Consider the following 110670-nt stretch of genomic DNA (forward strand, 5'->3'; position numbering starts at 1 on the left):
ATCCGGCCCGGCGTGGGCGCGAACAGGTAGCCCTGCTTGCCCGGATGCGTGCGCCATTCGATGGGCCGGCGCTCCCGCCCCAGCAGCAGCGGCACGCCGCAGTCGTTGGCGGTTTTCTGCAGCACGCGCAGGTCGAACTGGACCACGTTCCAGCCGATGAGGACGTCGGGATCGTTGCGCTCGAACCAGTCGTTGAGCTGCTCGATCATCGCCTTGCGGGTCGAGCAGTAGACGAGCGAGAAGTCCATGGGGTCGCCCGGCTCGGGCGGCGGCTCGCCGAGCATGAAGACGACGCGCTCCGACGTGCCGTCCAGCGCAATGGAGTAGAGCCCTTCATGCTGGCTCGTCTCGATGTCCAGCGACACGACCTTCAGCACCGGCCGGAACTCGGGCGCGGGGCTGAGCTTGCAGTCGACGAGCGTGGCGCCCTCGGCGCGCCCGCCTTCCACCCGCACACCGGCGGTGATGAAGCGCTCCATCAGGTAGCGGTCGTGCGGGCGCACATCGGCTTCAAGCAAGGGGATGCCCTGCGCCTGCAGGGCGCGCGCCAACCGGCCGATCTGGCGAAAGTGCGTCGCATAGACGCCGAGGACGGCTTCCTGCTGGAAATTCCGGAGCTCCAGCTCGCGCAACTGCACGCCCGGCATGGCCGCGAGGTGGACTTCCACCGCCGCCCTGTGCCGGGCGGCGACGAAAGCGACGCTGCTGCGGGAGGTCAGCACCACTTTCCTCGGCCCCGCCTCGGTGGCCAGCCAGTACTCGATCTCGGTGCCGGTCGGAGCATCACGCCAGTGGCGCGTGAGGATGAAGCCCTGGAGGTCGGTGGAGGTCACGGGCGCTGGGCGATTCGGGTGGGACGGGGAAGGCGGACGGAATCGGAGGATTCTCGCCCGGCCCGGCCAGCTGGCGCCCGGTGATCGCAACCCGTCCGAGCGGGACTACCGGATTGAACAGATGCGCAGACCGTGCCGAATCGCCTTCCCCCGTTCTCGCCCCGAGCGTCAAGTTCGGCGCTGTGGGGTTCCAGTAACGATGATCGGATCGACGGGATCCACGCGGACGGCAGCTCGCGGGAAGTCGAAAAGCTCCTCAGGATTGGAGGCAAGGATCCTCTCGATGGCGCTTGCATCGTGGTCAAACCAGGTCGCCAGAGCATTGAGCAAGACGCCAGCGTCCTGCTCAACCGAAAAGCCCACATGGGGCCAGTCGGTTCCCCAGACCATGCGAGTTGGCGCTTCCGAGTACAAGCGCTGGGCGCGGCGGGCGATGCGAGGATCTCGAAGGTCGGCCGACAGGCGATAGCCGATCAACTTGACCCACACACGGCCCGTTGAGAGCAGCGACGACAAGACGCGCTCAGCCTCGCTGGACTGTGCCCCCAAGGACAACCCGCCGAGATGGTCGACGACCAGCGTGCAGGGCAACTGCTCCAGCGTTGACTTGAGCGAGGGCCACTGATCCTCCCTGGGAAGAATCTCGGCATGCCAACCACGGTCCGCCAGTTTCGGCGCCAGGACCTTCAGGTCGTTGAGATCGACGGTGCCGCCAAGCTGGCCCGACATGATGAATCTCATCCCCCTGACGCCCATGGCGTGCCAGGCATCGAGTTGTGCATCGGTCGTGTCCGCATCACCCACCACCACGCCACGCAGCACCTGCGGCTCAGCGCGCAGCGCTTGCTCGACGGCGCGGTTGTCCTTGCCATACACGCTGGCCTGAACGACCACCGATCGCTCGAATTTGATCGATCGGCGCAGGCGGCGCAGTTCCGCAGGCGGTGCCGGTGCGGGCTCGTAGCTCGCGTCCGGCACCGTGTTCAAGAAATCTTCAGGCGTGGCATGGCAATGAGAATCGCACGCCCGCGCGGGGACCTGAAAGTCGGGGGCCGCATAGTTCTCCGGCGGCGGCAGGCAGGCTGCTGTCAATTGCATCGTTCTTCTCCAGACACAGTGAGCGGTTTCCAGGAAATCAAAGGCATTCGCTCGCCGCTGAACGCTTGTCGATGACAACGTCGGTGAGCGCCTTGCGATGCAGGTAGCAGTGCACGTTGCGCACGACGGTTTCAACCCGGCGCGTTTCCAGCGCATCCGTCCATCCCGCGGCATGCGGCGTCATCACCAGGTTGTCCAAGGTTTCGAACGCCAGGCTGCTGGGCGCGCCCACCATCGAAGACGGCGGCGGATACGTGTACCAGGTGTCAACGATGGCACCACGAATTTCGCGCCGTTGAAGCGCTCCAAAGAGTGACGCCTCGTTGACGACCGGCCCGCGTGCGACGTTGATCAGGATGGCGTTCGACTTCATGCGAGACAGCTCATCCTTGTCGATCAGGTTCAGCGTTTCTGCGCCACCCGGTACACACAGAAGAACATAGTCGCTCTGCGCAAGGAGGGTCGGCAGAGCCTCCATGCCGCGCCACCAGTGCAGCTCGCGGGAGACGCCGGGCGATCGACTCACGGCGATCGTCTGCATTCGAAACGCAGCGGCCAATTGAGCGACACGCTGGCCGATTCTTCCGTAGCCCACCAAGCCGATGGTCTTGCCTTGCAACTCGCCGTGCTTGCGACCGACAACGGAGCCACCGCCCCAGGTCCATCGGTGCTGCCGCAATTCGGCATCCATCTCCCGGAATGGAATCTCGGCGTTCAAGATGGCGCCCATCACGTACTCGGCAATGGGATCGCTGCCGTTGCTGACGTTGCAGACCACCGAGTTGGCTGGCACCCACTCGGAGCGCAACCAGTCGACACCCGAGAACGGGAGAATGGTCAGGCCGAGCCGGCGGCTGGCGGCGAAGGTCGCTTCGACACCGAGGCCTTGTGCGTGTCGCGCCCATTCGGCAGATCCGATCAGGATTTCGGCCACGGCTGCCTTGCGCGTCAAGCCTTCCGTGCCCTCCTCGGCGCACCATGACTCGGCAACCCAACCGGGACCGAGACAGGCCAGCAGAGGTTCCTTGAAGACCTGGCTGTAGCGCCCAGCCAATAGCAGCGTGCGAGGTGTTGGTGTCACGGCCTTCATACCTTCGGGATACCCAGTCGATCGACCAACTGCTTGTAGAGCGCGATGTCGGCAGCGATCAACGCCTTGGTCTGCGCTGGGGTGCGATAGACGTAGCCGAGGTCTCGGTCGCGAAGCCAATCCTGCGTCGATCGCAGCTTGGCGGCCTTCGCCAGCACCGTGGCGTAGTAGTCGACCACATGATCCGGAGTGCCTGCAGCTACCGCAGCGAGGATCCAGGATTCACCGGTATAGCCCCTGACACCGAGTTGCGCGGTCGTCGGCACACCCGGGAGCGAGGCGAGAGGCTGGCTTGCACCAAGCACAAGACCTCGCAATTTGCCCGACCGGATGAGGGCATGTGCTGCCGACACATCCAGCATTCCAACGTCGACGGCGTTTGCCAACAAGGCGGAGGCCACTTCACTGCCACCCTTGTACGGAATGGCCGTCATCTTCATGCCCACCGTCTCGTTGAGCCATTCGGCTTGCAGCTGCAAGGCCGTGGAGCCGATGCCCAGGTTCAGGGTCTTGGGACGGGCCTGTGCTTTCTGGACCAGGTCTTCGAAGCTCTTGATTCCCGAGGATGCCCCCGTCACAAGCACAACGGGCCCCGTTGCCAGGACGCCCACTGGTACAAAGTCCGTCAGTGGATCGTAGGGCAAGCTCTTGGCGATGGCAGCGTTCACTGCAAGCGTCGACGAACTCCCGATCAGCAGCGAATATCCGTCGCGCGCAGATGCGAGCACGTTCTGTGCACCGATCAGGCCACTTGCGCCAGGCCTGTTGTCAGGGACCACCGGCTGACCCGAGAGTTCTGCCAGAGCCTTGGCATACACGCGGCCGACGAGATCGGCGGCGCCCGATGGAGGAAATGGAATGACCATGCGAATGGGCCGCACGGGAAAGGCATCGCTCTGCGCCGACGCCGCCCATGCACCTGCAGTCCACACAGCCAGACCGGCGGTCACGAGCTGCATGGCGGATCGCCGACCCAGGTGGGTCGAGCGATCAGGAGCCCCTGGATGTCTCTCGGTAAGTGTTCGATTCATATCGTGTCCCGTGAATGTTCAATGCGCCCTGCACTGACAGATCAAGCGAAGGTCCAGGCTCCGCAACGCTGCGGGCCTGATGTAGAAGGCGTTCAACGGCCCTGAAACACCGGAACGCGGCGTTGTGCGGCAGCCCTCACGCCCTCCAGAAAGTCGGGATGCCGAAACTGCTCGAGTTGAACCGCGCACTCATGGCGATTCACTTGCATCACGTGGTCCGCGAATCCGGCTCGCAACGTGCGCCTCGTGCTTTGGACGGCACCGGGTGCTGAGCGCGCGATCTCTTCCGCCATGGCCAGTGCCGTGGCAAACGGGTCTTGATCCTCCGAAAGAGCGTCGATCAACCCCAGCGCCAATGCCTGTTGCGCGCTGATCCGCTCGCCCGTGTAGAGCATCCAGGCGGCCTTTTGCGCGCCCACGACGCGCGGCAAGGTGAGGCTGATTCCGAAACCGGGATGAATGCCCAGTCGGTTGAAGTTGGCGCTGAACCGGGACTGGGGCGATCCCACACGGAAGTCAGCGACCAGGGCCAGCCCCAATCCGGCGCCGATGGCAGCGCCCTGTATCGCCGCAACGATGGGTTTCCTGTTCGAGAAAAGCCGCATGGCCTGCGCGTAGAACGGCGACGGGTCGAGCGCCGTGCTGTTTTCGGCTTGATCGAAATTCGCTCCAGCGCAAAACACGCTGCCGCCACTGCGCAGAACGATCGAGCGGCAATCCTCGACAGCATCGAGATGCTCGAAACTGTCGGCCAATTCCTTGACGAGCTCGACGTCGACGAAATTGTGCGGGGGATTTTTGATTTCGAGCACGGCAACATGCTCTGTGAGTTCACAGCTGACACGACAAGCATTCATGAAAAATACCCTCGAGTGCTATTGCGCGGAAACTTCATGACGCCACAGTGCGTGCTCGTCGTGCAGCCGTCGGCGCTGAACCTTGTTCACTCCGGTGTCGCGAGGGAGGCTCGCGATCTGGATGATTTCGACGGGCCGCATGATGCTCGGCAGACGCTGAATTGCCGCGAGCGTCTTCTCCAGGTCAATACGAGGATCTGCAATCCACAAGACGACGCGTTGACCGCTCACCGCGTCCGCTCTCGACCAGATCGCGAACTCGGACAACTCCGCTTCTTTTTCCAAAGAACGTTCCACGAAATCGATCGGAACGTATTCGCCGTTGACTCGGATGGATTCGCTCATCCGCTCGATGAAGACAAGGTTTCCAAGGTGGTCAACTCGGCCTCGGTCGCCCGTGTGAAACCAGCTGTCGGCATCCGTCGAGGGGTCTAAAACTCCGTCGCGAAGGTAGCCAGAAAACAGCGTGTCCGCCTCCCGCGCTCTGACATGGATTTCACCCTCTTCGGATATCTTGAATTCGGCGTCGAAACGCACGCGCCCGGCGTAGTGGGTAGGGCCTTCTTCCGCCAAGGAGCGGTCGCCTGGGCGAACATGCCATGTGTGGCAAAGCCCACCGGCTTCGGTGGACCCATACGCCGTGATTCCGATGGGGATTCCGAACATGCCCAGGAATTCGCTGATGGCGCCAAACACCACGCGCACCTTGTGGCCCGCGCTTGCGTCGACATCCGCCTCCTTCATCAGCATCTGAAGGGGCGTGACATGCAGGACGAGTGCGGTCGCGCCGATCTGCTTCACGGTGCGCCAGAAATTCTGTGCGACAAAACGCTGCGTCCCCAGAACGCCCGCGCCTGCAGTCCAGGCCGCCACGACACCGTAACCCAGAGGGTTGATATGGAACATCGGCATCGGCGCAAAGACAACGTCATTGCGAACGTACCCGAGAGAGTCGGCGATGAAGCGGCCCAGCCTGATGAAATAAGAGTGGCTCAGTGCGCAAAACTTGGGGCGACCTGAGGTGCCCGAGGTATGCATATAGCACGCGATCTCCGAGCCGTCGCAGGCCAGCCCTGCCAGAAGCGCATTGCCCTCGACTGGCACGTCTGATTTGCCTGATCTCGGGATCTCGGCACTCTTTACAACCAAATGGCCGGACCACGCGTTCCGTGCGTCGATAGAAGCCCAGTTCGGATGAGTGGGTGCGCGGTACGTGTCATCGAAAAATGCAACGGCATCCGGATTCAGATCAAGCAGCATTTCCCTGATCAGGTCTTGAGGGTAGTGCGGATTGATGAGTGCCGTACGGACGCCGTGCAACTGGCAAGCCATCCAGAAGATCAAATAGTGCTCACTGGTGACCCCAACAAAAGCGACTGTTTGCCCCTTGAGAATGGCGCCAGACATCGATGCGCAAAGCGCCTGCGCCGTCTTGAAAGCATCTGCCATGGGGGCCGACACCTTGTCTGTGCCGAACACCGCTTCAGGCGATCGTCGAACGGCGTCCTGAATGAGGAGCGCCAAATTGCGGATATTTTGATTGAGCATTGCTTGGGTTCTCTGCAGAATATTTGAAACGTTTCGCCGCCACTCTCTTCTTCAGAAGAAGATGGGTAGTGACCTTTTTTTCAGTCGATCGATTTGCAGGCTGTTTTCAATCAGACCAACTCCATTCGACCAATGTATTTGCCAATCGTGTTCTTCAATATTTCCACCGACCCACCTCCGATCTCCGCAACCTTGGCATCCCGCCAATAGCGATTGAAAGGCGAATTCACAGCCGTTCCGTATGCGCCGCAAACCTGAATAGCCTGGGACGTCACCCGGTTGGCGACGGAACAGCAAAACAGCTTTGCTTCGCTGGCGTAGCGCTCGGGCTCGCGCTGCGCCTCCAATGCGTCAGCCGCCGAGTACAACAACAGGCGGGCTGCGTCGATGTCCGTGAGCATTTCTGCGAAATACCATTGGATTCCTTGAAAATCGAAGACGGACTGCCCGAAGGCCTTTCGGTTTTTGACGTAGGCAAGGGATTCGTCAAATGCCGCACGCGCCATTCCGATGACCATGGCCGCGTTGAGCGTGCGCGAATAGTTCAGATTGCGCAGCACGACTTTCAGGCCTCCACCCGGCTCGCCCAAAAGGTATTCGTAGGGCAACCGAACGTTCTCGAGTTTGAGTTCCACGTGTGGCCCATTTCGCCCGCCAAAGGTCTCGCTCCTCTCGCCAACGAAGGTGCTCACGCCAGGTATTTCTCGCGGAACTGCAAAAACCCCCAGTCCTTTCTCGGTTTGGGCCAGGATGATGAACAGATCGGCACCACTCCCCGATGTAATGAATGATTTTTGTCCGGACAGGATCCAATGATCATTTTCGAGCACCGCCTTGGTGTCCAACGAGCGGATGTCGCTGCCATGATTTTGTTCAGTCAGCGCATAGGCCGCTGTTAGGCCCCGTGAAAACTTCGGCAAGAACTCGCTCTTCAATTTTTCGTTGCCGGATCGCAAAATTGCGTTCTGCGCCTGAAAGTTCGAGTTCAGAGAAATCCCGACCGAGGCGCTGGCGGCACCGATTTCCTCGAAAAACGAAACCACTCGCCGGAATGAGCATCCGCCACCCCCATATTCTTTGGGGACGATCAGCGCATTCAATCCCTGTTTTGCCGCTTGCTCCACAACATCGGAGGGGTATGCGTCCTCCCGATCGAGTTGAGCCGCAGCGGGTTTTGCGTAGGTTTCAGCAAAGGTGCGAAATTCATTCACGGCTTGTGCAGGTTCAAATTCCGTCCACAGCGGCATTTTTCGTCTCCTATCTTGTCAATCAAGGGGTAAAGTTTTTGATTCCGTATCAACCAGAAATCAGGGGGCTGTAATTCGCTCGGCCCGTACGGCGGAGATCGAGAGCCGCTCGCGCACGGCTGCGTCGCGTGGCCGGCGGATTCAGCAGGGAGAGAGTTCGGCGCAAAAGCGCTGGATGCGCTTGCAGGCTTCGACCAGGCTCTGCGTGCTCGCGGCGTAAGAAACGCGGAAGTGACCGGGCATGCCGAATGCACTTCCATGCACAACGCTGACGCCTTCTGCGGCAAGAAGCTCCAGCGCGAATGTCGCGTCGTCCTGAATCGGCTTGCCGCTGGGCGCTCGTTTCCCGAAGGTTCCGGCGCACGATGGAAATACGTAGAAGGCGCCCTCTGGTCTTGCGCATGCGAGGCCAACGCAGGCATCGAGTTGGTCAACGACCAGGTCTCGGCGTTGCTTGAAGACTTCGCGCCTCGCCGCCAGAAAATCTTGTGGGCCTTGCAGCGCCGCCACAGCCGCCCATTGCGCGACGGAACTGGCGGCGGATGTCACCTGCCCCTGGACCACGTCCATCGCCTTGATCAAGGAGGCCGGCCCGGCGCCATAGCCGATGCGCCACCCCGTCATCGCATAGGCTTTCGAAACGCCATTGACGATCAACGTCCGCTCCCGCAGCCGCGGCTCGACGGCCGCAATGGTTGCGAACTCGAACGCGTCGTACACCAGGTGCTCGTAGATGTCATCGCTCATGACCCACACGTGCTCATGACGCAGCAGGACCTCTGCGAGCGCACGAAGTTCATCGCGCGAATAGGCTGCGCCGGAGGGGTTCCCTGGCGAGTTGAGAACCACCCATTTCGTTTGGGGAGTGATGTGCCGCTCGAGCGCTTCCGGTGTCAGCTTCAGGCCGTTGGTGGCGGTCGTCTCTGCGATGACAGAGGTCGCTCCGCACATGGCCACGAGCTCCGGATACGAGACCCAGTAGGGCGCGGGAATCAGCACCTCGTCGTGCTCGTTGAGCGTGGCCATGAACGCATTCGCGATGACCTGCTTGCCGCCATTGCTGATGATGATTTCATCGCGCGTGTAGACAACGCCGTTCTCCCGCTGGAACTTCTCAACGACGGCATCACGCAACTCGGGAATGCCGTGGGTCGGCGTGTACCTGGTCTTGCCGCCCGTGAGTGCGCGAATGGCAGCGACCTGAACATGCTCGGGTGTTTCGAAGTCGGGCTCGCCCGTGCTGAGCGCAATCACGTCGCGGCCTTGCGCTGCGAGCTCACGAGCCCGCTGCGTGGCGGCAATGGTGCTCGACGGTTTGATGCGAGCCAGAGACTTGGAAAGAAAATTGGACATGACGACTCCTGTGCAGCTACGCACAATCGGCTTGATCGGAATGCGGCCGGGACTCAGGGGCGCCGAACTTCGGCGATGAATTTCCGGGCGCGGGGGTGTTGTGGATGGGCGAAGAACTGATCGGGAGCGGCACGCTCGACGATCGCCCCCGCGTCCATGAACAGGATTCGGTCGGCCACTTCTTTCGCGAAACCCATCTCGTGGGTCACGCACATCATGGTCATGCCATCCAAGGCCAGCTGCTTCATCACTGCCAGGACCTCACCCACCATCTCGGGGTCCAGCGCGCTCGTGGGTTCATCGAAAAGCATCACCGGCGGACGCATCGCGAGCGCTCTGGCAATCGCCACACGCTGCTGCTGGCCTCCCGAGAGCTGTGGCGGGTAGGCATCCGCCTTGTGCGCCAAGCCAACCTTCACGAGCAACTCCATTGCGCGCTCGCGCGCCTCGCTTTGGCTCACCTTCGCCACCGTCATGGGCGCCAGCTCGAGATTGCGCATGACACTCAAATGGGGGAAGAGGTTGAAGCTCTGGAAGACGAAGCCAATGCGACTGCGCAAGCTGTTCACGTCAGTCTTCGGGTTGTGCACGTCTTCGCCGTTGACCGTGACGCGGCCTTTCGAAATCGGCTCCAGCCGATTGACCGTGCGGATCAACGTGGACTTGCCGGAACCCACCTCGCCTTGCTTGACGGTTTCGTTGATCTGGTTGAGGGCTTGATAGCCGCCGTAGAACTTGTCCACGTTGTCGAAGGTGATCATGTCGTGGCCTCTTTGGACACCAGGCGCTGGAGGGGGGTCGGCACGTCGGGCGTGCAGCGTGCTTGATTCAACTTCTTCTCCAACCGGGAAACAGCCAATCCCAGCGTCCAGCACAGGACGAAATAGGTGATGGCCAGGATCAGATACACCTGAAATGGGCGGGTGAGCAGTTGGGCGTTGATCTGGTAGGCCGAATAGGTCAGCTCGCCGACGCTGATGATGTAGCCGAGCGACGTGTTCTTGATCAGGTTGATCAACTGGTTCAGGATGCTCGGGATCATGTTGACGAGTGCCTGCGGCAGGATCACCTTGCGCATCGTTGCAAAGTAGGTCATTCCCAACGATCGAGCGGCCTCGACCTGGCCCTTGGGGACGGCCACGATGCCCGCCTTCACGACCTCCCCCATGAAGGCGAGCTCGTAGACGACGAGGGCGACGATCAAGGTGGTGATCCCGGAGATGCTGTGCCCCACGACCATCGGCACGATGAAGTAGGCCCAGAAGATCAGCATCAGGACAGGCAGGCCGCGCACGGCGTAGACGACAGCGGTCGCCGGGTACTGAACGGCCTTGATGGGGGACGTCCGGGCCACCCCCATCACGACGGCGAGGGGAAACGAAAGCAGCAGCCCGGACACGGCGAGAAACAGCGTGAGCGCCAAGCCGCCAACGGGACCGTTCGGAAATTGGCCGACCAGGAGCAGAAGGCCATAGTCACGAAGGATGTCGATCATCGGACACCTCGCAGCGGATCCAGGCGAACGCTCCAAGCGTGGCCGATGCCCATCAGCGCGAACGAGCAGACCCAGTAGAAGATCGACGCAATGGCGTAGACCTCGAAGGTGCGAAAGCTCTCGCTCTCGATCTGGTGGGCCGCGTAGGTCAGTTCGGCGAGGCCGATCGCCATGGCCAAGCTCGTCGCCTTGAACAGCCCCAGCGACTGGTTGGTCAAAGGCGGCACTGCGACACGAAGTGCCTGCGGAAGAACGACGAAGCGCATCGCCTTGGCGTAGGACAGGCCCAGCGCTCGCGCCGCCTCCATCTGCGTGGGCGACAGGGACCGCACACCACTGCGCAGATCCTCCGACATGAAGGCCGCCGCGTTCAGCGTCAGCGCGATCCAGACGAAGATGAATTCGCTCCCATGGGCGTTGATCCACGCCTGCCAGGCCTCAGGCAACACCTGAGGCACGCCGAAGTACCAGATGAAGATCTGGACCAGGCCAGGCACGTTCCGGTGATAGCCAACGAACCCTTTGGAGACGGCCTGGAGTCCGGTCAAACCAGACTGCCGCATGGAAACGACGACAAGTGCCAGCAGGAGGCCCGACACCCATGCAGCGGCGAAGAGCACGAGTGTGTTGCATGCGCCGGCGATCAACCAGTCCAGATAGCGGCCGTTCAACACGGCCCCGAAATTCAGATCAAGCATGGATGCGCTCGTGGCTCTGATTTGCGAGCTTGATCAGAATGCACTGAGCGGCGTCAGCTTCTTCTCGCGAACGATCTTCAGCTTCGTGTCGGGCCCGAACCACTTGCGCCACAACGCGTCGAGCTCCCCGGACGACTCCATGTCGCGCAACGCCTTGTTCACCGCATCGAGCAGTTCGCTCTCGCCCTTCTTCACACCCAGGCCCGTGGGCTCGTAGACGAGGGACTCGTCGAGGAAGCGGAACTTGCCCGAGCTTTCGTGGAGCAGTCGCGCGCCAGGCGCTTGGGAAATGGCATATGCCTGAACCTTTCCCTGTGCGAGCGCCAGAAAGGCCATGGTGCCGTCCTGGTAGGTCATCACTTCGGAACCCGGAAGCTTGTTGCGAGCGTTGAGCTCCGAGGTCGAGCCCTTGTTGGCGGCGATCTTCTTCCCGGCAAGGTCGGCGAACGTCCGGATGGGCGAATTGCTCGCCACGATGATCTTCAAGGGCAGCTGGTAGTAGATATCCGAAAAGGCGATCTGCTCGGCGCGCTCCTTCGTGTAGCCCAGGGAGGCCGCCACCACATCCACACGCCCCAGCGCCAACTCGGGAATGCGGGCTTCGACAGAAATCGGGCGGTGCTCCAGTTCAACGTGGAGGTGCTTTGCGAGGCTCTTGCACGTATCCACGTCGAAGCCGACGTACTCGCGGGTGGCGGGGTTCTGAAACGCAAGGGGTTCCGCCCCCGTCAGCGTGGCGCACACCAGCTTGGAGCGCGCCTTGATGTCGCTGAGACGATCGGCCTGTGCCGTGGTGGCGCAGACGCAAAGAGCGACGGCGATGACGCGAGTGAAAGTCAATCGGAACATGAGCGCAACTCCTGAAGCGGCTTGATGCCAGAGGCCAAGAAATGAGATGGAAGCCCGCATTCTGGAGACTTTGAAAAATTAAAAAAAACGATTTATTTTTATAGAATTGCATCTGTTTTTCACATATACCAAGGGGGAACCCGCAGTGCATGAAGTCCCACCGGCAGAACGAACATGATGTCGTTCAAGCAACTTGAGGCGATCTATTGGGTGGTCAAGCTTGGCGGCTTCTCGCAGGCCGCGGAGAAGCTTCACACCACGCAGTCGGCGATCTCGCGGCGAGTCCAGGAACTGGAGAGCCTCCTGGACACTTCACTGTTTGACCGCTCTTCACGCGCCGCCCGATTGACGGAGAAGGGGCAGCAGACCTTTGCGATCGCAAAGCGGCTTCTGGCTCAGCGCGACGAAGCGATGGAGCAGCTTGCACAGGCACAGGTGGTCGAGCGCAGACTGCGGATCGGCCTCACCGAACTCACCGCAATGACCTGGTTCCCGCGGCTGGTGGGCATGATGCAGGTCCATCACCCCCGCGTTGTGCTGGAGCCCGACGTCGACGGCAGCGTGACCATTCGCAAGAGACTCCTGGCCGACGAGATCGATCTTGCGATCGTTCCCGACGCGGAAGACGACAGCCGGATCACCAAGAAAGCCATCGGCAAGGTGGTCAGCGCCTGGATGTGCAAGCCCGGCATGCTGCCTGCGGACAGGACGTTGCGCCTCCACGAGCTGGCCTCGCATCGAATCCTGACCCAGGGCAGCCGCTCGGGGGCGGGCCTCGCCTCGGAGAACTGGTTCAAGTCCTTCGGCCTCACCCCGAAGCAATCGCTGCCCAGCAACAGCATCATTGCCATCATCGGCATGACGGTTTCTGGAATCGGGATCAGTCCCCTTCCTCGTGATTGCCTCGCTCCGATGGTCGACCTGGGTTTGCTGCAACCCATCAAGGTCACGCCGGCAATCCCCGACATCACCTACGTCGCAATGAGCAGGAGCGAGCAGCGAAGCACGTTGATCGACTCCACGGTGCTGCTTGCGCAGGAATGCTGCGACTTCACGCAGGTTTTCCAACCCGGCGCCATCCCCGCCGACGCCCCGGCGCCCCCCAGCTATTGATCGGACTTCGGGAAGCCGCGACGAACCCCGACGTCACCTTGCGCGTGTGGGAAGACGGCGAGCACACGATCTACAACCACGCGGCGCAGCGGACTGCCTTCGTGGCGGACTGGTTTGCCCCGGCGGCTCGCGCCGGGTTGAGGCTTCGCCCCCAGCCCCTCAAAGCACCCCAGCCTCATCCCCCTGCGCACCGTCGTCCAGCACCGGCACCTCGCTGGCCACCAGCGGTTGGCCGATGGGCGCGCCGGCCTTCCCCACCTGGACCGCCGCCATGTCGGCGTCGTTCGGGTACTGCCCTGCAATCCAGTAGTCGAACACCCGCCGCACGATCGGCGCCGCGTGCGCCGCGCCGAAGCCCGCGTTCTCGACGATCGCGGCCACCGCGATGGTCGGGTCTTCGGCCGGGGCGAACGCCATGTACAGCGCGTGGTCGCGCTGGCGCGCCTCCAGGGCCTTGCCGCTCGCGCGCGCCTTCGGGCTCAGGCCCACGGCCTGCGAGGTGCCGGTCTTGCCGGCCGAGGTGTACGCGGCGCCCGCGAACACGCGCGTGCCGGTGCCGCCCTTGGTGACCGCCACCATCGCGTCGCGCACCACCTCGACGTGCTTGCGCGCATAGCCCAGGTCCTGGGCCGGCGGCTGGACCTGCCGCACCACCTCGCCGGTCGCCGTGTCGCGGATGGCCCGCACCAGGTGCGGCTGGTAGCGCACGCCGCCGTTGGCCAGCGTGGCGTTGGCCGAGGCCAGCTGCAGCATCGTGAAGCTGTTGTAGCCCTGGCCGATGCCCAGTGAAATCGTCTCGCCCGGGTGCCAGGTCTTCATGTCGACGCGCCGGTAGGCCGCGCGCTTCCACGCCCGGCTGGGCAGCACGCCGCGCGACTCGCCCTGCAGGTCGATGCCGGTGAACTGCCCGAAGCCCAGGGGCGCCATGAAGTCGTGGATCAGGTCCACGCCCATCTCGGCGGCCAGCGAATAGAAATACGTGTTGCTCGAGAACTGGATGGCGCGGTGCATGTCGACACCACCCAGCCCGCCCCGGTGGCTGCGGAAGGTGCGCCCGCCGAAGTTGTAGAAGCCCGGGTCGTTCTCCACCTTGTCGGCGCTGCGCTTGCCGGTCTGCAGCGCCGCCATCGCCATGAAGGGCTTGTAGGTGGAACCCGGGGGGTAGGTGCCGCGCAGCGCGCGGTTCAGCAGCGGGTTGTCGGGCGACTCGGTCAGCGCCTTCCAGTTCTCGGTGTCGATGCCCTCGACGAACAGGTTGGGGTCGAAGGTGGGCTTGCTCACGAAGGCCAGCACCTCGCCGGTCTTGGGGTCGATGGCGACCAGCGCGCCCCGGCGCTCGCCGAACATGTCTTCCACGAGCTTTTGCAGCTTGATGTCGAGCGACAGCATCACCGTCTGCCCCGGCCTGGCGGGGTGGCGGGACAGGCGGCGCACCGCGTGCCCGCCGGCCGAGGTTTCCATCTGCTCCACGCCGGTCTGGCCGTGCAGCGCCTTTTCGTAGCTCTGCTCGATGCCGACCTTGCCGATGTAGTCGGTGCCCCGGTAGTTGGCGCGCTCGTCTTCCTCCCAGTCGTCCATCGCGGTCTTCTCGCGCTGGTTGATGCGGCCGATGTAGCCGATCACGTGCGCGCCCACCTCGCCGTGCGGGTAGGTGCGAAACAGCCGCGCCCTGATTTCCACGCCGGGAAAGCGGTAGCGCTGCGCCGCGAAGCGCGCCACCTCTTCATCGCTCAGGCGGGTGCGGATGGGCAGGGAGTCGAAGCTGCGCGAATCCTCGCGCAGGCGCTGGAAGCGACGGCGGTCCCTGGGCGTCACTTCGAGCAGCTCGCCCAGCTCGTCGACGACGGTGGCGATGTCGCCCACCTTCGACGGCGTGATCTCCAGCGTGTAGGCGGCGTAGTTGGACGCCAGCACCACGCCGTTGCGGTCCAGGATCTGGCCGCGGTTGGGAACCACGGGGACGATCGCGGTGCGATTGCTCTCGGCCCGGTCCGCCAGCGTTTCATGGCGCACCACCTGCAGGTAGACCAGCCGCGCGCCGATCAGTCCGAATCCGAACAACACCGCACAACCGACCACCACCACACGGCGGCGAAAAAGAGCGAGCTCGGCGGCGGCATTGCGGATTTCATTCATCGGGCGAAACGGGGTGGGGAAAGAAGCGGAGAAGCCAGATAGGAGGCCCTGCGCTCCCGAAGGTTCCGCGTCGGCGGTCGACGAAACGCGATCGTCCGCTCAGGCCCACGCCTCTTCGGCACCGATGCGAACCTGGCGGGTCGGCACCACCTGCTTGAGGCCGTACCCCGTGCGCTCGTCGCCTTCGGAGATCAGCCGCATCATGGCCTCGCGCAGTTCGGGACACACGCCTGTGCCTGCGTGCAGGTCGCGAAAGAACCGCATCGTGGCGCCCGCCACCACCTCGGCCATCTGCACGCCCGCCGCTTCGTGCAACTGCCTGAAATCGAGCGCGGCCACTTCTTCGAAGCGATGGTCGGACGGAGGCGTGCACAGCAGCTCCATCGCACGGTCCGGTCCTTCGGCCACGGCCTTCCCCTGACCCAGGATGCGCTGCACCTCGAAATTCTGGTCGTGCACCAGCCGGACATCGGCCAGGCAGTGCCGGTAGTAGAGGTGGATCCGCGCGTAGATGCGCATGAACGACGTCAGGTTCGGCAGCGTCCAGGCCTGTGTCGACGACGTGTTGAGCTCGGGCGGCGGAAGAAACTCCAGCCAGGGCTGGTGCTGGGCCTCGCTCAGCGCGTGGTACTCGGTGTTCGCCGCTTCGACGATGCGGCCGAACCCCTTGGCGACCTGCGCCGTGGCCTCTTCGTCCTCCTCGGCGGTGTGCGTGGCCAGGTCGCGCAGGCTGGCAAACGATGCGTGAAGCGTCCCGGCCTCCGGCGTCAGGCAGGACGCAACGAAGCTGTCCAGCACATGCGCATCGGCATGGGCGTGCAGGAAATCCGCGACGGCGTTCCTGAGAAAGTCGAGCCGCATCGACTCGGGGTAGCCCAGGCAGGACGGCAGCAACTGGAACGACGTGATGCAGGTGCAGATGAAGTAGCGCTTGTCGACCAGCTCGACGAAAAGCGGTGCCCGCCGGTCGAGCAAGGCGTGGATCACGGCCGCGGAGAACTCCGGCCTGGATGCCAGCGATCTGGCACCGGGTTCGCCCGCGGGAATGCGATGGCGATCGCGCAACGCCTGGAGGCGTGCATTCCACTCCTCTTCGTCCTGCAGCCCGACGCCCGCCAATGCAAAGTAGGGTTGCCGCTTGAAGTCGTAGCCCGTGCCGCTGTCGACCATGTCACCGCTGTGGCCGCTTTCGTCGATGTAGATGGTGGTCATGGTGCGGGGCGAACGCCTCGCGTCGGGTCTCCCTTCGCCCTCGCGGGGTGGTGCGGGACGTCGGCGGGACGAAGCGCCTTCAGCTCTCCATCGATGCCGAGCAGATCGTTCGGGACGAAGCGCAGTTCGCGCAAGGGTGCTTTGTAGGTCGCAGAAGGTGACATGCAAGAATGACGAGTGCGCGCGTTGGCCTTGGGTTGAAGTGAGGTTCGGGGCTTGCGGCCGCCGGCTGCCTTGGGTTGAAAGAAGTCTAGGAAATCGACCGGGCAGGCATGTTCAGTTTTCGGGACGCGCCCCGAGGCCTTGATTTCCCTCTGCAACGAGGCCCTCCTCCTTGCGTGCGCCGTCCCGGTGTTCGCTTTTCAGCCATGACGACCGCCCTCAAACCCCGACGCAAGCCCTCCCAGTCACGCGCCTGGATGACCTCCATCGCCATCCAGGACGCGTTCGTGCTCCTGCTGCTGGAAAAGGGCTACGAAAAGACGTCGATGCGCGACATCGCCAACGTGGCCGGCGTCAGCGTCGGCGGCGTCTACCAGTACTTCCCCGGCAAGGAAGCGGTCGCGGCCATGACCGTGCGCACCTGGGTGCGCAAGCTCTCGACCGCGCTGTCCAGCGCGGTGGACGACGTCGTCCAGGCGGAAGGCAAACGCACGCTGAGCGAGATCACGCGTCTGCTGGCGCAGACCCAGGTGCACACGATGCTCGAGGGCGGCGGGCGCTGGCGGGTGCTGAGCTCCATCGAGCGCCGCGTCTCGCCGCAGCTCGTCTACAACCGCCTGTACCAGCACAACGTCAACCTCTTCGGCAAGGCACTGACGAGCGCGGTGGACTGGCCCGAAGGGCTGCACGATGCGCGCGTGGCCTTCGGCGCCTACACCGTCGTCGATGCGCTGGTGAAGCAGACGCTGCTGGTGAGCGCCGTGTTGCCGAGCGCGGACATCATGGTTCAGGAGGTCCTGCTGGCATTGGACGGGTATCTGCAAGCCGTGCGCCAAAGCCACGCGCGCCAGGAATGAGCGCTGGCCCGAATATGCGAGTGGGGGTGCCCAAGCCGGTCAGTGCGGCCATGCTCATGCAGGCCGTCTCCGAATTGATGAGTACAGGCGTCACCTCGCAGTTCAATGCGACGACCACGCCAAGGGTCGTGATGTCACCGCCACCAGCCGCCATCGTCCCACAGGCCTGATTCCTCGATCGCCTGTCGCGCGAGCTTGTGCTCGCGAGCGCTTTTCAACCCCACCATCAGGCGCCTCAGAGGGCCGGGCTGACTCAGGAGACTCTGGATGTCACCGTGCGCCAGCGCTGGCATCTGAAACGTGGCCAGGCTTTCGAGCGCCGGTGCAGAGGCCACCCACCTCAGGTCCTTCAGCCCCACGTTGTTGAGGACGATCAGCGCCAGACCCTTGAGCGCAGCCAACGAGGGCAAGCTGGCAAGGTGTGGCTGATCTTGCGCGGTCAACCTTTGCAGCGTCTCCAGTTGGCTGACGACCGACAGGTCCGACAAATCCTTGATCCGCAGCAGTGCCAGGTGTCTCAGGGCACTCAGGCCCGCAAGCGTGTCCAGGTTCTGCGCGCTTCCGAATCCCAGTTGAAGCGTATGCAGGTGGGGCAGATGCCGTAGAAAGACCAGGTTCGACAGAGGCATCCCCATGAGGGACACCTCATTCAAGGTCGACAGCTTTCCAATCACCTCGAGGCCTCGCGTGTGGCCGGCAACAACGAGTTGTCTCAGACGGGAAAAGCGCTCCAGCCCGAAAAGATCGGTCTTCTTCGTTTTCGTCTTGCCGATTCTGAGTCTTTGCAGGTCTGTGGGCACTGCGCTCAACACATCCAGTGAATCTGCTTCGTACACATCAAAGACGAACTCCTTCAGCTTCGGCAAGGCTTCTACGGCACGTGCATTGCTGACCCGGGTGAGGCAGTCAAGGCTCAACCTTTCGACATGGGGCATGAGCCTCAGGCTAGAGAGATCGCACACGCGCGCGTAGCTTCCATACATCCGCCATGTGACGTCCGGCCGATCCCTGAAGAGTTCTTCGTTCAGGATTTCCAGCAGCGAAGGCGGCACCTCCTGTGCGGCGGCAAATTGCAGGATGGACACCTCGCCGTTTGCGGCCAGTTGCCGGACCTGTTTTCTTGTCCAATCAAGCTTCAGTTCGATTCGTTCCGACATGGGGTTGACGTTTTCAATGGATCAAAAGCCGGCGAGTGACCGGCATGCGCTGCCGACGACGATTCAGCGCCGCACTGACCGGCCGCGCCCGATGCCGTAGTACGCGATGCCGGCGGCTTCGACTTCGGCGGCGTCGTAGAGGTTGCGGCCGTCGAAGATCGCGGGCGCCTTCAATGTGCTGGCGATGCGCGCCAGGTCGGGGCGGCGGAACACGGGCCATTCGGTCACGAGCGCCAGCACGTCGGCGCCCTGCAATGCGTCTTCGGGCGTGTCGCACCAGCGCACGTCGGCGCGCTCGCCGACGATGGCGCGTGCATTCGGCATCGCCGCCGGGTCGTGCACCTGCACGTGCGCGCCCGCCGCCCACAGGCGCTCCAGCAGCACGAGGCTCGGCGCATCGCGCATGTCGTCGGTGTCGGGCTTGAAGGCCAGGCCCCAGAGGGCGACGGTCTTGTTCGCGATGTGGCCTTCGAAGTAATGCGTCATCAGGTCGAAGAGGCGCCCCTTCTGCTCGTGGTTCGCGGTCTCGACGGCCGCGAGGAGGCGCAGCGGCTGCCCTTCGCGATCGGCCGCATGCCGCAGCGCCCGCACGTCCTTCGCCAGGCACGAGCCGCCATAGCCCGCGCCCGCTTGCAGGAAGTCGGGGCCGATGCGCCGGTCCGAGCCGATGCCGCGGCGCACCATCTCGATGTCGGCGCCCGCATGCTCGGCCACGCGCGCCATCTCGTTCATGAAGCTGATGCGGGTCGCGAGCATCGCGTTGGCGGCGTACTTGGTGAGCTCGGCGGAGCGCCGGTCCATCACCAGCAGCTGCTTCGCCGGGTCGCGCACGAAGGGTTCGTAGAGCCGTGTCAGCAGGTCGATGGCCGCGGGGTCGGTCGCACCGATCACCACACGGTCGGGCTGGCGGCAATCGCGCACGGCCGAGCCCTCGCGCAGGAACTCGGGGTTCACGGCCACCGCGACGCGATGTGCCGCACCGCGCTGCGAAAGCGCCGCGCGCAGCACGGCCTCGACCTGCTCCGCGGTGCCGACCGGTGCGGTGGACTTGCAGACGACCACGGCGTCGCGGTCCCGGTGCTGGCCGATGCTGCGGGCCACGGCCATCACATGCCGCAGGTCGACATCGCCTTGCGCATCGGCCGGCGTGTTGACCACGATGAAGAGCACGTCGCCATGCAGGCTCGCCGCGCGCTCGTCGGCCGTGAAGCGCAACCGCCCTGCCGCAAGGCCTTGTGACACCAGCGCCTCCAGCCCCGGCTCGTGCAGCGGCATTCGGCCCTGCTGCAGCCCCTCGATGCGGCCGGCATCGGCATCCGCGCACAGCACCTCATGCCCCGCTTCGGCCATGCAGGCAGCGAAGCTGAGGCCCACATAACCGGCGCCGAAGATGGCGAGCTTCATGCGCAAGCCCCTCCCTTCAGGCACTGGCAGCGGCGGCGGTTGTGAGATAAAAGCAGGATGCAAGCCTTCAAAACAATGTCCCGACAGGAAAATTCGATGATGCCCGATCAAGTTGCCGCGCGTTGCGCGCTGGTCCTGGAGACCAACAACCTGCGCGGCGGAGCGGATGCCGAAGCCGCCGCAAGCACCAGCCTGCAGCGCCTGGTCGCCCTGTTGGCGAAACAGAAGCTGCCGATCACGGCCCTGGCCCAGGTGGTCATCACGCACGACGGGCTGAGCGCCGCATCGTGCGAGGCCGTCACGGCGCTGGCGGGCCGCCCGATCGACTTCGTGCGCATCGATGCCGCCACCGGCTACTACGACGCCAAGAACGTCGGCTTCGCGGCCACCGATGCGGCGCGCTGCGACCACGTGGTGTTCGCCGATGCCGATTGCCTGCCCGACGACGACTGGCTGCTGCAGATGCTCACGCCCTTCACTCGCGGCGCCGACGCGCCCGCGGTGGTGGCCGGCCGCACGAGCTACGCGGCCAGCATCGTGGGCACCGCGCTCACGACCATCGACTTCATGTACTTTCCCAACGCCGACCACGCGGGCGCGACGAGCAACTTCTACGCGAACAACGTGGCCTTTCGCCGCGACGTGTTCGAGCAGCACAGCTACCAGGCGCTCGACGGCGTCTACCGCGCGCACTGCCAGGTGTTGGGCATGCGACTGAAGGCGGCGAACGTTCCCATCCACTACGCGGCCGCGGCCCACACCGAGCACCGCCTGCCCGACACGCGCACCGAAGCGATCAAGCTGCGCTGGATGCGCGGGCAGGACACGTATTCGCTCACGCCGCATCTGCTGCGCAGCTACGTGTCGGCGCGCTGGCAGTGGCTTGCGAAGAGCGGGCCGATCGGGCCGCTGTGCGTGCTGTTCACGCGGCTGGGTTTCAGCGTGCGCGCGCTCAACCACCAGGACCTGCCGCCCCTGCGCGGCCTGCGCTGGCTCGCCGGCGTGGCGCTGATCGTGGGCTTCTCGGCCATCGACATGCTCGGCGCCTTCGCGCGCGGCATCGGCCTGCACACGACGGGCCGCACGAACGCGGACGCACAGGCGCTTTCGTACCATCGCCCGACATGAACAAGAAAAACATCCTCGGCCTTCTCGTGCTGGCCGGTGCATGCGCCGCGGCGGGCGCCGCCGACTTCACCGGGCGCGGCGTCTTCAATTTCAAGTCCGACAGCGGCTGCCCCTTCTCCGCGCTCGCGGGCCCTGCGAACGAGTGCAACCGCCTCGCGCTCGACGATGCCGACACGCGCGCCGCACTCGACAGCGCGGCGCACACCCTGCGCTTTGCGAACCCGCGCAGCTACGGCCGCAAGACCATCGTGGGCGACGTGCTGCTGCAAGGCTCCGGCCAGTCGCGCCACAGTGGCCAGCGCGTGCCGCTGACCTTCCATGCGCTGCTGAGCCGCTCGGGCAACGACTGGTTGGTGAGCAGCCACGCGCACTCGCCCGTCGGCGGCGAGTTCAGCGACATCCGCATCGACCCGTACCAGGTCGTGGTGATCGAGGGCGGTGCCGAGCGCGTGGTGCTCACGCCGGCGCAGATCGCCGAGACGCTCTCCAGGCCCTCGATCGCCGCGCGGCTCGCCAACGAATTCGTGCAGGTGCGGGACAACCGCAAAGGCGGCGCCACCGATGCGGACATCACTGTCGGGCTGGGGTTGAGCCGTGCCTCCAAGTCGGTGGCGCGCGCGCATTTCCACGCGCCTGCGGCCAAGGGCGGCGAGCTGTCCGAGGCGATGCGGCAAGGCGACTGGTCGCTCGAGCTGCAGGCGCTGAGCGGGCAGATTCCGCGCCAGGTGGTGCAGCGCGACCTGTTTCTCTATGGCCTCGAGTCGCAGTCGCTGCTGCTGCCGCTGATGCAGCGCGGCTTCCACAAGAACGAGAAGCTGGTGCTCGGTGCCGCGGGCGGCAAGGGCTACGTGCGCTACGACGGCCAGCAGCGCGAGTTCGCCGGTGCCGATGCATCGGCGCGCGCCTTCCTCCAAGGCAGTTTCATCGGCCTCGTGCTCGGTTGGCAGCAACTGCAGCCGCAGACCCCGGTGACCAAAAAAACCGATGGACGCTGACACCGCCCCGGCGAACGCGGCATTCGACTGCCTCGCACCGCCGCAACTGCGTGGCTGGCCGGCGCTGCAGGCCCGGCTGGTGCACCACATCAAGCGCGCCGCATTGCGCCAGATGCATGCGAGCCGCGCCGGCGAAGTGATGTTGCTGCGCCTGTATCTGATCGGCGAGGAATCGTCCGAGCAGGCGCTGCAGCGCGAGCTGCGCACCAGCGCGCCCGAGTGGCTCACGCGCCAGCTCGACCAGCACCTGGCCGACGAGCAACTGCATGCGCGGCTTTTCGCCGACGCCATCGTCGCGCGCGGCGGCACGGCGCAGGCGGCTGCATCGCCGGAAGCAGCGCCGAAGCCCGACTGGCTGAGCCAGCGCAAGCTCGCGCGCTGGCAGCGCCTCATCCAGCGTCATGCACCGCACTTCGCGCACGGTGGCCTCGTGCCGGCCTATGCGATCGGCCTCGCCGCCGAGCAGATGGCCTCGCGCATCCTGCAGCGCCACTGCGCGCTGATCGGCGCACGGCACGCGCTGCACCCGCTGCTCACGCGCGTGCTGGCCGACGAAGACCGCCACATCCGCCTGTGCAGTCACACGCTGCAGCGCTGCGTGGCGCCGCATGAGGAAGCAAGGCTCACGCAGCTGATGCGCGAGGTGCGCGACACCGAACGCGGCTTCGGCATCACCGGCGCGCTGGGCATGTACCTCGCGGGCGTGGCCTTGCGCCTGCGCCCCGGCCGTGCGCGGCCGGTGGCGGCCTGAGTCCGTCGATGCCGCCGCGCATCGTCTACCTCGCGACTGCGGACGCGCGCGGCCACCTGATGCGCGCGCAGCTGCTCGCGCATTCGCTGCGCGCCGCGGGCGCCAGCGTGCAGGTGCTCACCACCTCCGACGAAGGCGCGCGTTTTCTTGCCGGCTTCGGCATCGAGGCGCCTGTGCTCTCACGCCACTACGCGGTGCAGTTCGACTGCGAGCAGAACATGCTGCGCCGCGAAACCGACCGCAACGTGGCGCACTACGTGTTCCGCCCGGAGCGCATGCTGCGCGACATCCTTCGGCTGCGCGCGTGGTTCCGCGATGCGGACCTGGTGGTGAACGATTCCTTCCACCCCGCGCTGCTGTTCATGGGCTGGATGCCGGTCTGGCGGCGCAAGGTGGTGCATGTGTACGGCGCGAGCCTGCGGCATGCGCTGCAGACCAACTTCAGCGGGCGCATGCCGGCGTGGATGGCGAACATCTTCGGCCGCATCGTCGCGTGGCAGATCGACCGCAGCCGCGCGCGCATCGCGCACGATTTCGCCTACGGCGAGCCGCAGGCCGACGGACGCGGCGGCCACCGGCTCGCCACGCCGGTGGCCGTCGTAGGCGCCGACACGGAAGCGCACGACGACCTCGCACCGCAGGCCGCGGTGTACCTCAACCCGCATTTCAAGGAAGCCGCACTGGCAGACGGCCTGGAGCGCGGGCTGGCCGGGGCGCGCACGCCGGCGCACCTCGTCGGCGAAGGCTATGCGCAGCGCGCGGGCTGGCACGCGCAGGACGAACACTGGATCGAGAGGGCCGCGCGCAGCGCCTTCATCGTCTCCGCACCCGGCATGGCGGCGCTGTCGGTCGCGGCGGTGTACCGCAAGCCGATCCTGCTGCTGCTGACCGACCAGCCCGAGCAGGCGATCAATGCGCAGCGCGCCGCGCACATGGGCCTGCACCATCGCATCGTGGTGTGGCAGGGCCGCACCGAGGATTTCGCGCGGGCCGTGACGACGGCTGCCCACGAACTGATCGCGCTGGCCGGCGACGGCAGCGGTCCGCAAGCGGCGCAGAAAGGCCGCGAGGCCGCCATGGCCCGACTGCAGCACTGGACGGTGCTGCTCCACGGCCTCGCGGCTGCGCCGCCTGTTCGATGAATGAACCAGCGAGGAAGCTGCGCCCTTCGATGCAGAAACTCCTCGACGGAAATTGCCGGGTTCAGGGACTCAATGTCCCCTGGATTCAACGGGGGACGAGGATCGACGTTGCTGTATCAGCATCGCCGTCATGCCGCCTGTGACGATGACAAGCCCCGCAATGGCTGTGGCGCTGGGCCGCTCGTCAAGGACCAGCAGGGCGAGCAGCGTCGCTGCGCCGGGAACGAGTGCAGCGAACGTGGCACCGACGGCTGCGCCCAGAATCTGCACCGACTTGCTGAAAAAGAACAAGGCCACCGTGGAGACCATGACCCCCTGATAGAACGCCTGCACGCCGATGTCGCCCAGCGGCGCTTGCAACAGGTGCAGCCCGCGCGTCGCGAGGTAGGCGGGCAGGTAGATGATCATCGAGAACACCGAAACGATGGCGGTGGCGTGCAGCGCCGATGCAGAGAACTGCTTGGACGAGACGGTGTAGATGGCCCACAGCAGCCCGCCCAGCAGGAAGATCAGGTAGGCCCACGGCGAGGAGCGGGCGGCGCTGAAATTGTGGAAGCCGACCAACGCGACCCCGAGGATGATCAGCGCGATGCCCGCCGTCTCCCTGCGTGAGAGCCTGGCGCCGAGTCCCCAGGCACTGATGAGCGCCGAGAACAGGATCATGCTGCCAGGCGTGACCACGGCGAACTGCTCCACCGGCGCCATGCCGAGGCCGAAAGCGACCACCAGCATGTAGGGCGCGCCAATGCCGGCGGTCATGAGCGCGATGGCTGTCCAGCTCAGCCCCATGAGGCCTCGTCGTACGAGAAACGGCAACAGCATCACGCCCGAGACCGTGTACCGGATGCAGGTGATGTCGTAGACGTCCAAGGCCGTGTGGGTCAGCCCGAAGCGGGTCACGACCGGAAAGGCGCCCCAGATCAGGGCCGAAGCGAGTCCGAACAGCACACCCACCCATCGACGATCGATGCCGAGTTGGGAAATTGGCGGTGAGGCAGAAAGCCGAGTCATCGAGTGGGGTTCCTTCAGAACGATGGAAGTGTCTTGCCTGGCGCCGCGGGCATCGCCTGCGTGGCGGACGGACTATCATTGACAGTATTGTCAAGTTTGACGCTGTTGTCAAAAATAGAAAGCGCGAGGATTTCTCATGGCAGGAGTCAGGCAGTTCGATGAGGCCAAGGTGTTGGACGCGGTGCTGGACGTGTTCTGGCAAAAAGGCTGGCGGGCCACGTCCATGGCCGATCTGGCAGAGGCCGCCCATGTGCAGCGCGGTTCGCTCTATCACGCCTATGGCGGCAAGGAGGAGCTGTTCTTGCTGGCCTTCGAGGCGTACGCCACCAGGTTTCTGGACAACGCGCGCACAGCCCTCGACAAACCCCGTGCAGAGACGGCGTTGCGCGCCTTCTTCAAGGTCGCGATCGCCAACATGACGCAGGGCGTACCGCCTCGGGGCTGTCTCACCACGAAGACGGCAACGGAGGTCGATGGTGCAGGCCCGCGCATCCAGGAGCGGCTGCGTCAGTTGCTCGACGAACTCCAGGGCGTCGTCTCAGCCGCCATGTCGAAGGGGGATATGTCGACACAGCTGTCGCTGTCCCCCAAGGAAACCGCGCAGGTTGTCATCACATTCACCCGAGGCCTGGCAGTGATGGAGCGGGTTTATCAGAACGCGCCGTCTCTTCATCGGATGGCCGACGCGGTGATCAAGGCCTTGGTTCCGAATGTGAAGCGCTGAATGAACTGACGCCGTTGCACGGAGCCGCCGGGTGCTGGCGTCGACCGGAAAGGCTCAGCGGTTCGAGCATCGCCTGACTCCGCGCGAACAAACGGTCATGCGCTGGATGGCTGCCGGAAAGCGGCCGGCGGAAGCCTGCATCCAGCATGGGCCTTTCCGAACGCAACATCGAGAATCGCCTGCGGCGTGTCCGCCGACGACAGCCGAAGCCTGAAGGGGGAAAAGGCGCGCCGCCGGCCAAGCACTTGGCCCGCGAGGCGCTCACTGTCATCATCCGCTTCGCGGGCCCGGCGCCTTGGCGGCTGCGGCCATTCGGACACCCGAATGAGAGGAGTCAGCGATGGCAACCTACAGGAGCGCATTGCCGCAGCTCAGTGATGATTTCTTCATGACCGACGGCGGCATCGAGACCACCCTGATCTTTCTGGAGGGGCAGGAACTTCCCGACTTTGCCGCCTTTCACCTGCTCCGAACGCCGGAAGGCGAAAGAGTGCTGCGGAAGTATTTCCGGACCTACGCCGCGCTGGCCAGAAGCTTCGACGTCGGGCTGATTCTGGAAACGGCAACCTGGCGATCCAATCCAGACTGGGGAAGCAGGCTGGGCTACAGCCCCGAGGAGCTTGCGGCGGTCGACCGGCAGCTGGTGGGTCTGCTGGAGGACATCCGCGATGCCTACCAGACTCGCCGGACGCCGATCGTCATCAGCGGATGCCTTGGACCTCGCGGCGACGGCTATGTCCCGGACCGTGCCATGTCGGTGCGCGAAGCGCAGGACTACCATCGTGCGCAGGTCGAGACCTTCGCCGGCACCGCGGCCGACCTGGTGACCGCCATCACCATGAACTACGTCGAAGAGGCGTCGGGGATCGCGCTGGCCGCGAAGCAGGCGAGCATGCCCGTCGTCATTTCCTTCACGGTGGAGACCGATGGCAGGCTGCCGACGGGGCAGTCCCTGGCGGACGCCATCCAGCAGGTGGACGGCGCCACCGCGGGTTATCCGGCCTACTTCATGATCAACTGCGCCCATCCCAGCCACTTCCAGCAGGTGGTGCATGGCGACGCGCCGTGGGCCGGGCGGATTCGCGGTCTGCGCGCGAATGCCTCCAGGATGAGCCATGCCGAGTTGAACGAGGCACCCGAACTGGATGCGGGCGACCCGGTGGAGTTGGGGCAGGCCTATGCCGCGCTCAAGATGCACCGGTTGAAGCGCCTCAACGTCATGGGCGGTTGCTGCGGCACCGACGACCGCCACGTCAAACAGCTGGCAATGGCCTGCCTGCCCTTGTTCCGGGGCGTGGTCTAGCCGTTCACCCAGGGTTTGCACCCGCCCGCCCATCCGGCGATTCAGACGGCCCCTGCGTCTGCGATCCGGATCGTCGGCCGGTCGCGCCACGCGCCGATGCATCAAGCCTCGTGAAATCAACGTAGGCGCGGGCTCAGCCCCCTCTTGACGCCGGGAGCCGTGTGAACGTGGCGCTCAGATGTCGAGCACATGCCGCAGCATGTAGAGCGGCACCCGCCACGAGTGGCCGTTGCCGGTATCGACGGTGGCCGTTCTCTGATCGAGGCGCACGACGATGTGCTCGTACAGCTAGGACGGCAAGTGGAACAGCAAGGCGCCACCGGCCTGACTGAAAGGCACGCAGGCCGAGTTTTCTAGGGACGGCTTTGCGTATTAGCCCTTGAATCTACCCCCGAAAATCCCTGCTGCCATTCGCCGCCGACGTAGAGATCAATGCAGCCTCTCAGGGTTTTGAGAACTTCTTGTTGGGAAACCACCGGAAGATGTTGTCGCAGCGGTTGTTGGCGAGCCTCACGAACAGGTAGCCAGACTCTGCGTTGCCGAGCGCATCAACGGGGATTCCTGCGCCGCGAAGGGCTGCGACTTCGGCGTCCGCGTCAATGTCGAAGGGCAAGCTGAGAGTCACCGTCGCTGTGTGCACGAGAAGCTTGGCCATGCTACGGGCTCAATGCGCTTGTTCCGATGCAGCATGCCTTTTGGGCGTCACGCGCATCACGGTGGCCCGGACTGAACAGACGACTCGCCCACGTGGGCACAACCGGGGGAGCAGAGACTCAGCCTCGTTCAACCCCGCGCTGCGCAGCACTCCGCGCATTCGAGTCTCCTCCAGATCATCGGTCGGCACAGGCGGTCGCGCGCGGCAAAAGCGGCGGAGCAGATGCATAGGCATTGGATTTCCCGGGTCTGTGTTGGGCGGCAGCGTTGACTGCTGAGAACTTGCGGCCACCCAACCATGTGCCCGAAACCCACGCACCGGTCGGTGCAGGATTCGGGGCAATTGACGGCCGAACAAGCAAGTGCGCGCCAGGTTCTCGGTGTCGATTTCCGCGGGGCTCATGGCGTACATGGGGTTGCTCTCCAAAGCGAGGTTCCGGGGGCCCACGCTAGCCAGAAAGTGAGTCCCTGACTGTTCGCTGGCGCACCAAGCCCCCCCAAAAATGTCCCGGCGATTGGTACGCCAGCGCACAGACGCCGGATTTCAGTCGCAGAATCATGAAAATTTGGAAGCAGATCTCGCCCATGGCATTGCCTCCTCGTTCTTCTTCGTTGCGTCGGGCCGCTGCACACAACGAACTGCTGGATGCCATCCCTCTCGAGGTGATGGCCCGAATGGAGCCGTTCCTGGAATTGGTGCCGCTGCGTCTCGGGGAGGTGCTCTACGAGTCGGGGGTGGTGCAGCGACACGTTTTCTTCCCCGTCGATTGCATCGTCTCCCTGCTGTACGTGCTGGAGAACGGGCAGTCGGCGGAGATCGCGGTCGTCGGCTTCGAAGGCATGGTGGGCGTGTCGCTCCTGATGGGCGGAGGTAGCACCCCCAATCGTGCCGTGGTGCAAAGTGCAGGCAAGGCCTTCAGGCTGAGTGCCACCCACGTTCAGGAGCTGACGGACAAGGGGGGGGCCGTTGCTTCACCTCTTGCTGCGCTACACCCAATCGCTCATCACCCAGATGTCGCAAACGGCGGTGTGCAACCGGCATCATTCGCTCGAGCAGCAGTTGTGCCGCTGGCTGTTGTTGAGCCTGGACAGATTGCCGGGCAATGAACTGGTCATGACGCAAGAGCTGATCGCCAACATGCTCGGCGTGAGACGCGAAGGCGTGACGGAGGCGGCAGGCAAATTGCAGCGTCTGAACCTGATCAAGTACGCGCGAGGTCACATCACGGTACTCGACCGTCCGGGCCTGGAACAGCAGGTGTGTGAATGCTATGAGGTCGTGAAGCGCGAAACGGATCGGCTGCTGCCTCGCCAAGTGGCAAGCTGATTCGCCGCACCGACGGTCACGCTCGGTGCGCCGCCGCACAGACGTGAGCCATCGCATCGGCAACAATGCGGCGGGTCACGCATTTTCGCGCTGGCTCCTCTCAACAGGGGCTCTGTGACATCCCATCCGACCCGCCCCATTCACAACCGTCTGCTCGAAGTGCTGCCGCCGATGGTCAGGGCGCGTCTGCTCGAAAAATGCGAGAGCGTGCCATTGGCCGCGGCCCAGACGCTCTACGAGCCGGGCGATGCCATCCACCACATCCACTTCCCCACGAGCGCCTTTGTTTCGCTGGTTTCCACGGCGGACGGCCACGACGGCCTGCAAACAGGCTTGGTGGGCAACGAGGGCGCCTTGGGCTACGAACTGTCGCTGGGTGTTCAGAGCGCACCGTTGCGAGCGTTCGTTCAGGGCAGCGGTCTGGCCTGGCGCCTGACAGCGCAGTCCTTTGCTCAGGAACTGGAGCACAACACGATGCTCAGGCGTGTTCTCAACCGCTACGTCTGTGTGCTGCTGATGGAACTGGGTCGCTCGGGCCTGTGCAACCGCTTCCATCTGATCGAGGAGCGCCTGGCGCGCTGGCTACTGACCACGCAGGATTGCGCGCACTCCGCACACCTGGCACTGACTCATGAAGTACTGGGTCGCATGCTGGGGGTGCGCAGGGTCGGCATCACCAATGCAGCGACGGCACTGCACGAGCGTCGGCTGATCGAATACCGCCGCGGCGCCATCACGATCACGGATCGCCAGGGACTGGAAAATGTGGCGTGCGATTGCTATCGGGCCAACCAGCGCAACTACGCACGGTTGATCTCATGACAGGCGGCCTTCCTGCCATTCACATGGCAGGAACATGAAGATCGTTCTCCCGCAGCATCACCGGCTCCATGGCCCCCTGTGAGAGACGCCGCCGCACCGCAGCTTCAATCTCTTCGACATGGTGGCCGAAGGTTTCAAGCGGATCGGCGCTCTCGGATGTGTGAAAGTGATAGCGCAGCGCTTGGCTCCCGACGCTGGCACTCACGAACCGGTTGCCTTCCATGTCCACCCAGAAGCGGACGGAGCCAGAGGCATCATGAAAGTAGGGAGCATCGGACATTGCGAGAATCTTTCTTGGGGGCGGCTGTGCACTATCACACGCTTGGCGCTTCGCGCCCGTAAGACAACGGGAGTTGATCGCTCTGCAGGCCCAAGTGCTTGGCCTTTGCCATGAAATCCAGCGAGGTGACGGCCCGCCGGCATCGAGGTGCCGCTCTTGATGGGCGGGTGCTTAAGCTTCCTCTACCAGCGCCGGATGGCCGTCAACCAGATCATGGCGCGCCTTTTGTTTTCGGTCTGTGCGCCAGCGCACGGTCGAAAAATCTCCTGCGCGGTAGTGTGGCGGCTTCAACTTCTACAACGGAGGGGCCCATGACACCTTCCCAGTTCACCGCCGAGTCGCTGCTTCGGACTTACCTCAGTGGGCGCAGCATGCCGAAAATCCTTCGTGACGCCATTGTGTGGTCGATCGAAGTTCGACTGGCCAGGGGCGACACGCCAACGCTCGACGAGACGCTGCGAACTGACATCGACAACCATGCTGTAGAGCCTCCTGGGCAACCGACCGTATGTGCCTTGTTGCGTCGCTTTGGCGAGACTGAAGACACAACGCATGCGCGCAGTCGCCCAAGCCACAGAGCGTTTGGAACCTCCGTTTATTGACACGAGCGCACCGGCTGGTTCGTGTCTACTTCAGTCAGACGGCTCGAGCAGATTTGCGAGGCGGAAGTCCCCGCCGGGTCGCAAAGCCGCCCTCGATGCATATCGCCCCGAGCGGCAGCAATCAGTCTGGAGCGGGCGTACACGAAGGACAGCTATGCAGCGGAAGCGGGCGGCACCCAGCTGGGGGCATGTGCCCCTCCCGGCCCGCAGGAGAACTCCCAGATGGTTGCACCGGCCATGACCAATGCGGCGACGTCCGCTTCGTAGCTGACGCTGTGCATGTCCAGTTTGTCCAGAGATAGTTGGATTGGCCTGCGACGCCGCCAGGTGTTCGGCCGCAGTACTTCGCACCGTCGCCCCAGTCCCCATGCGCTGAAGCCGACGAACAGTGATCCATTGCGGCCGGCCTGGCGTAGGAGGAAGAGACTCTCTCCTGCACCCACCGCCATGCCCCAAGCCTCGAGCACCTCCACTGCCATCCATTGGGTTGAACAAGGCCTGGTGCCCGACGGCGCCGTTCGGGTGGGGGTGCGGCGGCTGCTGCGCCAGCGCCTGGTCGAGCTGGACAGCGGCGACCCGGAAGCCGTCGCCCTGCGTTCGGAGGCATTTTTCGATGAACTGCGCGAGGCACCGCTGGCCCTGCTGCCCGAGAAAGCCAACGAGCAACACTACGAGCTGCCCGCCGAGTTCTTCACAGGCGTGCTGGGGCCCCACCGGAAGTACAGCTGCTGCTGGTGGCCTGAAGGAGTGCAGACGCTCGAGCAGGCCGAGGCGGTGGCCCTGGCCGAGACCTGCGCCCGCGCCGGCCTGGAAGACGGGCTGCGCATTCTGGAGCTGGGCTGCGGCTGGGGCTCGCTGAGCCTGTGGATGGCCGAACACTTCCCGCGCGCCCGCATCACGGCGGTCTCCAATTCGCACTCGCAGCGGCTGTTCATCACGGCCGAAGCCGCGGCACGCGGCCTGGGCAACCTCGAGGTGATCACCTGCGACTTCAATGATTTCGAGACCGGCGAGCGCTTCGACCGGGTGGTGTCGGTGGAGATGTTCGAGCACCTGCGCAACTGGCCGCGCGCCTTTTCGCATGTGGCCCGCTGGTTGAAACCGCAGGGGCGGTTCTTCATGCACGTCTTCGTTCACCGCGAAGCGCCCTACCCGTTCGAGGAGCGCGATGCCAGCGACTGGATGAGCCGCCACTTTTTCTCCGGCGGCATGATGCCGAGCGACGATCTCGCCCTGCGCTGCCAGGACGACTTGCGCCTGCTGCACCGCTGGCGCTGGGATGGCCGCCACTACGCGCGGACCTCGGCCGCCTGGCTGGCGCGCATGGACGCCCGGCGGACCACCCTCATGCCCCTGCTGGCCGCCGTCTACGGAGAGCGCGACGCGCCGGTGTGGTGGACCCGCTGGCGGCTCTTCTTCATTTCGGTGGAAGAGCTGTTCGGCTACGCCGAGGGCGGCCAGTGGTGGGTCGGTCACTACCTGTTCGAGAAACGGTGATGCTGTCGCTCGCATGCCTGGGTCTGGCGATCGCCCTCGGCCTGGCGTTGCCGGTCTGGGTGTTCAGCGTCGTGGTGCGCGACGCCAGCCTGGCGGACCGGATCTGGCCCCTGATGATCGCGGCGCCGGCCCTGGCCTACGCCGGCGCCCATGCCCGCGCGCTCGACGCTCGCAGCGTCTGGATGCTCGGGCTGCTGCTGGCATGGGCTTGCCGGCTGGCGCTGCACATCGGGCGTCGCAACTGGGGCCACGGCGAAGACCGCCGCTACCAAGCCATGCGTGCGCGCAACGAACCACACTTCGGACTGAAAAGCCTTTACCTCGTGTTCGGGCTCCAGGCGGTGTTGGCATGGATCGTCGGTTGGCCGCTGCTGGCCGCGTTCGCGCACCCGTCGCCCCTCTCCTGGCTGGACGTGCTGGCCCTGCTGCTGGCCGGCGGCGGTATGGTCTTCGAGGCCGTGGCCGACGCCCAGCTCGCCCGCTTCCTGCGCGGCCCGCGCCGCGAGGATGCGGTGATGGACCGCGGCCTCTGGGCCTGGTCGCGCCACCCCAACTACTTCGGCGAGGCCTGCGTCTGGTGGGGCCTCGGGTTGGCAGCGCTGTCGGCGGGCGGATGGGCGGCGGCGTGGTGCCTGGTGTCTCCGCTGCTGATGACCGTCCTGTTGCTCAAGGTGTCGGGCGTCGCGCTGCTGGAGCGCGACATTGCCGAGCGCCGCCCCGCCTACCGCAGCTACGCGGCACGCACCAGCGCCTTCATTCCCTGGCCGCCGCGGCGCGGCGCCCGGCCATGAAGCACCGGGCCTTGGGGCTGATGCTGGCACTGGCGACCTGCCTGGCCGTGGCACAGGAAGGTGACGAGGAAGCGGGCGAATGGCACTTCACCGCCATGCTCGACGGCAAGCCGATCGGGACCCATCGCTTTGTCGTCGGCGGCACGGCGGCGACGCGCAGCGTCGACAGTCGTGCCCTGTTCACCGTGCGCATGCTCGGCATCCCTGTCTACCGCTACCGGCACCAGGCCGAGGAGCGCTGGGCCGGAGACTGCCTGCGTGAACTGCGCGCCGAGACCGACGACGACGGCACCCGCCAGCAGATCGCGCAGCGCTTCGACGGCGACTGCCCGATGAGCTTTGCCTACTGGAATCCCCGGCTGGTGAAACAACAGCGCCTGATCGATCCCCAGACGGGCAAGGTCGAGCCGGTCCGCTTCGAGCCGCTGCCCGATGCGACCCTCGAGGTCCGCGGTCAGCCCGTGCGGGCGCGCGGCTGGCGACTGCAGGCGGCGCAGCAGCGCATCCGCATCTGGTATGCCGCCGACAGCGGACGCTGGATCGGGCTCGACGCTGACACCAAGGGCGATCGCCCACTGAGCTACCGACTGACCTCTCCTGCACGGAGCACCCCATGAAGCCATCCCCGCGTACCTTGCTCGCTGCCTACCTGTGGGCACTCGTGTGTTTTCTGGTGCTGGACGCCGTCTGGCTGTCGGTCATGGGACCGCGCCTGTACCAGCCCGCGCTCGGTGCGCTGATGGCGCCGCAGGTGGACTGGACGGCGGCGGCGCTGTTCTATGCGCTCTACCTGGTCGGCCTGGTCGTCTTGGCGATCGCGCCGGCACTGGAGGCCGGCGAGCCCGCCGTCGCGTTGCGTCGCGGCGCGCTGCTCGGGCTCGTGGCCTACGCGACCTATGACCTGACGAACCAGGCCACGCTGCGCGACTGGCCCTGGGCCGTCACGGCCGCCGACCTGGCATGGGGCACGGCCGTGAGCGGCGTGTCGGCGTGGGTCGCGGTGCGCCTCACATCCCGACCAGCGCGCCGAAGAAACGCGCAATAGCCCCGTCGAAGCGCAGCCGACCGTCCAGCGAGGCCAGGCAGATGCACTCGCTGCCGTCCTGGACCACCGGCTGATGGTTGATCTCGGCATCGGCCGCATCGAAATCGCCGGGGCCGAACAAGGCCCGGCCATCGTGGAAGCGGCCGTGCAGCACCTGGGTGAACTCCTGCCCCTGATGCGTGTGCTGCGGCAGGTACTTGCCGGCCGCGATGCGCAGAAGAAAGACGTTGGCCTCCGGGGCCTCGGGCACGGTCACACGGCTCCAGCGCATGCCGGGACCGATCCAGCGCCAGGGCGTGGCACTGCAGTGAGCGAGCGCGCGCGGCCAGCGCGCACCGGGCGGCAGCGGCGGGGGCGCACTGACCCGCACCGGCGCGGGTTCAGCGCCTTCGTGCGCATCGATCCGGGCCCAGGTGCGCGACAGCGCGTCATCGGCAAGCGGGACCGCTTCCAGGTCATCGAGCAGGATGCCGCCCACGGCATCGAGTGCGCGCGCGCGCTCGCGGCACAGCGGGCACAGTTCCAGGTGGCTGGCCAGGACCAGTCGCATGCCAACCGGCAAGTGGCCGGAGGACCCGGCCAGCAGCAGGTCGTCGTCGGGGTGGTGTCGGATGTCCATCGTCAATGTTCCAGCAGGCGGCGCAGTTGGGCGACCGCCAGGCGCACGCGCGACTTCACCGTGCCCAGCGGAATGCACAGCTGGGCCGCGATGCGGGCATGCGGCGCGTCTTCAAAATAGGAAAGGTGCAGCACCTGCTGCTGCTCGGGCGGAAGCTGGCGCAGCGCGCCGCGCAGCCGTTCGTTCAGGCGCGCGTCGTGCAGCTGGTCTTCGACGGTCGGGTCATCCGACTGGAGCAGGTCGAAGTCGAACGCGTCTTCAGACGACTGCACGCCCTGGCGCCGCCGCAGCGCGTCCACACGCAGGTTGCGCGCGATGGCGAAGATCCAGGTCGTGGCAGCCGCCCGGGCCGGATCGAACAGCGCGGCCTTGCGCCAGACGGTGACCAGGGCTTCCTGGGCCAGCTCCTCGGCCTGGATGGCCGGGCTGCCGCTGTGCATCAGGTAGTGCTTGATGCGCGGCGCGAAATGCGAGAACAGCTGCGCGAACGCGTCCCGGTCCTGCCGCTGCGCCACGGCGGCCATCGCCTCGGCCCAGAGGTCGTCGGGCAAGGCAGATGGCTCGGAATCGGGGGAGACAACGGTCAAGAGGGACGCTCGACGACTGCGGGGCAACGGAGTGCCCGCAGAGGGGTTGGACGGATCAGGAGCCGCGGTCATGTGCTGTCATACGCAAGGAAGCCGCGTTCGGATCATCGCAGCGACACGGCGGTAATCCAAACGGCCATTTCCTGCGTACAGGCAGCACGACCCGACGGAGACTCTCCATGCTGCCTCTTCTTGCCCCGTCTGCCGCCTTGCCGACGCCTGCCTCCGTGCCTCCCGAGCAGCGCATCGCCGTCGTCGGCACCGGCATCTCGGGCCTGTCCTGCGCCTGGCTGCTGTCCCAGCGCCACGAGGTCACGGTGTTCGAGAGCGAGCCTCGGCTGGGCGGCCACAGCCATACCGTGGACGCGCCAAGCCGGGAAGGCCCGGTGCCGGTGGACACCGGATTCATCGTCTACAACGAGCCCGCATACCCGAACCTCACCGCGTTGTTCCAGCACCTGGCCGTGCCGACCGCGGCCTCGGACATGTCGTTCGCAGTGAGCCTGGACGCCGGCGGGCTCGAATACGCCGGCACCGACCTGCGCGGCTTGTTCGCGCAAAAGCGCAACCTGGCGCGCCCCCGCTTCTGGGCCATGCTGCGCGACCTGCTGCGGTTCTACCGCGAGGCTCCGCGCGATGCGCAGGTCGCAGGCGACCAGGCGCTCGACGACTACCTGGATGCCCACGGCTATGGCCGCGCGTTTCGCGACGACCATCTCTACCCCATGGCTGCGGCCATCTGGTCCACGCCAGCGGCGCAGGTGGGTCGCTATCCGGTTGCCGCCTTTGTGCGGTTCTGCGAGAACCATGGGCTGCTGCAGATCAGCGGCCGCCCCATCTGGCGCACCGTGGTGGGCGGCAGCCGCGAATACGTGCGGCGCCTCAGCCAGCCTTTCGCCGACCGCATCCAGCTGGACCGGGCCGTGCTCGAACTGCATCGCGAGCCGGCGGGTGTGCGGCTTCGCACCAGCGCTGGCTGGTGGCCCGAACGCTTCGACCAGGTGGTCCTGGCCACCCATGCGGACCGCTCGCTGGCGCTGCTTGACGCGCCCACCGGTGCCGAACGGGCCCTGCTCGGTGCCCTGCCCTACAGCCGCAACCTGGCCGTGCTGCACCGCGACCCCGCCCTGATGCCAGCGCGGCGCGCCGTGTGGTCGAGCTGGAACTACCTCGGCACGCGCGGCAGCGGCGCGGCCCCGACGGTGACCTACTGGATGAACCGGCTGCAGCCCCACCTGCCGCAGGGCGCGGCGGCCGAGCCGCTGTTCCTGACCCTGAACCCGGCGATCGACCCGCGGCCCGAGCACCTGATCCGCACCGAGGTCTACGACCACCCGCTGTTCGATGCCGCGGCCATGGCCGCGCAGCGCCAGCTGTGGCAGCTGCAGGGCCAGCGCCGCACCTGGTTCTGCGGCGCCTACTTCGGCGCCGGCTTCCACGAGGACGGATTGCAGGCCGGCCTGGCCGTCGCCGAAGCGCTCGGCGGCGTGCGCCGGCCCTGGCGCGTGGCGCAGGAGTCCGGGCGCATCCACCTGCCGCAAGGCGCACAGACCGTCGCATCATGAATGCGCACGGAGGCTCGGCACTCTACATCGGGCGCGTCATGCACCAGCGGCTGCGGCCGAAGCGGCATCGGCTGAGCTACCGGGTCTACAACCTGCTGATCGACATCGACGAACTGCCGCAACTGCACGCCCGGTTGCGCTGCTTCTCGGTGGACCGGTTCAACCTGTTCAGCTTTCATGCCGCCGACCATGGCGACGGTTCGGGCCGCGACCTGCGGGCCCAGGTGGAAGCGCGGCTGCGCGAGGCCGGCCTTCCGACCGGCGGCGCGATCCGGCTGCTGGCTATGCCGCGACTGCTCGGCCATGTGTTCAACCCGCTCAGCGTCTGGTTCTGCCATGCACCCGGCGGCGCGCTGCAGGCGCTGCTGTACGAGGTCAACAACACCTTCGGGCAGCGGCACAGCTACCTGATCCCGGTCGCTGACGACGGCGCGCCCATCGTCGAGCAGCACTGCGACAAGCAGATGTACGTCTCTCCCTTCAACGGCATGGACCTGCACTACCGGTTCCGCGTCGCACCGCCGGGCGAGGCGGTCTCGGTCGGCATCAGCGTGCACGACGCGGCCGGCGCCGTGCTCAACGCGCGGCTTGACGGCCAACGCGCCCCCCTGAGCGACCTGGCGCTGCTGCGCGTGTTCATCACGCATCCGTTGCTGACCCTCAAGGTGGTGGCCGCCATCCACTGGCAGGCCCTGCGTCTGTGGATCAAGCGCGTGCCGCTGCATCCGCGACCGGCTGCCCCAGAGCGCGACCTCACCATCGTTTCTTCGAACAAGACCCCATGAGCCTGACCACACCTTCCGCACCCGCTCTCGATGCCGCTCCGGTCTTCTCCCCGCTGCGCCGGCTGCTGGCCCGCACGCGTTTCGGCCGGCTGTCCTTGAGCCTTCCGGGCGGCCGATGCATCGAGGTGGCCGGCCTCGAACCCGGGCCGCACGCGAGCCTGCGCCTGCTGAGCTGGCGCCCGCTGCTGCGCCTGGCGCTGCAAGGCGATCTGGGCCTGGCCCTGTCATTTCGCGATGGCGAGTGGGACAGTCCGGACCTGCTGGCCTTGTTCGAATTCGGCCTGGCCAACGAATCGGCCTGGGGATCGCTGCTCAAGGGGCGCGGGCTGGCGCGCTGGGCGGCGCGGCTGCGGCACCTGACCCACAGCAACAGCCGGCGCGGAAGCCGGCACAACATCGCATTCCACTACGACCTGGGCAACGCGTTCTACCGGCACTGGCTGGACGACAGCATGCTGTATTCGAGCGCGATGTTCAGCGACGCCGACGACGACACGCTGGAAGCCGCCCAGGCGCGTCGCCTCACTGCCATCGCCGAAATGCTCGACACCCCGCAAGGGGGCGACGTGCTCGAGATCGGCTGCGGCTGGGGAACGCTGGCCGCGAGCCTGGCCCGCCGGCACGAAGCGCGCGTCACAGGCGTCACGCTGTCGAGCGAGCAACTGGCCTTCGCCCGCGAACGCGCGCAGGACTGGGGCGTGGCCGACCGGGTCGACCTGCGGTTGCAGGACTACCGCGACGTGCAGGGCCGGTTCGATCGCATCGTGTCCATCGAGATGATCGAGGCCGTCGGCGAGGCCTACTGGCCCACCTACTTCGCCACCTTGCGCGAGCGCCTCCAGCCCGGTGGCGTGGTGGTGCTGCAGGCGATCACGATCGCCGATGCGCAGTTCGACAGCTACCGCCAGGGGACCGATTTCATCCAGCACTGCATCTTTCCCGGCGGCATGCTGCCAAGTCCGCGCGTACTGCGGGAACAGGCGCAACGCGCAGGGTTGGTGATCGAGGCTTCCCGCTGCTTCGGCAAGGACTACGCGCGAACCCTGGCAGAGTGGCGTCGCCGGTTCCTCGCCGCCTGGCCGCAGATCGAGCCACTCGGCTTCGACGCCGCGTTCAAGCGCTTGTGGACCTACTACCTCTCCTACTGCGAGGCCGGCTTCCACGCGGGACTCGTCGACGTCGGCCTCTACCGGTTGCGCGTGGCTGAAGTCGGAACTGCCTGATCGGTCGGCGCAGTGCGAACCGCCCCCTTCCTTCTTCTTAACAGGGTGACACACCGCAATTCCGGCCGTTCTGAAATATCCTGTGCGAACGCAGCAACTGCTGCCCGTATTGCGCGGCCTGCCGGGACAATGCCGATGAGGCTGCCAGAGACGCGGTCCTGGACGCGATTCTTCTGGCTTGCGATAAGCCCGCCTTCGGCGACTGGGCGACAACTGCCGGTCGCTGTCGCTCACCCCACGCCTGCCATGCGTGTCGCAGGAAGCGGCCCACTCGAAAGCTACAGCGGCTCGTCATCCATCCGCGGCTGTGACTCTCTCGTCAGTGTCTTGGCCAGCAACCGCAAGGTGCTTGCAGAGGCTGCCGTAGCTTCGGAAAGAACAGCCCCGCGCCGGTAAGCCAGTCCCAGGTCCATCGAGGGCACCGCGCTCGACACCACTGTCCTGCGAATACGCCCACCATCGTGTGACCAGGGGCGAAACACCAGGTCCGACAGGATGGTCACACCCACGTTCTGTGCGACGAGGCTGCGCACGGCCTCGATCGATTTGGTGCGGAACACGACCTTGGGCTTGAGCTTCATCGCGCTCCAGTAGCGGCCCACGGTGTCCACGTGCTCGTCCATGTCCAGCAGCACGAAGGGCATCTGCGCGATCTCGCGCAGCGACACCGACTTCTGCGCCACCAGCGGATGGTCGAACGAAGTCCACAGACGACGCTCCGACTTCAGCAGGTTCTCGCGCCGGATGTCCGGCGCGCGCGAGAGGTTCGACACCAGGACCACGGCCAGGTCGAATTCGCCGCTGCGCAAGCCGTTCTCGATCTCCACCCGGTTGCGCTCCACAGGCTCGAACTCGACCAGCGGCAGTTGCCTGCGCATCGCGCCGATGATCTTCGGCAGCATGTATTCGGACACGGTGTCGGTGATGGCGATCTGCACCCGCCCCTCGACCGAGGACACCGAGTTGCGCGTCTCCTCCACCGCCGCATCGAGCGTGTGCAGCATGTGCTCCGCGTGCCGAAGAAAGCCCTCGCCCTGCACCGTGAGCCGCAGCCCGTCGGAGTGCCGCGTAAAGAGCTGTACCTTCAGCGTCGACTCCAGGTTCTTGAGCGAAGTGGTCAGCGACGGCTGGCTCACATAGCAGCGCTGGGCTGCCCGGGACACCTGCCCTGTGTGCGCAGCAGCCACGAAGTGCTGCAGCTGCTTGATCGTTATCGACATAGATTCATCCTATATCGCTCCATTGAAAATAGAGATTATGAATTGTCGATGGCAATTCCTAACATCCGGGCAGCACGCCATGTCAGGCGTGTGACGAGGACGCCCACAGTTCCAGCAGCAGTTAGTAGCAGGAGACCCCATGCCATCGACATCACACACTTCCGCCGGCCACGGCGCCCACCCTCCTGTACCCCAAGAGGCCTCGACCGATGCCGGGCTGTTGAGCCGCCTGGGCCTGCGCTTCACCGCCTGGGCCGAGCGCTGGTTTCCCGACGCCTTCGTGTTCGCGGCCATCGCCGTGGTGGTGGTCGCGGGCGCCGCGCTCCTGAACGGATCGAGCCCGCAAGCGGTGGCCAAGTCTTTCGGCGACGGCTTCTGGAGCCTCATTGTTTTCACGATGCAGATGGCGCTGGTGGCCGTCGGCGGCTACGTGGTGGCGACCTCGCCGCCGGCTGCGCGACTCATCCGCAAGCTGGCCGCTCTGCCCGTGTCGGGGCGCCAGGCCATCGCGTACGTGGCAGCAATCAGCATGATCCTGTCGCTCTTCAACTGGGGTATCTCGCTGATCTTCAGCGCGCTCTATGTGCGCGCGCTGGCCGGCCGCCTCGACCTGCGCATGGACTACCGCGCGGGCGGCGCGGCGGCCTACCTCGGCATGGGCGCGACCTGGGCGTTGGGGCTCAGTTCGTCGGCGGCGCAGTTGCAGGCCAACGCCAGCAGCCTGCCCAAGAGCATTCTGGACATCACCGGCGTGATCCCGTTCAGCCAGACCATCTTCCTGTGGCAGTCGGTTGCCATGGCGTTGGTGCTGATGGTCGTGTCGGTGGCCATCGCGCTGTGGTCGGCGCCCGACGCGAAGCACGCGGTCACGGCGCAGGACCTGGGCGTGGACCTCACGGAAGCCAATCCCGCTTCCGCCGAGTCCGCCGAGCGCCGCCCCGGCGAGTGGTTCGAGCGCAGTCCGCTGCTCACGCTGCTCCTGTGCGCGCTGGGCTTCGGCTGGCTGGCGCAGGAGTTCATGGCCAAGAGCCCGCTGATCGCGATCTCGGGCCTCAACACCTACAACCTGCTGTTCCTCATGATCGGGCTGCTGCTGCACTGGCGCCCGCGCAGCTTTCTCGACGCGGTGTCGCGCTCAGTGCCGTCGACGGCGGGCGTGATCATCCAGTTCCCGCTGTACGGTGCCATCGCGGCCATGTTGACCGGTGCCAAGGGCGACGCAGGCATCACGCTGTCGGACCGCATCGCGCATCTGTTCGTAAGCATCTCCAACGTCGACAGCTTCGCCGTGGTGATGGGCGCGTATTCCGCCGTGCTGGGTTTCTTCATTCCCTCGGGTGGCGGCAAGTGGATCATCGAGGCGCCCTACGTCATGCAAGCGGCCAACGACCTGAAAGTCCACCTGGGCTGGGCCGTGCAGGTCTACAACGCGGCCGAGGCGCTGCCCAACCTGATCAACCCGTTCTGGATGCTGCCGCTGCTGGGCGTGCTGTCGCTGAAGGCGCGCGACATCGTGGGCTTTACCTTCCTGCAATTGCTGGTGCACGCGCCGCTGGTGCTCTTCATGCTCTGGGCCTTCGGGCGCACGCTGAGCTATGTCGCGCCGGTGATGCCTTGAGTCACGCAGATACCGGATGCAAGTGATGACGACGACGGCGCCCACGCAAACCAAGCAGGGCTACTGCACGCTCTGCCGTTCGCGCTGCGGCACGCTCAACGAGGTGCGTGACGACATGCTGGTGTCGGTGAAGCCCGACGCCTCGCACCCCACCGGCCAGGCGATGTGCATGAAGGGCAAGGCTGCGCCCGAGCTGGTGCACAGCCCGCACCGGCTGCGCTACCCGATGCGCCGCACGAGGCCCAAGACCGAAGCGGATCCGGGCTGGGTGCGCATCGGCTGGGACGAGGCACTGGCCGAGACCGCGCAGCGCTTGGGGGCCATCAAGGCCGAGAGCGGCGCCGAGTCGGTGGTGTTCGCCGTGACAACGCCCAGCGGCACGCCATTGACGGACAGCATCGATTGGATCGAGCGCTTCGTGCGCCTCTTCGGCAGCCCCAACATCTGCTATGCGACCGAGGTCTGCAACTGGCACAAGGACTTCGCGCACGCCTTCACCTTCGGCTGCGGCATGCCCGCGGCCGACTACGCGCAGGCTGAACTGATCGTGCTGTGGGGTCACAACCCCGCGAACACCTGGCTGGCACAGGCCAACGCGATCGGCCGAGGCCGCGCGAACGGGGCGAAGATGGTGGTGATCGATCCGCGCCCCACAGCGCTTGCGCGGCAGGCCGACAGCTGGCTGCCTGTGCGGCCCGGCACCGATGCGGCACTGGCGCTGGGGCTGATCCACCTGCTGATCGCGGACGCGCGCTTCGACGAAGGTTTCGTGCGCGCGTGGACCAATGCACCGTTGCTGGTGCGCAGCGACAACGGACACTTCCTGCGCGAGCAGGACCTGTGGCCCGATGCCCAGGGCAACCGCTTCGTGGCGTGGAACGACGCGCTCGCCTGTGCAGTGCCCTATGACACCGAGCAGGCAGCGAAATCCCAGGACGCAGCCCACTTCCGCCTGCGCGGCGCGGTCGAGATCAATGTGGGCGCACATCGCGTGTCGTGCGCGCCAGCGTTCGAACTGCTGGCCCAGGGCTGTGCGGCCTACACACCGCCGAATGTCGAACGCATCACCGGCGTTGCCGAGGCTTCGTTGCGCGCGGTCGCTGACCTCTTCGGCACTTGCCGCCGCGTGGCCTATCACGCCTGGACTGGCATCGGCCAGCACACCAACGCGACGCAAGCCGAGCGCGCGGTCGCCACGCTGTATGCGCTGTGCGGCAGCTTCGACCGCATTGGTGCGAACCGCGTTCGCGTCGGCCCGCGCGTCAACGCCGTCAACTCGCTCTCACTGCTGCCCGACGCGCAGCGCGCCAAGGCGCTCGGCCTGGCGCAGCGCCCGATCGGCCCTCCCGCACACGGCTGGGTGACGGCGCGCGACACCTACCGCGCGATTCTCGAAGGCGAGCCTTACAAGGTGCGCGCGATGATGGCCTTCGGCACCAACCTGCCAGTGTCGCAGGCCGACACGGCGCTCGCGCACCGGGCGCTGTCGCAGCTCGAATTCCACGTGCACTGTGACTTGTTCGAAACACCCGCCGCCCAGTACGCCGACATCCTGCTGCCGGTCAACACACCCTGGGAGCGCGAAGGCCTGCGCATCGGCTTCGAGATCGACGACCGTGCGGCCGGCTGGGTGCAGTTGCGCCAGCGCATGGTGACGCCACGCGGTGAATCGCGCGCCGACAACGACGTGCTGTTCGATCTGGCCGTTCGCCTGGGCATGGGGAGCGACTTCTTCGGTGGCAGCCTCGACGCGGGCTGGAACCACATGCTCGAGCCACTCGGCATCACGGTCGACCAGTTGCGTGCCCGGCCCGAAGGCATGGCCTGCGCCATCGATGCGAGCGAGCAGAAGTACGCCCGCGCCACGCCCACCGGCGTGCGCGGCTTCGACACCCCGACGCGACGCGTCGAGCTCTATTCCGAAACCCTGCTGCGCCACGGCCAGCCGCCGGTCGCCACCTTCGTCGAACCGGCAGACACGCCGCGCGATGCGAAGGCCACGCGCCAGGGCCGCTTTCCCTATGTGCTGAGTTCGGCCAAGAACGGCTTCTATTGCCACAGCCAGCACCGCAGTCTGGCCTCGCTGCGCAAGCGCGCGCCCGATCCGGTGGCCGAATTGAGCCCCGCACTCGCGGCCGCCAAGGGCATCGTCGATGGCGACTGGATGCGCATCCGCACGCGCGTGGGCGAGGCCCGCTTCGTCGCCCGCGTCACGCCCCAACTGGCGGACGACGTCATCGTGGCCGAGTTCGGCTGGTGGCAGAGCTGTCCCGAGCTCGACCGCGACGGCCTGCCGATTGAAGGCGCGTTGGGCAGCAACTTCAACGCGCTGATATCCGCCGACAGCTGCGACCCCGTGAGCGGCTCGGTGCCGCATCGCTCGTTTCTCTGCGACATCGAACGCGACCCGGCCACAGAGGTGCGGCAGCGCAAGTGGTCCGGCTACCGCCCCTTCCGCATCGGCGCGCTGCGGCCCGAAGCCGACGGCGTGCTGGGCATCCACTTCGAGCCGGTCGACGGCGGCGAACTGCCCGATTACCGACCCGGTCAGCACATCGAGATGCAATTGCATCTGGACGATGGCACGCAGGTCACGCGCGCCTACTCGCTCACGGGCGCGACCGAGGTGCCGGGCCGGCGCAGCTACAGCGTGGCCGTGCGCCACCAGCGCGGCCGCTCGGCCGACGGCACGCCGCACGAGGGGCGCGTGTCGAGCCATCTGCACCGCGCGCTGAAGGTCGGCGACACCCTCGCGCTGCGGGCGCCGTCCGGCGGCTTCGTGCTGCCGCGCCACTCGCCGCAGCCGCTGGTCTTTTTCGCGGGAGGCATCGGCATCACGCCCTTCATCAGCCTGCTCGAATCGCTGCCCGACGGCGCGCAGGGGCCGGCCATCTGGCTCTACTACGCCAACCAGAACGGCACGACCCACGCGTTTCGCGAGCGCATTGCGCAGCACCGCGCGCGGCTGCCGCAGTTGCAGGTTGTCGATCACTACAACGCACCACAGCCGCAGGAGCGTCAGGGCATCGACTACCAGTCGAATCGCTTCATCGACGCGAGCGTGGTGGACGACGCGTTGATCGCGCAGCGCGCCCGCTTCTACCTGTGCGGACCGCCGGCCATGATGGACGCGGTGACCGCCGGCCTCGTGGAACGGGGCGTTCCGCGCTTCGACATCTTCAGCGAGGTCTTCCGTTCGCCCACCACGCCGCCCACCGACGGCGACCAACGCTTCACCGTCAGCTTCGCGCGCTCAGGCCGCGCCCCCGCGACGTGGACGCCCCGGCAGGGCACGTTACTGACCTTTGGCGAATCGCTCGGCGTGCAGATGGCCAGCGGCTGCCGTGTGGGCCAGTGCGAGAGCTGCGCCGTGCGCCTGTTGAGCGGCAAGGTGCGCCATCTGCACGGCAGCGAACCGGAAGACCCGGCCGTGTGCCTGGCCTGCCAGGCCATCCCGCTCGAAGACGTGGTGCTCGAGGCATGACGGCCGGCACTTTCACTCAACTGACTCCATCCGTGACCCCATGAAAATCATCGATACCGAAAGCACCCGCCGTGCATTGCCCTTCGACTGCCTGATCCCGGCGCTTAGGGAGATGTTCATCGCTGGCTGCGAGGTGCCCTTGCGGCACACGCATTCGCTGCAGGCCGGGACGCACACCTCGCCCCGCACCGTGCTGGTCATGCCGGCCTGGCAGCACGACCGCTACCTGGGCATCAAGACAGTGACCATCTTCCCGGACAACGCGCAACGCGGCCTGCCCGGACTGTTCTCGACCTATGTGCTGTACGACGCCAGCACGGGCGAGCCGCTGGCGCAGATCGACGGCAACGAGATCACGTCGCGCCGCACCGCTGCCGCCTCGGCCCTGGCCGCGTCCTATCTCGCGCCTGCCGATGCGCGCAGCCTGCTGGTCGTCGGCTGCGGACGTGTCGGCAGTCTGATTCCCGAGGCCTACCGCGCCGTGCGTCCGATCGAACGCGTGGTGGTGTGGGACCGCGACGAATCTGCGGCGAAGGCACTCGCTGCGCGGCTGTGCGCGCAGAACATCGAGGCGGCCGTTGCGCCGGACCTTGCCCACGCGGTGAACGACGTCGACATCGTGAGCTGTGCCACGCTCGCCACGCAGCCGGTGGTGCAGGGCGCGTGGCTGCGGCCTCGCAGCCACCTCGACCTGATCGGCAGTTTCACGCCGCAGATGCGCGAAGCAGACGATGCCTGCTTTGCGGGTGCACGTCTGTTTGTTGATACACAAGAGGCGTTGCAAAAGAGTGGCGAATTGCTCGGGCCCATGTCGCGCGGCGTGTTCGCCGCCGACGATGTGGCAGGGGAGTTGGCCGACCTGGCCACGGGCCGGATCAAGGGACGCGCCGATGGTGACGGGCGGACCGTCTTCAAGGCCGTGGGCACCGCCTTGGAGGACCTGGCCGCGGCAGTGGTGGTCTACGAAGCTTCCGATTCGACCTGAGACACTTGCCTTGGCGGGCCGCTAAGCGCTGGGCGCCTCCTGCACGTGTGCGGCAGGCAAGCCCCGCGCATGCGCCTTCAGGCAGGCAATGAAATCCATGAGCGTGGCCGAGACGTGCTCGCGGTTCCACACCACGGTGATGGGGCCGAAGCGGATGTTCGAATCGACGGCGACCTTGCGGAACAGCCCCAGCGAGGCCATGTAGTCCGCCATGGATTCCGCACACACGCCGACATAGTCGCCCTTTTGCAGCAGCGCCTGCATCATGGCCAACGAGGCGGTTTCTGCCTTGGGCACCAGCCACGATGCCTGTTGCTCGATGAGGTAGGCATCCATCTGGATGCGGGTGAGCGTGCCAAGGGGCGGCATCACCCATTGCTCGCGCAACACATCCGCAAAGCCGAGCGGCTGGTCGTTGTTCCAGTGTTTGCTGCCCTGGCCGATGACGATGCTCACCTGGTCGTCGAAGAGCACGTGATGCGCCAGTTGCGGCTGGTGCGCCCGCGCATCCAGAACGCCGATCACGGCATCCATGGCACGCGTGTCCAGGCCTTTGAGCAGGTCGTCGAACAGGCCGTCGTGGATGGACACGGCCACATCGGCATGGCGCTGCTGGAAGGCGGTCACGGCTTCGGGCAGGCCGCCGGCGATGCCTGCCCAGACGCTGCCCACGTTCAGTCGCGGCACGCGCCCCGCAGCCACCGCATGCATTTCGAGGCCGGTGCGGGCGATATCGCCCAGCACCGTGATGGCCAGGCGTTTGAGCAGATGCCCGGCAGGCGTCAGCTGCACCTTGCGCCCGCGCACCACCAGCGGCGTGCCCGCCACGCGTTCGAGCTCTGCCAGCCAGTGCGACATGGCAGATTGCGTCATGTGCAGGCGCGCCGCCGCTTCGGTCAGCGTGCCCGCCTCGTCCAGCACCAGAAAGGATTCCAGATGCCGGACCTTGATGCCTCGTGCCCATGACAGGCCTTCCGAACGCTCGATCATGAGTAAACCTTCATGCATCCATTTTGCATTTTCACTAGGCGGATGGCAGGGGTTGTCATGAAAATTACTTCATCTTTTCATGATGGACCCTCTGAGGAATCCCTGTGCCCAAAGCAATCACGAACGTCTACAAGATCCTGATGGGTGCCGCGGTCGCGGCCGCCACGGCCACCACTGTGTTCGCGCAAGCCTCCTACCCCAGTCGTCCCGTGCGCCTGATCGTGTCTCAGGCCCCGGGCGGCAGCAGCGACACCATCGCACGCATGTGGGCCGAACACGCAGGCAAGGCCATTGGCGCCACCATCGTGGTGGAGAACAAGCCCGGTGCGGGCGGCCTCATTGCCGCACAGAACGCGCTGAATGCGCCCGCCGATGGCTACACCCTGCTGCTGGGCAGCGTGTCGCTGATGGTGCTCAATCAGTTCACCTACAAGCCATTGCCCTACAACCCCGAGAAGGATTTTGTTGGCGTGACCATGCTGACGACGGTGCCGTTCGTGCTGTCGGCCAACCCGGCCACGGGCATCAAGACGCTCAAGGATCTGACGGAAAAAGCCAAGGCGGCGCCCGGCAAGCTGAACTTCGCGTCCGCCGGCCTGGGCAACTCCACCCATCTGGCGGTCGAGCTGGTGTCCAATGCCCTGGGCATTTCGATGACCCACATCCCTTACAAGGGCGAGGCCGACGGCATCCTGGCCACCATTGGCGGGCAAACCGAGGTGATGGCCCCGGTGTATGGCACCGCCCTGCCCCACATCAAGAACCACAAGCTCAATCCACTGGCCGTGTTGTCGCCGCAACGCACCCCTGAGCTGCCCGATGTACCCACCCTGGGTGAGCTGGGTGTGAAGGGCTTTGACAACATGGGCTGGAGTGCCGTGGTGGCACGCGCCGGCACGCCGGCCGACATTGTGGAAAAGCTCAACAAGGCGACGACGGCCTTCCACCAGAGTCCCGACGTGCAGGCCAAGCTCAAAAGCATGGGCGTGATCCCCATGTCCGGCCCTTCCGCACTGGTCATGGAAACGGCGGCGCGTGACGCCAAGGCCTGGGGGCCCACGCTCGGGGCACTGAACCTCAGCGCCAAGTAAGCCGGCGACCGCACAAGCACCGCCCCCTTTTCTTCCATCTTCACCCCTTGCCGTATCGCCGATGCAGCAAGGGGCTCGTCTTCACACCTCATGAAAAAAGAAGCAATGGTGGTCTGCCCGCAGCCGGAGGCGGCCGAATCCGGCATCGACATCCTGCGCGCAGGCGGTAACGCAGTGGATGCCGCCGTGGCCACCGCGCTGGCCCAGACCGTGGTCGATCCGCTGATGTGCGGTATCGCAGGTTTCGGCACCGCCGCCGTCTACCTGCCGGGCGCCCAGGTGCATGAATATTTCGACTTCCACTCGCCCGCGCCGCTGGCGGCCAGGGAAAACATGTGGGAGCACCTGCTGGAGGGCGAGACCAAGGACGGCTTCGGTTTCATCCTCAAGGGCCGCGTCAACGACATCGGCCCCCAGTCCATCGGTACGCCGGCCACGCTCAAGGGCCTGGAGGCCATGCACCAGGCGCACGGCCGCCTGCCGTGGCAGCAGGTGGTGGAGCCCGCCATCCGCTGGGCAGCGGACGGCTACTTTGTGCGCCCCGGCATGCACGCCTTCTGGATCGACGAGCCCACCATGGGTCGCGTCGGCAACCTGGAGCGGCTGCAGTACTGCGAGGAAAGCCGCCAGCTGTACTGCCGCCCCGATGGCCGCCCCAAGCCCATCGGTGCGCCGCTGCGCAACGAAGGCATGGCTGCGGTGCTGCGCCAGATTGCCGAAGAAGGTGCGCGCCCGTTCTACCAGGGCGACCTGGCGCAAAAAATGGTGGCGCACCTGCAGTCGCTGGGGGCGCTGATCACGCTCGACGACCTGGCTCGGTATCAGGTGCAGCGCAACCCGCCGCTGGTGGGCCGCTACCGCGACCGCACCATCACGACCAACCAGCCCCCGGGCGGCGGCGCCATGCTGCTGGAGATGCTCAACATCCTCGAGCACTTCGATCTGGCGAACCTGGAGCACAACAGCCCCGCCTACCTGCAGCGGGTGTGCGAGGCCATGAAGAAGGCGACGATCGACAAGGACCGCTGCATCGGCGACCCGAAGTTCTTCGATGTGCCGCTGGATCAGCTGCTGTCCAAGGACATGGCCCGCGAAGTGGCCGAGCAGATCCGCACGGGCCATCGCTTCAACGTGGAGCGCGTGAACCCTGGCGCACCCGTGCCGCGCGACACCACCCACCTGAGCGTGGTGGACGCCGACGGCAACGCCGTGTCCCTGACCCACTCGCTGGCCATGCCCTCGGGCATCATCACCCCGGGCATGGGTTTTCTGTACAACGGCTGCATGGGCGTGTTCGACCCGCGTCCGGGCCGCGCCGGCAGCATCCAGCCGGGCAAGAGCCGCTTCACTTCGTCCTGCCCCACCATGACCTTCAAGGACGGTGAGCTCGACGTGGTGCTCGGCGCCCCCGGTGGCACGCAGATCGCCATGGGCGTGCTGCAGGTGCTGCTCAACGTGATCGACCACGGCATGGAGATGCAGGCAGCGGTGTCGGCACCTCGCTTCTCGTCCACCAGCAACGCCATCGACGTGTGCAACCGCATTCCGCGCTCCACCACGCGCGCGCTGGAAGCACAGGGCTACGCCATTGGCCGCAACCCGTACAACTACACCATCGGCTGGGTGCACGGCGTGCAGGTCCAGGCCGATGGCCTGCACGGCGGCGCCGACCCTGGCCGCGATGGCGTGGCGTACCGGCTGCGCATGGATCCTGCGCACTGATCGGCCACCGTTTTCAGCTATCGACTGTGTGGCTTATGAGGAGCTCATTCCCATCCCGCCTTCTTTGCATGTAGCCAGCCGCGCTGGTCTGCTTTGCAGCGATTTCCGCCGCCGGACGAGGGGCCGCCGATGCCTGCTTGAAGGACGATCCCGACAGGCAAGTCCGTAGAACGGCCTGTCGTAGACCGCATTGGAACTCCCTTCGACCTGAAATTCCCTGTGCGATCGCAGCAACTGCTGCCTGCTCGCTCGGCAATGCACAACTCGATGCACTGAGCGCTCGCGGCGACGCGCCGATGATCCTGGCCATCGGCCCCGACAGCGATCTGCGTTTCGACGCGGCGATGCGCGCCTATGACTACACGCCGTCGGTGCGCGCGGACGGTCCGACCTGGGACGACGAGGAACCTGGCCGACCAGGCGGCGGCGCCGATCATTTTCTCGACTTCATCGTCGCCCAAGCGGTGCCGGCCCTGGCGGCGCGCGCACCGCTGGATCCGCGACGCCGCACGCTGTGCGGGAGACTCGTACGGTGGTTTGTTCGCGCTGCACGCGTTGTTGCGCCGGCCGCAGTTCTTCTCCCGCTGCGCGGCGGCGGACCCCTCGTTGTGGTGGCAGGACGGCTTCATCCTGCGCGAGGCCGAACACCCCGCCCCCTGCCGGCGGGGCGCGAGACCATGCTGTTGTTCATGCAGGGCGCCTCGACCGAAGGCGAGAGTCCTGCCGCGCCATCTCCTGCAGGTGTCAGCACGGCGCGCGCCGAACGCCTGCGACACCAGCGGGCCGCCGTGCCACCGCAGGCTGGCCGGGACCTGGCGGGGCGACTCGACCGCGCAGGCGTGCGTGCGCAGTACCTCGCCTTTCCCGGCATGCCTCACGGCCCGATGCTGGCGGCATCCCTGCCGCCCGATTGGCACTGGCTGCGCGCCCGTCGCCGGCTTGAGCCGAAAGCTGGAGAAAAGTCGTTTCGTCCCCCACAAGTCGCGAGGATTCTTGCGGGATCCATGGCTGCATATCCGACCCGGGCAGCCGGAATTCGGATGCATCAACCATTGCGCATGAGAAGCTCGGTGAGCTTCATCACTTTGAGAGTGCAATGGTCAAAAAGACAACTGAACAGAAAGCTGCAGAGGCGCTTCGTTACACCGCTGCCAGTGGTGCAGCCAATGCGGTTGAGCTCGAGCCCTTCTTGACTGATCCCAATCAGGCCATACGCGCCGTGGCGGCCATGAACCCGGATGCAGACGAAGAGATCCTGGATCGTTTTGCGAATGACAAGTTCTGGGGCGTTCGCATGGAAGTGGTGCGCAATGCCAATGTCAGCCAGGCCACGCTGCGCAGGCTGCTGGAGTCCGACACGCGCAAACGCGGCGTGGTGCACCACGCCGCGCGCGAGAAGCTGGAAGAGCGCGGTGTCGCATTTGGTGCTGATGGCATGCCGGAAGACGCGGCGTAGAGAACGAAGTCGCATTTCCTGAGCGTCATTTGATCGGGTCGCTTTCGATCTCGATCACTGCGGCCGGTGTTCGTGAGGGGTCCTGTTGTCGGCGCTCCGGCCTCTTGTTTCGGACGAGCAGTGCCATGGCCGCCAGCGCGACCGGAACATTCGAATCACTTATCTCAGTGCTGCCCCCCACCAGACGCTTGTCTGTCAGGTGGCCCGTCAACCCGCGGACCTGGGCGCCGGCTTTGCCTTGAGGCCCGCCTCGATGAAGTTCACCAGGTAGTCGACACCGGCCTCGATGCTGGTCTGCTGCAACTTCTCGGGCCACAGCGCCTGCACCCGCGTGTGCGTGCTGTGCGAATAGAAGAAGGCGCCGTAGACGAAGATGACGCGCCAGTAGAACTCTTCGCTGCTCAAGTGAGGAAGCTCGTGGCTCACGACATCCACGAAGCGTCGCGCGAAATCGTCCACGATGGAGGCTGTCAGCGCATGCACTTCATCGGCAGGGTCCATCAGCATGCGGCCGTAGAACGCACGGAACGACTCGCGCTCCTGGACACTGGCTCCCGCGACAAGCAGTGAGGGCGCCATGGACGCCCGCAGGATGTCTCGCAACGGGACCTTCCGACCCTCGAATGCATCCAGGCGCTCCTTGCGCTCCTTCATCACCGGCCCAAGGCGGCGCTCCAGCACTGCCTTGCACAGCGCTTGTTTCGATCCCCAGTAGTAGTGGAAGGCTCCCAGGTTGGCGTTGGCCCGCTCCGCGATCGCTCGCATGCTGGTGCCCCCGTAGCCATGTGCAGCAAACAGGGCCTCGGCGGCGTCGAGGATCTGGTTTGCGGTGGTGTCGGAAAGCGCCTGCCGCTTCGAAGAGTCGGCGGTTTTCGCTGCGGTGGGCTTGGGCATGAGGGAAGTGGCGAGGTATTGAAGTTCGTTGACAGCCAATCCTTGAAATCATACAGTTGTATATTTATACGCACGTATGACTTAAAGGAGACTTCATGAGATTGATCGATCTGTCCTCGACGCTGGACCCGCACGACCGCGATCTGCTTCCTCCCGCCATGGCCGCCGCCGCGGGCGTGGTGGCGCCCCGGGTGGACTACTCCCATCCGGCGACGCCGGACGGCCGCGACCGCTTCTGCCACTTCTTCGGCTGCACCCACGACGACTTGCCCGACGGCGAGGGTTGGGGTTCGGAGGTGCTCAACGACATGTCGTCGCATTGCGGCACGCACGTGGACGCACCGCTGCACAGCGGATCGACCTGCGAGGGGCGAACCTCACGCACCATCGACCAGGTCGAACTGAACGAGCTCTTCTGCCCCGGCAAGGTGCTCGATGTGCGCCCTTGGGCGCAGCCTGGGCAGGCCATCCCCGTCGATGCGCTTCGCCAGGCGTTGTCCGCAGTGGGCGAGCCCATCCGTCCCGGGGACGCCGTGCTGATCCGAACCGGGCAAGAGCGATATCGCCTGGGCGAGCCGGCCTTCTTTCAGTACCCGGGGATGAGCCGCGAAGGCACGCTGTTCCTGTCGGAGCAAGGCGCCACCGTGCTCGGCACCGATGCGGTCGGTTGGGATCGTCCCTTCGCCGTGATGGCCCAGGCCTTCAAGGAAACGGGCGACAAGCAGCAGCTGTGGGACGGCCACAAGGCGATCCGCGAGAAGGAGGCCTTCATCGTCCAGCAACTGTGCAACCTCGGCGCCTTGCCGCTTCGCGGCTTCCACGTCGGCTTCTTCCCGTTGAAGCTGGCGCGCGCCAGCGCCGCCCCCGCCCGCGCCGTGGCCTTCCTTTCCAACTGAGGAGCGACTTCAATGCGTATCGTGACTTTTGTGCGTGAGGGCTTTGACGCACCTCGCCTCGGTGCCCTCATCGGCGTCGACGGCGTGCTGGACCTCACGGCTCGCCACCCTGGCGAAGAGGCCTTCGGCTCTGCGTTGGCTTTCCTGCGCGCAGGCCCTGCATCCTGGGACCTTGCGCGTGCGCAGATCGCCAAGCACGGCGGCGCTGCAGACTCCCTGGCCGGCGCCGCGTTGCTTCCCCCGCTGCCCAATCCGCCGCTGATCCGGGACTGGGGAACCATGATCGAGCACCCCAGGTTCTTCCTGCGGCGACGCGCCGAGCAACTGGCCGCCCGGTCGGCCGACCCGGAGGCCGCCATGGCCGCCGCACAAGCCGATGGCTCGCTCGAGTTGCCCCCGAACTGGTTCACCGTGCCTCGCTTCTACACCGGCAATCCGCTCAACATGACCGGGCCGGATGCCGAGATCGCCTGGCCGGGTTTCGCCGAATCGCTGGACTACGAACTCGAACTGGCCGCCGTCATCGGCGTGGGTGGCAAGGACATCCCCGTGTCGCGAGCACGCGACCACATCTTCGGGGTCACGCTGTTCAACGACTTCACCGCGCGGGATACGCAAGTGGCCGAGGGCAGCCCGGCCGGCAAGAGCAAGGACTTCGATGGCGCCTACGCCATCGGCCCCTGCATCGCCACGTTGGACGAGATCCCCGACCTCTACCAGCTGCAGGTGCAGTCGAGGCTCAACGGTGTCGTGCAGACCACCCGCAGCACCGTCGACATGCAACTGACCTTCGAGGACATCGTGAGCTATGCCAGTCGCTCGTGCACGCTGCACCCTGGCGAACTCTTCGCTTCTGGCACCTTTGAAGGCGGCTGTGGCGTGGAGACCGGCCGGCTGCTGCGCGATGGCGATGTCATCGAACTCGAGGCGCAGGGCATCGGCACGCTACGCAACCGGATTCGCCGCACGGCAGCGCCCGCCGCGGCAGCGAAGGCCTGAGATGACGGTTCCGCTGTACATCGTGGGCGTGGGCAGCACGCCCACGGGCCGCTTCGCGGATGTTGCGCTGCGCACGATGGCCCGCCAGGCCATCGATCTCGCCCTGGCCGACGCTGGCGCGACGGCCGACCAGGTGGGTGCGGCGTTCTTTGCCAACGTCGGCCAATCGCTCCTGCAGGGGCAGCACATGATCGGTGGTCAGGTAGCGCTGCGCGAGACAGGATTGGATGGCATTCCGATCATCAACGTCGAGAACGCATGTGCCAGTGCGTCGACCGCCTTCTACCTCGCCTGCGCCCATCTGCGCGCCGGACTGTGTGACGTCGCATTGGCGGTGGGAGCGGAGAAGCTGTCGCATCCGGACAAGGCCCGCACCTTTTCCATCTTCGATGGCGCCCATGACGCCGAAAGGCCTGAGGCACTGCTGCGCTTTCTCGCACAACAAGCTGGTGAGGACCCCACACAAGCCCCCGTCGCACAGCAACGCAGCGTCTTCATGGACATCTATGCGGCCCTGGCCCGCGCGCACATGGCGCGCCACGGCACCACGCAGCGGCAGCTGGCCCATGTGGCCGCCAAGAACCACAGCCACTCCGTGCACAACCCGTTGGCCCAGCATCGCGTCGCGATGTCGGTCGACGAGGTGCTCGCGGCGCGCGCCATCACCTGGCCCCTGACTCTGCCGATGTGCGCGCCGATCGGCGATGGCGCGGCTGCGGCGTTGATCGTGCGCGAGGACGCCCTGGAGCGCTTCGATGCGAAGCGTGCGGTGCGCGTGCGGGCCAGTGTTCTCGTCAGCGGATCGGACCGCGTCGATGGACGCGAGACGCCCATCAGCCGCCGCGCCGCACTGCGCGCCTACGCCGATGCCGGCGTCGGGCCTGAGGACATCGACGTGAGCGAAGTCCATGACGCCACGGCCTTCGGAGAAATCGTCCAGTGCGAACACCTGGGCTTGTGCGAGCCCGGCCAGGGTGGATGGCTCGCGGAGCATGGCCACACCGCACTGGGCGGCCGCCGGCCGGTCAACCCCTCAGGGGGACTGGAGTCGAAGGGGCATCCCATCGGCGCCACCGGACTGATGCAGATCCATGAACTCGTCCTGCAATTGCGCGGCGAGGCCGGCGGACGGCAGGTGGCCAATGCGCGCCTGGCGCTCGCCGAGAACGGCGGCGGCTTTCTTGGCCATGAAGAAGCGGCCGCGACCATCACCATTCTTGAACGGGCTGCACAACGCACATGAAGCACGCCACCATGTATTCCAGACGCACTCTCCTCGGGCGATCGCTCGCCTTGGGCTTGTCCGGCCTTGCCGGCAACGCTGCCAGGGCCGCCACCGCGGCCTGGCCGTCCAAACCGATCCAGGTCATCGTGCCCGCAACCACCGGCAGCGCACCCGAGATCGTGGCTCGTCTGATCGCCGAAGCTTTGTCGACACGCCTGTCGAACCCCGTCTATGTGGAAGGCATGCCGGGGGCCTCGGGGATCATCGGCACCGACAAGGCGCTCAAGGCGCCCGCCGACGGGCACACGCTGCTCTACGCCATGAACCAGGTGGCGACGATGAACCCGCACCTCTACCCACGGCTGCCCTACAACCCGGCCAGGGACATGGCGCCGATCAGCCTGGTCGCGCGCGGCGGGTACGTGCTGCTCGCCCACAGCGGCCTGCCGGCCTCCGACCTCCCGTCGCTGATCGCCCTGGCCAAGCGCGAGCCCGGCAAGCTGGCCTATGCCTCCACGGGCAACGGCAGCGCCTTCCACCTGGGCATGGAGCTGATCAAGGCGCAGTGCGGCATCGACCTGCTGCATGTGCCCTACCGCAGTGGCGCCAATGCCAACACCGAGCTGATGGCGGGGCGCGTGCAAGTCCGGCTGGAGCCCCAGGCCTCGGCGCTGGCGCTGGTTCGCGGCGGCCGCGTCAAGGCCTTGGCTGTGACCACACCCGCGCGACTCTCCGTCCTGCCGCAGGTGCCGACGGTCCGGGAGACCCTGCCCGGATTCGAGCTGAGCGGCTGGAACGCCCTGTGGGCACCGGCGGGCACGCCCGCGCCGGTCATCGTGCGACTCAACGCCGAGGTGCAGCAGATCCTGAAGAGCGACGCATTCCGAAGCCATCTGCTGCAACTCGGCCTGACACCCGAGGGCTCGACGCCGGCTGAACTGGCTGCGCTGACGGCGCAAGAGACGGCGCAATGGAAGGCCCTGATCGACAAGACGGGCATCAAGGCAGACTGACATGACGGATTTCAAGACCCTGGCCGATCTCGTCGGCCATCACGCACGCACGCGTCCCCATGCGATCGCCCTCACGTTCGAGGCGGGCCCAGCCTTGCCCGAGCAGCAGCGCAGCTTCCTGCAACTGCACGAGAACGGCCTGGCGCTGGCCCGGGCCCTGCAAGGCCTGGGCATCCGACGTGGCGACGCCATCGCGCTGGTGATGGCGAACCACCCCGAGTTCGTCGAAGCCATGGTGGCGGCCGCGCACCTCGGGGCGGTGCTGGTACCGATCGATGCGCGGGCGCAAGGCGACAGGCTCGCCGCACTGATCGATCGCACGCACTGCGTGGGTGTGATCGCGGCGGACTATGCCGCCGCTGCGGTCGCGCAGATTCGATCGCGCGCCACCCACCTTCGCTGGGTCGTGCGTGTGGCCTCGGGCGAACTTGCGGCAGATGCGCCGCGCGCCTGCGAAGCGCTGGACTACGCCCAACTGCTGGCCCGCCACACACAGGCAGGCCACCCCTCGGCACACTTCACGCCCGTCGATCCCGATGACCCCATGCAGATTCTCTTCACCTCCGGCACGACCGGAGAGCCGAAGGGGATCGTGATCACCCACCGCCGCTTCGTCGACACGGCGGCACTGGCGGCCTCCGCCTTTGGCTACACCGACGACGATCGCCTCTACTCCGGCCTGTCGCTGACGCACGCCAATGCCCAGTTGGTCACGCTGGGTGCAGCCCTGAGGCTCGGGATCGCCTGCGTCATGTCGCGCCGCTTCACCAAGTCGCGGTTGTGGGAGATCGTGCGTCGACACCGGTGCACCGCTTTCACCCTGCTGGGCGGCATGACCACCGCCGTCTATTGCGAGCCGCCGTCGCCCAGCGACCGGGATCATGTCGTGCGCTTCGTCGTCGCCGCGGGCATGCCGCAGGCCATCTGGCGTGACTTCGAGCAGCGCTTCGGCGTCCATGTTCTGGAGTTCTACGGCACCGCCGAAGGCGGGCTGACGGTCAACCCTTTCGGGAAAGGTCCGGTCGGCAGCATCGGCCGCCCGCACCCGGCGTTCTCCGTCCGCATCGTCGCCGAAGACGGCAACGATGCGCCTGCGGGCACGCCAGGCGAACTGGCGTTCCGGCCGGCCAGCGGCGCGCCCTTCGACATCGCCTACTTCGAAGACCCGCAGGCCTCGCAGAGCAAAGGCAAGGACGGTTGGCTCTGGACCGGCGACATCGTGCGCGCCGATGCGCACGGCTGGCTCTACTTCGAGCACCGCCGCGGCCATGGCATTCGCCGCAACGGCGAATTCATCGACCCGGCGCAGATCGAGAAGGCCATCGCGGACACCGGCCTGGTCCGCGATGCGTTTGTGTTCGGCACGGCAGCGGCCTCGGGGGCACCAGGCGAACGCGATGTCGTCGCAGCCGTTGTCCCGCATCGCGCCGACCTGGACCTTTCGGTGCTCCATGCGCGTTTGCGCGAGACGCTGTCGAAGAACGCCCTTCCCGGGCGGCTGATGGCCATCGAAGCGATCCCCAAGACCGCATCGGAAAAGCCGTTGGCGCGGGTTCTGGAGGAATGGCTGCGCGACGGGACGGTCGCGACCGTGTTCGAGGCGCCCTCAGCCTAGACACAAGACCTGGGCGCAGGCGGCGGCAGGCCGTTTTTCCCCTGCGCAATCAACAACAACGAAGGAGACATTCATGCACAACCACGGGCGTAAGCTTTTTCTTCCCATCTCACTTGCATCGCTGTTCATCGGGCCTTCGAGCTGGGCGCAGTCTTCTGTGACGCTCTTCGGCGTCATTGACATCTCGGTGAGCCACTACCAGACCAAGAGCGTGCTGCCCGCAGGCCTGCCTTGGTGGTCCCTGGCAGCGCCGGCATCCATCTCGCAAGGCGCCACGAAGCTCGCGTCGGGCGCGCACACCCCTTCTCTCCTGGGCATTCGCGGACAGGAGGATCTGGGCGGCGGGCTTGCTGCAGGCTTCTGGCTGGAATCCACACTCACACCGGACGACGGAGCCCAGGGGCTTGGCGTTTTCGACCGCCGCTCGACGGTCAGCCTGTCGGGGCCGTTCGGCGAAGTGCGCCTCGGTCGCGACTATGTGCCGACCTATTGGAATCTGACGGTCTTCGATCCCTTCGGCACGGTCGGGGTTGGCGCGAACCTATGGAATCCGATCGGCACGGGGCTCACCACCAGCCACGGAAAGTCGCCCGCGAACCTGATGCCCTTTGACAACTACGTTCGCGCCTCCAACAGCGTCGGCTATTTCCTGCCGGGCCATCTTGGCGGGTTCTACGGCCAGGTCATGTACTCGCTGCATGAGAACCTGAAGCAGAGCGGCGTGAGCCACAGTCCGAGCAAGGGCGGGCGAAACGTCGGGGGGCGGTTCGGCTATCAACGTGGCCCGCTCAACCTGGCCATCGCCTACCAGGAAGACACCAAGGACGATCTCAGCGGATTCGACAAGGACCGTTTGAAGATCCTCAACGCTGGGGTCTCCTACGATTTCGATGTCGTCAAATTGTTCGGCCAGTTGTCGCAGATCAGGGATGAGCGCAGCAAGATGAACGTAGCCAACATCGGCGGCATTCCATATCCCTTCAGGAACGAGAGCAATGGGAAGTACACCGGCGGCTTGATCGGCATCACGGCCCCGGTCGGGCCTGGATTGATCCGTGCGTCCTATTCGCGCGTGAACTACGCATCTCCTCATGCGGTGAATGCCTTGAATCCCGTTGCATGGGTGCAAGACAACGATGCCAGGATCGAGAAGTTCGCCGTCGGCTATGTGTACAACCTGTCAAAGCGCACCGCGCTCTATGCCACTGTTGCGCGAACCAAGATGAAGTGGAACGGGTCCGTGAATGCGGCGATGGCCATCAGTCCCGGAGGCGGGGTGAGGTTTGCGAACGGCATTGCCGGGATCAGCGCACCTTATGTCCCCTCGAGCACCACCGCCTACGACATGGGCATTCGGCACGCCTTCTGAGGGCACTGACTCGCGCTGCGGACCTTCCAGGTGGTCGGCCCTGAACTCCCGCGTGCTGCAGCGCTGCGCGCTTGCCGGGCAAAGGGAAGGCCCGCACAGGGGCCGTCTCTTCCGGCCCGGAAGGGCAACGCTCTTTGACTCACAAGGCGCATGCGGTGCAACGGCAAGGATCCAGAGGGAGCGATGCACCACTGTCTAGCGTGCTCGATTGCGCATCGCATACAACAACACGAGCGTCGCGATGATTTCCAGTCCCGCGACCGCATAGAGGCCCGCGGCCACGCTTCCCGTCGACGTCTTCAGCCACCCCATCGTGAAGGGCGCAGCGAACCCCGCCAGGTTGCCGACCGAGTTGATGAAAGCGATGCCACCCGCCGCAGCGGTGCCCGTGAGAAAGGAAGCGGGGATCGGCCAGAACACGGGAAAGGCGGCGAGGATGCCGATGGTCGCAAAGCTCAACGCGACCATGGCGAACACAGGTTGCTCGATCAACACGCCGGTGGCCACGAGCCCGACGCCGGCGATCAGCGTCGCATAGGCGCAGTGCCGCCGCCGCTCACCGGTGGCATCCGAATGCATGCCGTTGAGCACCATCGCGACCGTTCCCAGAATGAACGGAATGGCCGACAGCAGGCCGATGTTCAGCGTGCCCTTCACGCCCAGCTCCTTGACGATCGAGGGCGTCCAGAAGGCAATGGTGGCGTTGCCGCTCACGATGCAGAAATAGGCGGCGGTGCACAGCCACAGCATGGGGTTGCGCAACGCCCGGGCGAAGCTCGATTGCTTGGGGGCGTCGGCGTTCTCCTTCTGCAGTTCGGCGGCCAGCGCGTGCTTCTCGGCCTCGGTCAGCCAGCGTGCGGATTGGGGCCGGTCCGGCAGCCAGGCCAGCACCGCGAAGCCGGCAAGCACCGAAGGAATGCCTTCGAGCAAGAAGAGCCATTGCCAGTTTCGAAACGGCGCGACGCCTTCCATGCCGCTCATGATCAGCCCTGCGAGCGGCCCGCCGACGACACCCGCGATGGCAAACGAGGTCATGAAGAGCCCGTTGATCTTGCCGCGGCGATGCGCCGGCACCCAGTACGTCAGGTACAGCATCACGCCCGGGAAAAATCCGGCCTCGAATGCGCCGAGCAGGAAGCGCAGCACATAGAAGGACGTGGGCGTTTCCACGTAGATCATCGCCATCGACGTGAGGCCCCAGAGGATCGTGATGCGCGCGAGCGTCTTGCGCGCGCCGATCTTCTGCAGCAGCAGGTTGCTCGGCACCTCGAACAGGAAGTAGCCGATGAAGAAGATGCCCGCACCCAGCCCGTAGACCGCTTCGCTGAACTGCAGGTCCTGCAGCATCTGCAACTTGGCGAAGCCCACGTTGACGCGGTCGATCCACGCCAGCAGGAACAGGAACACCAGGAACGGCACCAGCCGCCATGCGATCTTGCGGTGCATGCGGTCGTGGTCCGAGGGGGAATGGGCGCCGGCCGAAGGCCGCGCGAGGGATGAGACAGAGGTAGCGTCCACAGCAGTTTCCTTTTTCTTCAATGACAGAACTCCAGGAATGCGCCAGCCCTTCATGGTGTACGCATAATGTTTATAAATATATTTATAGGCATTCCGTCGCACATTGGTAGTTACCCTCCGTGGGATCTGTCTCCGCCGGTTTCATCGTTCGCGAATCGAGAAAGGACCTTTGCCGTCGGCGCGGTTTCCGCGCGACTTCGTTCCTCCTAAGGTCAGCACCTGGCACCGCGCAGTGCGTGCCAAGCCAACCAAGCAACCGAACGAAATGGAGCAGTTTTCAATGTCGCAATGGATACGCAGGATCGGCGCCGCGGCGTCTCTATGGGGCGCAATGAGCGTCACCCTCGCCTTCGCAGCCCCCGTCGTGGGCAAGAGCCCGTGGGGCCCGAACGACGAACTCGGCCGACTCAACCTCATGACCGCGAGCACCAAGGCCCAGGTGCTTTCCCGCGCGGACGGTGCGCGTGTGTACGACCTGTCGGTCGAGTACTTCGTCGGCATGCCGAGCTGGCACGGCATCGGCGACCCGCGCTACCAGATCTGGATGACGCACACGCCGCACGGCACCGTGGTCGATGACCCCATGGGCGTCGGCCACACGCAGAACAAGCACGTGAGCTACACCGGCGCGGCCATCTCGATGTACACCCACATGGGCACGCACATCGACGCGCTCAACCATTTCGGCCTCGACGGCAAGATCTGGAACGGCTTCGAGGCGCGCGAACACCTGGGCGACCGCGGCTGGAAGAAGACCGGCGCCGAGACCATCCCGCCGATCGTGGCCCGCGGGGTCCTGATCGACGTTGCCGCCGCCAAAGGCGTCGAGATGCTGGCGCCCGGCTACCGCGTCACCCGGGCCGATCTGCAGGAGACGCTCGACAAGCAGCGCGTGAAGCTGGAGACAGGCGACGTGGTCCTGATCCGCACCGGCCGCATGAAGCTCTACGACAAAGCCGATGCCTACATGGATTCGCCGCCGGGCATGAGCGTGGATGCCGCGCGCTTTCTCGTGGAGTCGGGTGGCGCGATGGTCGTGGGTGCCGACAACCTGAGCTTCGAGACCTTCCCGCCCGACGCCGACGACAACTACGTGCCGGTGCACACCTACCTGCTCGCGCAGCAGGGCGCGCCGATCATCGAGCTGGTCAACCTGGAAGCGCTCGCCAAGGACCGCGTCTACGAGTTCGCGTTCATCGGTGCGTCGCTCAAGCTGCGTGGCGGCGACGCCGCACCGATGCGCCCCATCGCCATCCCGCTGCGGCGCTGAGACGCTCGCGCGTGCTGCGTTGGCCTCGTCGGCTGGTACGCTCGGCGCCATGGATCGCTACGCTGCCATGCAGTACTTTTGCCGCGTCGTCGAACAGGGCAGCCTGGCCGCTGGCGCCCGCGCGCTGAACCTCTCGAACTCGGTCGTCACGAAGGCCATCCAGTCGCTGGAAGCCTGGACCGATTGCCGCCTGCTCGCGCGAACGACGCGCAGCATGCAGCTCACCGAAGCCGGCGAGCGCTTCTACAGCTTCTGCCAGCGAACGCTGGCAGACACCGAGCGCACGCTGACCGATGTCCGTTCGGTGAGCCGCGGGTTGACCGGGCGGCTGGTGGTGGCGGCGCCGGTGTCGCTCACGCTGTCGCATCTCCACGAGTATCTGCATGCGTTCCAGGCGCAACACCCGGGCATCGAGCTCGAGATGCGGCTGAACGACCGGCCGGTCGATCTGGTGCGCGAGGGCATCGATGTCGCGCTGCGCGGCCAGGCGCGGCTGGAAGATTCGAGCCTGGTCGCGATGCCGCTGATGGACCTGGCCCGCGTGGTGTGCGCCGCGCCCTCCTACTGGGAGCGCCATGGCCGGCCCACGACACCCGCCGACCTGTCGGGCCACAACTGCCTGCAGTACCTGTTGGGCGACGACCGCGATGAATGGGTGTTCGACGGACCGGACGGGCGCGCGCGTGTGCGGGTGAGCGGCACGTTCCGCGCCGACAACAGCCTGCTGCTGATCGACGCGATGCGCCGGGGCGTCGGGCTGGGCCTGGTGCCGTCGGTGATGGTGAAGGATGCAATGGCCGACGGCTCGTTGCAGACCGCGCTCGACGCCTACGTGGCGCCGCCTCGGCGCCTCTTTGCGGTCTATCCGACGCGCGACCACCTGATGCTGAAGGTGCACGCGCTGGTCACCTTCCTGAAGCAGCAGTTGCCGCCGCTCACCCCATCAGTTCCTTCGGCAGCGCCGCCATGAACGACGCGAAGTTGGTCGAGCCCTGGCCGGGGCTCATGTGCTCGACCATCAGTTCGGCCGCCGCCTTGGCATCGCGCCGCTGAATCGCGTCGAGCAGCTTGGAATGCTGCTCCCATGACGACTTGAGGCGACCGAACGCGGCAAAGGCGTGGCGCCTGTAGGCGCCGGTCTGCGAACGCATCCGCAGGATTTCCTGGCGCAGGTAGGGATTGCGTGCCCCCTGGTAGAGCGCCTCGTGGAAGCGCCGGTTGTGCTCCTGCCAGGCCTTGACGTCTTCTTTCTTGACCGCGGCGGCGGCGCGCTCGTGCGACTTGGCGAGGTCGAGCCGCTCTTCGGGCGTCATGCGCTCACAGGCCAGCCGCACGCACAAGCCCTCGAGCTCGGCCAGCAACTCCCACATGGCCAGCAGCTGGGTCATGTCCATCTTCGCGACGACCATGCCGCCACGCGGCAGGCTTTCCACCAGCCCCTGGGCCTGCAACTGAAGCAGCGCCTCGCGCACCGGCGTGCGCGAAACCTCGTAGGCCGTCATCAGCGCCTGTTCGTCCACCGTGTCTCCGGGCAGGAGCGTGCCGTCGCGGATGGACTCCTCGACCGCAAGGCGGATGCGTTCAGCGGTTTTCATGGGACGAGCTCCCGTAAACAACGATTGAATAAAACATTTTTGTGAGTTATAAATATATTTATAGACCTCATCCATCTTTTAATTTTACCTGCTCCAGAGAGAGCGCACGGTGCCAGGAGACCGCTTTGACCGACCCCACCCTCGAGCCATGGAAGACATGGGTCACGCTGAGCCTGCAGTTGCATGGCATCGATGCCGCACCCGGACTTCAGGTCCGCGCGGCGCGCACGTTGGCACGGCTGGCGCCCATGGCGAGCCGTCTGGCCGCCGGCACCACACCGCCGCTCGATATCCGCCCCGTGGAGCACGCGCATGAGTGATGCGGGCACGCCCTCCATCGCCGCGCTGCGCCGGTCGATTGCCACGGGTGCCAGCTCGGCCGACGAAGCGCTGGCCTTGCAGCGCGAGGCCTTCGAGCGCGGCGCTGCCGTCCATCACTGCCTGGTCGAGCGCGCGACAGACAGCCGGCCGGTCGCGCATGCGCCGCTCTCCGGCATCGCGATGGCGCACAAGGACGTGTTTGGCACAGGGCTGCGCGCCGCAGGGCAAGGACGACCGGAAGGCGCTGCGACCGATGCGGTGACCAGCCCTCCTTCCGCCCCGTTGCGACGCCTCTCCGAGCGTGGCGCGACCTACCTCGGCGCCCTTGTGATGGCGGAGTACGCTTGCGGCGCCACCGCGGAGAACCCGCACTTTCCCGCACCGCTGAATCCGCTGGACCCGGCGGCGGCGGTCGGCGGGTCATCCAGCGGCTCGGCCGTGGCGGTGGCTGCCGGCTTGTGCCGGGCCTCGCTGGGAACGGACACCGCGGGGTCGGTGCGCATTCCCGCATCCACCTGCGGCGTGGTCGGATTCAAGCCCGGCGCCGACGTGATCGACGCGGGTGGCGTGTCGCAGCTGGCGCCGTCGCTGGACACCGTCGGCGTGGTGGCGCGCTCGGTGTCGGATGCGGCCCATGTGTTCGCGGCGCTGCTGCCCGACGAGGCGCCGATGGCGCAGCGTCTGCTCAGCCTGGAAGGCATCGAGGAAGACCTGTCGCGCCACCGCCGCTGGCGCGTGGCGTCGGCACTGGACCAGCCCGACCTGCGCGACGACGTTGCAAGCCGGCTCGGGGCCTTCGAATCTCGCGCCACCTCGCACGCGGTGGCATGGCACCGCGCGTCCTTGCACGGGCTCGACGAACTGTCGTGTCTTGCCCAGATCGTGCTGCACGTCGAGGCCGCGGCCACGCATGCGCACAGCGTGCGCCACGCACTGGGCTCGCTGGCGCCGATCACGCAAGCAATCCTCCTGCCGGGCTGGGCCGTCCCGGCCGCCTGGTACCGACACGCCTGCGAAGCCCGCGCGGGCTGGCGAGACGCCTTCGTCGCCGGGCACCTTGCGCAAGCCGACGTGCTGCTGTTGCCTTCGCTGCCGCGCGGCGTGCCCGACGCGCAAGCGGTGACCACCACCTCCGACCGCTTCGACCCGCGCGAACTGGTCGCGCTTCACCACTACCACGCCTTCGTGAACTACCTCGGGCTCCCTTCGTTGTCGTTCCCGATCGGCACCGACGCGCGCGGCCGGCCGGTTTGCATCCAGGCCATCGGTGCGCCGGGCACCGAGGCCGAGCTGCTGGCCTTCGGACACCAGTTCGCCGCACCGACAGGCGCTCCTTCCGTTCCCGCGGCGCGCACCGCCCATCGCGCCAGCACCCCGCTTCATTGACTTCCCACGGAGAAACCATGCCCAAGATCAACGCCTCCCCTGCCCTCGCGCGCTTTCGCGTGCTCGACCTGTCCCGCGTTCGCGCCGGCCCCACATGCGTGCGCATCCTTGCGGATTTCGGCGCCGACGTGATCCGCATCGAACCCCCGGCGGGTGTCGACCCGAACGAGGCGATGTTCGCAGCCGACCGCTGGGGCGGCGACTTCCAGAACCTCAACCGCAACAAGCGATCGATGACGCTGAACCTCAAGAAGCCGGAAGGGCTCGAGGCGTTCATGCGGCTGGTGGAAACAGCCGACGTGGTGGTGGAAAACTGGCGCCCCGACGTCAAGGCGCGACTGGGCATCGACTACGAGGCGCTGCGCGCGGTCAATCCCCGGATCATCCTCGCGAGCATCTCGGGCTTCGGCCAGGACGGTCCCTATGCCTGGCGCCCGGGCTTCGACCAGATCATCCAGGGCATGGGCGGGTTGATGTCGGTCACGGGCTTCCCGGCACAGGGCCCCGTGCGCGCCGGCCTCGCGGTGGCCGATTCGGGCACCGGCGTCTATGCAGCAGCGGGCATCCTGATCGCGCTGCTGGAGCGCGAGCGTTCCGGGCAGGGGCAATGGGTGCACGGCTCGCTGCTGCACACGCAGGTGGCGCTGATGGACTTCCAGGCCGCGCGCTACCTCAACGACGGCGACGTGCCCGCCCAGGCAGGCAACGACCACCCGACGAGCAGCCCGATGGGCCTCTTCCAGGCCAGCGACGGCGTGTTCAATCTCGGCGCGTCCGGCGAAGGCAACTGGGTGCGGTTGTGCGAATGCCTGCAGGCTCCGCAGCTGAGGGCGGTGCCCGAATTCGCCACCGAGAAGCTGCGAGTCGAACACCGGCTGGCACTCAACGAAGCCCTGGCCGAGGTCTTCAAGAGCCAGACGGTTGCGCACTGGGTCGAACTGCTGAACCGCGCCGGCGTGCCCGCGGGCCCCGTCTATTCGATTCCGCAAGTCTTCGAGGACGCCCAGGTGAACCACCTGGGCATCGCGCAGGATGTGGAGGCGGGCAATGGCCGGCGCTACCGGCTGGTGTCGCAGCCGATCACGCTGGCGCGCACGCCAGCGCGCATCGCGCACGGCGCCCCGGCCTGGGGCGAGCACACCACCGAGATGCTGACCGAGATCGGCTACACGCCTTCCGACATCGAACAGCTGCAAGCGAAGGCCGCGGTATGAGCGAAGGACACATCCGGACCGAGACCGCAGCGGGGGTGGGGACCCTGGTGATCAGCCATGCGCGCAAACACAACGCGATGACGCTGGCCATGTGGCAGCAGCTCGCCGAAGCCGTACAGGCGCTGGCCGACGACCGTGCCGTGCGCGTGATTGTCGTCACCGGTGAAGGCGACGCCGCTTTCGTCTCGGGCGCCGACATCAGCGAGTTTGCGCAACAGCGCAGCGGCACCGACGCCGTGGCCGCCTACGACCACGCGGTGGCGACCGCCCAGCGCGTGCTGGCCGAATGCGCCAAGCCGACAGTGGCGCGCATCCAGGGCATCTGCATGGGCGGCGGCATAGGCATCGCCCTCGCCTGCGACCTTCGCTTCGCCGCATCGAACGCGCGCTTTCGCATGCCGGCCGCGCGCATCGGCCTGGGTTACGCGTTCGAGGGCATGCAGCGGCTGGTGAGATTGCTGGGCGCACCGGCCACCTTTGACCTGTTCTACACGGCGCGCAGCCTCCACGCCCCCGAGGCGATGCGCCTGGGCCTGGTCAACGACTGCATCGACGCCGAGATCTTCGACGCCGAAGTAGCGTCACGCGTGGCGCTGATCGCCCAGAACGCGCCGCTGGCCTTGCGGGCCGCAAAGGCCGCGATTCTCGCTACGCTGGAGCCCCCGACAGCGCAGGCCCGGGAAGCGATCGACGCGATGGTGCGCCAGTGCTTCGCCAGCCGGGACTACGCCGAAGGCCAGGCTGCATTTGCCGAGCGGCGCGCGCCGCGTTTCGAAGGGAGCTGAACCGATGACCGCCACCACGCAAGAGAACCCGTCATGAGCAATCCACGCGTCCCCTTTCAACTCTCGTCCGAGCGCCCGCCGTTGATGCCGCTGGACGGCGGCCACATCCTCGCGCACATCGTCGTGAACGTGGAGCACTGGCCTTTCGACCGCCCCATGCCGCGCACGCTGCTGACGCCGCCGCACGGCAAGGAGACGGTGCCCGACGTGCCGAACTTCAGCTGGGCCGAGTACGGCCTGCGCTGCGGGCTGCCACGCATGATCGAGGCGCTGCGCAGCCGCGGATTGCGCGCGTCCGCCAGCCTCAACGCCTCCGTGATCGATTCGCACCCGAGCGCCGCGCAGGCCATCCTGGAGGCCGGCTGGGAATTCATCGGCCACGGGGTGCAGCAGCAGTCGCTGGCGCAACTCGACGGGCACGCCCAGGCGGAAGCCATCGTGAAGTCGCTCGACCGCATCGCCGCCTTCACCGGCGTTCGTCCGCGCGGCTGGCTCTCGCCCGGGCTGCGCGAAGCGGCGGACACACCCGACATCCTCGCCGCCGTCGGCATCGACCATGTGTTCGACTGGTGCCTGGACGACTTGCCGTGCTGGATGCAAACCGAGCACCGTTCGCTGATGGCCCTGCCCTACATGCTGGAGGTCAACGATTCGGTGATCTATGCGGTCGAGAAGCACTCCTCGCCCGAAATGAAGCTGCGGCTCGAACGCACCCTGGAGGTCTTTGCGCGCGAAGTCGCCCGCCTCGGCCAGCCCCGGGTGCTGGCCATCGGGCTGCATCCGCACCTGATGGGCGTGCCCCACCGCTTCGGCGATTTCGAAGCCATGCTGGACCTGCTGCTCGCGCACCCGATGGTGCGGGTGGTGACGGGCTCATCCCTCCATGACTGGTACGCCGCGCAGGTCCCCGCGCCGGCGCCGCTCGTTGCCCGGTCCGGCGACGTCCCCTTTGTCCCGATGCCTCAATGAACGCCATCGACACCCTCATCGCCCACGTGCGCTCGCGCGATTTCGACTCCCTGCCACCCGAAGCGGTGGACGCGGCGCGGATGTTCATCTACGACACCATCGGCGTCGGCATTTCCGGCTCGCGCCATCCGCGCATGCCGGCACTCAAGCAGGCAGCGCAGTCCCTGGGCGACGGCGACGCCGTCACGGTCTGGGGCAGCGGCGAGAAGCTGCCATTCCCGTCGGCCGTGATGCTCAACGCCTACCAGGTGTTCAACCAGGAATTCGACGCGGTGCACGACGTCGCCGTGGTCCATGCCTTCGCCTGCATCGTGCCGGCTGCACTCGGCTATGCCCAACGCGAAGGCGGCGTCTCGGGCAAGGCGTTGATCACGGCGGTGACGCTGGGACTCGACGTGGCCATCTATGTCGCGCTGGCGCAGCGTGCGCCGATGCGCTTCTTCCGCCCTGCCATGTGCGGCGGCCTCGGTGCCACGGCCGCACTGTGCAAGCTCGCCGGCATGGACGCCGACACGATGCACAACGCACTCGGCCTCATGTACAGCCACCTCTCCGGCACCATGCAGGCCCATGCCGAGGGCTCGCCCGCGGTCGGCCTGCAGGTGGGCCTGAACGCACGCGCAGCCGTCACCGCCTTCGAACTGGCGCGTGCCGGCTTCCCGGGACCGCGAGACATCCTGGAGGGCCCGTTCGGCTACTTCGCACTCTATGACTTCGGCCAGTCGCGCTGGGCCGACGTGGCGAACGACGTCGGCCAGGTCTTCCAGATCGCGCGCATGAGCCACAAGCCCTACCCCACCGGCCGCGCGACCCACGCGGGCGTCGATGCGGTCGTCGATCTCATGGCCGCGCATGGCTTCGGAGCGGACGACGTGGAAACCGTACGCGTGCATGCCTCGCCGCTGATCGCACGGCTTGTGGGGCGGCCGGCGCAGCCTGGCATGGACTCGGCCAGCGCCAAGCTCAGCATGGGCTACGTGGTGGCCACGGCGCTGCGCAAGGGCCGGGTGGGCATCGAGGCCTTCGACCCGCCCGCGTTGAACGACGCGCGCACCTTCGAACTGGCACGCCGGGTCGAGGTGCTGGACGACGGCAACCCCAACCCGAACGCCCTGGGCCCGCAAGTGGTCGAGGTGGTGCTCAAACGGGGCGACACGCTGCGGCTGGCCGTGCCGCACTTTCTCGGCAGCCCTGGCCGGCCGCTGCCCGCGCCGGATCAGCAGGCCAAGTTCATGGCCTGCTGCGCCTCGACCAAGCCACGCCTGCCGCCATCCCAGGCCGAAACACTGGATTCGGCACTGCGCCGGCTCGAAGAACTGCCTGACGTGCGCGAACTCATCCCACTGATGACGGCGCCCGCCTGACACCCCGGGGCCGCCCGGCCCCCTTCGCTTCTTTCCGTTCCCTGCATCGGTCGTTCATTGCGCCCTCTTGGCCGCAAGGAATGCGCGCGCTCGCGCGGCCGATGCCCCACTCACCCTGCCATCGAGATACACCATGAACCGTTCTTCCGACAACTACCAGGACATCCGCGACGCCGTGCGCGCGCTGTGCGCCGAGTTTCCCGACGAATACCATCGCAAGATCGACGAGCAACGCGCCTACCCCGAAGCCTTCGTCGATGCACTGACTGCCGCGGGCTGGCTGGCAGCGCTGATCCCGCAGTCCTACGGCGGTTCCGGCCTCGGGCTCGCGGAAGCCTCGGTGATCATGGAGGAGATCAACCGCTGCGGCGGCAACTCCGGCGCCTGCCACGGCCAGATGTACAACATGGGCACGCTGCTGCGCCACGGCAGCGAGGCACAGAAAAGCCGCTACCTGCCAAGGATCGCCAGTGGCGAGCTGCGGCTTCAGTCGATGGGCGTGACCGAGCCCACCACCGGCACCGACACCACGAAGATCAAGACCACGGCCGTGCGCAAGGGCGACACCTATGTCGTCAACGGGCAGAAGGTGTGGATCTCGCGCGTGCAGCACTCCGACCTGATGATCCTCTTGGCGCGCACCACGCCGCTGGCCGAGGTGAAGAAGAAATCCGAAGGCATGTCGATCTTTCTGGTCGACCTGCACCAGGCCATCGGCAACGGCCTGACCGTGCAGCCGATCGCGAACATGGTGAACCACGAGACCAATGAGCTGTTCATCGAAAACCTGGAGATTCCGGCGGACAACCTGATCGGCGAGGAAGGCCAGGGCTTTCGCTACATCCTCGACGGGCTTAACGCAGAGCGCACGCTGATTGCCGCGGAATGCATCGGCGACGGCAAGTGGTTCATCGACCGCGTGACCGGGTATGTGAAGGACCGTGTCGTGTTCGGCCGCCCCATCGGTCAGAACCAGGGCGTGCAGTTCCCGATTGCCGAGAGCCACATCGAAGTGGAAGCCGCCGACCTCATGCGCTGGCGTGCCTGCGAGCTTTTCGACGCCCGACAGCCTTGCGGCGCGGAAGCGAACATGGCGAAGTACCTGGCCGCCAAGGCCAGCTGGGAGGCCGCCAATGCGTGCCTGCAGTTTCATGGCGGTTTCGGCTTTGCCAACGAGTACGACGTCGAACGCAAATTCCGGGAGACCCGGCTCTACCAGGTGGCGCCGATCTCGACCAACCTGATCCTCGCGTATGTCGCGGAACATCTGCTCGGTCTGCCGCGCTCGTTTTGAAGAAGCCAGGCTGGGGCTGCAGCACAAGTGGAAGCGGACACTCAGGCGGGCCAGGTTGAGTGTCGGCAACCCGTCTGGAGCCGCCGTATGCGAAGGACTGCCATGCAACGAATGCCAACGTCGGACTTGCAGCCACCGACGTCAAGCTCGAGAGCCTGATTGCTTACTGGGAGCATCGCGCCGTCAGTCCCACGTCCGATTCCCCCCTCGCTGAAATTGCCGCCGGTACGCGGAAGGCGTCGCCCCCACGATCTGCCCGAAACGGCGCGCGAACTGCGTCGGCTCTCCGAAACCGGTGCTTTCGCCGATCTCCGCCGCAGAGGCGCCGGTAAAGACCAGCAGCGTCTTGGCGCGCTCGATCCGGCGTTCGGTCACCAGCTCCAGGAAGGTCTTGCCCGTTTCGCTCTTCAGCAGGTGGGCCAGATGCGTTGGCGACACATGGCTCGCATGCGCCGCATCGCCCAGCGTCAGCTCCTGCGCGAGGTTGCGACTGATGTAGCGGATGCAGCGCAGCACCGCCGGCCGGTACGACTGCAGGGCCATCCCCTGCGCCTCGCAGTTGCGAAACTCCTCGCCGTAGCGCCGCCACACCATGCCGATCAGGTGAAGCAGATGGCTGCGAATCAGCAGGTGGCTGGCGGTGTCTTCGCCCGGCGGCCGCTGCGCTTCCTGCGCCATGTGTTCGCACAGCGCTTGGAGCTGGTGGGTCTCGGTTTCATCGAAGCGGAAATCCAGGCAATGCTGGAACCGGAAAGGCGCGAGCTCGGGCGCGCGTGACAACGGCACCTCCGACAGCTCGAACACGTCGAGGTCCAGCGACGGCAGCAGGTAGTCCTTGCTGATGTTGATCACATGGAACACGCCGTCGGCCGCGTTCGGGATGTAGTGAACCAGGAAGGGCAGCACGAAGCTCACCGTGCCTGCGCCGATGGCGCGCTGGTTGCCGCCGATGTAGTGTGTGGTCTCGCCCCGCGTGTTGACGTAGATCTGGAAGTACTCGTGCCGGTGCGGCACCGGATTCGGCAAGCAGTTGCTCTGGTCGTGAATGCCGAAATAGGCGCGCTGTGCCCGCGCCGCCATCGTGTAGTTGCTGATGGCGGCACGCGCGGCACCGGCGCGGGGCGGCGGCACGAATTCGTCGAGGGAAGGCGTGGGTGGCATGAAGAGCTGATCTCAAGATCGCAAGGATTGCATATCTTTGCGCAAGCCTGCGCGTTGAGGTGAGAAGGCCTCGTTCCTAGACTCTAGCCACTCCTTTCCAAACCTTCCAGAGAGACAAACCCATGTCCCCCCACCCGACGGCCGAGCGCGCGACCGATATCCGTACCGACGCCCTTCAAGTCCAGCCCATCTCCATCGACATCGTGGACAGCGACCAACGCTTTCCGGTGCGCCGCGTCTACTGCGTGGGCCGCAACTACCTGGCCCACATCCGGGAGATGAAGGAAGGCGACGAGCGTGATCCGCCGTTCTTCTTCCAGAAGCCGTCCGACTCGGTGGTGACCGACGGGCGCGTGCCCTACCCCACGCTGACGGACGACTTCCAGTTCGAGTTCGAACTCGTCGTGGCCATCGGCAGCCATGCGTCGAACGTGACGCCCGAGGATGCGCTGGATCACGTCTTTGGCTACGCTGCGGGCCTGGACATGACCCGGCGTGACCGCCAGCGCGAATGCAACAAGCGCGGCCTGCCGTGGGAACAGGGCAAGTCTTTCGATCACTCGGCGCCCTGCGGCCCGATCCATCCGGTGGCGAAGGTCGGGCACATCCGCTCGGGAACACTCAATCTCTCGGTGAACGGCGCGGTGCGGCAAGACTCGGTGCTCGAAAAGATGATCTGGAATGTCCACGAGATCGTCAGCGAGCTGTCCAAGCAATACCGCCTGCTACCCGGCGACCTGATCTTCACCGGGACGCCCGAAGGGGTCGGCCCGGTGCAGCGCGGCGACAGGCTCACCGGCCGCATCGACGGGCTCGCGCCCCTGCAGGTCGAGATCGTCTGAGCCCGCAACAGCACACGGAGACACCATGAAACCACTCGAACGCATCTCGTACTCGTCCATCGCGGACCGTCCCGCACTGAAGTTGCCCGGCGGCAAACGATTGGCCGTCTGGGTGATCGTCAACGTCGAGGAATGGAACATCGACGAGACCATGCCCCGCACCGTGCTGACACCACCGGCCGGCGGTTCGCCGATGCCCGACATCCCGAACTGGGCCTGGCACGAGTACGGCAACCGCGTCGGCTTCTGGCGCATGCTCGAAGTGATCGACGCACTCGGCATCAACGCCACGCTCGCCATCAACGGTTCGGCCATCGGCGCCTACGAGCCCATCGCCAAGGCGGCGAAGGAACGCCAGTGGGAGTTCATCGGCCACGGCTTCGGGCAGCGCAACATGCAAAAGGTCCCCGACGAGGTCGAGGACATCGCCAAGACCACCGAGGCCATTCGCGCCTACACCGGCAAGCGCCCGCGCGGCTGGCTCGGCCCGGGGCTCACAGAGACCTGGCACACGCCCGACATCCTGGCCGAGCAGGGCTACGAGTACGTGTGCGACTGGGTGCTCGACGACCAGCCGGTGCGGCTGAAGACGCGCGACGGCGGCACGATCGTGAACGTGCCCTACACGCAGGAATGCAACGACGTGGCAATGATGCTGATCCAGCACCACAAGGCCAGCGAGTACCGCGACCGCGCCATCGACCAGTTCGAACAGCTCTACGCCGACGCGAAAGACTCGGCCCGCGTCATGGCGCTGGTGGTGCACCCCTACATCATGGGCGCGCCGCACCGTCTGCGCTACTTCCGAGAAGCGCTGGCGCACATCCAGCAACATGAGGACGTGGCCTTCCTGACCGGCGAGCAGATCCTCGACTGGTACGGCGCGGCAAGCCCCGCTGCGTGAACCCTCGCCGGCACAGCGCCGGCGATCCCGTGCAACGAACGAACAACAAACAGATTTCTCGCTCGGCGAGAAGGAGACAACACGTGCATTCCTCAACCTCCGTCATTTCACCGGCGGTCGGTGGCGCGCGCCGCGAGGCGCCCATCACCGCACTGGAGATCGGCATGTTCCTGGTGCTGCTCGCCTCGTACGCGCTCAACGCGATGGACCGGCAGATCTTTCCGCTCATCGCCGCGGACGTGCGCAAGGAGTTCGGCTTCAGTCTGGCAGACACCGGTTTGCTGTCCACCATCTTCACGCTGGGCATGGCCGTGGCCGGCATTCCGACCGGCTATCTGCTGGCGCGGCTGTCGCGCAAGACGGTGCTGCAGATCGGCATTGCGATCTTCTCGCTGGGCACGCTGCTGGCGGCCTATTCGTACGGCTTCGCCGACATGATCGTCTACCGGGCCGTCACCGGCATCGGCGAAGCGATGCAACTGACGGTGGTGATCGCCATCGCCGCGAGCTACTTCGCGCGCTACCGGGCCACCGCCGTGGGCGCCATCAACTTCTCTTTCGGCATCGGCGCGATCCTGGGGCCGCTGCTCGGCGGCCACCTGATCGGTGTCGAGCGCGATTGGCGCCTGCCGCTCATCGTGTTCGGCGTCGCGGGCTTCGCGGCCATGGCGATCATCGCGCTCACCGTGAGCAAGCGCATGACCGAGAACGTGGCGGCCACCGGCGGGCGCGCCGACCAGCGCGGCGCCACCACGCTGTGGAACCGCAACACGGCCCTGCTGACTGGCATGAGCGTCATCGGCGGGCTCTGCATCTATGGTTACCTGGGCATGTACCCGACCTTCCTGCGCGAGCACCTGCACTACACGCCGTCGGACACCGGCCGCGTGATGAGCATCTTCGGTTTCGGTGTGTTCGCATCGATCTTCGGCGGCTGGCTCGGTGACCGCTTCCATCCCAAGCTCGTGCTCTCGGCGAGCTTCATGGGCACCGGCCTGCTGGGCTTCCTGATGTTCTCGGGCCCCACCGACATGGTGGTGCAGTCGGCGCTGTCCTTCGCGTGGGGCTTCGTGGTGAGCGGCGTGCTGTACGTGAACCTGGCGGGGTATCACATCAAGGCGGTGCATGCCTCGCTCACGAGCCGCGCCACGGGCGTGTTCGTCACCACGCTGTACGGCGCGGGGGCAGTCGCGGGCTTCATCATCGGCGGCATCGCCTCGCGCTTCGGCTGGAGCACGGCCGGGCTGGTGCAGATCACGCTGCTGGCGGCTGTCGGCGTGCTGCTCACGCTGCTGCTGCACACCGACCGCATGTCGCTGCCGGCACGCAAGCCGTGATGCTGCTCGACGGGGCGCTGCTCGGCGGCGCCGCGGCCCTGGCCGGCGCACTCAATGCCGTGGCGGGCGGCGGCAGTTTTCTGACCCTGCCGGCACTGGCGATGGTCGGCGTGCCGCTGGTGTCGGCCAACGCCACCGGGACCGCCGCGTTGCTGCCGGGCTACCTGGCCGGTGCCTGGGCATTGCGCAAGGAGCTGTCGGGCCCGATGTCGCCTTCGCTCCTGCGGCTGGGCGTGCTGTCGGTGCTCGGCGGCGCGGGCGGTGCGGCGTTGCTGCTGTCGACGTCGAACCATGCCTTTGCCCGCATCGTGCCGTGGCTTCTGCTGGCCGCGACGCTGCTCTTCGCGATCGGGCCCGGCCTGGTGCGCCGAAGGCTCGCCGCCGCCGACAACAACCACAAGCCGCGAGGCCGTTGGATCGCCGACCTGGGCATCGTCGCGGTCGCCGTCTATGGCGGCTACTTCAACGGCGGCCTCGGCATCCTGCTGCTCGCCGTGCTTGGTGCGCTGGGGCACACGGACATGGGACGCATGAACGGCATCAAGAACTTCGTCTCCGCGATCCTGACGCTGATCGCCGTGGCGATCTACGCGGCCAGTGGTGCGATCGTCTGGACCTACGCGCTGTGGATGGCCCTCGGTGCCACGGTGGGTGGCTATGCCGGCGGCATGCTCGCACGGCGACTGAAGCCCGAGGTGGTGCGCGGCTTCGTCGTGTTGACGGGGCTGGCGATGACTGCGGCCTTTCTTCTCAAGGCGTATTGAGCGGGCTTTCGTTTCTTTCTTCTTTCCGTCACTTCAATCACTCGGTCGACCCATGAAAACAACCAAGAGAGACTTCACCCGTTTTGTCGGCGCCTTGATGGTCGCCGCCACGGGTGCGCCGGCGCTCGTCGGCTCGGCATCGGTGTCGGCCCGCACAGCGCGTGCGTCCACATCGCCCGGCCTTCGACGCGGCAACTACCTGATCCGCAACGGCGCGGTCATCACGGTCGACCGCGCCAAAGGCGTGCTGCCGCGCGCCGACGTATGGGTCCGCAACGGCGTGATCGAGAAGATCGGGCGCGGCCTGAGCGCACCGGCTGGCGCGGAGATCATCGATGCGACCGACATGATCGTCATGCCGGGCTTCGTCAATTCGCACTATCACATGTGGAGCGCCATCGGCCGCAGCTTCACCGCGCGCGACGGCGGCTTCTCGTACTACCCCGCCAAGAACGCGACCTCGACCCTGTACACGCCCGACGACTTCTACAACAGCGTGATGCTGGGCTGCGCCGAGCTGGCGAACGGCGGCACCACCACCGTGCACAACTGGTCGCACAACACCCGCTCCCCCGCCCATGCCGATGCCGAGCTGCGTGCGCACCAGCACGCGCTGCTGCGCGCCCGCTACGCCTACGGCCACGTCGACAAGATGCCCGTCGACGAACTCAACCGCTACGACGATCTGGCCCGCGTGCGACGCGAGTGGTTCGGCGAGCGTTCGCCTTTCGACGGGCTGGTGCACCTGGGGCTGAACCTGCGCGGCCCGCAGCAGAGCACCGACGCCGTGTTCCATGAAGAGATGAAGGCCGCCAAGGCCAGCGGCTTGCCCGTCGCGATCCACGCGCCGCAGGAGGCACCGAACAACGTCGATGCGGTCGACTACGAACGTCGTGGCTACCTGGGCCCGGATTTCATGCTCGCGCACTACGTGCCCGCCAGCACGGCCGACCTGGCGGCCATGGCACGCACGAAAACGCCGCTGTCCTTTGCCACGCACTCCGAGCTGCGGCTCAGCAGCACCGGCGATGCACGCGCCGCGCTCTTCGCGATGCGCAACGCGGGCCTGACCATTTCGTTGTCGAGCGACGCGACCTCCATCGCGCCGCCCGACATGTTCGAGGCGATGCGCTTCACCTGGAACCTGGGCGTGCCGTGGGCCGGCACGCCCAGCGCGCAATCGAAGGCGATCGGCGTGCCCGAGGCGATCGAGATGGCGACCCTCAACGGCGCCATCGCCATGGGGCTGGGCGACGTCACCGGCTCGATCACCGAAGGCAAGCGCGCCGACATCATCCTGGTGCGCACGCAGGACCTGAACATGGGCCCGGTCGGCAACGTCGAGACCGCCATCGTGCAAAGCGGCAGCGCCGCCAACGTCGACACCGTGATGGTCGACGGGCGGATCGTGAAGCGCAACGGCAGACTGCTGGCCTACGACACACGCAGCATCATGCGGCGCGCGCGGCAATCGGCGGACCGGATTCGCGCTGCGGCGAGCGAGGCCCTGAAGGCCTGAAGCTCCTGCGGCCATTCGCACGCGGCGTACACGCCGGCGGTCGAGCGGTTGGCGCCCCGCTGGCCGCCGGAGCCGGCCGACACCGGAAAACCGAGTCACAAAGGCCTGCAGCGGACGGCGACGCGCCCGCCGCAGGAACTCAATGCCCGGCGCCGAGCCTCAGCACCTGCCCGGTCAGAAACTGCGCGCGCGGGCCGGCCACGTAGTCGAGCAGCGGCAGGCAGGCCTGCGGCACCAGGCCGTGCGTCAGCTCCAGCGCGTTGATACGCAGCCCGTGCGCGCCCCATTCGGCGGCCAGCGTGGCCACCAGCATCCGGACTGCATCGGCGTCGCCGGCCAGTGGCCAATCGAGCTCCGGTTCGGACGCAGGCAACAGCAGCGTGAGGCTGGCCAGCGCGGCGTGGCTCGAACGAAAGCGGCGCGCCGCATCGAGCACGGCATCGAGCCGCGTGCCGGACTGCGCATCCAGCGCGCGCGCGTCGATGACCGCCGGACAGCCCGCGCGCTCGAGGTGGCCTGCATGCGCACGCACCCACACGCCCAGTGCCGCATGCCAGGCCGGCTCGCGCACGGACTCGAGATGCGGGCGCAAGGGCGCATCGAACGGAAGCGGCAGATGCGCGCCGGCCGGCAGCGACTGACTCCCTCCGCACACGGACGAGCCGCCGTCGAGCACCAGCAGTTGTCCGGTGAGCACGCGCGCGCCGGGACTGGCCAGGAAGCACAACGCGTGCGCCATGTCCTCAGGCTCGGCCATCCGGCCCATGGGGATCTTCGACACCGCCTGCGCCGGATTCAGCCGGCCGCCCTCGATCAGGCGCTGAACGAGTTCGGTTCGCACGAAGCCCGGTGCCAGCGTGGTCACCGTCCAGTCGGGCCGGGCTTGCGCCAACGCGCGGCTCTGCCCGATCAGGCCGGCCTTGCTGGGGCTGTAGAGACCGCGCCACGGAATGGCGCGTAGGCCTGCACCAGACGCCACGTTGACGATGCGCGCCCCGGGGCGCAGGTGCGGCGCACAGGCCTGCACCATGCGCGCCGGCGCGGCCAGGTTGAGCGCAAGAAGGCGAGCCGCCGAGCCGTCGTCATGGCCCGACGTGGCCTCGGCGCCACCGGCCGACAGGCCCGCGTTGTTGATCAATGCATCGAGCGGCGGAATCTCGTGCCCCAGGCGCTCGATCCGGGCTGCATCCGTCAGGTCGGCCACGAGGTGCATCGGTGGTTCGGCATCGGCCGGCCACGCAGCTCCGAGGCGCTGCAGCGCCTGCGCATCGGCGTCGACCAGAACGCAGCGCCATCCTGCGCGCGCCAGGGCCAACGCCGTGGCGCGCCCGATGCCTGCAGCGGCGCCGGTGAGCAGAACGGTGGGCATCAGGTGCCGCGCACGTCGCGCAACAGCGCGTACACGGCGTCGTGCGGCGCTGCCCTGCCGACCGGCTGGCGCACGCCGAACAGGGCAGCGTCGTCCTGCGCCAGCTCGGGCCGTGTGCGCTCCTCCATCCAGTCGTAGACCACGGTCCGCGCGGCCACGCGCCACTCGCCGCCGCGACGCTCGAAACGGTCCACGTAGCGGCCGCAGAGAAAGGTCTCGCGATCCGGCTGCGTGGCCGTGGCCTGCAGCGCGAAGAAGCTGCTTTCCACTCCGGCAGCGTCACCATGCAGCTCGATCAGCACGTTGGTGATCTGATGGACGCGGCGTCCGCCTTGCCGCAACCTGGGCAGCGCCTGCGCGATGAAGCCGTCAGCACTGCCGTTCCACGCGCCGTGGCAATCCGTGGCGTCCTCCCAGTAGGCCGAACGCAAGGCGGCCTCGTCGCAGCGGTCGATCCCTCGGCAGTAGCGCAGCAGGCAGTCGCGAATCGCCTCGCGGTCCAGCAGCGCCTGCAAGGCTGCCGGCATCGGCTCCGACGCGCTCATGCGGCGGCGGGCGCGGCGCGCCGAAACAGCTGCACCAAGTTGCCCTCGGGATCGCGCAGCGACAGCACGGCCCCGTGATCGCCCATGTCGCGCAGGCCCAGGACCTGCCCGCCGGCGGCAACGATGCGTTCCTGCGCGCCCTCGAAGTCGTCCACCTCCAGCACCATCACCAGCCCGCTGGTGGCGGGCGCCGCTTCTTCAAGGCAGGCCAGGGCCACGTTGGTGTTGCCCACGCCGTACTGGATCCAGCGGTCGCCATCGCGAAACTTCATCGGCAGGCCGAGCGCACCTTCGTAGAAGGCATGCAGACGGGCCGGCTCCTTCGCCACGACGAACACGTTCTGCACGCGCTTGGGCGATGCAACGGCGCCGCTCACAGCGAGGTCTCCGAAGCGCCGCCGTCCAGGCGCAGCACATCCGCATTGAAGAAACGCGAGCCGTCGCCGGCCAGGAAGCAGATGGCATCGGCGATGTCCTCCACCGTGCCCAGACGGCCCAGCGGTGTGCGCCCGATGCGCCGGGCATCGAGTTCGGCGTTGCGATGCTTGGCCGTGCCCTCGGTGGGCACGGCGCCGGGCGCCACCGCGTTCACGCGGATGTTGCGCGCGCCCAGGTCGGCCGCCGATGCGCGGGTGATGCCCAGCACGCCGGCCTTGATGCCGCTGTAGACCACCGAGCGCATCGGCGACTTGAAGGCCGCGATGGACGCCACGTTGATGATCGAGCCACCGCGCTCCGCGTCCATGACTTCCGCTGCGGCCTGGATGCCCCAGATCACCGACTTGAAGCCGATCTCCACCATGCGGTCCATGACCTCGGGCGTGATCTCGGCGAGCGGCTGGTAGCGCACCCAGGCGGCGTTGTTGACCATGATGTCCAGCCGCCCTGCATCGCGCACGAACTGCGCCACGGCCTCGCGCATGCCTTCGCGCGTCGACACATCGCAGGGCAGCCCGATGGCCTGGCCTCCCAGCGCGCGGATCTCGGCCACGGCCTCTTCCACGAACTCGGGCTTCAGGTCGTTGATGCCGACCGTGGCGCCCAGGCGGGCCATGGCGCGTGCGGTGGCGCGACCGATGCCGTGGCCGGCGCCGCTGATGAAGGCCGCTCGGCCTGAAAGAGACATGGTCATGGGTGGGCTTTCGTGAGGGGTGGCTCGGGCACCAGCAGGGCGTCCAGCGCATGCGCGCCACGCCCCTGGTCCAGCACCACCAAGGGGTTGATATCGATCTCGGACACGCTGTCGGCATGGCGCACGGCAAATCGCGACAGCGCCACGATGGCCTTCGCCGCCGCCGTCACATCGGCCTTCGGCCGGCCACGCGCGCCGTCGAGCAGCGGGAAGGCCTTGAGCGACTGCAGCATGGCGGTGGCCTGCGCCTCGTCGACAGGCGCCGGCTGCAGTGCCACGTCTTTGAATATCTCGGCAAAGATGCCGCCCAGGCCGACCATCACCATCGGGCCGAACATGGGGTCCTTCTTGGTGCCCAGGATCAGCTCGACGCCGCCCTGCACCATCTGCGCGACGAGCACGCCGGCGATGCGCGCCGCGGGTGCCTTCTGCGCCACGCGCGCAAGCAGCTGGTCGTACTCCTCGAGCAGTTGCGCTTCGGACCGCACGCCGACGAACACGCCGCCGACCTCGGTCTTGTGGGCGATGTCGGGCGAGACGATCTTGAGCACCAGCGGAAAGCCCATCGCGCGCGCCGCGGCGAGCGCCTCGTCGCGGTTGGCGGCAATCGCCTCACGCGGCACGGGCAGGCCGGCTTCGGCCAGCACGGCCTTGGCGCTCGCCTCGGTGGCGAAGGCCTGCGCAGCCAACGGCACGCGCTCGATGGCCGGCGCTGCAGCCCGTGCGACGTCGCGCGCACCGAAGCGCAGCAGTGCCGCCACCGTCGCGCAGGCCGCATCGATGCCTTCGACCACGGGGAAACCCATCGCGTTGAGCGTGGCCCGCACGTCCTGCGGCGCGCGGGCACACAGGAGGATCAGGCGCGAAGGATGGTCCTTGCGCACCTGTTCCAGCGCGGCAAGAAACACATCGCGCAGCCGGGGCACATGGAAGGCATTGGCCGATTGCAGGATCAGCGCATCGCAACTGTCGTCGCGCGCCACCGCATCGAGCATGCGGGCCAGCACCTCCGGCCGGCTCGACACCTGCGCCGTCATGTCCACCGGGTTGGAGGGCGCGGCGAAGGGCACGACCGACAGGATGCGTTCCTGCGTCTGCGCGGCGAGCTTGGGCAGCGCCAGGCCTTGCGCACTGGCCGCATCGGCCAGCAGCACGCCGAAGCCGCCGGAGGCCGTGAGCACGGCCACGCGATGGCCGCCGGGCACATACGCCGGGCCGACGACAGACAGCGCATGGCCGACTTCGAGCAACTGCTCGATGCTGGGCACGCGGATGGCGCCACCGTTGCGCAGCACGGCGTCAAACACGGCGTCGGAGCAGGCTAGGGCGCCGGTGTGCGAGGCCGCCGCCTCGCTGCCGGCCTCCGAGACGCCGACCTTCAGGACCACCAGGGGTTTGCCCGCCTCCCGGGCCATGGCCATGGCCTGCATCAGCTTGGCGCCGTCGCGGCAGGTTTCCATGCAGCAAAGGATCACGCGCGTGCCGGGGTCGGTCGCCAGCGAGGCGATGGCATCGGCGATGTCCACGTCGCATTCGTTGCCCGTTGTCAGCATGCGGCTGACGCCCAGGCCGCGCTCGCCGGCCAGGCGCAGGGTGAAGCTGCCCAGGTTGCCGCTTTGCGAGACGATGCCCACCGCGCCGGCGACGGGAAAAGACGACTCCAGCGCCACCGAGAAGGTGGCGATGCTCTTGTCGGGCACGCCGATCGCGCCCAGGCAGTTGGGGCCGACCACGCGCAGGCCAGTGGCGCGGGCGACGTCCCCGATCTGGGCCTGCAGGCGGCTGCCCTCCTCGCCCATCTCGGAAAATCCGGCCGACAGGATGACCGCGGCTTTCACGCCGCGCCGGGCGCAATCCTTCACCGCGTCGAGCACGCCCGCGGGCGGCACGGCGATCACGGCCAGCTCGGGCACGGCGGAAACGTCGTCCAGGGTTGCGTAGGCCGGCAGCGACTGCACGAGGCCCGCCTTGCGGTTGATCGGATAGATGCCGCCCGCGTAGCCGTACTTCTGCAGGAACTGCAGCGGCCGGCCGCCGATCTTGGTGACGTCGTCCGACGCCCCGAAGATGGCGATCGAGCGCGGCTTGAACAGCGCGTCCATGCCGCGCCCCACTTCCACGACCGGCATCTCAGCGCCCCTTGTAGATGGGTTTGCGCTTCTCGAGGAAGGCCTTGCGGGCCTCCTGCGCGTCCTCGGTGCGGGCCAGCGCCATAGTGAAGTTCTGCTCGAAGCGGTAGCCGTCGCGCTGCGGCATCAGATCCATCATGTTGGCAGCCTGCTTGGCATAGGCGATGGCAAGCGGCGCTTTGGAGGCGATCTCCTGCGCGATCTCCATCGCCAGGGGCATCAGCTGTTCGGCGGGCACCACCTCGTCGATCACGCCGCGGCGGTACAGCTCGGCGGCAGGCACCTTCATGCCGGTGAAGAACATGCGGCGCGTGAACGACCGCCCGACCATGGTGCGCAGCATCGAGACACCGCCTGCGAGCCCGACGTTGATCTCCGGCATGGCGAAGGTGGCGTCCTCGCTCGCCAGGAAAATGTCGCAGGAGGCCATGAGACCGAAGCCCGCGCCCAGCGCGGGGCCGTTGACGGCCGCGATCACGGGCTTGGCGCATTCGCGGATGGCATTGCCCGTCTCGCGCGTCCATCGGTTGTGGTCGAGGAAGTCGCCGGCCTTCTCGGCATTGGGACGGTCCTTCAGGTCCGCGCCGGAGCAGAAGAACTTGCCGGTGCCCGTGAGGATCGCCACGCGCACGTCAGGGCGCTCGGAGACTTCATCAAAGATCTCGATCAGGCGGCGGCGCGTGGCGCGGTCCAGCGCGTTGACCGGCGGTTTATCGAGCCGGACGACGGCGATGTAGTCGGAAACTTCCAGATTGATGCTCATCGCACACTCCCGGTTTGGTTGGAAAAAGAAACTTGCGGTGCACACGCCTGTGGCGCCAGCAGCTGGGCGACATGCAGGAGGCGGTCGCCGTAGCGGAACTCGGAGGCGATGAGGCGCTGCGCCGTGCGCGTGGCCAGCACTTCTTCGCTCACCCCCATGCCGCCATGCATCTGGATGGCCGCTTCCGCACAGGCGCGTGCCGACTCGGCCAGCGACACCTTGGCCAGGCGCAGGGTGCGGCGCAGGTCGGGCGCGTTCTGTTCATGGGCGTGGAAGCAATGGATCACCAGGCCCTTGGCGCCAAGGTACTTCACGTACATGTCGGCCACGCGATGGCGCAGCACCTGGAAGCTCGACAGCGCCACGCCGAACTGGCGCCGCTCCTTCAGGTGGGTGACCGTCTGGCGGATGAGGGTGGCCAGCGCGGCCACCGTGTCGGCGGCCGTGAGCAGCAAGGCGGCATCGGTCGCCTTGGCGCGCGCATCGCGTGCAGCAGCGCCACGCGCGATGCAAGCGCTCTCGGGCGCGGCAAGCTGCGTCAGGACGAAGTCCGCGCCCAGGCGGCCCTCCATCGTCCGGTAGCGGGCCTTCGGTGCGCCGATGCGTTCGGCATCGACCAGGAAGATGGCGTCTTCGCCATCGACTTGCGCAGGCACGAGGTAATGCGTGGCAGGCAGCGTCGCGTCGACGCCCTGCACAGTTCCGCTCAACTCGTAGCCGATGTCGAGGTGCCTGGCCGTCACGGCATGGACGTCGGGCGTGGCAGACAAGGCGGTCAAGGGTGCCATCTGCACGCTGCCCTCGGCCACGGCTTCCAGCCAGCGCCGGGCCGTTTCGGCACCCGCGGCCTGCAGCAGCAACGGCACCACGGCGCAGGTCTCGACCACCGGCAGTTGAAGGCCATGCGTGGCGAGCCCCTCCACGATGGACGCGAGATCGCTCAGGCTGCCGCCGACACCGCCGGCCTCCTCGGGCACGAGGGTGGCCGTCCAGCCCAGTTCGCGCACGGGGTCGCCCTGGATCGCGACGGCGATGTGGTCTTGCGCATAGCGGCTCGCCGCGTCCAGCAGCATGCCGGGAAAGAGCGACGGGAAAGATGTGGACATGGCTCAGGCTCCCAGGAGTTCGTTGGCGACCACGTTGCGCTGCACCTCGGAGGTGCCGCCGGCGATGGTGCGGGCGCGCGTGAACATGTAGTTCTGGATCCAGGTGGCGTCGGGCACGTCGTCCCCCACCTCGGCGAGAAAGCGATGGGCGGCATCGGGACCGACCGCATCGAGGGCGATGGTCGTCAGGCGCTGCGCGACGTCGGCGCAGGTCATCTTGATGACCGAGGGCTGCACGCCCAGTGGCCGCTGGTGGATCAGGTCGTCGGTGGCCTGCGCCATCATCACGCGCGCACCCTTCACGTCGGCCTCGCACAGCAGCAGCTTGTGGTGCAGGCCGTCGAAGTCGCGCAGCCCCGCAGTGGCACGGCTCGCCTCTTCCACCAGTTGCGTGACCTGGCGGCGCATGAGCTCCAGCCGCGCCACGTTGGCCGGCGGAAGGCGTTCACGCTCGAGCAGGAACTTGGCGCAGGTCCAGCCCTTGCCGACCTCGCCGACGAGGTTGTCGGCGCGCACGCGCACCTCGTCGAAGAACACCTCGTTCAGATGGTGCCAACCATCGATGGTCTGGATGGGACGCACGGTGATGCCCGGGGTGTCCATGGGCACCAGCAGCAGCGAGATGCCTTCCTGCTTCTTCGCTTCCTTCGACGTGCGCACCAGCATGTAGATCATGCTGGCCTCGTGGGCATGCGAGGTCCAGATCTTCTGGCCGTTGACGACCCACTCGTCGCCGTCCCGCCGTGCGCTGGTGGACAGCGAGGCCAGGTCGGAGCCCGAGCCGGGCTCCGAATACCCCTGGCACCACCAGTCCGAACCGTCGAGGATGCGCGGCAGGAACCGCGCCTTCTGCTCGGGTGTGCCGAAGCGGATGATCACCGGCCCGATGTGCCCCAGCCCATGGTGGTACAGGGGCGGACAGTCGTTCTCGGCCATCACCTCCTCGAAGATGAGGCGCTGGCGGATGTCCCAGCCCATGCCGCCGGCTTCGCGCGGCCAGCTCGGCGCACCCCAGCCCTGGGCGTTGAGGATCTTCTGCCAGGCCTGGTACTCGCGCTTCGTGATCTTCTGGCCGGCCGCGACGACGGCGCGGATCTCTGGCGGGCAGGCGCTGCGCACGAACGATTCGAGTTCGCGCCGGAAGCCGGCGTAGTCGATGGACATCTTGTCTCCTGTGGAATTTCGGAAAGGCTCAACCCTTGCGCAGCTGCGTGATCAGCTCGTCCAGGGCGGCGGTGGCACCGGCGGCGTCGCGCTGGCGCAGGTTGTGCGCCACCTTGCGGCGCAGCGGAAACAGGTCGGGACGCGGGCGCACCGAGAGCACATGCGTCATGCGCTCGCGCAACACGCTGGTCATGGTCTGCGCCATCAGCGTGAGCGCTTCGTTGTGGCCGGCCGTAGCGATCGAAGAGAAGAACGCACTGGCGGAGGCGATGCGCTCTTTGAGCGGCGCGTCGTCGGGATGGGCCTCAATGGCACCGGCGGCTTCATGCACGGCGTCGAGCTCGGCCTCGGTGGCGCGTTCGCTGGCCAGGCGCAGCAACGTGCCATAGAGCGTGCGATAGGCCTCGTCGATGTCGGCATCTCCCAACCGCCCTTCCACGACCAGCTTGCGCAGCGACTCGGCCAGCTTCATGTAAGCGCCCTTGTAGAACACCAGCGCCTGGTCGGCCGCGCCGGCGCTCAGGTGCCGGACCTCGCCGATGAAGATGGTGTGGTCGCCGGCTTCGTGGGCCGCATGCACGCGGCACTCGAAGCTCGCCAGGCAATCGTCGATCAGCGGCATGCCCAGCGCGCCGGTGCGCCACGGCACGCCCTCGAACTTGTCCTCGATCTTGCTCGATGCGAACCGGCCCGACAGCGCATCCTGCTGCTCGGAAAGGATGTTGATGACAAAGCCGTCCGCCGCCTGGAACGTGCCCAGCAATCGGCTCGCATTGCGCAGGCTGAACAGCACCAGCGGCGGGTCCAGCGAGACCGAACTGAAGGAGTTGCAGGTCAGGCCGGCCGGCTGGCCGTCCGGCGTGCAGGTGGTGATGACCGCCACGCCGGTCGGAAAGCACCCGAGCAGCTGACGGAACTGGGCAGGCTCGATGGCGCCGCGGGTGCTTTCTTCTTCAGCGACTTCGGACATGGCGTCTCCTGGCGCTCGGCCTCAGGCCGCAGCAAGTTCGCTCTGGGCCACGGGCCGGTGCGGCGGATCGTTGGCGATCTCCTGCTGCACCGTCGGAATGATGACCTTGCCCCAGACCTCGAGCTGGCGCAGCATCGTGGCGTGATCGAAATCGCCCATCTGCGTCTGGAAGCAGTAGTGCACCGGCTTGAGCGTGCGGATTTCGTTGACCACGCGCTCGATCACGGTGTCGATGTCGCCCACGGGCAGCAGCGCGCGCATCTCGTCAAGCGTGGGCTCGCCCTCGACGATGCCCTCTTCGACCTGGTAGTCGTCGGCGATCTGCGCGGTGCGCCGCTTCAGGCTCACGGCGATGCGGCGCTGGTAGCGGGCGCACTCGAGATAGCTCTCCACCTCGTCCTTGTTGTTGCTGGCATAGGCCGCGCGCAGCAGGCCGACCTGCACGCCGGCCGGGTCCTTGCCCTCCGCCGCAGCCACCTTGTCGATGAGGGCCCGGGTGCCCGCCAGCTTCTCCAGGCCGCCGTCGCCGCCGGAGACGAACACATGGTGATCGGACTTCACGGCGCGCGACAGGAACGCCGGATCGACGCTGGTGATCCACATCGGTGGCATGGGACGCTGCACTGCCCGCTGGCTGATGGCGCTCATCGGCTGCTGGTAGTACGCGCCGTCGTAGCTGAATTTGGGCTCCTTCAGGCCCGCCTCGAGCATGTCGAGCATCTCGAAGGTGCGGCCCTTGGCGGATTCGAGCGACACGCCGAAGCGCTCGAACTCGAACTGCTGGTAGCCCGAGCCGATGCCCAGGTTCAGCCGGCCGTTCGACAGCTGGTCGACCATGGCCACATCCGCGATCAGGCGGGCCGGCGTGTACAGCGGAGCGACGACAATGCCGGTTCCCAGCCGGATGTTGCGGGTGACTGCGGCGCAGTGCGCGATCATGGTCAAGGGCGACGAGCACATGCCGTAGTTGCTGAAGTGGTGCTCGGCGTACCACGCGGCACCGAAACCCAGTTCGTCCGCCAGGCGCGTCTGCTCGATGGCGTCGCGCAGGATCTGGTGGGAGGTCTTATGCTTGTTCCGCTGCTGCATCAAAATGAAGATTCCGAAATCCATCGCTGTTGCTCCTGGTTGGCTGGTTTTGATCGAGGTCCATCGTAGGAACTCAATGCCTGCGTGGATCACCAGCGAACGCACAGCTTCTTTGCGTCTTTCGAAATGAAGGCCCTCGACTCGCTGCGCATCTTTGTGGCCACCCAGCGCAAAGGCAGCCTCTCGGCTGCGGCCCGCAGCCTCAGCCTTTCGCCCGCGACCATCTCGCGGCGCATCAGCGCACTGGAAGAAGAACTGGGCGTGCAACTGGTGGACCGCACCAGCCGCAACCTCAAGGTGACGGAAGCAGGCCAGGCCTTCCTGGAGCGGGCCGAGGCGATGCTGGAACTCATGAGCGAGGCCGAGCAGGCCGTGCACAACGCGCGCCAGCGCCCGGAGGGCCGCCTGCGCGTGCATTCGCGCACGCACATCGGCCTGCGGGTGCTCGCGCCGCTGCTGCCGCGCTTCGCGGAGCTCTATCCGGACATCCGTGTCGAGCTCGAACTCTCCGAGCATCCGATCAACCTGGTGGAGCACGACTTCGACGTCGACATCCGCACCGGAGAGTCCAACGATTCAGGCTTCGTCATCAAGCGGCTGCAGTCCAGCGACGAGGTGCTGGTGGCCAGCCCGGCCTTCGTGAAGACCTACTCGCGCATCCGCCATCCCAGCGACCTGCCGCACGTGCGCTGCCTCACCTACCGGCGCGAGCGCGAGGTCATCACCTGGAAGTACATCGACGCGGCGGGCGAACCGCAGGAGCTGGCCATCCAGGGCGTGCTCAGCGCCAACAACGGCGAGCTGCTGCGGCTGGCCGCCATCGGCGGCATGGGCGTGGCGCTGCTGTCCGAGGCCACCGTGCGCGACGACCTGCGCGACGGCACGCTGGTGCGGCTGCTGCCCGAATACCGCTTTGCCGTGCGGGCGTTCTCTAACGGCGTCTTCGCCGTCTTCCGGCAGAGCCGCGTGCTCCCGCTGAAGGTGCGGGCCTTCGTGGACTACGTGGCGGATGCGCTCAGAAGCGAGCCCCGCTAGACGTCAGCGAAATGATGGGGCAGACGCCCCGTGGCCGGCAGCCCCTCGATCCGGAACAGCCCGCCATCCTGTGCCTTGTCGCCCTCCAGCCGGGCGCTGCGTGAAATGCTGGTCAGGTACATGTGCTCCAGGCGGGGCCCGCCGAAGCAGATGCTCGTGGGGTAGCTCACCGGCAACTCGACCAAGCGCTCCAGCGTGCCGTCCGGGGCATAGCGCGCCAGCTTGGCGGCGCGGGTCAGCACCGTCCAGAGGAACCCTTGTGAATCCACCGTTGCCCCGTCGGGCCCGGAGTCGAACGCGTGCGTCTTCGCGAACTCGCGCTTGTTGCGCAGGGGGCCGTACGGGTCGTAGTCATAGGCCCAGAGGGTTCTCTCCAGGCTGTCGGCCAGGTACAGCACGCGGCCGTCAGGGCTGAAGCAAGGCCCATTGGCAAAGCCGATGTCGTCGGCCAGGTGCTCCACACGAAGGTCGGGGCGCAGCCGGTAGAGCCCGCCCTTCACGGCCTCGTCGGCCTGGCGATCGACGTGCATGGTGCCCGCCAGGAAGTTGCCCGCCGGATCGCATTTGCCATCGTTGAAGCGGACCTTCGGATCGTCCACGGGAATGCGGGCCAGGTGCTCCAGTGTCCGCGTGGCGAAGTCATAGCGCGCAAAGGTGTGGCGCAGCGCCACCACGACAGCCTGACTGCGGCATGGCGCGATCGAGCCCACGGGCGCAGGCAACGGGTGCGGCTCGGGCAGCCCGGCCTCGGGGTTCAACCGCCACAGCGTGCCGGCCAGCGCGTCGATCCAGTTCAGGGCCTGTGCATCGGCATCCCAGCAGGGGCTCTCGCCCAGTTGATCTTTGGTCGTCCCGACCCGGGTGATCTTCACGGTCATCGGGCAAGTGTGCGGGCGCGCTGGCGCCCCTGTCGGCGCATCCCGCAAAGCTGCTTTTCATTCCTTGCAGATCACTGCTGTGAGCTGCGCCCTAGACTGAATCCAGCGTTCGATTCGAACCAGAACAGGAGACAAGAATGAGCTATCGAAAACTCGTCATGGGGTTGGCGCTGGGTGCCTGCGCGCTCGCCCCGGCCCTCGCCCTTGCGCAACAGGTGACCCGCCTCGTCGTGCCCTTTGCGGCCGGCGGCGGCACCGACCAGTACTGCCGCATCCTGGCCCAGGAACTCGGCAAGCAGGGGCTGAACGTCATCATCGAGAACAAGCCCGGCGCCAGCGGCATCCTTGCCGCCGACTACGTGGCCCGCGCCAAACCGGATGGGCAGACCGTGCTCGTGTCGTCGCTGGGCACGCTCGCGAACAACAGCGTGCTCTACGAGAAGCTGCCCTACGACCCCGTGAAGGACTTCGCACCGGTCACGCAGATCGCATACCAGCCCGCCATCGTCGTGGGCCGCACCGACCTGCCCTACAAGAACATCAAGGAAATGGTGGCCTACGCCAAGCAGAACCCCGGCAAGATCAACCGCGGTTCGCCCGGCGCAGCCATCCTGACCAACCTGGCACCCATTGCTTTCGAAAAGGAGCAAGGCTTCAGCACCTTGCACATTCCCTTCAACGGAGACGCCCCCGCGCTGCAGGCCCTGCTGGGCAACCAGATCGACATCCACGGCACGTCCATCACGGGATCGCTGCCCTATGTGAAGTCGGGCAAGTTGCGCGTGCTCGGCGTGATGGATTCGCGGCGCCTGCCGCAGGTGCCCGACGCCCCCACGTTCAAGGAGCAGGGCTTCGACATGGAAGCCACGCTGTGGTACTCGCTCTCGGTTCCCACCGGCACGCCCAAGCCGGCGATCGACCGGCTGAACAAGGCCGTGAACCAGGTGATCGCCGACCCCGACTTCGTGGCCCGCGCCCGCGCCATCGGCATGGAGCCCCGCGGCGGCACGCCCGAAGAGCTGGCCCGGTTCATCAAGGTCGAGGCGGACCGCTGGCTTCCGATCCTGCGCAGTTTGAATCTGCCGAAGCAATCGCACTGATCCTCAGAGCCCCATGCACAACGCCCCGGAACTCAAGCCTCGAAGGGCTTCGGGTTCCGGGGCGTTGCTGCGAGGGCGTCGGCACCCGAGGGTGCCAACCCCAAATCAGATCGAGATGTCCTTCTCCGACGCCACCTTGTTCCAGCGCTCGAACTCGCTGGCCATTCGGCGCTTCATGACTTCGGGCGGCTGGTAAGCGCTGAGCGCGCCGATGTTTTCGAGCCCGCGCTTCGTGTCCGCTTCGGCCAGGATGCGGCGCAGTTCCGAGTCGAGCCGGGTCACCACGCCGGCCGGCGTGCCGTTCGGCACGATCAGGCCGCTCCAGCTGCTCACATTGAAGCCGGCGAAGCCTTGCTGCGCGATGGCCGGCACCTCGGGCAGGAAGGCCCGGGCATCGGCAGAGCCGAGCGCCAGTGCCTTGAGCCGCCCGCTGCGGATGTGCGGCATGGCCGCGACCAGGTCCACGAACATGGCGCCGATCTGCCCACCCAGCAGATCGGTGATGGCCGGCGCACTACCCTTGTAGCCCACGTGCTGCATCGGAAAGCCGCCCATGTCCTTGAGCTGCTCCATCGCCAGGTGGCCGATGCTCCCCGACCCCGCGGTGGAGTAATTGACCGGCTGCGCCTTCGCGGCCGCGATGAAGCCCTTGAGATCGTTCACGCCCGGCAGCACCAGCGGGTTGATCATGAAGACCAGCGGCAAGTCGTAGACCGACGCCACGCAGGTGAAATCCTTGCGCACGTCGTACTGGTTGTTCCTGTAGACGATCGGCGCCACCAGCGCGGGCATGCCGAACATCGACACCGTGTAGCCGTCAGGCGCCGACTTGATCAGCGACGTGGTGCCGATGGACCCCGAGGCGCCGGGACGGTTGTCCACGATGACGGGCTGGCCGAGCGCGCCGGTCAGCTTCTGCGCGATCAGGCGCGCGGTCGCATCGGTCGGGCCGCCGGCCGGAAAGGCCACGACCATGCGAACGGTTTTTTCGGGCCAGCGGCTCGCCGCGTTGGCGCCGGCGGAGAGCGACGCCAGCCAGGGCGCTGCGCCGGCCGCGAGGCACGACTTCAGCAGGAGCCGGCGCGGGGCGGCTGATTCGGTTTCGCGCATGCGGTGTTCGTTCATTTGATGACGCTTCTTTGGCTCAGGGAATCAAGTTGGCCGTCGCCCATGTCGAGCAGCTCACGCAGCACTTCGGCCGTGTGCTCCCCCAGGTGCGGCGGGTGGTGGCGCACGCCCGCGCGTGCGCCGTCGATGATGTAGGGCGGCGCGTGCACGGCCTGCGGCCCCGCCTGCGTGTCTTCGAAGCGGTGCCAGACCCGTGTCTGCGCCGTGCGGTCGGACTGCAGCGCGTCGTAGAGACCAAGCACCTCCCCGCAGGGAATGCCCGCCGTGCTCATGCGTGCGATGAGATCGGCGCGCGAGAACTGCCCGATCTTCGCGAGCAGCAGCGGCAGCAACTCGTGCCGGTGCTTCGAGCGTTCGGTGTTGGTGGCGAACTTCGGATCGACCGGCAGTTCGGGGCAAAAGATCACTTCGTCGCAGAACTTCTTGAACTGTCCGTTGTTGCCGACCGCGATCACCACCGGGCCGTCCGCGGCCTCGAACACGCCGTAAGGCACGATCGACGGGTGCGAGTTGCCGAACTTGGCGGGGTCGCCCTTGTTGAGCCAGGCGGTGAGCCCGTAGTACGAGGTGATCATCATCCCGCTGTCGTACAGCGACATCTGGATGTGGCGGCCCTCGCCGGTGCGCGTGCGTTCGTAGAGCACGGCGAGGATGGCCTGGGCCGAATACATGCCGGTGAACATGTCGACCGCGGCAATGCCGAACTTCAGCGGGCCCTGGCCTTCTTCGCCGTTCATGGCCATCACGCCCGTCTCGCCCTGGATCACGAGGTCGTAGCCCGGCCGCGCCTTTTCCTGGCTGAGCACCGAGTAGCCCGAGATCGAGCAGTAGATGAGCTTCGGGTTGAGCTTGCGCAGGTCTTCGTAGCCCAGGCCCATCTTCTGCGCCCCGCCGTACTTGAAGTTCTGGATGACCACGTCGCTCTGCGCGGCGAGCTGGCGCACGATGTCCTGGCCCTCCTTGTCCTGCAGGTCCACGCAGATGGAGCGCTTGTTGCGGTTGCAGCTGTTGAAGTAGGACGTGTTGTGGCTTCCGATGCGCACGCCCCAGTCGCGCGTGTCGTCGCCGCGCTCAGGGTGTTCGACCTTGATCACGTCGGCGCCCAGGTCGGCCAGCGCCATGCCGCACAGGGGGCCGGCCATGACGCGGGACAGGTCCAGCACGCGCACGCCGGCAAGGGGTTGCATGAAAGTTGGGTTCATTCGATGGTTCTCGGGTCTTGTCTTCGATGCGGTTCGCCTGTTCGCCCGGGCGATCACCGGACGACCGCGCACGGCGCAGCCGCGCGGCCTCCATCAGTTGGCGGTGTAGCCGCCGTCGACCGGCAGGATGGTTCCGGTGACGTAGCGCGCCTGCTCCGAGGCCAGGAACACCACCGGGCCCGCGATGTCCTGCGGATCGCCCACGCGACGCAGGAACGTGCGGCGCACCATCCGCTCGTGACGCTCCGCGTCATCGGCGATGTGGGCGGTCATCGGCGTCATGACCAGTCCGGGGGCCACGGCATTCACGCGCACGCCATGCGGTCCGAAGTCGCGCGCCAGGAATTTCGTGAGCTGGCCGACCGCCCCCTTCGAAGCGCCATAGGCCATGTGGGCCGAGGTCGCCACGAGCGAGGTGATGGACGCCACGTTGACGATGGCACCCCGCGTCTTGCGCAGGCCTTCGGTGCAGGCCACCGTCAGGTTGAGCACGCCCTTGACGTTCACCGCCATCACATGGTCGATGTCATCCGAGAGCGACTGCGCCTCGAACGCCGCGCTGCGGCCGCCGACGCCCGCGTTGTTCACGAGCACGCCCACGCGGCCCCAGGCTTGCTGCAGGTCGGCGACCACGGCCTCGCATTGCGCGGCGTCGCGCACGTCCAGCGCATACGGGCGCACGCGGTCCGCCGCATGGCCCGTGCGCGCGGCGGCCTCGCGCGTTTTGTCGGCGTCGATGTCGGTCAACGCGACGCGACAGCCGGCCTCCAGCAGGCGGGTCGCAATGGCGAAGCCGATGCCCTGGCTCGCCCCGCTGACCAAGGCCACCGTGTCATCGAACAACGGACGCATTCAATGCCCCTGCTTGGGCAGATCCAGGCGCTGAAGCAATGGAACCCAGCGCTCGGTCTCGGCCTTCACATAGGCGGCCAGCGCCTGCGGCGTTCCGCCTCGCGGCTCCATGCCGATCACCTGGGAGCGCGCGATGAAGTCCGGATCGACCAGCACCTGGTTGACGGCGCGATTGAGCTTGTCGATGGTGTCCGTGGACGTGGCGGCCGGCGCGGACAGCGCGTACCACAGCAGTGCCTCGATGTCGTAGCCCTGCTCCTTGAGCGTGGGCGCATCGGGCACCTGGGGCAGGCGCTTGGCGTCCATGACGCCCAGCACGCGCATCTTGCCCGCCTTGACGTGCTGCAGCGGCCCGGTGATGGAGGTCCCCTGGATGTCGATCTGGCTGCCCAGCAGCGCCTGCAAGCCGGGCGAATCGCCATTGAACGGAATGTGCGTCGTGCGAATGCCGGCCATGCCCTCGAAGGCCAGCGGCGCCAGGTTGGTCAGGATGGAGGCGCCCGGCGAGCCGCGGTTGATCTTGTCCGGATGGGCCTTGGCATAGGCCACCATTTCCTTGATGTTCTTGTAAGGCAGGTCCGCGCGCCCCACGATGATGGTCGGCTGGTAGGCGATCTGCGTGACTGGCGCGAAGCTCTTCACCGGGTCGTAAGGCAGCTTCTCGTACATCACGGTGTTGCTGGCCAGAATGCTCAGCGAGCTCATGAGCACGGTGGTGCCATCGGGCTTGGAGCGCGCGACGTTGTCGGCTGCCAAGATGCCACTGGCGCCTGGCTTGTTGTCGACGATGGTCTGGGTGCCGCGCCGGGTCAGTTCGGCGGCCAGCAGCCGCGCGTACTGGTCGGTGCCGCCGCCGGCCGCAAAGGGCACGACGATGCGAAGGGGTTGCTGGGCCTGCGCCGTGCCGACGGCGAGGACGAGGCCGAGCAGAAAGCCGCCGAGGCGCTTCCGGGATTGCATGGCGATGTCTCCTGAATGGGGTGCCGAGATGGCTTTCCTCAGTTTAGGAGCGCGGGCTCGGCGGCATGCATCAAGGGATGAAAAGGTGCTTTGTAGTTTCGGGAGGAACGTCCGAGAGGTGTCCACCTACAGTGAACCGCCCTCGGAGGAAGCCACCGGCGCTGCACAGAGACGAAACGCAGCTTCATCTTCGCAAGATTTCACAACCTCACATCCATCAGAAGGAAAAGCGACATCGTGAACGTCCTGAAACCACTCCTGTGTGCAGCGGCAATCGCCATTCAAATGGCCACCGCTTCCGCGGCGACGCCGCAGCCCTTGCTTGAGCGCGCGCTCGCCTTGTCCGATGCAGCCGAGCCCGACGTCATCGCGTGGCGTCGTCATCTCCATCAGCATCCAGAACTTGCGTACGCGGAAGTCGAGACGGCCAAGTACATTGCTGCCGCGTTGGGCAAGATCCCAGGTGTCGAAGTCCAGACCGGCATTGCCAAGACTGGCATCAAGGCCGTATTGCGTGGCGGCAAGCCCGGCCCGGTGGTTGCATTGCGCGCCGACATGGACGCCCTGCCTGTCGAGGAACGCAACGACCTGCCGTTCCGTTCAACGGCCAAGGCCCTGTGGCGTGGCCAGGAAGTTTCGGTGTCGCATGTCTGCGGCCACGACACACACGTAGCCATGCTGCTGGGCGCGGCTCAAGCCCTTTCGGCCATGCGAGAGGATCTGCCCGGCACGGTGGTCTTCCTGTTCCAACCAGCCGAAGAGATCGGCCCCGGCGCCGAAAACCCCAGCGGCGCGCTGGCAATGGTCAAGGCCGGCGTTCTGGACAATCCCAAGGTCGATGTCGTGTTGGGCCAGCACATTGGCGCACAGGCGCCCAAGGGCTCCATCTCCTATCGACCCGGTGCCATGCTGGCCAGCATCGACGTGTTCAACATCAAGCTCAACGGCGCTGGTGGGCACGGTGCCGCGCCATGGGCGGCCAACTCTCCCATGTTGGCGGCGGCGGAAATTGCCCTGGGCTTGCAGAACATCGTCAGCCACCGCACCAACCCGACGATCGATGGAGGTGCCACCGTGGTGACGGTAGGCATGCTGCAAAGTGGCAACCGCTTCAACATCCTGCCCGAGACCGCTGAACTCTCGGGCACGGTACGCGCGCTGTCGGCGCAAAACCAGAAAGTCGCCCACGAGCAGATTCGCATGAAGGCCGAGCACATCGCGGCCAGCTACGGCGTCAAGGCCGATGTGCGCATCGATACCGGTGGGGGCTACGGCGTGCTTGTCAACGATGCGCCGAGCACGATGGCGCTCGTCGATGCATTGAAGGCTGCCGCAGGAAAAGACAAGGTCGCGGAGATCTTGCCGTCGATGGGATCGGAAGACTTTGGCGCCTTCGGCGGCACGGGCGTTCCGGTGGTGTTCTGGATTTTGAACGCCTCGCCGTACCCCGATCGCGCTGGCCCGACAAATCATTCGCCGCTGTTCACCGTCGATGAGTCCGCGATGCGCATCGGGGTGAGAGCCTTGACCAGTGCGACCCTGGCGCAAATGACACGTGCAAGGACAGGCACGCCCTGATGAATCGGATGGTCCAAGCCGCGCGGCACATGCCCTTGAAACTTCGCCCACAACTCGCGGAAGGATTTGCGCATCAGGAAACGCGCCTCCACTGGACGCATAAAGAAAAAGCCGCCGCTCAAGTGAGCAGCGGCTTGATGTGTGTTTCTGTTGGCGCCACTCCGATTCGCCGAGCGAGCGCCGCTCGGCTCTTAGCCTGGCCCCAGTAGTTGGTCCATTTCCTTGGGGGAAATGTCTTCGCGGTCTGGCGGTCGTGCCGACACCTCGGCCAGATCGAAGCGTCGCAATTGAGGGCACCTCTAGGATACGGACACCCAAAATGACGAAGGGGTTAGCAACTACTACGTTGCTAACCCCTGTCAATTTTGGTCGGTGTGAAAGGATTCGAACCTTCGACCCCTTGCACCCCATGCAAGTGCGCTACCAGGCTGCGCCACACACCGAAGCTCTCGATTATAGCGGGCTAAATTCAGTGTCCGACAGTCAGAAGCTCACGAATTTCAAAGAGTTCGCGGCGAAGGTGCAACAACTGCGACAGATCGACGCTCTGCGCGGCCGCCGAGGGCCTCGGTTCCTCGTGCACGGCGGCGTCGAATTCTTCCTGGCCGATCTCGATGGCCTCCAGGCCTTCGAGCGGTACTTCGCCCGCCTTGCGGCGGTCGCGCTCGCCCTGCGTGAGTTCCTGCAGCTTGTTGCGCGCACCGCTGATGGTGAAGCCCTGGTCGTAGAGCAGGTCGCGGATGCGGCGGATCATCAGCACTTCGTGGTGCTGGTAATAGCGGCGGTTACCGCGCCGCTTCATCGGGCGCAGCTGGGTGAACTCCTGCTCCCAATAGCGCAGCACGTGCGGCTTCACACCGCAGAGCTCGCCGACCTCACCGATGGTGAAGTAGCGTTTGACGGGAATCGGCGGGAGCGTTTTCTCCATTGAAATCAAGACTGTGCGCGGGAAACCTCATAGATTACTCTACGCGGCCGCACAGCACCAAGCACTATTCCGCGCCCAGGCTCCACTCGACTTCGGAAGTGCCGCCCTGCGGCTCGACGCTGCCCTGGATCTGCTCCTTGAGCTTGGCGCTGGCATGGAAGGTGGCCACGCGGCGCTCGCCGATCGGAATGGCTTCGCCGGTGCGCGGGTTGCGCCCGGGACGCGGCGCCTTCACGCGGATCTGGAAATTGCCGAAGCCCGAGATCTTCACGTCCGTGCCTTCGATCAGGCTGCTGGCCACGAGCTCGAAGAACGCCTCCACCATGTCCTTCGACTCACGCTTGTTCAGGCCGATCTGCTCGAACAGCAGGTCGGCCAGATGCGCCTTGGTGAGCGCCGGTGTTTCGAGGGCTTCGAGCGTGAATTCGGCGGCGTTCATCTTCATCCTCTCAAGCGGCCGCCCAGGGTGGCGCCCAGTTGTTCGACGATTGCACGGACAGCGGGTTCGACCTGCTCGTCCGTCAGCGTGGCGGCATCGCTCTGGAAGGTCAGGCGCACGGCCATGCTCTTCTCGCCCGGTGCCAGCGCACCCGGCGCCGCCACGGCGCCTTCGCGCAACGGCTGCGGACGGTAGATGTCGAACAGCGTCGCATCGCGCAGCAGGCCCGAGGCGGACGCGCCCGCGCGGATGGCCTGCATCAGCGCGTCGTGCGACACCGCTTCGGCCACGACCACCGCGATGTCACGTTCGACGGCCTGGTGCTTGGGCACCGGCTGCGCCACGGGCACGGGCCGCGCCGTGACGGCGTCGAGGTCGAGTTCGAACAGCACGGGCGCCTGGGTGAAGTCCCACTTCTGGCGCCAGCGCGGATGCAGCTCGCCGATGAAGCCGATGGCCTGGCCGTCCAGCAGCACACGGGCCGAACGGCCGGGGTGCAGCGCGGGGTGCTCGGCCGCTTCGAAGGTCGGCACGCGCGGGGCGAGCAGCGCTTCGACATCGCCCTTGACGTCGTAGAAGTCGACACGCTGCGGCTTGCCGTCCCAGCGCGACGCCTCGGCGTCGCCCCAGGCCAGGCCGGCCACGCGCATGGGCTGGTTCACGCCGCGCACGGTGCTGTCGGTGGTAACGACGCTGTCGTCGCGCAGGAACACGCGGCCCAGCTCGAACACGCGCACGCGCGGTGCCTTGCGGTCGAGGTTGAACTTGAGCACCTGCAGCAGCGAGCCGAGCAGCGACGAGCGCATCACGCTCATCTGGCTGGCGATGGGGTTCAGCAGCTTGACCGGGTTGGCGTTGCCCGCCAGGTCCTGCTCCCAGTGCGCTTCGACAAAGCTGAAGTTGATGGTTTCCTGGTAACCCAGCGCTGCAACGCTGCGGCGCACCGCGAAGCGGCTGCGCTGCGCCTCGGGGCGCACGCGGGCCGTGATGGGCGCGAGCGGCGCGGTGGTCGGCAGGTTGTTGAAGCCGATCAGGCGCGCCACTTCTTCGATGAGGTCTTCCTCGATCAGCAGGTCGAAACGGTGCGGCGGCGGCGTGACGGTCAGCGTGCCTTCGCCTTCGGTGATTTCGAAACCGAGGCGGTGGAGTGCGTCGGCGCATTGCGCCTGCGTCAGCGGCATGCCGATGACGCGCGCGGCACGGGCCACGCGCAGCGTGACGGGCGCGGCCTCGGGCAGGCGCAAAGTCTGGTCGTCCATCTTGCCGGCTTCGCCGCCGCAGATCTCGACGACCAGTTGCGTGATGCGTTCGATGATCTGCACCGTGCGGCTCGGGTCGACACCGCGTTCGTAGCGATGGCCGGCGTCGGTCGAGAAGTTGAAGCGACGCGAGCGGCCCTGCACGGCCTCGGGCCACCAGAACGCGGCCTCGACGTAGATGTTGCGCGTGTCGTCGGTCACCGAGGTGGCGTCGCCGCCCATGATGCCGGCGAGCGATTCGACCTCGCGGTCGTCGGCGATCACGCCGACCTTCTCGTCGACGGTGATCGTCGTGCCGTTGAGCAGCTTGAGCTGTTCGCCCGCCTTGCCCCAACGCACCGTGAGGCCGCCGTGGATCTTGTCGAGGTCGAAGATGTGGCTGGGCTGGCCATACTCGAACATCACGTAGTTCGAGATGTCGACCAGCGGCGTCACGCTGCGCTGGCCGCAGCGCGCGAGGCGCTCGACCATCCACGCGGGCGTGGCGACCTTGGTGTTCACGCCGCGCACGATGCGGCCCGAGAAGCGGCCGCACAGGTCGGGCGCCTCGACCTTGACGGGCAGCACATCGGAGAACGACGTGGCCACGGCCGCGATGGCCGGCGTCTTCAGCGGTGCGCCGGTGAGTGCGGCGAGTTCGCGCGCCACGCCGTACACGCTGAGGCCGTGCGCCAGGTTCGGCGTGAGCTTGAGCGTGAGCAGCGCGTCGTCGAGCTTGAGCACGTCGCGCACGTCGGCGCCGATGGGCGCATCGGCGTCGAGTTCGAGCAGGCCGCCGTGGTCTTCGCTCAGCTTCAGTTCGCGCGCCGAGCACAACATGCCCTGGCTCTCGACGCCGCGCAGCTTGCCCAGCTTGATGAGGAAGGGCTTGCCGTCTTCACCCGGCGGCAGTTCGGCGCCGACGAGGGCGCACGGCACCTTGATGCCGACGCGCGCATTGGGCGCGCCGCACACGATGTTCAGCAAGGCGCCCTGCCCCACGTCGACCTGGCACACGCGCAGGCGATCGGCATTCGGGTGCTGCTCGGCTTCCTTGATTTCGCCGACCACGATGCGCGTGAAAGGCGGCGCCACCGGACGGCGCTCTTCGACCTCGAAGCCGCCCATGGTGAGCGTTTCGGCCAGTGCGGCGCTGTCGAGGGGCGGGTTGCAGAACTCGCGCAGCCAGGATTCCGGGAATTGCATCTCTTCGATCTCGATCTGGTTTTTCTATCTGTGGAAAGGACGTGCTTACTGGAACTGCGAGAGAAAACGCAGGTCGCCGTCGAAGAACAGGCGCAGGTCGTTCACGCCGTAGTGCAGCATGGTGAGCCGATCGGGGCCCATGCCGAAAGCGAAGCCGATGTAGCGCTCAGGGTCGAGGCCCATGTTGCGCACGACGTTCGGGTGCACCTGGCCGGAGCCGGCGACTTCGAGCCAGCGGCCGGCCAGCGGGCCGCTCGCGAACTGGATGTCGATCTCGGCGCTCGGCTCGGTGAACGGAAAGAAGCTCGGGCGGAAGCGCAGCACGAGGTCGTCGCGCTCGAAGAAGGTGCGACAGAAGTCGGTGAAGACGACCTTCAGGTCCTTGAAGCTGACGTTCTCGCCGAGCCACAGGCCTTCGCACTGGTGGAACATGGGCGAGTGGGTGGCGTCGCTGTCGACACGGTAGGTACGGCCGGGCGCGATCACGCGGATCTCGGGCGCCTTCACGGTGCCGGTGGTGTCGGCGGCAGCAGCGGCGAACTCGGCCGCGTACTTCTTGGTGTGCTGGTGAGCGTAGCGCACCTGCATCGGGCTGGTGTGCGGACGCAGGTTGTAGGGAATGCCGTCGTCGCCCTTGAGGTCGACGTAGAAGGTGTCCTGCATCGAACGCGCCGGGTGGTTCGGCGGGTTGTTGAGCGAGGTGAAGCTGTGCCAGTCGCTCTCGATCTCGGGGCCGTCGGCCACGTCGAAGCCCATGCTCGAGAAGATCTCCTCGATGCGCTCCAGGGTGCGGCTCACGGGGTGCAGTCCGCCGCCGGCGCGGTGGCGGCCGGGCAGGCTCACGTCGAGCGCTTCGGCGCGCAGCTGCAGCGAGAGTTCTTCATCGGCGAGTTGCTGGCGGCGGTCGGTCAGTGCGGCCTCGATGGCCTGCTTGCCGACGTTGATCGCGGCGCCGCGGGACTTCTTCTCTTCGACACTCAGCGCGGCCATGCCCTTCATCAGCTCGGTGATGCGGCCCGACTTGCCAAGGAACTGGGCCTTGGCGTTTTCGAGCTCTGCGGGCGTTTTCGCTTCGGCGAAGGCGGCGCGTGCGGTGTCGACCAGGGAGTCCAACTCGTTCATAGCAACAAAAATCTTCGAGGGGAAATAAAAAAGAGCTGGAGCCTTTTCAAGCGCCAGCCCTTGAGCCGTGGGCGCAAGAAGCCGTCCGGAGACGGCAACCTGCTGTGCAAAATCAAGCAGCCAGCTTGGCCTTGACCTGCTCCACGATGCCGGCAAAAGCGGCCTTGTCGTGCACGGCGATGTCCGCAAGCATCTTGCGGTCGATCTCGATACCGGCCTTGCGGATGCCGTTGGCGAACTGGCTGTAGGTCAGGCCCAGTTCACGCGAGGCGGCGTTGATACGCGCGATCCACAGCTGACGGAACACGCGCTTCTTGGTACGACGGTCACGGTAGGCGTATTGCCCAGCCTTCATCACCGCCTGTTTGGCGACGCGGAAGACATTACCGCGGCGACCGCGAAAACCCTTGGCGAGTGCGAGAACTTTTTTGTGGCGGGCGCGAGCCGTTACACCACGTTTGACGCGAGGCATGTGTTTACTCCTTGTTCGTCTGAATTAAATGCCACGGCCGGGCAGCATGGCGGCGACAGAAACCATGTTGGTTTCATGCACTGCGACTGCACCACGCAGGTGACGCTTGTTCTTGGTGGTCTTCTTCGTCAAGATGTGACGCTTGAAGGCTTGACCGCGCTTGACGGTGCCACCGGGACGAACGCGGAAACGTTTTTTCGCGCTGCTCTTGGTCTTCATTTTGGGCATGTAAATGCTCCTTTAGTTTGTGCTCGTGAGGCGCCGCGGATACTCCACGGACTTGTTGGCCCCGAGACACTTCTTTATCTCGCCCCCGCCTGCACTTCTTTCGAAATGCGGGCCTGGGCGAAATCCCTTCAAAACCCGTCTACTGCAAATGCCTCAGGCGGTTGCCGTGGGCGCTGCTGCCGGCGCAGCATCTGCTGCCGGCTTCGGCGCCGCGCCGCCAACCTTCTTGCGACCCGGTGCGATCATCATGATCATCTGACGGCCTTCCAGCTTCGGGAACTGCTCGACCATGATCGTGTCGCCCAGTTCGTCGCGAATGCGCTGCAAGAGTGCCAGACCGAGCTCCTGGTGCGTGATCTCGCGGCCGCGGAAGCGCAGCGTGATCTTGCATTTGTCGCCCTCTTCAAGAAAGCGCCTGATGTTGCGCATCTTGATGTTGTAGTCGCCATCGTCGGTACCGGGCCGGAACTTGATTTCCTTGACCTCGATGACCTTCTGCTTCGACTTCGCCTCGGCTGCCTTCTTCTGCTCGTGGTACTTGAACTTTCCGTACTCGATCAGGCGGCACACGGGCGGATTGGCCGCCGCAACGACCTCCACCAGATCCACGTCGGCCTCGCCCGCAAGGCGCAAGGCTTCGGAAAGGCTCATGACACCCAATGGCTCGTTTTCCGGGCCGACCAGGCGGACTTCCGGGGCCATGATTTCCCGGTTCAGGCGGTGTTGGCGTTCCTCGCGGTGGCGGCGGTCGCGAAATGCAGTAGCGATGGTCAGAATCCTTCAAAGTTTGCTACAAAATCTGTAGCGATCGCCGCTCAGTCTTCGCGGACAGGCGGCACGATGTGGCAGAGAAACATATGGGGTGTTTCAGAGACAAATCAACGCTTGTCAGCAACGTCCTGGACGAGCCGTTGCGTGAACGATTCGAGGGACATTGCACCGAGGTCTTGATTGCCCCGGGCGCGCACTGCGACGGCACCTGCTTCCTTTTCCTTGTCACCCACGACGAGGATGTAAGGGAGCTTTTGCAACGAATGCTTCCGTATTTTATACGTAATCTTTTCGTTGTGCAGATCCAGCTGAACTCTAAGCCCTTGATTTTGCAGCGTTTTCGCAACTTGCGCCGCGTAGTCGGCCTGTCCTTCGCTGATATTGAGCACCGCCACCTGCACCGGAGCGAGCCATGCGGGCATGGCGCCAGAGTGGTGTTCGATGAGCATGCCGATGAAGCGCTCGAGGCTACCGACGATGGCGCGGTGCAGCATCACCGGGTGGGCGCGACCGCTCGATTCCGTGACGTACTCGCCGCCCAGGCGCTCGGCCGTGTTGAAGTCGACCTGCATCGTGCCGCACTGCCAGTGGCGGCCGATGGCGTCGCGCAGCGTGTACTCGATCTTCGGGCCGTAGAAGGCGCCGTCGCCGGGCGAAATGACGAAATCCACGCCCGAGCGGCGCAGCGATTCCATCACCGCGTGCTCGGCCTTGTCCCACAGCTCGTCGGAGCCGACACGGTTCTCGGGCCGCGTCGCGACCTTGTAGAGGATGTCCGTGAAGCCGAAGTCGGCATAGACCTTCTGCAGCTGCGCCGTGTAGGCGATGCATTCGTCGAGGATCTGGTCTTCCGTGCAGAAGATGTGGCCGTCGTCCTGCGTGAAGCCGCGCACGCGCATGATGCCGTGCAGCGCGCCGCTGGGTTCGTTGCGGTGGCACTGGCCGAACTCGCCGTAGCGCAGCGGCAGGTCGCGGTAGCTGCGCAGGTCGCTCTTGAAGATCAGCACGTGGCCCGGGCAGTTCATCGGCTTGAGCGCGTACTCGCGCTTCTCCGACTCCGTCGTGAACATGTTGTCGCGGTAGTTTTGCCAGTGGCCCGTCTTCTCCCACAGGCTCTTGTCCAGGATCTGCGGGCCCTTCACTTCCCAGTAGCCCGTGTCGCGGTAGATGCCGCGCATGTACTGCTCGACCTGCTGCCAGACCGCCCAGCCCTTGGGGTGCCAGAACACCACGCCCGGCGCCACTTCGTCGATGTGGAACAGGTCGAGTTCCTTGCCCAGCTTGCGGTGGTCGCGCTTCTCGGCTTCCTCGATGCGCTGGATGTACTGGTCGAGCTGCTTCTTGTCGGCCCAGGCCGTGCCGTAGATGCGCTGCAGCTGCTCGTTCTTGGCGTCGCCGCGCCAGTAGGCGCCGGCCAGCTTCGTGAGCTTGAACACCTTCAGGAAGCGCGTGTTCGGCACGTGCGGGCCGCGGCACATGTCGACGTATTCCTGGTGGTAGTACAGGCCCATGGCCTGCTCGTCGGGCATGTCTTCGACCAGGCGCAGCTTGTAGTCCTCGCCGCGCGACTTGAAGACCTCGATGACTTCCGCGCGCGGCGTCATCTTCTTGATCACGTCGTAGTCCTGCGCGATCAGCTCGCGCATGCGCGCCTCGATGGCGGCCATGTCCTCAGGCGTGAACGGGCGCTCGAACGAGATGTCGTAGTAGAAGCCTTCGTCGATCACCGGCCCGATGACCATCTTGGCCGTCGGGTACAGCTGCTTCACCGCATGGCCGACCAGGTGGGCCGTCGAGTGGCGGATGATCTCCAGGCCCTCGTCGTCCTTGGGCGTGATGATCTGCAGCCTGGCGTCACGGTCGATGATGTCGCTGGCATCGACGAGCTTGCCGTCGATCTTGCCGGCCACCGTCATCTTGGCGAGGCCGGGACCGATGGACTGGGCCACTTCGGCCACCGAAACCGGGCCGGGGAACTCGCGGCGCGAGTTGTCGGGGAGCGTGATCTGGATCATGTGAAAACCTCGGGGAGAAAAACAAAAAAGCGCGGTGGATGCCGCGCTTTGCTTGGTTGGTGCGCTGGAAAAACCAGCGAGCGCGGGGCTACCGGCCCTTTCCTTCGAAGAAGAAAAAGCCGCTGAATCCTTGCGGGGTAGTTCGCGGTGTCATAACCAAGGTGCCTTTCTCGCTCTTGTTGAGTGCAGAGTGGGCGATTCTAGCCGCTGCCCGCTTCAGCCGCGCGCCTCGAACAGGAGGCTGGAAACGCACTGCCCGACCAGCCCGTCGCGGTCGTGCAGCTGCCCGACGGCATAGCCCGTGCCCATCGGACCCACAAGCGTGAGGGCGTCCACCAGCATCCAGTCGCCGCGCGGCGCCCGCCGCAGGTTGATCGTCAGGTCGGCATTGACGAAGCCCAGCCGCGCCGGATGGGCCCATTGCGAGATGCCCGCCACGAGATCGGCCGCCGAGGCCACCTGGGCCAGCGGCGATGCGGCCTCGGCGTCGACCAGCGGCCGGCCCAGGCGCAACCATGCCGCAGCCGGGCCGGGCTCGAGGATCTGCCCGCGTGCCATGCGCACGTCCACGCCGGCGAAGAACGGGCTCATGCGGGACGCCGCCGCGGGAATGGGCGCGCCCTCTTCCGGCGGCGCGAACGTTGCGGCGGCGAAGGCGTCGGCGGCCGGCAACGCGGGCGTCTGCCCGCTGCGCAGCAGCAAGGCGGCGCATCGCAGCACGGACTTACCGTCCTGGACCATGTCGAACGCCACCGTGCGCGCCTTGGTGCCGTCGCGCAGCAGGGTGAACTCGAGCGTGATTGGCGCCCGGCTCGCAGGGCGCCAGAAATCGAAGCTCAACCGCGCCACCTCGCGGCCGCGGCTCGCCTCATGCGCCTGGAGCGCGCGCACGAGCAGCGCGGCGGTCGCGCTGCCCTGCAGAGCATCGGCGGACCACGGGCCGATGGCCGCCTCGGTGGGCACGAAGCGTTCACCGTCGCTGACGAACACCGGGTCGCCGACGGGTGTCGTCATGGGCTGCGCCTGCACGCTCACGACGCCGCGGCCGCCACGTTCTTGAGGCCGAGCACTTCGATCGGCTCGATCGAGGGCGGCCCCGCGAACAGCTCGGGCGCCTGTGCCATCAGGGCTTGGGCGATCGGGCCGGTCAGGTGGGCCTGGCGGCCGGCTTCGTCCTCGAACGCATCGAACACACCGAAGGTGCTGGGCGACAGCCGCAGCGCAAACCAGATCGGCGTGGTCTTTTCCTCGCGCGCCATGGCCAGGCCGGCCTCGAGGAATTGCTGGACGGCGGCTTCCTTGCCGGGCTTGGCCTCGAGGCGGGCGAACAGTGCGAACTTGATCATGGGACATCTCCTGGGGTGGACAACAACGGCGCACGGGATTGCGCGGCGCTGGCATGGACTCTAGGCAAGCCCCGCCCTCTGGGCCATTGGCTTTTTTGACATCTTTGGTATCGTTATTGCCATGAAACTCGATGTCCTCGCCCTCGACGGCGTGTTCGACTCCGGCCTGGCCACGGTGCTCGACGTCTTCACCACCGCGAACGAACTCGCCGCCATGCTGCAACTCGACGTGGCGCCTTTCGACGTCACCATCGTGGGCACCCGCAAGCGCGTGCGCACCGCCCAGGGTTTCACTGTGCCGGTGACGCACACGCTGGCCGACACCGGCGCCGCCACCGACTGGCTCATCGTCCCGGCGCTCGGCTGCAAGATGCCCGAGACGCTGGAGCCCGCCCTGCAACGCGCCGACGTCCGCGATGCCTGCGCGGCACTGCGCGCGCGTGCCGAAGACGGCGGCTGCATCGCCGCCGCGTGCATCGGCACCTTCGTGCTGGCGGAAGCCGGCGTGCTCGCGGGCCACAAGGCGACCACCACCTGGTGGCTGGCCACCCTCTTCCGGCAGCGCTACCCGGCGGTGCTGCTCGACGATTCGCGCATGCTGGTCAGCTCGGGGGCGCTCGTCACGGCGGGCGCGGCGCTGAGCCACGTCGACATGGCGCTGTGGCTGGTGCGCCAGGCCAGCCCCGAACTCGCGGCGCTGGTCGCGCGCTACCTCATCGTGGACTCGCGCCCCTCGCAGTCGGCCTACGTGATCTCCGACCACCTCTCGCATGCCGACCCGCTGGTGGAGCGCTTCGAGCGCTGGGCGCGCGGGCGGCTGGCCGAGGGTTTCTCGCTCGACGAAGCGGCGCAGGCCGCGGGCACCAGCAAGCGCACGCTGGCCAGGCGCATGCAGCAGGTGCTGGGCAAGAGCCCGTTGTCATACGTACAGGACCTGCGCGTCGAACGCGCCGTGCACCTGCTCAAGACCAGCAACAAGAGCCTCGAGCAGATCGCGGGCATGGTCGGCTACGCAGACGGCGTCACGTTGCGCACGCTGCTGCGCCAGCGGCTGGGGCGCGGCGTGCGCGAGGTGCGGCTCGAAGCCTGAGCCTCGCCCGTCGAGCGCCCACGAAAAAGCCCGGCACGGGGCCGGGCTTGGGGGCGACAGCGCAACGCGCCGTCACTCAGCGATCAGCGAAGGCAGCTCAGTGGAACTGTTCTTCTTCGGTCGAACCGGTCAGCGCCTTCACGCTGGACGAGCCGCCCTGGATCACGGTGGTCACGTCGTCGAAGTAGCCGGCGCCGACTTCCTGCTGGTGCGACACGAAGGTGTAGCCCTTGTCGCGTGCGGCGAACTCGGGTTCCTGCACCATGTTCACGTAGTGCTTCATGCCTTCGCCGTTGGCATACGCGTGGGCGAACTGGAAGGTGTTGAACCAGTTGATGTGGATGCCGGCCAGCGTGATGAACTGGTACTTGTAGCCCAGCGCCGAGAGGTCTTCCTGGAACGAGGCGATCTGCTTGTCGTCCAGGTTCTTCTTCCAGTTGAACGACGGCGAGCAGTTGTACGACAGCAGCTTGCCGGGGCAGGCGGCATGCACGGCTTGCGCGAATTCACGGGCGAAGCCGATGTCCGGCACGCCGGTTTCGCACCACACCAGGTCGGCGTACGGGGCGTAGGCGACGCCGCGGCTGATGGCTTGCTCCAGGCCGTTCTTGACGCGGTAGAAGCCTTCTTGCGTGCGCTCGCCGGTCAGGAAAGGCTTGTCGTTGGCGTCGTGGTCGGACGTGATCAGGTTCGCGGCTTCTGCATCGGTGCGAGCAAGGACGATGGTCGACACGCCCATGACGTCGGCGGCGAAACGCGCCGAGATCAGCTTCTCGCAGGCTTCCTGCGTCGGCACGAGCACCTTGCCGCCCATGTGACCGCACTTCTTGACGGCCGCCAGCTGGTCTTCGAAGTGCACGCCGGCAGCGCCCGACGCGATCATGTTCTTCATCAGTTCGAAGGCGTTCAGCACGCCGCCGAAGCCGGCTTCAGCGTCCGCGACGATCGGCAGGAAGTAGTCGATGAATTCCTTGTCGCCCGGGTTGATGCCACGGCCCCACTGGATTTCGTCGGCGCGCTTGAAGGTGTTGTTGATGCGACGGACCATCGTCGGCACCGAGTCGTAGGCGTACAGCGACTGGTCGGGGTACATGGTTTCAGACGTGTTGCCGTCGGCGGCGACTTGCCAGCCCGACAGGTACACGGCTTCGAGGCCGGCCTTGGCTTGCTGCATGGCTTGGCCAGCAGAAATCGCGCCGAAGGCGTTCACGTAACCCTTCTTGGCGCCGCCGTTGATCTTGGCCCAGAGCTTCTCGGCGCCGCGCTTGGCCAGCGTGTGCTCGATGGGGAGCGAACCGCGCAGGCGAACCACGTCGGCCGCGCTGTAGCCGCGCTTCACGCCCTTCCAGCGCGGGTTGGTGGCCCAGTCCTTTTCGAGGGCGGCAATTTGCTGTTCGCGGCTCAGTTGTTCGTTCAGGGTCTGGGGCATGGTCACTCCGTGAGGTTGATTGAAGGTTGGCGTTGCGGCCGTGGGGTTACTGTAATCCGATTGCGGACTCTTATGTCTTATAGAAGACATATTTTTGAGTCAACAAAATCAACAACTTACGGAGATATTTCTCAATGAGAAATTATTTTTCTCATATCGAGAAAAAATATTGCGGCGCAGCAGTTCGAGTTTTCGCGATGCGGAATCACTCTTTCGGTTGTGAAAACGAACGCGCTTCCGCTGCAATGCCCGCCGCATGCGCAATCCAGTCGCCGCCGTCGATCACGCAACGGCCCGCGATGCGCGTCGGATGGATCTCGTAGACCAGGCAGTCGATCGACTGCGTTCCCACCGCCACGCGCACGCGGCGCCGGATGTACTCGCCCGAATCGTCGTCCGCCACTTCTTCGAGCCGGTCAAGTTCGCGCTCGACCTCCGGTGCGACGCGATAGACCTCGCCCTTCACGCGCCCTTCTCCGCCGAGCACCACGCCCGGGTACGCACCCAGGTCGTACAGCGTGCCGGCGATGAAGGCCTCGCCGACGAACACCGGCGCCGGCCGGTAGCGCGCGATGTCGTTGCGCCCGCCGCGCCGCAGCGTGCCGTAGACAAGAACGTGGGGCATCATCGAATCCATCCGATCAACAACCAGCACCCAGTCTATTGAACCCCGCCGCTCCCACCTCCGGCCGCCTCGTGGCCTACGGTTGCCTGGCCTTGAGCATGTCGCTCGTCGGCAGCTACGTCGCCCTCTCCAAGCCGCTGGTGGCAGCCTTCCCCGTGCTGCTGCTGGCGTGGCTGCGTTTCGGCATCGCGGCGCTCGCCATGCCGCATTGGCTCCAACCCACGCCCGACGAGCCGCCCATGAGCGCACGCACGCGCGGGCTCGTGTTCCTCGAGTCCTTCCTCGGCAACTTCCTGTTCTCGATCTGCATGCTGTTCGGCGTGAGCCTCACCAGCGCGGTGTCGGCGGGCGTGATCATGGCGTCGATCCCCGCGGTGGTTGCCGTGGCCAGCTGGCTCTTCCTGCGCGAGCGCATCACGGTGCGCATCGGCCTGGCCATTGCCTGCGCAGCACTGGGCATCGGCCTGCTCGCGTTCACGCCGGCGCATGCACCAACCTCCACCAGCAGCACGGCCGGTGCGCCGTCGATGCCCTGGCTGGGCAACCTGCTCGTGTTCTGCGCGGTGCTCTGCGAGGCCGCCTATGCGGTGATCGGCAAGTCGCTCACCGGCAAGCTGGGGCCCAAGCGCATCGCGTCGCTCATCAACCTGTGGGGCTTCGTGCTGTCGATGCCCTTCGGCATCTGGTTCGCGCTGCAGTTCGACTTCACCGCCGTGCGCTTCGGCACCTGGGCGCTGCTGGTCGCCTACGCACTGGCCGCCAGCATCTGGACCGTGTGGCTGTGGATGACCGGACTTCGCCACGTACCAGCGGCACAAGCGGGTGTCTTCACCGTGCTGCTGCCCGTCAGCGCGGCCCTCGTGGGCGTGCTCGTGCTCGGGGAAAACCTCACTTCGCCGCAGCTGCTTGCGTTCGCAATCGCCCTCGTGGGCGTGGTGCTGGCGACGTGG

General features: G+C 66.3%; 103 protein-coding genes, 1 tRNA gene and 1 pseudogene (2 of these 105 cut by a window edge). 50 read left to right on the plus strand and 55 right to left on the minus strand.

Annotated elements, in window-relative coordinates; genetic code table 11:
• From AC1RAA_RS08310 to AC1RAA_RS08365, 12 genes are all read right to left on the minus strand, one after another.
• A protein-coding gene (locus tag AC1RAA_RS08310; protein WP_492727579.1) for a DNA polymerase II crosses the window boundary here: on the minus strand, window positions 1-833 show its 5' end (the start). It extends 1555 nt beyond the left edge of the window; 833 of the gene's 2388 nt are visible here — the first part of the coding sequence; it begins with the start codon at window positions 831-833; the stop codon falls past the left edge of the window.
• Window positions 834-1001: 168 nt separating this feature from the next.
• Complete coding sequence (locus tag AC1RAA_RS08315; RefSeq protein ID WP_492727580.1) at window positions 1002-1931, minus strand: amidohydrolase family protein; 930 nt, start codon at window positions 1929-1931, stop codon at window positions 1002-1004.
• A 37-nt stretch (window positions 1932-1968) separates the two neighbouring features.
• On the minus strand, window positions 1969-3021 hold the full coding sequence (locus AC1RAA_RS08320) for a 2-hydroxyacid dehydrogenase (protein ID WP_492727581.1): 1053 nt from the start codon (window positions 3019-3021) through the stop codon (window positions 1969-1971).
• A complete protein-coding gene (locus AC1RAA_RS08325; RefSeq protein ID WP_492727582.1) occupies window positions 3018-3980 on the minus strand; it encodes a Bug family tripartite tricarboxylate transporter substrate binding protein in 963 nt (320 codons plus the stop codon). The genes AC1RAA_RS08320 and AC1RAA_RS08325 overlap by 4 nt, the downstream gene beginning before the upstream one ends.
• Window positions 3981-4144: 164 nt before the next feature.
• The gene (locus AC1RAA_RS08330) at window positions 4145-4909 is read right to left on the minus strand and encodes an enoyl-CoA hydratase/isomerase family protein (RefSeq protein ID WP_492727583.1); all 765 of its coding nucleotides are present in this window, start codon (window positions 4907-4909) and stop codon (window positions 4145-4147) included.
• An 18-nt stretch (window positions 4910-4927) separates the two neighbouring features.
• Window positions 4928-6457: a class I adenylate-forming enzyme family protein gene (locus AC1RAA_RS08335; RefSeq protein ID WP_492727584.1), complete on the minus strand. Its 1530-nt coding sequence runs from the start codon at window positions 6455-6457 to the stop codon at window positions 4928-4930.
• 110 nt (window positions 6458-6567) lie between these two features.
• Complete coding sequence (locus AC1RAA_RS08340) at window positions 6568-7704, minus strand: acyl-CoA dehydrogenase family protein (RefSeq protein WP_492727585.1); 1137 nt, start codon at window positions 7702-7704, stop codon at window positions 6568-6570.
• A gap of 141 nt (window positions 7705-7845) precedes the next feature.
• Window positions 7846-9057: a pyridoxal phosphate-dependent aminotransferase gene (locus tag AC1RAA_RS08345; RefSeq protein ID WP_492727586.1), complete on the minus strand. Its 1212-nt coding sequence runs from the start codon at window positions 9055-9057 to the stop codon at window positions 7846-7848.
• A 53-nt stretch (window positions 9058-9110) separates the two neighbouring features.
• The gene (locus AC1RAA_RS08350; protein WP_492727587.1) at window positions 9111-9818 is read right to left on the minus strand and encodes an amino acid ABC transporter ATP-binding protein; all 708 of its coding nucleotides are present in this window, start codon (window positions 9816-9818) and stop codon (window positions 9111-9113) included.
• On the minus strand, window positions 9815-10552 hold the full coding sequence (locus AC1RAA_RS08355) for an amino acid ABC transporter permease (protein WP_492727588.1): 738 nt from the start codon (window positions 10550-10552) through the stop codon (window positions 9815-9817). Before AC1RAA_RS08355 ends, AC1RAA_RS08350 begins: the two co-directional genes overlap by 4 nt.
• Complete coding sequence (locus tag AC1RAA_RS08360; protein WP_492727589.1) at window positions 10549-11250, minus strand: amino acid ABC transporter permease; 702 nt, start codon at window positions 11248-11250, stop codon at window positions 10549-10551. Before AC1RAA_RS08360 ends, AC1RAA_RS08355 begins: the two co-directional genes overlap by 4 nt.
• 33 nt (window positions 11251-11283) lie before the next feature.
• Window positions 11284-12099, minus strand: coding sequence for an ABC transporter substrate-binding protein (locus tag AC1RAA_RS08365; protein ID WP_492727590.1), 816 nt, complete (start codon window positions 12097-12099; stop codon window positions 11284-11286).
• Window positions 12100-12273: 174 nt separating this feature from the next.
• Between AC1RAA_RS08365 and AC1RAA_RS08370 the strand changes: the two genes are divergently transcribed.
• Window positions 12274-13212 carry a LysR family transcriptional regulator gene (locus AC1RAA_RS08370; protein ID WP_308789331.1) on the plus strand — a complete coding sequence of 313 codons (939 nt, stop codon included), beginning with the start codon at window positions 12274-12276 and terminating at the stop codon, window positions 13210-13212.
• 159 nt (window positions 13213-13371) lie between these two features.
• On the opposite strand, the gene mrdA is transcribed toward AC1RAA_RS08370, so the two are convergent.
• Together mrdA and AC1RAA_RS08380 are read right to left on the minus strand one after the other, a co-directional pair.
• A complete protein-coding gene (gene mrdA, locus AC1RAA_RS08375) occupies window positions 13372-15348 on the minus strand; it encodes a penicillin-binding protein 2 (protein ID WP_492727591.1) in 1977 nt (658 codons plus the stop codon).
• Between the two features lie 99 nt (window positions 15349-15447).
• Window positions 15448-16560 carry a DUF3800 domain-containing protein gene (locus AC1RAA_RS08380; RefSeq protein ID WP_492727592.1) on the minus strand — a complete coding sequence of 371 codons (1113 nt, stop codon included), beginning with the start codon at window positions 16558-16560 and terminating at the stop codon, window positions 15448-15450.
• Between the two features lie 368 nt (window positions 16561-16928).
• Here AC1RAA_RS08380 and AC1RAA_RS08385 point away from each other — a divergent pair, with 368 nt between their 5' ends.
• On the plus strand, window positions 16929-17579 hold the full coding sequence (locus AC1RAA_RS08385) for a TetR/AcrR family transcriptional regulator (RefSeq protein WP_492727593.1): 651 nt from the start codon (window positions 16929-16931) through the stop codon (window positions 17577-17579).
• 134 nt (window positions 17580-17713) lie between these two features.
• Here AC1RAA_RS08385 and AC1RAA_RS08390 read toward each other — a convergent pair whose 3' ends face one another.
• Together AC1RAA_RS08390 and AC1RAA_RS08395 are read right to left on the minus strand one after the other, a co-directional pair.
• Window positions 17714-18736: a leucine-rich repeat domain-containing protein gene (locus AC1RAA_RS08390; RefSeq protein ID WP_492727594.1), complete on the minus strand. Its 1023-nt coding sequence runs from the start codon at window positions 18734-18736 to the stop codon at window positions 17714-17716.
• Between the two features lie 63 nt (window positions 18737-18799).
• Window positions 18800-20140, minus strand: a complete 1341-nt coding sequence (locus tag AC1RAA_RS08395) for a UDP-glucose dehydrogenase family protein (RefSeq protein WP_492727595.1) — start codon at window positions 20138-20140, stop codon at window positions 18800-18802.
• Between the two features lie 96 nt (window positions 20141-20236).
• Between AC1RAA_RS08395 and AC1RAA_RS08400 the strand changes: the two genes are divergently transcribed.
• The 4 genes from AC1RAA_RS08400 to AC1RAA_RS08415 are packed head-to-tail and all read left to right on the plus strand — an operon-like array spanning window position 20237 to window position 24156.
• On the plus strand, window positions 20237-21268 hold the full coding sequence (locus AC1RAA_RS08400; protein WP_492727596.1) for a glycosyltransferase family 2 protein: 1032 nt from the start codon (window positions 20237-20239) through the stop codon (window positions 21266-21268).
• Complete coding sequence (locus tag AC1RAA_RS08405) at window positions 21265-22263, plus strand: hypothetical protein (RefSeq protein WP_492727597.1); 999 nt, start codon at window positions 21265-21267, stop codon at window positions 22261-22263. Before AC1RAA_RS08400 ends, AC1RAA_RS08405 begins: the two co-directional genes overlap by 4 nt.
• A complete protein-coding gene (locus tag AC1RAA_RS08410) occupies window positions 22253-23014 on the plus strand; it encodes a hypothetical protein (RefSeq protein WP_492727598.1) in 762 nt (253 codons plus the stop codon). Before AC1RAA_RS08405 ends, AC1RAA_RS08410 begins: the two co-directional genes overlap by 11 nt.
• 8 nt (window positions 23015-23022) lie before the next feature.
• A complete protein-coding gene (locus AC1RAA_RS08415; protein WP_492727599.1) occupies window positions 23023-24156 on the plus strand; it encodes a glycosyltransferase family protein in 1134 nt (377 codons plus the stop codon).
• 69 nt (window positions 24157-24225) lie between these two features.
• On the opposite strand, the gene AC1RAA_RS08420 is transcribed toward AC1RAA_RS08415, so the two are convergent.
• On the minus strand, window positions 24226-25167 hold the full coding sequence (locus tag AC1RAA_RS08420; protein ID WP_492727600.1) for a DMT family transporter: 942 nt from the start codon (window positions 25165-25167) through the stop codon (window positions 24226-24228).
• Window positions 25168-25303: 136 nt separating this feature from the next.
• On the opposite strand from AC1RAA_RS08420, the gene AC1RAA_RS08425 reads away from it, so the two are divergent.
• Together AC1RAA_RS08425 and AC1RAA_RS08430 are read left to right on the plus strand one after the other, a co-directional pair.
• On the plus strand, window positions 25304-25891 hold the full coding sequence (locus AC1RAA_RS08425) for a TetR/AcrR family transcriptional regulator (RefSeq protein ID WP_492727601.1): 588 nt from the start codon (window positions 25304-25306) through the stop codon (window positions 25889-25891).
• Window positions 25892-26231: 340 nt separating this feature from the next.
• Window positions 26232-27194 (plus strand): homocysteine S-methyltransferase family protein, encoded by a 963-nt coding sequence (locus AC1RAA_RS08430; RefSeq protein WP_492727602.1) that lies wholly within the window; start codon window positions 26232-26234, stop codon window positions 27192-27194.
• A 442-nt stretch (window positions 27195-27636) separates the two neighbouring features.
• Here AC1RAA_RS08430 and AC1RAA_RS08435 read toward each other — a convergent pair whose 3' ends face one another.
• On the minus strand, window positions 27637-27849 hold the full coding sequence (locus tag AC1RAA_RS08435; RefSeq protein ID WP_062472154.1) for a hypothetical protein: 213 nt from the start codon (window positions 27847-27849) through the stop codon (window positions 27637-27639).
• Between the two features lie 584 nt (window positions 27850-28433).
• Here AC1RAA_RS08435 and AC1RAA_RS08440 point away from each other — a divergent pair.
• Both AC1RAA_RS08440 and AC1RAA_RS08445 read left to right on the plus strand, forming a co-directional pair.
• A pseudogene (locus AC1RAA_RS08440) lies at window positions 28434-29175 on the plus strand (Crp/Fnr family transcriptional regulator).
• Between the two features lie 114 nt (window positions 29176-29289).
• Window positions 29290-29997 (plus strand): Crp/Fnr family transcriptional regulator, encoded by a 708-nt coding sequence (locus AC1RAA_RS08445; protein ID WP_492727603.1) that lies wholly within the window; start codon window positions 29290-29292, stop codon window positions 29995-29997.
• 19 nt (window positions 29998-30016) lie between these two features.
• Here the strand turns inward: AC1RAA_RS08445 and AC1RAA_RS08450 are convergent, their stop codons facing one another.
• The gene (locus AC1RAA_RS08450; protein ID WP_492727604.1) at window positions 30017-30277 is read right to left on the minus strand and encodes a DUF1488 family protein; all 261 of its coding nucleotides are present in this window, start codon (window positions 30275-30277) and stop codon (window positions 30017-30019) included.
• Between the two features lie 311 nt (window positions 30278-30588).
• Between AC1RAA_RS08450 and AC1RAA_RS08455 the strand changes: the two genes are divergently transcribed.
• From AC1RAA_RS08455 to AC1RAA_RS08475, 5 genes are all read left to right on the plus strand, one after another.
• On the plus strand, window positions 30589-30879 hold the full coding sequence (locus tag AC1RAA_RS08455) for a hypothetical protein (protein ID WP_157755132.1): 291 nt from the start codon (window positions 30589-30591) through the stop codon (window positions 30877-30879).
• A 447-nt stretch (window positions 30880-31326) separates the two neighbouring features.
• Window positions 31327-32376 (plus strand): SAM-dependent methyltransferase, encoded by a 1050-nt coding sequence (locus tag AC1RAA_RS08460; protein WP_492727605.1) that lies wholly within the window; start codon window positions 31327-31329, stop codon window positions 32374-32376.
• Entirely contained in the window at window positions 32376-33167 is a 792-nt protein-coding gene (locus AC1RAA_RS08465; RefSeq protein WP_492727606.1) for a DUF1295 domain-containing protein, read from the plus strand. The genes AC1RAA_RS08460 and AC1RAA_RS08465 overlap by 1 nt, the downstream gene beginning before the upstream one ends.
• Window positions 33164-33784: a DUF6134 family protein gene (locus AC1RAA_RS08470; protein WP_492727607.1), complete on the plus strand. Its 621-nt coding sequence runs from the start codon at window positions 33164-33166 to the stop codon at window positions 33782-33784. Before AC1RAA_RS08465 ends, AC1RAA_RS08470 begins: the two co-directional genes overlap by 4 nt.
• Window positions 33781-34212 (plus strand): DUF2177 family protein, encoded by a 432-nt coding sequence (locus AC1RAA_RS08475; RefSeq protein ID WP_492727608.1) that lies wholly within the window; start codon window positions 33781-33783, stop codon window positions 34210-34212. Before AC1RAA_RS08470 ends, AC1RAA_RS08475 begins: the two co-directional genes overlap by 4 nt.
• Here the strand turns inward: AC1RAA_RS08475 and AC1RAA_RS08480 are convergent.
• Together AC1RAA_RS08480 and AC1RAA_RS08485 are read right to left on the minus strand one after the other, a co-directional pair.
• A complete protein-coding gene (locus tag AC1RAA_RS08480) occupies window positions 34175-34831 on the minus strand; it encodes a ChrR family anti-sigma-E factor (protein ID WP_492727609.1) in 657 nt (218 codons plus the stop codon). The genes AC1RAA_RS08475 and AC1RAA_RS08480 overlap by 38 nt on opposite strands.
• Window positions 34832-34833: 2 nt before the next feature.
• Entirely contained in the window at window positions 34834-35382 is a 549-nt protein-coding gene (locus AC1RAA_RS08485; protein ID WP_492727610.1) for a sigma-70 family RNA polymerase sigma factor, read from the minus strand.
• A gap of 215 nt (window positions 35383-35597) precedes the next feature.
• On the opposite strand from AC1RAA_RS08485, the gene AC1RAA_RS08490 reads away from it, so the two are divergent.
• The 3 genes from AC1RAA_RS08490 to AC1RAA_RS08500 are packed head-to-tail and all read left to right on the plus strand — an operon-like array spanning window position 35598 to window position 38991.
• On the plus strand, window positions 35598-36983 hold the full coding sequence (locus AC1RAA_RS08490) for an NAD(P)/FAD-dependent oxidoreductase (protein WP_492727611.1): 1386 nt from the start codon (window positions 35598-35600) through the stop codon (window positions 36981-36983).
• On the plus strand, window positions 36980-37768 hold the full coding sequence (locus AC1RAA_RS08495; RefSeq protein ID WP_492727612.1) for a DUF1365 domain-containing protein: 789 nt from the start codon (window positions 36980-36982) through the stop codon (window positions 37766-37768). Before AC1RAA_RS08490 ends, AC1RAA_RS08495 begins: the two co-directional genes overlap by 4 nt.
• The gene (locus AC1RAA_RS08500; RefSeq protein ID WP_492727613.1) at window positions 37765-38991 is read left to right on the plus strand and encodes a class I SAM-dependent methyltransferase; all 1227 of its coding nucleotides are present in this window, start codon (window positions 37765-37767) and stop codon (window positions 38989-38991) included. Before AC1RAA_RS08495 ends, AC1RAA_RS08500 begins: the two co-directional genes overlap by 4 nt.
• A 278-nt stretch (window positions 38992-39269) precedes the next feature.
• Here AC1RAA_RS08500 and AC1RAA_RS08505 read toward each other — a convergent pair whose 3' ends face one another.
• Window positions 39270-40211 carry a LysR family transcriptional regulator gene (locus AC1RAA_RS08505; protein ID WP_492727614.1) on the minus strand — a complete coding sequence of 314 codons (942 nt, stop codon included), beginning with the start codon at window positions 40209-40211 and terminating at the stop codon, window positions 39270-39272.
• Window positions 40212-40350: 139 nt separating this feature from the next.
• On the opposite strand from AC1RAA_RS08505, the gene AC1RAA_RS08510 reads away from it, so the two are divergent.
• The 3 genes from AC1RAA_RS08510 to lhpI are packed head-to-tail and all read left to right on the plus strand — an operon-like array spanning window position 40351 to window position 46298.
• Window positions 40351-41829 carry a short-chain fatty acid transporter gene (locus AC1RAA_RS08510; RefSeq protein ID WP_492727615.1) on the plus strand — a complete coding sequence of 493 codons (1479 nt, stop codon included), beginning with the start codon at window positions 40351-40353 and terminating at the stop codon, window positions 41827-41829.
• A gap of 16 nt (window positions 41830-41845) precedes the next feature.
• The gene (locus AC1RAA_RS08515; RefSeq protein WP_492727616.1) at window positions 41846-45313 is read left to right on the plus strand and encodes a molybdopterin-dependent oxidoreductase; all 3468 of its coding nucleotides are present in this window, start codon (window positions 41846-41848) and stop codon (window positions 45311-45313) included.
• A 40-nt stretch (window positions 45314-45353) separates the two neighbouring features.
• Complete coding sequence (gene lhpI / locus AC1RAA_RS08520) at window positions 45354-46298, plus strand: bifunctional Delta(1)-pyrroline-2-carboxylate/Delta(1)-piperideine-2-carboxylate reductase (RefSeq protein ID WP_492727617.1); 945 nt, start codon at window positions 45354-45356, stop codon at window positions 46296-46298.
• Between the two features lie 21 nt (window positions 46299-46319).
• Here lhpI and AC1RAA_RS08525 read toward each other — a convergent pair whose 3' ends face one another.
• A complete protein-coding gene (locus AC1RAA_RS08525) occupies window positions 46320-47288 on the minus strand; it encodes a LysR family transcriptional regulator (RefSeq protein WP_492727618.1) in 969 nt (322 codons plus the stop codon).
• Between the two features lie 104 nt (window positions 47289-47392).
• Here AC1RAA_RS08525 and AC1RAA_RS08530 point away from each other — a divergent pair, with 104 nt between their 5' ends.
• The 4 genes from AC1RAA_RS08530 to AC1RAA_RS08545 all read left to right on the plus strand — a co-directional run bounded on the left by AC1RAA_RS08530 (window position 47393) and on the right by AC1RAA_RS08545 (window position 51557).
• On the plus strand, window positions 47393-48379 hold the full coding sequence (locus AC1RAA_RS08530; RefSeq protein ID WP_492684993.1) for a Bug family tripartite tricarboxylate transporter substrate binding protein: 987 nt from the start codon (window positions 47393-47395) through the stop codon (window positions 48377-48379).
• A gap of 90 nt (window positions 48380-48469) precedes the next feature.
• Window positions 48470-50101: a gamma-glutamyltransferase gene (gene ggt / locus AC1RAA_RS08535; protein WP_492727619.1), complete on the plus strand. Its 1632-nt coding sequence runs from the start codon at window positions 48470-48472 to the stop codon at window positions 50099-50101.
• Window positions 50102-50455: 354 nt separating this feature from the next.
• Entirely contained in the window at window positions 50456-51163 is a 708-nt protein-coding gene (locus tag AC1RAA_RS08540; protein ID WP_492727620.1) for an alpha/beta hydrolase-fold protein, read from the plus strand.
• 34 nt (window positions 51164-51197) lie between these two features.
• Entirely contained in the window at window positions 51198-51557 is a 360-nt protein-coding gene (locus tag AC1RAA_RS08545; RefSeq protein ID WP_492684218.1) for a hypothetical protein, read from the plus strand.
• A gap of 207 nt (window positions 51558-51764) precedes the next feature.
• On the opposite strand, the gene AC1RAA_RS08550 is transcribed toward AC1RAA_RS08545, so the two are convergent.
• Window positions 51765-52451, minus strand: coding sequence for a TetR/AcrR family transcriptional regulator (locus AC1RAA_RS08550; RefSeq protein ID WP_492727621.1), 687 nt, complete (start codon window positions 52449-52451; stop codon window positions 51765-51767).
• A gap of 95 nt (window positions 52452-52546) precedes the next feature.
• On the opposite strand from AC1RAA_RS08550, the gene AC1RAA_RS08555 reads away from it, so the two are divergent.
• The 6 genes from AC1RAA_RS08555 to AC1RAA_RS08580 all read left to right on the plus strand — a co-directional run bounded on the left by AC1RAA_RS08555 (window position 52547) and on the right by AC1RAA_RS08580 (window position 59568).
• A complete protein-coding gene (locus AC1RAA_RS08555; RefSeq protein ID WP_492727622.1) occupies window positions 52547-53347 on the plus strand; it encodes a cyclase family protein in 801 nt (266 codons plus the stop codon).
• A 12-nt stretch (window positions 53348-53359) separates the two neighbouring features.
• Window positions 53360-54346, plus strand: a complete 987-nt coding sequence (locus tag AC1RAA_RS08560) for a fumarylacetoacetate hydrolase family protein (RefSeq protein ID WP_492727623.1) — start codon at window positions 53360-53362, stop codon at window positions 54344-54346.
• Between the two features lies 1 nt (window position 54347).
• Complete coding sequence (locus tag AC1RAA_RS08565) at window positions 54348-55589, plus strand: thiolase family protein (RefSeq protein WP_492727624.1); 1242 nt, start codon at window positions 54348-54350, stop codon at window positions 55587-55589.
• Window positions 55586-56584 (plus strand): Bug family tripartite tricarboxylate transporter substrate binding protein, encoded by a 999-nt coding sequence (locus AC1RAA_RS08570; RefSeq protein WP_492727625.1) that lies wholly within the window; start codon window positions 55586-55588, stop codon window positions 56582-56584. The genes AC1RAA_RS08565 and AC1RAA_RS08570 overlap by 4 nt, the downstream gene beginning before the upstream one ends.
• Window position 56585: 1 nt before the next feature.
• Complete coding sequence (locus AC1RAA_RS08575; protein WP_492727626.1) at window positions 56586-58199, plus strand: AMP-binding protein; 1614 nt, start codon at window positions 56586-56588, stop codon at window positions 58197-58199.
• Between the two features lie 73 nt (window positions 58200-58272).
• Window positions 58273-59568 carry a porin gene (locus AC1RAA_RS08580; protein WP_492727627.1) on the plus strand — a complete coding sequence of 432 codons (1296 nt, stop codon included), beginning with the start codon at window positions 58273-58275 and terminating at the stop codon, window positions 59566-59568.
• 195 nt (window positions 59569-59763) lie between these two features.
• On the opposite strand, the gene AC1RAA_RS08585 is transcribed toward AC1RAA_RS08580, so the two are convergent.
• Window positions 59764-61014, minus strand: a complete 1251-nt coding sequence (locus tag AC1RAA_RS08585) for an MFS transporter (protein ID WP_492727628.1) — start codon at window positions 61012-61014, stop codon at window positions 59764-59766.
• Between the two features lie 403 nt (window positions 61015-61417).
• Between AC1RAA_RS08585 and AC1RAA_RS08590 the strand changes: the two genes are divergently transcribed.
• Both AC1RAA_RS08590 and AC1RAA_RS08595 read left to right on the plus strand, forming a co-directional pair.
• A complete protein-coding gene (locus tag AC1RAA_RS08590) occupies window positions 61418-62356 on the plus strand; it encodes a cyclase family protein (RefSeq protein WP_223301353.1) in 939 nt (312 codons plus the stop codon).
• A gap of 49 nt (window positions 62357-62405) precedes the next feature.
• Entirely contained in the window at window positions 62406-63326 is a 921-nt protein-coding gene (locus AC1RAA_RS08595; RefSeq protein ID WP_492727629.1) for a LysR family transcriptional regulator, read from the plus strand.
• Here the strand turns inward: AC1RAA_RS08595 and AC1RAA_RS08600 are convergent.
• The gene (locus tag AC1RAA_RS08600) at window positions 63292-63951 is read right to left on the minus strand and encodes a GntR family transcriptional regulator (RefSeq protein WP_095745971.1); all 660 of its coding nucleotides are present in this window, start codon (window positions 63949-63951) and stop codon (window positions 63292-63294) included. The two genes, AC1RAA_RS08595 and AC1RAA_RS08600, sit on opposite strands and share 35 nt — an antisense overlap.
• 125 nt (window positions 63952-64076) lie before the next feature.
• On the opposite strand from AC1RAA_RS08600, the gene AC1RAA_RS08605 reads away from it, so the two are divergent.
• From AC1RAA_RS08605 to AC1RAA_RS08635, 7 genes are all read left to right on the plus strand, one after another.
• A complete protein-coding gene (locus AC1RAA_RS08605) occupies window positions 64077-64271 on the plus strand; it encodes a hypothetical protein (protein WP_492727630.1) in 195 nt (64 codons plus the stop codon).
• Window positions 64264-65658, plus strand: coding sequence for an amidase (locus tag AC1RAA_RS08610; RefSeq protein ID WP_492727631.1), 1395 nt, complete (start codon window positions 64264-64266; stop codon window positions 65656-65658). The genes AC1RAA_RS08605 and AC1RAA_RS08610 overlap by 8 nt, the downstream gene beginning before the upstream one ends.
• Before the next feature lie 17 nt (window positions 65659-65675).
• Window positions 65676-66872, plus strand: coding sequence for a CaiB/BaiF CoA transferase family protein (locus tag AC1RAA_RS08615; RefSeq protein ID WP_492727632.1), 1197 nt, complete (start codon window positions 65676-65678; stop codon window positions 66870-66872).
• On the plus strand, window positions 66869-67657 hold the full coding sequence (locus tag AC1RAA_RS08620; protein ID WP_492727633.1) for an enoyl-CoA hydratase: 789 nt from the start codon (window positions 66869-66871) through the stop codon (window positions 67655-67657). Before AC1RAA_RS08615 ends, AC1RAA_RS08620 begins: the two co-directional genes overlap by 4 nt.
• Window positions 67658-67690: 33 nt before the next feature.
• Window positions 67691-68626, plus strand: coding sequence for a polysaccharide deacetylase family protein (locus tag AC1RAA_RS08625; RefSeq protein ID WP_492727634.1), 936 nt, complete (start codon window positions 67691-67693; stop codon window positions 68624-68626).
• Window positions 68623-69990, plus strand: coding sequence for an MmgE/PrpD family protein (locus AC1RAA_RS08630; protein ID WP_492727635.1), 1368 nt, complete (start codon window positions 68623-68625; stop codon window positions 69988-69990). Before AC1RAA_RS08625 ends, AC1RAA_RS08630 begins: the two co-directional genes overlap by 4 nt.
• A gap of 133 nt (window positions 69991-70123) precedes the next feature.
• The gene (locus AC1RAA_RS08635; RefSeq protein ID WP_492727636.1) at window positions 70124-71284 is read left to right on the plus strand and encodes an acyl-CoA dehydrogenase family protein; all 1161 of its coding nucleotides are present in this window, start codon (window positions 70124-70126) and stop codon (window positions 71282-71284) included.
• Between the two features lie 183 nt (window positions 71285-71467).
• Here the strand turns inward: AC1RAA_RS08635 and AC1RAA_RS08640 are convergent, their stop codons facing one another.
• Window positions 71468-72445 carry an AraC family transcriptional regulator gene (locus AC1RAA_RS08640; protein WP_307693362.1) on the minus strand — a complete coding sequence of 326 codons (978 nt, stop codon included), beginning with the start codon at window positions 72443-72445 and terminating at the stop codon, window positions 71468-71470.
• A 122-nt stretch (window positions 72446-72567) separates the two neighbouring features.
• Here AC1RAA_RS08640 and AC1RAA_RS08645 point away from each other — a divergent pair, with 122 nt between their 5' ends.
• The 5 genes from AC1RAA_RS08645 (at window position 72568) to AC1RAA_RS08665 (ending at window position 77811) form a co-directional block, all read left to right on the plus strand.
• Window positions 72568-73287: a fumarylacetoacetate hydrolase family protein gene (locus AC1RAA_RS08645; RefSeq protein ID WP_492727637.1), complete on the plus strand. Its 720-nt coding sequence runs from the start codon at window positions 72568-72570 to the stop codon at window positions 73285-73287.
• 25 nt (window positions 73288-73312) lie between these two features.
• Window positions 73313-74191, plus strand: coding sequence for a polysaccharide deacetylase family protein (locus AC1RAA_RS08650; protein WP_095946972.1), 879 nt, complete (start codon window positions 73313-73315; stop codon window positions 74189-74191).
• Between the two features lie 83 nt (window positions 74192-74274).
• Entirely contained in the window at window positions 74275-75528 is a 1254-nt protein-coding gene (locus tag AC1RAA_RS08655) for an MFS transporter (RefSeq protein ID WP_492727638.1), read from the plus strand.
• A 2-nt stretch (window positions 75529-75530) separates the two neighbouring features.
• Complete coding sequence (locus tag AC1RAA_RS08660; RefSeq protein ID WP_492728346.1) at window positions 75531-76292, plus strand: sulfite exporter TauE/SafE family protein; 762 nt, start codon at window positions 75531-75533, stop codon at window positions 76290-76292.
• A gap of 52 nt (window positions 76293-76344) precedes the next feature.
• The gene (locus AC1RAA_RS08665; protein ID WP_492727639.1) at window positions 76345-77811 is read left to right on the plus strand and encodes an amidohydrolase family protein; all 1467 of its coding nucleotides are present in this window, start codon (window positions 76345-76347) and stop codon (window positions 77809-77811) included.
• Between the two features lie 139 nt (window positions 77812-77950).
• Here the strand turns inward: AC1RAA_RS08665 and AC1RAA_RS08670 are convergent, their stop codons facing one another.
• Genes AC1RAA_RS08670 through AC1RAA_RS08715 form a run of 10 tightly spaced genes read right to left on the minus strand, consistent with a single transcriptional unit; the run spans window position 77951 to window position 88102 of the window.
• A complete protein-coding gene (locus AC1RAA_RS08670; RefSeq protein ID WP_492727640.1) occupies window positions 77951-79180 on the minus strand; it encodes an SDR family NAD(P)-dependent oxidoreductase in 1230 nt (409 codons plus the stop codon).
• Window positions 79180-79725: a nuclear transport factor 2 family protein gene (locus AC1RAA_RS08675; protein ID WP_492727641.1), complete on the minus strand. Its 546-nt coding sequence runs from the start codon at window positions 79723-79725 to the stop codon at window positions 79180-79182. The genes AC1RAA_RS08670 and AC1RAA_RS08675 overlap by 1 nt, the downstream gene beginning before the upstream one ends.
• On the minus strand, window positions 79722-80102 hold the full coding sequence (locus tag AC1RAA_RS08680; RefSeq protein ID WP_492727642.1) for a VOC family protein: 381 nt from the start codon (window positions 80100-80102) through the stop codon (window positions 79722-79724). Before AC1RAA_RS08680 ends, AC1RAA_RS08675 begins: the two co-directional genes overlap by 4 nt.
• Window positions 80099-80857 (minus strand): SDR family NAD(P)-dependent oxidoreductase, encoded by a 759-nt coding sequence (locus AC1RAA_RS08685; RefSeq protein WP_369646493.1) that lies wholly within the window; start codon window positions 80855-80857, stop codon window positions 80099-80101. The genes AC1RAA_RS08680 and AC1RAA_RS08685 overlap by 4 nt, the downstream gene beginning before the upstream one ends.
• Window positions 80854-82986, minus strand: a complete 2133-nt coding sequence (locus AC1RAA_RS08690) for an acetate--CoA ligase family protein (protein ID WP_492727643.1) — start codon at window positions 82984-82986, stop codon at window positions 80854-80856. The genes AC1RAA_RS08685 and AC1RAA_RS08690 overlap by 4 nt, the downstream gene beginning before the upstream one ends.
• A gap of 1 nt (window position 82987) precedes the next feature.
• Window positions 82988-83749, minus strand: a complete 762-nt coding sequence (locus AC1RAA_RS08695) for an enoyl-CoA hydratase/isomerase family protein (protein ID WP_492727644.1) — start codon at window positions 83747-83749, stop codon at window positions 82988-82990.
• Window positions 83746-84855 carry an acyl-CoA dehydrogenase family protein gene (locus AC1RAA_RS08700; protein WP_492727645.1) on the minus strand — a complete coding sequence of 370 codons (1110 nt, stop codon included), beginning with the start codon at window positions 84853-84855 and terminating at the stop codon, window positions 83746-83748. The genes AC1RAA_RS08695 and AC1RAA_RS08700 overlap by 4 nt, the downstream gene beginning before the upstream one ends.
• Before the next feature lie 3 nt (window positions 84856-84858).
• Window positions 84859-86019, minus strand: coding sequence for an acyl-CoA dehydrogenase family protein (locus AC1RAA_RS08705; protein WP_492727646.1), 1161 nt, complete (start codon window positions 86017-86019; stop codon window positions 84859-84861).
• Between the two features lie 28 nt (window positions 86020-86047).
• Window positions 86048-86989: a flavin reductase gene (locus AC1RAA_RS08710; protein ID WP_492727647.1), complete on the minus strand. Its 942-nt coding sequence runs from the start codon at window positions 86987-86989 to the stop codon at window positions 86048-86050.
• Window positions 86990-87010: 21 nt separating this feature from the next.
• Window positions 87011-88102, minus strand: a complete 1092-nt coding sequence (locus AC1RAA_RS08715) for an LLM class flavin-dependent oxidoreductase (protein ID WP_492727648.1) — start codon at window positions 88100-88102, stop codon at window positions 87011-87013.
• Window positions 88103-88204: 102 nt separating this feature from the next.
• On the opposite strand from AC1RAA_RS08715, the gene AC1RAA_RS08720 reads away from it, so the two are divergent.
• Complete coding sequence (locus tag AC1RAA_RS08720; RefSeq protein WP_492727649.1) at window positions 88205-89113, plus strand: LysR family transcriptional regulator; 909 nt, start codon at window positions 88205-88207, stop codon at window positions 89111-89113.
• Here AC1RAA_RS08720 and AC1RAA_RS08725 read toward each other — a convergent pair.
• The gene (locus tag AC1RAA_RS08725) at window positions 89110-89991 is read right to left on the minus strand and encodes an SMP-30/gluconolactonase/LRE family protein (RefSeq protein ID WP_492727650.1); all 882 of its coding nucleotides are present in this window, start codon (window positions 89989-89991) and stop codon (window positions 89110-89112) included. The genes AC1RAA_RS08720 and AC1RAA_RS08725 overlap by 4 nt on opposite strands.
• A gap of 137 nt (window positions 89992-90128) precedes the next feature.
• On the opposite strand from AC1RAA_RS08725, the gene AC1RAA_RS08730 reads away from it, so the two are divergent.
• Window positions 90129-91091, plus strand: a complete 963-nt coding sequence (locus AC1RAA_RS08730) for a Bug family tripartite tricarboxylate transporter substrate binding protein (RefSeq protein ID WP_492727651.1) — start codon at window positions 90129-90131, stop codon at window positions 91089-91091.
• 105 nt (window positions 91092-91196) lie between these two features.
• Here AC1RAA_RS08730 and AC1RAA_RS08735 read toward each other — a convergent pair whose 3' ends face one another.
• The 4 genes from AC1RAA_RS08735 to AC1RAA_RS08750 all read right to left on the minus strand — a co-directional run bounded on the left by AC1RAA_RS08735 (window position 91197) and on the right by AC1RAA_RS08750 (window position 95233).
• A complete protein-coding gene (locus AC1RAA_RS08735; RefSeq protein WP_492727652.1) occupies window positions 91197-92216 on the minus strand; it encodes a Bug family tripartite tricarboxylate transporter substrate binding protein in 1020 nt (339 codons plus the stop codon).
• The gene (locus AC1RAA_RS08740; RefSeq protein WP_492740550.1) at window positions 92213-93406 is read right to left on the minus strand and encodes a CaiB/BaiF CoA transferase family protein; all 1194 of its coding nucleotides are present in this window, start codon (window positions 93404-93406) and stop codon (window positions 92213-92215) included. Before AC1RAA_RS08740 ends, AC1RAA_RS08735 begins: the two co-directional genes overlap by 4 nt.
• 108 nt (window positions 93407-93514) lie before the next feature.
• Entirely contained in the window at window positions 93515-94273 is a 759-nt protein-coding gene (locus tag AC1RAA_RS08745; RefSeq protein WP_492727654.1) for an SDR family NAD(P)-dependent oxidoreductase, read from the minus strand.
• A complete protein-coding gene (locus AC1RAA_RS08750; RefSeq protein ID WP_492727655.1) occupies window positions 94274-95233 on the minus strand; it encodes a Bug family tripartite tricarboxylate transporter substrate binding protein in 960 nt (319 codons plus the stop codon).
• Between the two features lie 237 nt (window positions 95234-95470).
• Here AC1RAA_RS08750 and AC1RAA_RS08755 point away from each other — a divergent pair, with 237 nt between their 5' ends.
• On the plus strand, window positions 95471-96811 hold the full coding sequence (locus tag AC1RAA_RS08755; protein ID WP_492727656.1) for a M20 metallopeptidase family protein: 1341 nt from the start codon (window positions 95471-95473) through the stop codon (window positions 96809-96811).
• A gap of 366 nt (window positions 96812-97177) precedes the next feature.
• On the opposite strand, the gene AC1RAA_RS08760 is transcribed toward AC1RAA_RS08755, so the two are convergent.
• The 11 genes from AC1RAA_RS08760 to AC1RAA_RS08810 all read right to left on the minus strand — a co-directional run bounded on the left by AC1RAA_RS08760 (window position 97178) and on the right by AC1RAA_RS08810 (window position 106576).
• Window positions 97178-97254 (minus strand) — tRNA-Pro (locus AC1RAA_RS08760).
• 26 nt (window positions 97255-97280) lie between these two features.
• Window positions 97281-97739: a MerR family transcriptional regulator gene (locus AC1RAA_RS08765; protein WP_492727657.1), complete on the minus strand. Its 459-nt coding sequence runs from the start codon at window positions 97737-97739 to the stop codon at window positions 97281-97283.
• A 64-nt stretch (window positions 97740-97803) separates the two neighbouring features.
• The gene (locus AC1RAA_RS08770; RefSeq protein WP_095747662.1) at window positions 97804-98178 is read right to left on the minus strand and encodes an integration host factor subunit alpha; all 375 of its coding nucleotides are present in this window, start codon (window positions 98176-98178) and stop codon (window positions 97804-97806) included.
• 2 nt (window positions 98179-98180) lie between these two features.
• On the minus strand, window positions 98181-100622 hold the full coding sequence (gene pheT / locus AC1RAA_RS08775) for a phenylalanine--tRNA ligase subunit beta (RefSeq protein WP_492727658.1): 2442 nt from the start codon (window positions 100620-100622) through the stop codon (window positions 98181-98183).
• A gap of 45 nt (window positions 100623-100667) precedes the next feature.
• Entirely contained in the window at window positions 100668-101744 is a 1077-nt protein-coding gene (gene pheS / locus AC1RAA_RS08780) for a phenylalanine--tRNA ligase subunit alpha (RefSeq protein WP_492727659.1), read from the minus strand.
• Between the two features lie 112 nt (window positions 101745-101856).
• Window positions 101857-102216, minus strand: coding sequence for a 50S ribosomal protein L20 (gene rplT / locus AC1RAA_RS08785; protein ID WP_007832499.1), 360 nt, complete (start codon window positions 102214-102216; stop codon window positions 101857-101859).
• A gap of 24 nt (window positions 102217-102240) precedes the next feature.
• Window positions 102241-102444, minus strand: a complete 204-nt coding sequence (gene rpmI, locus AC1RAA_RS08790) for a 50S ribosomal protein L35 (protein WP_007832497.1) — start codon at window positions 102442-102444, stop codon at window positions 102241-102243.
• A 153-nt stretch (window positions 102445-102597) separates the two neighbouring features.
• A complete protein-coding gene (gene infC, locus AC1RAA_RS08795; protein WP_082818065.1) occupies window positions 102598-103221 on the minus strand; it encodes a translation initiation factor IF-3 in 624 nt (207 codons plus the stop codon).
• Window positions 103222-103322: 101 nt separating this feature from the next.
• The gene (gene thrS, locus AC1RAA_RS08800; RefSeq protein ID WP_139702243.1) at window positions 103323-105230 is read right to left on the minus strand and encodes a threonine--tRNA ligase; all 1908 of its coding nucleotides are present in this window, start codon (window positions 105228-105230) and stop codon (window positions 103323-103325) included.
• Between the two features lie 216 nt (window positions 105231-105446).
• Complete coding sequence (locus tag AC1RAA_RS08805) at window positions 105447-106244, minus strand: thioesterase family protein (protein ID WP_492727660.1); 798 nt, start codon at window positions 106242-106244, stop codon at window positions 105447-105449.
• A gap of 17 nt (window positions 106245-106261) precedes the next feature.
• Window positions 106262-106576 (minus strand): putative quinol monooxygenase, encoded by a 315-nt coding sequence (locus AC1RAA_RS08810; protein WP_070061263.1) that lies wholly within the window; start codon window positions 106574-106576, stop codon window positions 106262-106264.
• A 121-nt stretch (window positions 106577-106697) separates the two neighbouring features.
• On the opposite strand from AC1RAA_RS08810, the gene AC1RAA_RS08815 reads away from it, so the two are divergent.
• Window positions 106698-107666, plus strand: coding sequence for a GlxA family transcriptional regulator (locus AC1RAA_RS08815; RefSeq protein ID WP_492727661.1), 969 nt, complete (start codon window positions 106698-106700; stop codon window positions 107664-107666).
• A 97-nt stretch (window positions 107667-107763) separates the two neighbouring features.
• Here the strand turns inward: AC1RAA_RS08815 and aceA are convergent, their stop codons facing one another.
• Complete coding sequence (gene aceA / locus AC1RAA_RS08820) at window positions 107764-109095, minus strand: isocitrate lyase (protein WP_056579731.1); 1332 nt, start codon at window positions 109093-109095, stop codon at window positions 107764-107766.
• Between the two features lie 205 nt (window positions 109096-109300).
• Window positions 109301-109723: a gamma-glutamylcyclotransferase family protein gene (locus AC1RAA_RS08825; protein WP_492727662.1), complete on the minus strand. Its 423-nt coding sequence runs from the start codon at window positions 109721-109723 to the stop codon at window positions 109301-109303.
• A 35-nt stretch (window positions 109724-109758) separates the two neighbouring features.
• Between AC1RAA_RS08825 and AC1RAA_RS08830 the strand changes: the two genes are divergently transcribed.
• Window positions 109759-110670, plus strand: partial view of a DMT family transporter gene (locus AC1RAA_RS08830; protein ID WP_492727663.1) — the 5' portion only. The gene runs 18 nt beyond the window's last position; only the first 912 of its 930 coding nucleotides appear in the window; it begins with the start codon at window positions 109759-109761; its stop codon lies off the right edge, out of view.

The sequence above is a fragment of the Variovorax sp. GW823-FHT04F07 genome (assembly GCF_058795995.1).

What these genes read in the sequence shown, in the direction of transcription:
- AC1RAA_RS08460 (WP_492727605.1), top strand. Translation starts at nt 31,327, where the DNA reads ATGCCCCAAGCCTCGAGCACCTCCACTGCCATCCATTGGGTTGAACAA.
- AC1RAA_RS08340 (WP_492727585.1), bottom strand. Translation starts at nt 7,704, where the DNA reads ATGCCGCTGTGGACGGAATTTGAACCTGCACAAGCCGTGAATGAATTT.
- AC1RAA_RS08585 (WP_492727628.1), bottom strand. Translation starts at nt 61,014, where the DNA reads ATGCACCGCAAGATCGCATGGCGGCTGGTGCCGTTCCTGGTGTTCCTG.
- AC1RAA_RS08690 (WP_492727643.1), bottom strand. Translation starts at nt 82,986, where the DNA reads ATGCCGGTCGTGGAAGTGGGGCGCGGCATGGACGCGCTGTTCAAGCCG.
- AC1RAA_RS08555 (WP_492727622.1), top strand. Translation starts at nt 52,547, where the DNA reads ATGAGATTGATCGATCTGTCCTCGACGCTGGACCCGCACGACCGCGAT.
- AC1RAA_RS08430 (WP_492727602.1), top strand. Translation starts at nt 26,232, where the DNA reads ATGGCAACCTACAGGAGCGCATTGCCGCAGCTCAGTGATGATTTCTTC.
- AC1RAA_RS08365 (WP_492727590.1), bottom strand. Translation starts at nt 12,099, where the DNA reads ATGTTCCGATTGACTTTCACTCGCGTCATCGCCGTCGCTCTTTGCGTC.
- AC1RAA_RS08700 (WP_492727645.1), bottom strand. Translation starts at nt 84,855, where the DNA reads ATGTCCACATCTTTCCCGTCGCTCTTTCCCGGCATGCTGCTGGACGCG.
- AC1RAA_RS08560 (WP_492727623.1), top strand. Translation starts at nt 53,360, where the DNA reads ATGCGTATCGTGACTTTTGTGCGTGAGGGCTTTGACGCACCTCGCCTC.
- AC1RAA_RS08545 (WP_492684218.1), top strand. Translation starts at nt 51,198, where the DNA reads ATGGTCAAAAAGACAACTGAACAGAAAGCTGCAGAGGCGCTTCGTTAC.
- AC1RAA_RS08350 (WP_492727587.1), bottom strand. Translation starts at nt 9,818, where the DNA reads ATGATCACCTTCGACAACGTGGACAAGTTCTACGGCGGCTATCAAGCC.
- AC1RAA_RS08420 (WP_492727600.1), bottom strand. Translation starts at nt 25,167, where the DNA reads ATGACTCGGCTTTCTGCCTCACCGCCAATTTCCCAACTCGGCATCGAT.
- AC1RAA_RS08810 (WP_070061263.1), bottom strand. Translation starts at nt 106,576, where the DNA reads ATGATCAAGTTCGCACTGTTCGCCCGCCTCGAGGCCAAGCCCGGCAAG.
- AC1RAA_RS08550 (WP_492727621.1), bottom strand. Translation starts at nt 52,451, where the DNA reads ATGCCCAAGCCCACCGCAGCGAAAACCGCCGACTCTTCGAAGCGGCAG.
- thrS (WP_139702243.1), bottom strand. Translation starts at nt 105,230, where the DNA reads ATGATCCAGATCACGCTCCCCGACAACTCGCGCCGCGAGTTCCCCGGC.
- AC1RAA_RS08825 (WP_492727662.1), bottom strand. Translation starts at nt 109,723, where the DNA reads ATGATGCCCCACGTTCTTGTCTACGGCACGCTGCGGCGCGGCGGGCGC.
- AC1RAA_RS08490 (WP_492727611.1), top strand. Translation starts at nt 35,598, where the DNA reads ATGCTGCCTCTTCTTGCCCCGTCTGCCGCCTTGCCGACGCCTGCCTCC.
- AC1RAA_RS08730 (WP_492727651.1), top strand. Translation starts at nt 90,129, where the DNA reads ATGAGCTATCGAAAACTCGTCATGGGGTTGGCGCTGGGTGCCTGCGCG.
- AC1RAA_RS08720 (WP_492727649.1), top strand. Translation starts at nt 88,205, where the DNA reads ATGAAGGCCCTCGACTCGCTGCGCATCTTTGTGGCCACCCAGCGCAAA.
- AC1RAA_RS08650 (WP_095946972.1), top strand. Translation starts at nt 73,313, where the DNA reads ATGAAACCACTCGAACGCATCTCGTACTCGTCCATCGCGGACCGTCCC.
- AC1RAA_RS08725 (WP_492727650.1), bottom strand. Translation starts at nt 89,991, where the DNA reads ATGACCGTGAAGATCACCCGGGTCGGGACGACCAAAGATCAACTGGGC.
- AC1RAA_RS08395 (WP_492727595.1), bottom strand. Translation starts at nt 20,140, where the DNA reads ATGAAGCTCGCCATCTTCGGCGCCGGTTATGTGGGCCTCAGCTTCGCT.
- AC1RAA_RS08400 (WP_492727596.1), top strand. Translation starts at nt 20,237, where the DNA reads ATGATGCCCGATCAAGTTGCCGCGCGTTGCGCGCTGGTCCTGGAGACC.
- AC1RAA_RS08475 (WP_492727608.1), top strand. Translation starts at nt 33,781, where the DNA reads ATGAAGCCATCCCCGCGTACCTTGCTCGCTGCCTACCTGTGGGCACTC.
- mrdA (WP_492727591.1), bottom strand. Translation starts at nt 15,348, where the DNA reads ATGAATGAAATCCGCAATGCCGCCGCCGAGCTCGCTCTTTTTCGCCGC.
- AC1RAA_RS08665 (WP_492727639.1), top strand. Translation starts at nt 76,345, where the DNA reads ATGAAAACAACCAAGAGAGACTTCACCCGTTTTGTCGGCGCCTTGATG.
- AC1RAA_RS08525 (WP_492727618.1), bottom strand. Translation starts at nt 47,288, where the DNA reads ATGATCGAGCGTTCGGAAGGCCTGTCATGGGCACGAGGCATCAAGGTC.
- pheS (WP_492727659.1), bottom strand. Translation starts at nt 101,744, where the DNA reads ATGAACGAGTTGGACTCCCTGGTCGACACCGCACGCGCCGCCTTCGCC.
- AC1RAA_RS08695 (WP_492727644.1), bottom strand. Translation starts at nt 83,749, where the DNA reads ATGAGCATCAATCTGGAAGTTTCCGACTACATCGCCGTCGTCCGGCTC.
- AC1RAA_RS08480 (WP_492727609.1), bottom strand. Translation starts at nt 34,831, where the DNA reads ATGGACATCCGACACCACCCCGACGACGACCTGCTGCTGGCCGGGTCC.
- AC1RAA_RS08435 (WP_062472154.1), bottom strand. Translation starts at nt 27,849, where the DNA reads ATGGCCAAGCTTCTCGTGCACACAGCGACGGTGACTCTCAGCTTGCCC.
- AC1RAA_RS08645 (WP_492727637.1), top strand. Translation starts at nt 72,568, where the DNA reads ATGTCCCCCCACCCGACGGCCGAGCGCGCGACCGATATCCGTACCGAC.
- AC1RAA_RS08330 (WP_492727583.1), bottom strand. Translation starts at nt 4,909, where the DNA reads ATGAATGCTTGTCGTGTCAGCTGTGAACTCACAGAGCATGTTGCCGTG.
- AC1RAA_RS08510 (WP_492727615.1), top strand. Translation starts at nt 40,351, where the DNA reads ATGCCATCGACATCACACACTTCCGCCGGCCACGGCGCCCACCCTCCT.
- AC1RAA_RS08765 (WP_492727657.1), bottom strand. Translation starts at nt 97,739, where the DNA reads ATGGAGAAAACGCTCCCGCCGATTCCCGTCAAACGCTACTTCACCATC.
- AC1RAA_RS08380 (WP_492727592.1), bottom strand. Translation starts at nt 16,560, where the DNA reads ATGACCACCATCTACATCGACGAAAGCGGCCACAGCGGTGACATGGTC.
- AC1RAA_RS08425 (WP_492727601.1), top strand. Translation starts at nt 25,304, where the DNA reads ATGGCAGGAGTCAGGCAGTTCGATGAGGCCAAGGTGTTGGACGCGGTG.
- AC1RAA_RS08410 (WP_492727598.1), top strand. Translation starts at nt 22,253, where the DNA reads ATGGACGCTGACACCGCCCCGGCGAACGCGGCATTCGACTGCCTCGCA.
- AC1RAA_RS08710 (WP_492727647.1), bottom strand. Translation starts at nt 86,989, where the DNA reads ATGTCCGAAGTCGCTGAAGAAGAAAGCACCCGCGGCGCCATCGAGCCT.
- AC1RAA_RS08590 (WP_223301353.1), top strand. Translation starts at nt 61,418, where the DNA reads ATGAGCGTCACCCTCGCCTTCGCAGCCCCCGTCGTGGGCAAGAGCCCG.
- AC1RAA_RS08580 (WP_492727627.1), top strand. Translation starts at nt 58,273, where the DNA reads ATGCACAACCACGGGCGTAAGCTTTTTCTTCCCATCTCACTTGCATCG.
- AC1RAA_RS08565 (WP_492727624.1), top strand. Translation starts at nt 54,348, where the DNA reads ATGACGGTTCCGCTGTACATCGTGGGCGTGGGCAGCACGCCCACGGGC.
- AC1RAA_RS08715 (WP_492727648.1), bottom strand. Translation starts at nt 88,102, where the DNA reads ATGGATTTCGGAATCTTCATTTTGATGCAGCAGCGGAACAAGCATAAG.
- AC1RAA_RS08770 (WP_095747662.1), bottom strand. Translation starts at nt 98,178, where the DNA reads ATGAACGCCGCCGAATTCACGCTCGAAGCCCTCGAAACACCGGCGCTC.
- AC1RAA_RS08355 (WP_492727588.1), bottom strand. Translation starts at nt 10,552, where the DNA reads ATGATCGACATCCTTCGTGACTATGGCCTTCTGCTCCTGGTCGGCCAA.
- AC1RAA_RS08390 (WP_492727594.1), bottom strand. Translation starts at nt 18,736, where the DNA reads ATGTCGGAACGAATCGAACTGAAGCTTGATTGGACAAGAAAACAGGTC.
- AC1RAA_RS08745 (WP_492727654.1), bottom strand. Translation starts at nt 94,273, where the DNA reads ATGCGTCCGTTGTTCGATGACACGGTGGCCTTGGTCAGCGGGGCGAGC.
- AC1RAA_RS08325 (WP_492727582.1), bottom strand. Translation starts at nt 3,980, where the DNA reads ATGCAGCTCGTGACCGCCGGTCTGGCTGTGTGGACTGCAGGTGCATGG.
- AC1RAA_RS08540 (WP_492727620.1), top strand. Translation starts at nt 50,456, where the DNA reads ATGACTACACGCCGTCGGTGCGCGCGGACGGTCCGACCTGGGACGACG.
- AC1RAA_RS08630 (WP_492727635.1), top strand. Translation starts at nt 68,623, where the DNA reads ATGAACGCCATCGACACCCTCATCGCCCACGTGCGCTCGCGCGATTTC.
- AC1RAA_RS08685 (WP_369646493.1), bottom strand. Translation starts at nt 80,857, where the DNA reads ATGACCATGTCTCTTTCAGGCCGAGCGGCCTTCATCAGCGGCGCCGGC.
- AC1RAA_RS08470 (WP_492727607.1), top strand. Translation starts at nt 33,164, where the DNA reads ATGAAGCACCGGGCCTTGGGGCTGATGCTGGCACTGGCGACCTGCCTG.
- aceA (WP_056579731.1), bottom strand. Translation starts at nt 109,095, where the DNA reads ATGCCCCAGACCCTGAACGAACAACTGAGCCGCGAACAGCAAATTGCC.
- AC1RAA_RS08415 (WP_492727599.1), top strand. Translation starts at nt 23,023, where the DNA reads ATGCCGCCGCGCATCGTCTACCTCGCGACTGCGGACGCGCGCGGCCAC.
- AC1RAA_RS08320 (WP_492727581.1), bottom strand. Translation starts at nt 3,021, where the DNA reads ATGAAGGCCGTGACACCAACACCTCGCACGCTGCTATTGGCTGGGCGC.
- AC1RAA_RS08750 (WP_492727655.1), bottom strand. Translation starts at nt 95,233, where the DNA reads ATGCAATCCCGGAAGCGCCTCGGCGGCTTTCTGCTCGGCCTCGTCCTC.
- AC1RAA_RS08640 (WP_307693362.1), bottom strand. Translation starts at nt 72,445, where the DNA reads ATGCCACCCACGCCTTCCCTCGACGAATTCGTGCCGCCGCCCCGCGCC.
- AC1RAA_RS08620 (WP_492727633.1), top strand. Translation starts at nt 66,869, where the DNA reads ATGAGCGAAGGACACATCCGGACCGAGACCGCAGCGGGGGTGGGGACC.
- AC1RAA_RS08735 (WP_492727652.1), bottom strand. Translation starts at nt 92,216, where the DNA reads ATGAACGAACACCGCATGCGCGAAACCGAATCAGCCGCCCCGCGCCGG.
- ggt (WP_492727619.1), top strand. Translation starts at nt 48,470, where the DNA reads ATGAAAAAAGAAGCAATGGTGGTCTGCCCGCAGCCGGAGGCGGCCGAA.
- AC1RAA_RS08450 (WP_492727604.1), bottom strand. Translation starts at nt 30,277, where the DNA reads ATGTCCGATGCTCCCTACTTTCATGATGCCTCTGGCTCCGTCCGCTTC.
- AC1RAA_RS08500 (WP_492727613.1), top strand. Translation starts at nt 37,765, where the DNA reads ATGAGCCTGACCACACCTTCCGCACCCGCTCTCGATGCCGCTCCGGTC.
- AC1RAA_RS08370 (WP_308789331.1), top strand. Translation starts at nt 12,274, where the DNA reads ATGATGTCGTTCAAGCAACTTGAGGCGATCTATTGGGTGGTCAAGCTT.
- AC1RAA_RS08570 (WP_492727625.1), top strand. Translation starts at nt 55,586, where the DNA reads ATGAAGCACGCCACCATGTATTCCAGACGCACTCTCCTCGGGCGATCG.
- AC1RAA_RS08405 (WP_492727597.1), top strand. Translation starts at nt 21,265, where the DNA reads ATGAACAAGAAAAACATCCTCGGCCTTCTCGTGCTGGCCGGTGCATGC.
- AC1RAA_RS08615 (WP_492727632.1), top strand. Translation starts at nt 65,676, where the DNA reads ATGCCCAAGATCAACGCCTCCCCTGCCCTCGCGCGCTTTCGCGTGCTC.
- AC1RAA_RS08670 (WP_492727640.1), bottom strand. Translation starts at nt 79,180, where the DNA reads ATGCCCACCGTTCTGCTCACCGGCGCCGCTGCAGGCATCGGGCGCGCC.
- AC1RAA_RS08635 (WP_492727636.1), top strand. Translation starts at nt 70,124, where the DNA reads ATGAACCGTTCTTCCGACAACTACCAGGACATCCGCGACGCCGTGCGC.
- AC1RAA_RS08705 (WP_492727646.1), bottom strand. Translation starts at nt 86,019, where the DNA reads ATGTCCATCGACTACGCCGGCTTCCGGCGCGAACTCGAATCGTTCGTG.
- pheT (WP_492727658.1), bottom strand. Translation starts at nt 100,622, where the DNA reads ATGCAATTCCCGGAATCCTGGCTGCGCGAGTTCTGCAACCCGCCCCTC.
- AC1RAA_RS08595 (WP_492727629.1), top strand. Translation starts at nt 62,406, where the DNA reads ATGGATCGCTACGCTGCCATGCAGTACTTTTGCCGCGTCGTCGAACAG.
- AC1RAA_RS08345 (WP_492727586.1), bottom strand. Translation starts at nt 9,057, where the DNA reads ATGTCCAATTTTCTTTCCAAGTCTCTGGCTCGCATCAAACCGTCGAGC.
- AC1RAA_RS08625 (WP_492727634.1), top strand. Translation starts at nt 67,691, where the DNA reads ATGAGCAATCCACGCGTCCCCTTTCAACTCTCGTCCGAGCGCCCGCCG.
- AC1RAA_RS08515 (WP_492727616.1), top strand. Translation starts at nt 41,846, where the DNA reads ATGCAAGTGATGACGACGACGGCGCCCACGCAAACCAAGCAGGGCTAC.
- AC1RAA_RS08505 (WP_492727614.1), bottom strand. Translation starts at nt 40,211, where the DNA reads ATGTCGATAACGATCAAGCAGCTGCAGCACTTCGTGGCTGCTGCGCAC.
- AC1RAA_RS08805 (WP_492727660.1), bottom strand. Translation starts at nt 106,244, where the DNA reads ATGACGACACCCGTCGGCGACCCGGTGTTCGTCAGCGACGGTGAACGC.
- AC1RAA_RS08385 (WP_492727593.1), top strand. Translation starts at nt 16,929, where the DNA reads ATGACGACCGCCCTCAAACCCCGACGCAAGCCCTCCCAGTCACGCGCC.
- AC1RAA_RS08575 (WP_492727626.1), top strand. Translation starts at nt 56,586, where the DNA reads ATGACGGATTTCAAGACCCTGGCCGATCTCGTCGGCCATCACGCACGC.
- AC1RAA_RS08600 (WP_095745971.1), bottom strand. Translation starts at nt 63,951, where the DNA reads ATGAAAACCGCTGAACGCATCCGCCTTGCGGTCGAGGAGTCCATCCGC.
- AC1RAA_RS08675 (WP_492727641.1), bottom strand. Translation starts at nt 79,725, where the DNA reads ATGAGCGCGTCGGAGCCGATGCCGGCAGCCTTGCAGGCGCTGCTGGAC.
- AC1RAA_RS08495 (WP_492727612.1), top strand. Translation starts at nt 36,980, where the DNA reads ATGAATGCGCACGGAGGCTCGGCACTCTACATCGGGCGCGTCATGCAC.
- rplT (WP_007832499.1), bottom strand. Translation starts at nt 102,216, where the DNA reads ATGCCTCGCGTCAAACGTGGTGTAACGGCTCGCGCCCGCCACAAAAAA.
- AC1RAA_RS08465 (WP_492727606.1), top strand. Translation starts at nt 32,376, where the DNA reads ATGCTGTCGCTCGCATGCCTGGGTCTGGCGATCGCCCTCGGCCTGGCG.
- lhpI (WP_492727617.1), top strand. Translation starts at nt 45,354, where the DNA reads ATGAAAATCATCGATACCGAAAGCACCCGCCGTGCATTGCCCTTCGAC.
- AC1RAA_RS08815 (WP_492727661.1), top strand. Translation starts at nt 106,698, where the DNA reads ATGAAACTCGATGTCCTCGCCCTCGACGGCGTGTTCGACTCCGGCCTG.
- AC1RAA_RS08335 (WP_492727584.1), bottom strand. Translation starts at nt 6,457, where the DNA reads ATGCTCAATCAAAATATCCGCAATTTGGCGCTCCTCATTCAGGACGCC.
- AC1RAA_RS08740 (WP_492740550.1), bottom strand. Translation starts at nt 93,406, where the DNA reads ATGCAACCCCTTGCCGGCGTGCGCGTGCTGGACCTGTCCCGCGTCATG.
- rpmI (WP_007832497.1), bottom strand. Translation starts at nt 102,444, where the DNA reads ATGCCCAAAATGAAGACCAAGAGCAGCGCGAAAAAACGTTTCCGCGTT.
- AC1RAA_RS08315 (WP_492727580.1), bottom strand. Translation starts at nt 1,931, where the DNA reads ATGCAATTGACAGCAGCCTGCCTGCCGCCGCCGGAGAACTATGCGGCC.
- AC1RAA_RS08360 (WP_492727589.1), bottom strand. Translation starts at nt 11,250, where the DNA reads ATGCTTGATCTGAATTTCGGGGCCGTGTTGAACGGCCGCTATCTGGAC.
- AC1RAA_RS08610 (WP_492727631.1), top strand. Translation starts at nt 64,264, where the DNA reads ATGAGTGATGCGGGCACGCCCTCCATCGCCGCGCTGCGCCGGTCGATT.
- AC1RAA_RS08455 (WP_157755132.1), top strand. Translation starts at nt 30,589, where the DNA reads ATGACACCTTCCCAGTTCACCGCCGAGTCGCTGCTTCGGACTTACCTC.